Below are 105,776 nucleotides of genomic sequence, written 5' to 3'. Positions count from 1 at the left end.
CCCGTCGGCCCCGGGGGGCGTGGCCACGCAGCTGGCAGGGGGGGGTGCGGGGGGGGCGGGGGGGGGGGGGGGGGGGGGGGTGGGGGTGGGGGGGGGGGGGGCCCGGGGGGGGGGGCGGCCGGCCCGCGGCGGGGCGGACCGGTCCGGTCCGCCCGGCGGTGTCACCCGGTCGGCCGCGCGCCCTGGGTGAGGGCGCGCAGGGCGGGCACGGCACGGTCGGCCAGCGCGGCGACCGTGCGCACGGCCGCCTCGTCGTAGCCGCCCTCCGCGTCCAGGGCGTTGAGGACGCCCAGGGTCCGTCCGGCGTCGACGACGGGTGTGTTGATGACGGCGCCGCAGCCGAGCGCGTCGATGACGCGGTGGTCGGCGAAGACCTCCCGTACGGCGGCCCGGTCGGGGCCGAGGTACGGCAGCTGCCGGCTGATGCAGTGCTCCAGCCAGCCGCCGGAGACCTCCACGGACTTCTCGCCGCCGACCGGGTACTGCCGCGGGTGGCTGGAGTGGACCCGCCGCAGGGTGGTGCGCTCGGGCAGCCAGGCCAGCACCGTGAACAGGCGCACCCCCACGGTGGCGCGCACCTCCTCCTCCAGTGCGGCGAGCGTCGCGGCCGGGTCGTACGCGGTGGGACCGGTCATCGTCCGGCCACCTCCTGGTGCGCGGTGCCCTCGGCGGGCGTGGACGTGGGCGTGGGGGCGGCCGGCTCGGTGAGGTCCTCCAGGGAGCGGCCCGCGGTGCTGACGCCGAACAGGACGGTGCACAGCACGCCGACCGCCAGGACGGCCGTGGTCAGGCCGAACACCCCGGCGAAGCCGAAGCCGGCGGCCGAGAAGCCGATGATGACGGGGGCGAGGATGGAGCCGACGCGGCCGAAGGCGCTGGACAGGCCGGTGCCGGTGGCCCTGATCCAGGTCGGGAAGACCTCGGGCGTGTAGGAGTAGACGCCGGCGTAGGTGCCGTTGAGGAAGAACGACAGGACCGCGCCCGCCAGGGTGATCGACACCGGGGTGGACGTCTGGCTGAGCCAGAAGGCGCTGACGGCGGAGCCGCTGAGGTAGAGGGCGATGACGTTCTTGCGGTCGAGCCGCTCCGACAGCCAGGCCGCCGAGAAGTAACCGGGGATCTGCGCCAGGTAGATGATGATCGAGAACTCGAAGCTCTTGGTCACCGTGATGCCGCGCTGGACCAGCAGGGTCGGGATCCAGGAGAAGAAGCCGTAGTACGAGAACGTGATCACGAACCAGATGAGCCAGGTGATCGCCGTACGCCGGGCCATGGCGCCGCTCCACAGGTAGCGCAGCGCGGTCGGCAGGCTCGGTGCGGAGCGGACCGGTGCGATCGCGGCGGCGTCCTGGACCGGTACGGGAGGCAGGGGCTTGCCGATCGCGGCCCGGACCCGGTCTTCGAGATCGGTGACGATCCGTTCGGCCTCCTGGTGGCGGCCGCGGGCCATGAGGTAGCGCGGTGACTCGGGCAGTGTCCGGCGCCACCACAGCAGCATGACCACCGGAAGCGCGGTGATCACCTGGGCGACGCGCCAGCCCTCGGGCACGGTGGGCACGACGAACCGGCCGATGAGGGCCGCGGCGACGAAACCGAAGGAGAAGAAGCCGGCGAGGGCTCCGACGAACCAGCCGCGGCGGGCGGCGGGCACGAACTCGGAGAGGAACGGGGCGATGATCGCGCTCTCGGCCCCCGCGCCGGCGCCGGCCAGGACCCGGGCGCCGAGGAAGATCTCGTAGTTCGGCGCGACGGCGGCCACCAGGGAGAAGAAGGCGTAGAAGGCGAGCGCCCACATCATGACCTTGCGGCGGCCGATGCGGTCGCCGAGAATGCCCGCGAGCGCGGCGCCGAAGAGGAAGCCGAACGGCGAGGCGGAGCCGATCAGTCCGAGCGCGCCGTTGCCGAGGTCCCATGCCTCCTGGGCGCTGGGCATGAGGAAGGCGACGACCGCCGAGTCCATGCCGTCGAACGTGTAGCCCAGCCCGCCGATCAGCAGCAGCGCGTAGTGAGGTCTGCTCAGGGGCAGACGGTCCAATCTTGCCGTCAGGGACATGGCCCGCACCTCCGGGGATCGAGATGCGAGCAACGTATTCTGCACTTCCGTTCATCTGCAATAGCTGTTGCAGATTTTTCTGTTCGTTACGCCGGTAACCTGACCCCGTAACACGCAGCGGGAGACGGGAGGGGGCCCAGTGACTTCGACGCACGCGGACGCCGACGCCGGTACGGACGCCGGACGCGCCCACGACCACGCCACGGGCGACGACGCGGGTGACGGCTTCGAGGCCTGGCTGCGCGGCCGGCTGCCCGCCCGCGGGCTGCGCACCAAGGGCGCGGCGGTGCTGGACGTCCTGCTCACCCAGCCGCGCCGGGCGTCGTTCGCCTCCACGGCGGAGCTGGCGGCGCTGGCCGCCGTGAACACCGCGACCGTCACCCGCACCGCACAGGCCCTCGGGTTCGCCGGCTGGCCCGCGCTCCAGCAGGAACTGCGCGCCCGCTACCTGTCCGCCCTCAGCGCCCCCGACGTCGCCGCCGAGCACCACGCCACCGACGCCGCCGGGGAGGCGTCCCTGCGCCGGGACCTGGACAGTGTCGCCCTGCTCACCCGCCGGCTGGACGCGGACGCGGTCCGCCGGGTCGCCGAGGCCGTGGCCGCGGCCCGGCACACCGTCGTCGTCGCCGACGGCAGTTACGCGGCCACCGGCATCGCCTTCGCCCACAACGCCCGCCTGGCCGGCTACGCCGTCACCGCCGTCACCGGCGGCGACGCCCAACTGGCCAACGTCGTCTCCGCCATGACCGGCGAGGACACGCTGATCGCCATCAGCTTCTGGCGGCTGTACGCCAGTACGGTGCTGGCCGCCGGCGAGGCGCACCGCCGCGGCGCCAAGGTCTACGCGCTCACCGACGCGGCCAGCCCCGCCCTGGCCGAGGCCGCGGACGAGGTCCTGCTGGTCCCGGCCGAGGGCGTCTCCTTCTTCCCCTCCCTCACCGCCGGCACCGCCCTGGTCCAGGCGATCGTGGCCGAACTGGCCACCGTGGACGCCGAACGCACCCGGCGCTCCATCGAGGCCGCGGAGACCCAGTGGGACCGCTTCGGCCTGCTGCACCGCCGGCCCCGCCCCCGCCCCGAACCCGGCACCCACCAGGCCTGAGCACCGGCCGCCCCCCACTCCGCCCCGGGCGGCATCGCGCTCGCGAACCCCGGGGGTTCCGCGCCGAGGCGAGCGGGCGCGCCGGGTCGCGACGCCGAGTGACTCCGGGAGCGACCGGCCACCCGTAGCGCCCTCGACCCCCTCCGTCCCACGCGCCGGGAAGCCCCGAGCGGGCGAGGGACGGAGGGGGGCGGGCAGGGGTCCGCCAAAGAACGGCTTTGATGTTCTCAAAGTGCAAGTGTTAATTTCTCTGTGTGAAGACAGAAGCCGCCCGCCGTTCAGCCGCCGCCCAAGGCGCCGGCCGCTCGGTCGTGAGCGTGCCGCTCGTGGCCCGTCTGCACATCGACCTCTGCCGCCGCATGTCCGCCGCCTGTCGCCCCTGACCGGTGATCTCCTCGCCGGGGCGGCGTCGTCGGCGCTTCCGCGCGGCCGCCGCCCCGTGCCTGCCTTCCGCCGTTCGTCTCCTTCCCCGTTCATCCCCGCGCGTCCTCACTGGAGTGTGTCCGTGTCCGCGAACACCGCCGATCCGAAGCCTGCGAAGCCCGGCTTCCGGATACCCCTGCCGTTCTGGGCCCAGGTCCTGCTCGGCCTCGTCGTCGGCCTGGTGCTCGGGTACGTCGCCCGCACCTACGACGTGTCCTGGCTCGCCACCGCCCTCGACAAGGTGGGCGGCATCTTCGTGCAGCTGCTGAAGCTGGCCGTGGCCCCCCTGGTCTTCTTCGCGATCACGGTGTCCATCACCAACCTGCGGAAGGTCAACAACGCGGCCCGCCTGGCCGGCCGCACCCTGCTCTGGTTCATGATCACCTCGCTGATCGCGGTGGTCATCGGCCTCGCCGTCGGCCTGGTCTCCAACCCGGGCTCCGGCTCCGACCTGACCCCCGCCGACGGCGCCCGGCCGGACCACGCCGGCAGCTGGCTCGACTTCCTGACCGGCATCGTCCCCACGGACGTGATCACGCCGTTCACGGAGCTCAACGTCCTGCAGATCGTCTTCATGGCGGTCGTCGCCGGAATCGCCATCCTCAAGATCGGCCCGAAGGCCCAGCCCGTCCTGGACCTCTCCGAATCCGTCCTGGAGCTGCTGCAGAAGGCCCTGTGGTGGGTGATCCTGCTGGCCCCGATCGGCTCCGCGGGCCTCATCGGGCGCGCGATCGTCCAGTACGGCTGGGACCTGGTCGGCAACTACGCGACCTTCACCGCCGACATCTACATCGGCTGCGCGCTGGTGCTGTTCGGCGTCTACCCGCTGCTGCTCGCCTTCGTCGGCAAACTCAGCCCGCTCCAGTTCTTCAAGGGCGCCTGGCCCGCCATCCAGCTCGCGTTCGTCTCCCGCTCCTCGGTCGGCACCATGCCGGTCACCCAGCAGTCGGCGATCCGCCTCGGCGTCCCGAAGGACTACGCCTCCTTCGCCGTGCCGTTCGGCGCGACGACCAAGATGGACGGCTGCGCGGCGATCTACCCGGCCATCTCCGCGATCTTCGTGGCCCAGATCTTCGGTGTGGAGCTCGGTGTCAGGGAGTACCTGCTCATCGCGTTCGTCTCGGTGATCGGCTCGGCGGCCACCGCGGGCCTGACGGGTGCGACCGTCATGCTCACGCTGACCCTGTCCACCCTCGGCCTGCCGATGGAGGGCGTGGGCCTGCTGCTGGCGATCGACCCGATCCTGGACATGATGCGCACCGCCACCAACGTCGCGGGCCAGGCCCTCGTCCCGGTCCTCGTCTCCGCCCGCGAGAAGATCCTCGACCGCGCGAAGTACGACAGCGCGACGGCTTCCCCCGTCGACGACGTGGAGAGCGTCCACGCCGAGCCGCGGCCCGCCGCCGCTCCGGCGGCGGCCGGCTGACGCCCCGGCCCACGGCCCCCCGTCCCGCTGTGTCCGGGACGCGGCACCTTCCTCCGCCCCGCCGGCGACAGCCGGCGGGGCGCAGTGCTGTTCGCCGTCACACGGGCACGGCTGACCGGCCCGTCTCCACGGCGGGACCGACCGCGGCCGGTGGCCGGAGCCGTTCGGCTACCGGGGCTTTCTGATGAGCGACATGAACGCCTCGAGGTGGGCGGCCATGTCGATCGTCTCGTCGTGCAGCCACGCGATCTGGATGCCCTCGATCAGCGCGGTGATCTGGCGGGCCAGGACGGACAGGTCGAGCCCTTCCCTGAGGCGGCCGGCGTCCAGTTCGCGTGCGAGTTCGGTGCGGACCGAGCCGACGAAGTCCGCGTCCCTGCGCCGGATGAAGTCGTGTGCCGGGTGTTCCGGCCGGTCGGCCTCGGCGCGCAGCGTCACGTCGAGCCGGATGACACCCCGGATCTCCGCGTTGTTCCGCATGACCTCCGGCACGGTGTCGAGCAGGCCCCGGTCCTTCATGAGCGCGAGGCGCCACGGCCCCTCGATCTCCTCGCGGCGCGCGAGCACGGCCTCCAGGAGCGCGGTCTTGGAGCCGAAGTGGTGCAGGAGCAGCGTGTGACTCGTGCCGATCCCTTCGGCGATCTGGCGTACGGACAGACGCTCGAAGCCGTTCTCGGCGAACACCCGGAAGGCCGCGTCCACGAGTTCGGCGCGCTTGCGCTCGCCGTTGGCGTACCGCGCGCGCGTGCCGCTCCGGGCGGAGGTGCGCGTCGACTCTGTCATCCTCTGCCTCTTCCCCCGCCGGTCCGTCCTCCCCGGGCGAGGCTATCGCACCGTCCTCATCCCTTTCCGGTGTGGTCAACAAGTTACGGCGAGATGTATTCCAATGTGGTTCATGTTCATCTACGGTGGCGTCGCCGGACACGCCTCACCGGCCTTCCAGAGCCAATGGCGGCTCTGATCCAGAGGAGGATTCCCCATGAGTGACCCCACCCTTGCGGCGGAGCGGGACGCCGGTCCCGCGAAGGCCGGAGCAGGCAGCGAGGCCCCGGCGCAGCAGGGCGATCCCGCGGGTTCTCCGGGATCGCCGCGCAGGACGATCGCCCTCGTCCTCGTGGCGGCGGTCGGGATGTACATCATGATGCTCACCCTGAGCACCTCGCTGTCCCTGCGGCTGGCGGCCATCGACCCGGAGACGAAGGAGTCGAGCTACGGCCTCGCCGTCTCGATCAGCGCGCTCGTCCTCCTCGCCACGGTGCCCCTGGCCGGCGCGCTGTCGGACCGGTCGGCCAGCCGCTTCGGCCGACGGCGCCCCTGGATCCTCGCCGGCCTCGGCGCCACCCTGCTGGGGACCGCCGTCATCGGCCTGGTGCCCTCAGTCCCCGTGATCATCACGGCGTACACGATCGCCGTCATCGCGGCGCAGGCCTCGTTCAACGCCTACAGCGTGATCCCCGTCGAGGGTCTGCCGGACGCCAACCGGGGCCGCGTGATGGGCATCATGGGCATGTTCGGCGCCCTGGCCCTGTCGGCCGGCTCCTACCTGGCCGCGGCCCTCGTGGGCACGCCGCTGCTCATGATGACGGTCCCGGTCCTGCTCGCGCTGGTCCTCACCCTGCCGCTGCTGCTCCTCTACAAGGACCCGGTCAGGACCCGCGACGAGCTCCCCCCGCTGGACGTCAAGGCGATGGCGCGGACGTTCCTCGTCAACCCGCGCAGGCACCCGGACTTCGGCTGGGCCTGGGTCTCCCGGTTCCTCGCGGGCATCGCCATGACCGCCCTGTTCTCCTACTTCATCTACTTCATGATGGACGGCCTGGACATGCCGATCGCCGAGGCCGGCGCGCATGCGGGCACGCTCACGCTGATCTCGGCCCCGGTCAGCGTGCTGTTCTTCGCCGGCTCCGGCTGGCTGTCGGACAAGGTCGGCCGCCGCAAGCCGTTCGTCGTCGTCGCCGCCCTCCTCATGGCGGCCGGACTCGTCATCGGCGGGACCTCGACCACGTTCGCGCAGTTCGTCGTCGCGTGGGTCGTCTTCGCGATGGGCCAGGCCATGTACCTGACCGTCGACATGGCGCTGTGCGCGGCCGTCCTCCCCGACGCCCGCGACACCGGCAAGGACATGGCGGTCTTCGGCCTCGCGCTCAGCATTCCCAACATCATCGTCCCCGCCGCGGCCCCGGCGATCCTCGCGATCGGCGACGGCCACAACTACCGGCTCCTGTGGTTCGCCGCCGCCGCGCTGTGCGCCCTGGGGAGCATCACCGTCACCTTCGTCAAGGGCGTCCGCTGACGCGGGCGCCGAGAGGAAACCATGAACGCCTCGCCGACCTCCTCCCCCTTCCCCGACGGCTTCCTGTGGGGCGCCGCCACCGCCGCGCACCAGGTCGAGGGGAACAACGTCAACAGTGACGTATGGCTGCTCGAGAACCTCCCCGGAACGATCTTCGCCGAGCCGTCCGGAGACGCCGTCGACCACTACCACCGCTACCGGGAGGACATCGCGCTCCTGGCGTCCCTCGGCCTCACCAGCTACCGGTTCTCGCTGGAGTGGGCGCGCATCGAGCCCGAGGAGGGGCGCTTCTCGACCGCGGCGCTGGACCACTACCGGCGTGTCCTCGAAACCTGCCGGGAGCACGGTCTGGCGACGGTCGTCACCTACCACCACTTCACCTCGCCCCGCTGGCTCCTGGCCGCCGGGGGCTGGGAGGACCCGGGCACACCGGCGCGGTTCGCCCGCTACTGCGAGGTGGTGACCGAGCACCTCGGCGACCTCGTCGACGTCGCCTGCACGCTCAACGAGCCCAATCTCGCCTCCCTCCTCGCCGCGATCGGCATCGGGGGCGAGGCTCCCGAGCACCGCGCCCAGGTGCCCGTCTGGGCGGCGGCCGCCGAGCGCCTGGGCGTCGAGCCGCGCCGGATCGCGCCCTTCCAGTTCACCTCCTCCGAGGCGGGCTTCGAGGTGAAGCTCGCGGCACACCGTGCGGGCAAGGCGGCCATCAAGGCGCACCGCCCGGACCTGATGGTGGGGTGGACGCTCGCCAACTCCGACATCCAGGCGGCCGCCGGCGGCGAGACCCGCGCCGACACGGTGCGGCGCGAGGTCAACGAACGCTATCTCGTGGCCTCCCGCGAGGACGACTTCGTGGGGATCCAGACCTACGGCCGCCACCTCTTCGGACCCGACGGGCTCGCCGAGGTGCCGGCCGGCGTGCCCACGAACCAGCTGGGAGAGGAGATCTACCCGGAGGGGCTCGAGGCGACGATCCGGGAAGCGGCACGCGTCGCGCAGATCCCGGTCTTCGTCACCGAGAACGGCCTCGCCACCGCGGACGACTCACAGCGGCTCGCCTATGTCCGCACCGCCGTCGCCGGGGTCGCCTCGTGCATCGCCGACGGGATCGACGTCCGCGGCTACATCGCGTGGACGGCCTTCGACAACTTCGAGTGGATCTTCGGCTACGGTCCGACGTTCGGCCTCGTCGCCGTCGACCGCACCACCCAGGAGCGGACGCCGAAGCCCAGCGCCCACTGGCTCGGCGAGCTGGCCCGGACGAACGGAGCCCTGCTCGCCCCGGCGGGCCGGTCCGCGTAACCTGCGCCCCGCCCCGCGCAGGGCACACCCCTCCCGGCAGAGGCCGCCCCGACAGGGGCGGCCTCTGCCGTCCCCGGCCTCACCACGGCCGGGCGGCCGCCTGCGCTCACCGCCGGGCGAGGATCGACGCCAGGCCGAACTCGAAGCGCTCGTCGAAGGTCGTGGAGGCGAGGTGGTCGAGCGTGCGGTGGAGGGCCGGATGGGCCGTCTCCGAGACCGCGGTCGCCAGGCGGTCGCCCAGCGGTCGGTGCTGCGCCGCCTGTTCCTCCTGGGTGAGGCCGAGGGTGAAGTGCACGATCGTCCATGTGGTCCAGGCGGCCTCGCACTCGTTCAGTCCGTCGTCCAGGAGCGCGGCGACGAGGGTATCGGCGAAACGCAGGGTGTGCGGCTCGGCGGCGTAGGTGCCGACGACGAGCGCGGCGCCGTCGCGGTGGGCGAGCAGGGCGCGGCGGTAGCGGCGGGCCAGTTCACGGGCGCGCCGGTCCGGTGAGGCCGGCAGGCCGTCGAGCGGGATCTCGCCGACGACCGCGTCCGCCATGAGCTCCAGCATCCGGGCCTTGGTCTTCACATGCCACAGCACGGTGTTCATCCGTACGCCCAGCCGTTGGGCGACCGCCCGGGTGGACAGCGCGTCCAGGCCCTTCTCCTCCAGCAGTTCCAGCGCGGCACGGATCACGGTGCCGGGTTCGAGACGGTCACCCGTTTGCCTCTTGGTCATTGACCTAGTTTACTGCGGGCACAAGCTATTGGTCACTGACCAAGAAGGTGGGTCTATGGACAGGCACCATGTCGTCATCGCCGGAGGCGGCCCCGTCGGCCTCTGGCTCGCCGCCGAACTGCGGCTCGGCGGGATCTCCGTCACCGTCGTCGAGGAGCGCGGGGAGATCGACGAGCGCTCCAAGGCGCTCACCGTTCACCCGCGCACCATCGAAGTCCTGGCCACCCGCGAGGCGCACCGGCCGTTCCTCGCCGAGGGCCTGCCGATCCCGACCGGCCACTTCGCCATGCTCGACGACCGGCTCGACTTCGGCGTACTGGACACCCCGTTCCCGTACACCCTCGCCCTGCCCCAGTCCCGTACCGAGGCGCTGCTCGAGGAGCGCGCGCTCGGGCTGGGCGCCACCATCGAGCGCGGGCACCGCGTCACCGGGTTCACCGAGCGCGCGGAGTCGGTGACCGTGCGGGTGGAGGGGCCGCGGGGACCGTACGAGATGGAGGCGGCGTACATCGTCGGCTGCGACGGCGTCCGCAGCACCGTCCGCACCACCGCCGGTATCGGCTTTCCCGGCACCCCCTCCACCGTCCTCGGCTGGCTCGGCGACGTCGCCCTCGACAACCCGCCGCGGCCCGGCTTCAGCACCTTCACCCTCAAGGGCGGGGTGATGGTCGCGCCGCTGCCCGGCGGGCGGTTCCGCATCGTCGGTGCCGGCCCCGGCAGCCTCACCACCGAATGGCCGGGCGACCTCACCCTGGAGGAGCTGCGGCGCAAGACCGTCGCCGTCGCCGGGGACGACTTCGGCATGCGCGACGCGTCGTGGCTCTCCCGCTTCGGCAACGCCACCCGGCTGGCCACCGAGTACCGACGCGGCCGCGTCCTGCTGGCAGGCGACGCCGCCCACCAGCACTTCCCCGCCGGGGGAGTCGGGATGAACGTCGGCATCCAGGACGCGCACAACCTCGGCTGGAAGCTGGCCGCGACCCTGAACGGCTGGGCGCCGGACGGCCTGCTGGACACCTACCACGCCGAACGGCACCCGGTCGGCGTCCAGTTGGCGGAACACAGCCGCGCCCAGACCGCCCTGATGTCCACCTTCACACCCGAGTGCCTCGCCCTGCGCTCCCTGCTCAGCGGGATGATCGCCGACCAGCCGGCGTTCGCTCGCGCCCTGTCCGAACGGCTCACCGCGCTCGCCGTCCGCTACCCCGGCGCGGACCCTGCAGCCCACCCCCTCACCGGCACCCGCGCCCCCGACCTCGCCTTCACCGGCACGCACCGGCGCCTGTTCACCCTGCTGCGCCCGGACGCGTACCTCCTGCTCGACCTGACGGCCGACGGCGCGCCCGGGGACCGCGCGCTGCCGGGGCTCGCCGTCCACACCGGAACGCTCGACCGGCCCCCGGCCGCCTGGAGCGCCCTGCGCGCCGCCCTGATCCGCCCCGACGGCCACGTCGCCTGGGCCGGGACCGACCTGGACGACGCCGCACTGGGGGCGTTCAGGAGGCGGCCGGGGTCACGGTCAGGGTCGGTGGGCTGACGCTGTTCTCGCGGGAGTTGAGGATCACGGCCAGGCCGGGCTCGCTCTCGGCCAGGGCGAGGGCCACCGGGCCGCCCGCCGCCGAGGCGACCAGGGCGGTGACGTCGAAGGTGAGCGTGCTCCTGTCCGTCGTGGCGACGGCGGTGGACAGCGCCGGGCCCAGTGCGGGCCTGGTGTTCCAGGTCAGCGCGGACTCCGTCCAAGCGGTGTCGGTGACGGCGTACGCGGTCAGGGCCGTGGAGGTGCCCCCCGAGTCCGAGACGTAGCCGTTGACCGCGAGGGTGGCGGAGCCGACCGGTCCGAGGAAGGGCGAGGTGTCGAAGGCCAGGAACGCCTGGCGGGTGTAGCCGCTGCCGCTCGCGTTCTTGACGACCAGGGTGGTGGCCGATCCGTAGCCGGTGGCCGCGTAGGAGCCGTCCCGGACGTAGGCGTCGGCGACGGGACTCAGCACCGCCGAGGTCACGGTGAAGGTGGCCTCACGGGTCGCGCCCGCCGCGCCGGAGAGGTCGGCGACGAGGGTGAGGGACGGCGACGACGCGGAGACGGTGATCGCGTCGTCCACGCTCACCGGGGTGCCTCCCAGGGGGAGCCGCACCGTGACGGTGGACGCGGTGCGGGCCGGATCCGAGATCCCGACGGTCAACTGCCCGCCCTTCTGACGGGTGATGACGGAGCAGGGCGCGGAGACGGTGATGCCCGCGGCGCTGCCCGCGGCGAAGAAGTTCACCGCGAGCACGCCGCTCGCGCTGTCGCGGACCGCGTGCGCCGAGGAGGTGCGGGCCAGGACGGACACGGTCGGCGCGGCGGCGCGCTCCCGGGTGCGGGCCGCGCTGAAGCCGGGCAGCAGGACGTACGCGTAGGAGTCCGAGGCGGGCGCGGTGCCGTGCGGCAGGCAGAGGGAGACGTACTGCCGGGTGAGCCGGTCGGTGGTCCCGGACAGCGTGTTGATGTCGCTCCAGGCGCCGGTGCGGTCGGTGCGGGCGGCCCGGACGGTGGCCCCGCCGGGGAAGAGGTAGCCGCCGGTGCCCTCCAGATGGGCCCAGCCGGTTACGGAGAGCGTGTCCGACCAGCCGGCCGAGGCAGGCTGCGCGGTGCCGTCCACGGTGAGGGCGGCGCCGCCGCTCTCACCCAGGTTGCGGTTCTCCACGACGGTGACCACCTCGGCGCCGCTGCCCCCGGTGACGGCCGAGCCGACGCAGACCACGCAGTCGTCCAGCGTGAACCACGACTTGCGGGCGGTCAGGGTGGAGCCGTACTGGCGGAAGTCCATGCCCACGGCGCCGTACGCGCCGGACAGGCTCGCCCCGCCCACCCAGGTGGCGGCCGGCCGCGTGCCGGTGCCCGCCGCGTCGGCGAGGGCGACGGTGTCGACCGTCGTGCCCGGCAGCCGGTAGGAGTCGACGGTGGGCCAGTAGCCGTCGGTGTAGTGGCCGGGGTCGGAGGCCAGGTACAGGTATCCCATGCCGTCGCCGGTGTGCCAGCCGTGCAGGTTCTCCCCGTTGCTCGACTCGTAGCGGGCGACCCGGGCCGAGGACAGGGAGAGGGCGTAGGCCCATCCGGAACGGCGGTGCACCACCCGGTCCATGGACGGGAACTGGACGTGCCCGTCGGTCTCCTCGGCCGCGACGAGGGAGGAGTCGGCCAGGATCGGCCGGGCCAGGGCGAGGCCCGCCACCGTCGCGGTGCCGGCGAACGGGGCGTAGGCCTCGCCGCGGGTGATCCAGCCCTTCGCCAGGCTCCGCAGGTGCCGGGCCCGTTCCGTGGTCGGCGCGGACTCGGCGGTGCGCAGCACGGACTGGACGATGAGGTTGCCGTCGTAGAAGTCCGTCTCGGCGGGGCGGCCGACGGCCCTGCCGCGCACGGCGTCCATGCACAGGCCGTTCCACACCCACGGCCGGAAGGAGGCGTCCACGGAGTCGAAGACGTTGGCGGTCGCCGGGTCGGTGACGGCGTGGTCGGAGCCGTCGAGGAGCTGGAGGAGCACGGCGAGCCCGCGCAGCATGACCATGCCGTACGTGCCCGTGTAGGGGATGTAGGTGTGCTGGATGAAGGAGCCGTCGGCGTAGAGGCCGTCGCCGGAGGTGACGTACGGGAAGACGTCCGAGAGCGCGGACACGGCCGTGGCCAGCCGCTCGTCGCTGCCGCCGAGGACGCCGCGGACCGCGACGACCTGGCACAGGTCGACACGGTTGGCGCCGGTGGACGTCGTGCGGTCGGTGCCGTACCGGTTGAGGGTGGGGTCGGGGACGAAGTGGTCGACGGCGGCGAGGTAGGCGTCGAGCTGGGACGGCGACAGCAACGGGTGCACCAGCACCGCGGTGTTGGTGAGCGCGACGGGCGAACCGATCTCCCACTCCCACCAGTTGCCGGACTCGGTGGCGTCGGCGTGGTAGACCCGCGCGTGCAGGAAGTCCAGGCCGGCGACGATCGACGCGCCGAGCGCCGAGTCGCCGTACAGCACGCGCCCGGTGCCGTCCGTGGCGGTGGTCCCGGGGGTGGCGTACGCCGTCGCCATGGCCGCCAGCTGCTTAAAGCCAGCCGTCATGTTCGCCGGGGTGGTCAGGGTCTGGCCGGGCCACAGGGAGGGGGCCGAGGCGTCCGCGGAGAGCGTGTTCCACAGGGTGGTGGCCGTGCCGGACAGGGTGGCGAGGGCTGCGGTGTAGGTGCTGTCCGACGGGTCGATGGCACCGCCGGTGAGGATGTCGGCCCATCGGGCGCGCAGCACGGCGAAGGGGTCTTCGTCGGCGGCCAGGGCGGGGGCGGCGCCGGGCAGCAGGGGGCCGAGCGGGCCGAGGGGGACGGCGCCGGTCAGACCGGTGAGGGCGAGGGCCGTCGCGGTGAGGAATCCGCGGCGGCCGAGGGGCGAGGAGGGGTTCTCGGGCACGGTGCTGCTCCGTTTCGGCGAAGACGGGACGTTCCGGGGGTGATGCCGACGGGCGTGCGGGGGGAGGGAGCGAGAGGGGGGAGTGGGCGGGCGGTCTTCAGGACTGCGCGGGCGGGCTTCAGGACCGCGCGGGCACGGGGGAGCCGCGCAGCAGCCGCAGCAGGCGCTCGGTCTCGGCCGTGACGGCCTGCCGGCCCGCGCTCAGATAGCGGCGCGGATCCACGGATGCCGGGCGGGCGTCCAGGTCGGCCCGTACGGCGTGGGTGAAGCGGGAGTTGAGATGGGTCGAGATGTTGACCTTCGTCATGCCGCAGGCCACCGCCTCGACCAGGCCCGCGTCCCCGACCCCGGACGAGCCGTGCAGGACCAGCGGGACCGGGACGGCGGCGCGCAGCGCGCGGATCAGCGCGAAGTCGAGCACGGCGTCACGCGCGAGCATCGCGTGGGAGCTGCCGACCGCGACCGCGAGGCCGTCGACGCCGGTGGCCGCGGCGAACGCGGCCGCCTCGCCGGGATCGGTGCGCACCCCGGGCGCGTGGGCGCCGTCCTTGCCGCCGATCTCGCCGAGTTCGGCCTCCACCCACACCCCGTGCCGGTGGCACCGCTCCACCAGGGCGGCGGTCGCGGCGACGTTCTCCGCGTACGGCAGGGTCGCGGCGTCGAACATCACCGACGGCAGGCCCAGTGCGACGGCCTCCTCCACCAGGCCGGGCGAGGTGGCGTGGTCCAGGTGCACCGACACCGGCACCCGCGCGTCCTCGGCGGCGGACAGGGCGGCGTTCGCCAGAGGGCGCAGGGCGCCGTGGTAGCGCACGGTGTTCTCGCTGATCTGGAGGACGACCGGCGCGTCGGCCGCCTCCGCCGCCGTGACGATCGCGGTGACGTGTTCGAGCTGGATGACGTTGAAGGCGCCGAGGCCGCGGCCTTCGGCGACGGCCGCTTCGGCGAGCGGTCCGGTTCCCACGAGGGGCATGGGTGAGATCTCCTTTTGGGTGCAGGGGTTGGTGCAGGGGTTCGGGCAGGCCGCGCCGGGCGGGGGGCAGGGGGGGAGGGCGACCTCACTCCCGCGGCGCGGGCGTCACGGTGGTGCGGGGCAGGAGTTCGCGGTAGACGGCCGCGTCGAACTCCCCGGCGAGCGGAGCCGCTACGGCGGCGGCGGACAGCGCCACGGCCGTGCGGATCCGTTCCGGCCAGGGCCGGCCGTGCCGCAGTCCGGCGCTGAGCGCGGCGACCGCCGCGTCCCCGGCGCCCGTGGGATTGCCGGCCAGCCGGCGCGGCGGCCTCGCCCGCCAGGCGCCGTCGGGGGTGTCCGCGAGCAGGCCGTCCGCGCCCAGGGACACCGCCACGGACCCCGCCCCGGCGCGGCGCAGCGCGTCGGCGCCCGCCCTGACGTCCTCGGTGCCGAGGGCCTCGCACAGTTCCCGGGCATTGGGTTTCACCAGGGCCGGACCGGCCTCCAGCGCGGCCAGCAGGGGCGGGCCGGAGGTGTCGAGGACGGCCGGGACGTCCGACCGCCGGGCCAGCGCGACGAGTTCGGCGTAGGCGTCGTCGGGCAGTCCGCCGGGCAGGCTGCCGGACAGCACCACCACGGCCGACGGCCCGAGCAGCCGGCGGTAGTGCGCCCTGAACACCCGCCATTCCGCCGCGCTCACCGGGGGGCCCGGCTCCAGGAAGACGGCGGCGTCGCCGGCCTCCTCCTCCACCACGGTCACCGTCTGCCGGGTGGTCCCGGCGATCGTCATCAGCGCGTCGCGCATCCCGGAGGCGGCCACGTCCCGGCGTACCGACTCTTCCGGCGGCCCGCCCACCAGCCCGGTGACCACGGCGGTGTGCCCCAGAGTTGTCAGGACCCGGGCCACGTTCACCCCCTTGCCGCCCGCCCGGTGCCGGGCGGCGGCGAGCCGGTGGCTGCCGCCCGTGCGGATGCGGTCGACCGTGTACGTGACGTCGACGGCGGCGTTCAGCGTGACGGTGGTGATCACGAGAGGACCGCCTTCCGCCGGGCGGCCCCGCCGCCGCGTCCGGTGGCCCGCTCCCCGGCCAGGTCCAGGGCGAGCAGGGCGGCGCCCCGGCAGCCCGCGCGGTCTCCGAGTTCCGCGAGCACCAGCTCGGGCGGCCGGTGGAAGGCGAGCCGGTCCGCCAGGGCTTGGCGCAGAGGGTCGGCCAGGGCCGCCCCCGCGCGTGCCAGTCCTCCGCCGAGCACGACCGCGCCGGGTTCGCACAGCACGGTGTACGCGGCGAGACCGTCGGCCAGGGCGTGCACGGCGGACGCCCAGATCCGCGCGGCCACCCGCTCGCCCGCGCCGGCGCGTTCACGGACCTGCTCGGCCGTGACGCCGCCGTCCGGTCCATTCCTGCCGTCTGGTCCGTACTCGCCGTTCGGCCCGTTACTGCCGTTCGGCCCGTACCCGCCGTCCTGCCCGTTCCCGCTCTCCGGACCGTCCGGCCAAGCCGGCCCGTTCTCGCGCTCCGGTCGGTCCGACCCGTTTCCGCCGTCCGACCCGGTTCCGCCGTCCAGGCCGTCCAGGCCGTCCAGGCCGTCCAGTCCATCTGGTCCGTCCGGTCCATCCAGTCCGTCCGGCCCGGGGCGCCCCTTCCGGGCGCCGCCGGTCGCCCGGGCGTACCGGCGGGCGATCGCGGACGCGGAGGCGATCGCCTCCAGACAGCCCCGCCGCCCGCAGCCGCACCGCGGGCCACCCTGCCGGACGGTGAGATGGCCGAGTTCCCCCGCCCCGCCGCGGACGCCCTCCCGTACCCGGCCGTCGTGCACATGGGCGGCGGCGATGCCCGTGCCGAGGGCGACGAACAGGAAGTCGTCGTGGCCGCGCCCCGCGCCCAGCCTCCCCTCGGCCACCGCTCCGGCCCGTACGTCGTGCCCCAGGGCCACGGGCAGCGCCAGCCGTTCGGAGAGAACGGCGCGCAGCGGCACGTCGCGCCAGCCGAGGTTGGCGGAGTAGCGGGCCACCCCCCGGGCCGTGTCGACCAGGCCGGGCACGGCCACCCCGACGGCGAGCGGTGCCCGCCCGGTCAGGGCCCTGCTCTCGGCGGCGAGGGCGGCGGCGGTGTCGGCCACCGTGTCCACGACGGCCCGCGGGCCCCGCTCCCGGTGCGTCGCCCGGTGCACGGAGCGGACGACGTCACCGTCGCCGGTCACCAGCGCGGCCTTGATGCCGGTGCCGCCGAGGTCGACCGCGACCACCTGGCCGGGCGGCGGGCTGCTGCTTGTCATCGGGGGCGTCCTTCCGGGGAGGCGGTCAGGCGGGTGGGGCGGGGGAGGGAGCCGCGTCCGGCCGGCGGCCGGGGCCGGGCGGGCGTACACCGGGGCCGGGCCGTCTGCGGCCGGGCGCGGTCAGGTGAGCACGACGGAACGGGTGAGGTTGCGCGGCCGGTCCGGGTCCAGGCCGGCGGCCTCGGCACGGGCAACGGCCAGCCGCTGGGCGCGGATCAGGTCGGCGAGCGGATCGAGGTCCGTGTGCACGAGGGCGGCGCCGGTACGGGCGATGTCGTCGGCCAGCCCGGCCGGCACCCGACCGAAGACCCACACGGCGCGCCCGGGGGCGGCGATGCTGATGGGGCCGTGCCGGTACTCCATGGCCGGGTAGCTCTCCGTCCACGCCCCGGCCGCCTCCCGCATCTTCAGCGCGGCCTCGTCGGCCAGCCCGCAGGTCCAGCCGCTGCCGAGGAACGTCACCTGCCCGGCCTCGACCAGGCCGGGGTCCACGGGGGCGAGGAGGGCGCGGCGCGCGTCCGCGACGGCGGCCGTCAGGTCCTCCCCGAGATGGGCCCGCAGCAGCGCCAGGGCGGTGGTGGCGAACCGGGTCTGCACCACGGACCGTTCGTCGGCGAAGGGCAGCGCCACGACCCGGCCGGCCGCCGCGGCGACCGGCGTCGCCGGGTCCGCGGTGATCGCGGTGATCCGCTCGGCGGGCGTCTTTGGGACGGCACCCCGGACCAGGTCGAGGACCTCGGTGGTGGTGCCCGACCGGGTCAGCGCGACGATCCGGTCGTAGCGGCGGCCGGCGGGGAACTGCGAGGCGGCGAAGGCGTCCGTGCGGCCGTGGCCGGCGCTCTCGCGCAGGACGGCGTAGGACCGGGCGATGTACAGCGAGGTGCCGCAGCCGACCACGGCGACCTCCTCGCCGGCCGAGGGCAGTGCGTCATCGAGTCCGGCGGCGGTCTCGGCGGCGCGCGACCAGCACTCCGGCTGGGTGGCGATCTCGTCCTGGGTGAACGACACGTGAGGTCCTCTCTTCTCGGCGTTCGACGTGCGGCGTCCGGGGTCGCCCACGTCGTTGGAAAGGGATGGCGTCCCTGCCCGTGCCGGTGCCGGCACGGGTGCGAGGGTCAGCCGACGGGCACCTGCGCCGCGTCGGACAGCAGATGCCGTTCGCCCGTGGCGCAGGCGGCGTAGACGCCCGCGACGGCGGTCACGACCTGCCGTCCGTGGGCGGCGGGGACCGCGCAGGGCCGTTCGCCCCGTACGGCGGCGGTGAACGCGGCGAGCTGGTCGCGGAAGGCGGTCGGCACGTCGTCGTCGGACTCCCCGGCCAGCAGGACCGGGGCGCTGCCGTCGTCCGGGTGGAGCCGTGCGCCGGTGCCGCGGGACACGCGGAGGGTGCCGCGCGATCCGATGACGGTGAGTTCGTCGCGGGCGGGCAGCAGGGCGCTGGTGACCGTGATGTGGCCGACGGCTCCCCCCTCCAGCTCCAGCCGGGCCAGTACGTCGGTCTCCACCGGCAGGTCACCGCGGTGGGCCGCGGTCGCGGTGACCGCCGACGGGCGCCGTCCGGTGATCCACAGCAGCCGGTCCACGCAGTGGGTGCCGATGTTGATGAAGACGCCGCCGCCGGAGACCGCGGGGTCGAAGAACCAGGAGGGCCGGCTGCCGGGGCGGTAGTCGGTGCCGCGCCAGTCGTGGACGGCGAGGACGTCTCCGACGGCTCCGGCGTCCACGGCGGCCTTCGCGGCGGTCATCGGCGGCAGGAAGTGCTGGATGTGCCCCACGAAGAGGGTGACGCCGGCCTTCTCGCAGGCGCGTTCCATGGTCAGGCAGTCCTGCACGGTGGTCGCCATGGGCTTCTCGACCAGGACGTGCAGACCGGCTTCGGCGCCGTCGACGACGATGTCGGTGTGCAGGGCGTGCGGGGTGTTGACGACGACGGCGTCGACCAGGCCGGAGGCGATGAGGTCGCGGTGGTCGGCGAAGACCGCGGCGCCCAGCGGTCCGGCCACGCGGTGCGCGGTCGCGGCGACGACGTCGCAGACGGCGGTCACCCGGACGCCGGGGGTGACGCGGGCGGCCTCGGCGTGCAGGGCCCCGACGGCGCCGGCGCCGATCAGGCCGAGCCGGATGTCGGTCACGGGGTGTTCTCCTCGGGGGTCGTGGATCCGGCGGGCACGGACGTCGCTCCGCAGGACTGCCGGACGGTGACGGTGGGGCGCAGCAGGATCCGGCCGCGCGGTACGGCGGGTTCGTCGAGCCGCTGGAGCAGCGTCTGCGCGGCGATCCGGCCGAGCTGGTGCTTGGGCGGCGCGACCGCGGTGAGCGGGATGTCGGCGAGGTCGGCGATCTCGTCGTCGTAGGCGACCAGGGCCAGGTCGCCGGGGACGGAGCGTCCGGCCCGGCGGGCCGCGCCGAGCAGCAGCGCGGCCTGCCGGTCGCCGAAGCACACGGCGGCGGTGGCGCCGGCGGCGGTCAGCGCGGCCAGGCACCGGTCGGCCGCGGCGGGGGACCACTCCTCCCGGTCGGCGCGGAACTCGACGTGCCGTGCGCCGAGTTCGGCCACCGCCTGGTGGAAGCCGTCGGCGACCGGACCGGTGGTCGGGCTCTGGTCGCGCAGGACCAGGCCGATCGCGCGGTGGCCGAGGCCGGCGAGGTGGCGGACGGCGTCGTAGGCGCCGGCCTCGTGATGGGTGCACACGGAGGTGTTGGTGGCGGCGAGGGAGGGGTCGCGCCGTTCGATCAGGACGGTCGGCACGGGCAGTGACGCCAGCCGTGCCAGGACCGTCAGGGCCGGCTCCGGTCCGAGCAGGGTGGGGACGACGAGCAGTCCGTCGACGCCCTCCTCCAGCATGTCCCGCAGTTCCTTCGCCTCGCGGACCTGGTCGTAGTTGGAGCAGGCGAGCAGCAGTCGGGCGCCGGCGGCGGACAGGGTCTCCTCGATGCCCTGGAGGACCTTCGGGTAGTAGAACGCGGTGTCGGGCACGAGGACGCCGACCAGCGCCCGCCCGGGAGCGGGTGAGCTCGGCGGGACGACGAAGGTGCCCGAGCCCTGCCGGCGCACGACCAGTTGCTCGGCGACCAGTTCGTCCACGGCGCGGCGGACCGTGCTCACCGAGGTGCCGCTGGCCTCGGCGAGCTCCTTCTCGGTGGGCAGCCGTCCGCCGGCCGGCCAGGTCCCCTGGAGCACCTGCCGCCGCAGTTCGGCGGCGAGTTGACGGAACTTCAGGTCGCGGGCGCCGGTGTTCATGGTCGTCGTTCCCCCTGTCGTGTGGCTCACTTGACCGAGCCGACGGTCATTCCCTCGATGATCCGTCGGCCCAGCCACACGTAGCAGGCGAGCACCGGAAGGACCACGATGGTCACCCCGGCGAACAGTCCGCCCCAGTCGGCGCCGTTGTACTGCATCTGCTGGAGCAGGCCGAGCAGGGCCAGGGAGAGGGTCTGGCGGTCGGTGGTCTGGAGGAAGACCAGCGCGAACACGGTCTCCCCCCAGTGCTGGATGACGTTGAGGATCAGCACGGTGACCAGGCCGCCCCGGGCCATCGGCAGCATCACCTGCCAGAAGGTGCGCAGCGGTGAGGCCCCGTCGAGGGCCGCCGCCTCCTCCAGCTCGGCCGGGAGGGTGGAGAAGAAGCCGGTGAGGAAGAACACCGCGAACGGCAGCGAGGTCGCCACGTAGACGAGCACCAGCCCGAACAGGCTGTTGACCAGGCGGAGCTGGTTCATCACGACGAACAGCGGGAGCATCACCACCTGCGCGGGGATGCCCAGGCCGAGGGCGAAGAACAGGGTGAGTGAGCCGTTGAAGCGGGTGGTGACCCGGCTGAGGACGTAGGCGGCGGGCGCGGCCAGCAGCACGGTGACCACGGCGGTGCCCGCCACGACCACGACGGTGTTGACGGCGGCCTGCCCGAACAGTCCGCCGGTCCAGGCGCGGGCGTAGTTGTCCCACTGCGCGACCTGCGGGATCCGCCAGGGCGAGCTGAAGATCTCGTCGGCGGTCTTCAGGGACGACAGCAGCAGCCACAGTCCGGTCAGGACGTTGAAGGCGGCGAACAGCCAGACCAGGGGGACGCCGGCGATCCGGCCTGCGGTGAGCCGGGACAGCCGGCGGGCGAGGGGGCCGGGGCGCCGGCCCGGGCTGACGACAGCCATCGGGGATGACCTCCGGGAGAGTAGGGGGCCGGGGGCGGCGGATGCCGCTCCCGCGCGGGAGCGTCGTCGGGTGTCAGTACTGGACGGCGTCACGGCGCATGACCCGCCGGATGAGGACGACGAGGACACCGACGAGGGCGAGCATCACCACGGCGCTCGCGGAGGCGGAGCCGTAGCGGGGGACGCCGCCGGAGGCGAAGGCCTCGCCGTAGGTGTAGAGGGCGGTGTTCCACACGCCGGTGTCGGGCATCTGCCCGGCGGCGCCGGCGAAGGCGTAGATGAACTCGAACACCTTGACCGCGGAGATCGTCCACAGCACCGCGCACACCCCGACCACGTCCCACATCAGCGGCAGGGTGACGTGCCGGAACTTCTGCGGCGCGTTGGCGCCGGCCAGCTCGCAGTCCTCGTACAGCTCCGGCGGGATCTGGTCGACCGCGGCCATCAGGATGGTGGTGTAGAAGCCGGTCGACGTCCACACCAGGCCGATCATGATGACGGAGAAGAGATGTTCCTGCCCCAGCCAGTTGGGCGGGTCGTCGACGCCCGCCAGCCGGGCGACGGCGTCGACCAGGCCGTCGCTCTGGAACAGGAATCCCCACAGGATCGCCAGGACGACGCTGGGCACGATGTTGGGGAAGAACAGGATGGACCGGGCCGCCTTGCGGCCCTTCATGTCGCGCAGGAACATGGTCAGCCCGAAGGAGACCAGGAAGGTCAGCCCGCCCACGCCGAGGATGATCCACAAGGTGTTGGCGAAGGCGTGGTGGAACGTCGGGTCCTGGAGCAGCCGGCGGTAGTTGTCCAGGCCGACGAAGGACATCGGGCCCGCGCCGGCCCATTCGTTCAGGCTCAGCCAGAGCGTGTAGAGCGAGGGGCCGGCGAAGAAGACGACGTAGACCGCGGCGGCCGGCAGCAGCAGCGGCCAGAACAGTTTCCGGCGGCGCGCGGCCAGCGGGCTGGGCCGGGCGCCGGCCCGGCCGGCGTCGGCCGGCCGGCCGGGGCGGGAGCGGGCGGCCGCGCCGACGCGGGCGGTGTCGGTGGCGGTCACGACGCCGTCTCCCAGTAGCCGGCGGAGTCGTGCGCGAGCTCGGCGGCGAAGGCCTTCGCGGTGAGACGGCCGGTGATGAAGCCGGTGTTCAGCGGCAGGAACACCTTGGTGTACCAGTCGGCCGCGGTCTCCTTCACACCGTCCAGCGTCTTGACGACCTCGCGCGACTCCAGCGCTTTCTGCGCGTCGGCGAGTTCGGCGGGGGCGGTGATGTCGGAGCGCGGGGTGAGGTTCTTGGCCTTCGAGGCGATGCCCTGGAGGTGCTCGCGGGCGAGGAAGTAGGCGATGAACTTCTGGGCTGCGGCCGCGTTCCTCGCCTTCTTCGGGATGGAGAAGCCGATGAGGGAGATGTCCTGGGAGGTGTCGCCGCCGTCGGTGAACGCGGGGAACGGGAAGGACCGGTAGGCGAAGCCCGACGGCGCGAACGCGGCGGTCTCGCTGGGCGCGAAGGTCCCCAGCAGCAGGAAGTCCGACTTGCCCTTGGCCCATTTCTGCTGCACGGCGGGCCACTTGGAGCCGTCGTAGCCCTCGGTGAAGCCCTTCGCGGAGACGAGGTCCTCGACGCGGCGCAGCGCGTCGACGAACCCGTCCGCCTTCAGCAGCGCCCCGCTCCTGTCCTTGGCGGCCTTGCCGAAGGCGCCGGGACCCAGGCCGCGCAGGACGGCGTAGTACGTCCAGTAGGCGGCGTAGTCGGGGATGTCCGCGTCGAGGGCGAGCGGGCCGTCGCCGCGCTCGCCACGCCGGGCGGCCAGCAGGTCGGTGAACTCCGCCCAGGTGGCGGGTGGTTGCGAGACGACGTCGGGCAGGGCATGGCCGTCGAACCACAGCTGGGTGGTCAGCACCTCGTAGGGGATCTGCCACAGCGTCTTGTCCGCGGTGTTGAGATCGGTGTACTTGGCCGGGATCACGCTGCCGACGGTGGCGCCCGACTCGCCCGGTATCGGCAGGTCCAGCACGGGAGTGAGGTCCAGGGCCTGTCCGGTGGCGTGCAGCTGGGCGTAGGCGAAGCGGTCGGCGGAGTCGACGAGGTCGGCCGGCACGTTCGCGGTGTTCAGGGTGGGCGCGAGCTGCTGGACGACCTGCCGGCCCTTCCACTGCACGGTCACCTTGACGCCGGTGTCGCGGGTGAACTGTTCGACGGCCGCCTGGAGGACGGTGGCCTGGGGCTCGTTCTGCTTCCACATCGACCAGTAGGTGAAGGAGGAGTCCCCGTCGCCGCCGACCGCGGATCCCGTGCCGCACGCCGTGGCCAGCCCGGCCGTGGTGGCGAGGGCCGCGGCGAGTACGGCGCGACGGGAGAGGGGGCGGCCGTGCTCTCCGGCGACCGCCGGTGTTCTGGCTGAGAACATGCGTGCGCTCCTGTGGTGGTGGCCTGAATCGGGAGGTGGGGGGAGAGGAAGTAGCCAAATGATTGGGCGCGCTTCATAGGGGAGTCAACGGCCCTTTGACGTAATGAATTACGTATGACTCGGCATTCACCCGGAGTATTTCCCGCTGGTTACGCGCCTCTTACGCGATTCATCTGCCAGTCATATGGCCTGAGCGGTTGACTCGGCGGGGTGCTCGCCTCAATGATGCGGAGCGTCGACGTGGCCGGATCCCCGCAGACGAAAGCGGCGCCCCCGCCCCTTGGAGGAACGGAAACGCCGTTGTCCTGTCTCTCGAACCGGCCCGCCGGTGGTCAGCCGTGGTAGGTGGCGCAGCCGTTGCCGTCCGGGGCGTCGGCGCGCTCGGTGTGCGAGTGGACGCCGGCGCGGGCGCCGGCGGGCTTGCTCTCCCGGTGGCCGGGGCCGGCCGCGTAGGCCAGCGGCGGGGCGATCGCCTGGGCGTCCGCTCCCTCGCCGACCCACAGCCCGATGAACAGCGCGGCGGTCGCCTCCAGGAGTCCCGCCCGTTCCAGTCCGCCGCCGGCGACGGGTTCGCAGCCCGTGTCGCGAACCAGCTCGGCTGCGCGTGCGAGGGCCGTCTCGTCGTCCCCGCAGACCGGCACGGCCAGGGGCCTGCCGCCGAAGACGGGTGGCCGCATGCGCCAGACGTCCTCGTGGCAGAGGTTGAAAGCCTTGACCACATGGGCTCCCGGTGCCGCCGCGGCCAGTTGCCGCGCCGCCGAGGGGCCTCCTTCCGTCAGCAGCCGGAAGCCCGGCCCGACCGGGTTCGAGCAGTCGAGCAGTACCTTGCCCTCCAGGTCCGCGCGCAGTTCCCGTGCCACGTCCGCGCCCGCCCCGAAGGGCAGCGCCGCCAGCACCACCTCCTGACCGGACCCGGCCGCCGAGCGCAGACCGGCGGGCTTCGCGCCGGCTCCGATGCGCGTCGCGAGCCGCTCCGCCTTGCGTGCGTCCCGTCCCCCGATGGTCACCTCGTGGCCGGCCCGTACCCAGTGAGTGGCGAGCGCGTCGGCCATGTTGCCCGTGCCCAGTACGCCGATCCTCATCCGACGTTCCCCTTTCCGCGTCTGTGTCGAGCGTTCACACCGACGTTAGGGGGCCGTTCGGGCACCATTCGGTACGTGACGACCGACGCCTTCCTCGCCGACTGCCGTGCCCGCCTCGCCTTCGACCTGTTCTCCCACACCTGGAACCCCGTGGTGCTCCGGGCGCTGCGCGACGGCCCCCGGCGCCCGGTCGAACTGCGGGAGGGGATCGGGGGCATCAGCTCCAAGGTCCTCACCGAGACACTGCGGCGGCTGGAGTTCAACGGACTGGTCGACCGCCGGCGAGACCCGGACGCGCCGTCACGGGTGGAGTATCGGCTCACCGCTCTGGGGCGGACCTTGCTGGCGCCCGTCGAAGCCGTCGGCGCGTGGGCCTTCGCCCACGGCGACGAGGTCATGGCCGCCCAGGAAGCAGCGTGCACTCCCGCCCCGCAGTCCCCTCCCGCTGCTTGCTAGTGCTCGCGGGCTTCTACCCAGTGCTCGCGGGCTTCTACGGCGGGCCGGGTTCGTTCGACCGCCGTCGCTGTGCCTGGCGGGTCGCGCCGCGCGGGTGCCGACCCGCCAGGACCCGGCGACGGCCGGTTCACCGGGAGCGTGCGACGGCCTCCAGGACCTCGTGGACGGTCTTCGCGGGGCGGCCGATGGTGGCTTCCAGTGTGGGGTCGGTGACGTCGAACTCGCCCTCGCGCGACGCGGCGAACATCGTCAAGGCGAACTCCGCGGCCGCCCGCGGCATCCCGCCGGCGACCGCTGCGGCCGTCCACTCGTCGTCGTCCACGACGACTCGGGCGATGGTCCGGCCGGTGACGCGGCTGAGGATGTCGGCGACGTCGGCGAAGTCCAGCGTGTGGGGGGCTGTCAGCGGCGGCGTGATCCCTTCGAGTGCTCCCTCCTCCGTCAGGGCGAGGGCCGCGACTTCTGCCAGGTCCTCGTGGGCCGTCCAGGACACCGGGCCGTCCTGCGGCACGGCGAGCGTGCCCGTCTCCAGCGCCGCGCCGATGTAGGCGTCCAAGGTGGAGGCGTAGAACCCGTTGCGGAGGGCGGTGTAGGGGACTCCTTGCCGCTCGAGGTGCTCCTCGGTGGCCGCGTGGACCTTCTGCGGCGGGAAGAGCGACGTGGGAGAGGCGGCCTGGTGGCTGGTGTACACGATGCGTTGGGCGCCCGCTTCCCGTGCGGCGTCGACGGCGGCGCTGTTGGCGGTCAACGCGCCGCCACCCCGGATGGCCGCGGAGACGACCAGGACGCGCTCGGCACCTTCGAAGGCGTGTTTCAGACTGTCGGGTTCGGTGAAGTCTCCCGCCCGGACCCGGACGCCGCGCTCGGCGAACTCGGCGGCCCTGCTCACATCGCGCACACTGACGCCGATGCTGTCGGCCGGCACCCGCTCCAGCAGGCGGTCGACGATCAGCGACCCTAGGCGGCCGGTGGCTCCCGTGATGATCAGCACTGAGGGCTCCATCCCATGTTGTTTCCAGTGGAACGGAAATTACAGTACCAGTGATATTTCCGTTGATTGCAAACCTTGCGTCCGTCCGAGGGCTGACCGGCGGCCGTCAGGCATGGTCAGGGGCTTCGAGTCGATCGGACCACGGACCACGAAGGGATCGTGATATCGCCGATAACATCGCTGTCACATGTGAGCGATACCATCGACGCCATGGCATCGAACACGCAGCGGCGAGACATCACCCGGGACCGCATCGTGAAGGCCGCGGCTGACCTGCTGCGTGAGCAAGGGCCGGCCGCGGTCACCACGCGCCGCGTGGCCCACGAGGCCGGGCTGCAGCCTCCTGCCCTGTACCGCTTCTTCCAGGACAAGGACGACCTGCTGAATGCCGCGGCAGAGCACGTCTTCGCCGAACACGTGGCGAGCAAGGAGACCACCGCGCCCTCCGGCGACCCTGTGGAAGACCTCCGCGCCGGCTGGGACACGCAGATCAGCTTCGGGCTGGCCAATCCGTACGTCTACGGCCTGTTGCTCGACCCGGCCCGCGCACGCGACACCCCGGCACAGGCCAAGGGCGTGCTGATCCTCGCCGAGCGAGTGCACAGGATCGCCGCCGCCGGGCGGCTTCGGGTGAGCGAGGAACGCGCCGTCAACCTCATCCGCTCAGCGGGTGTCGGAACCGTCCACACCCTGCTGACCCTGCCACCGGAGCAGAGCGACCCGCACCTGGCCGACGCCGCCTTCGACGCGATCGCTCGCGCCATCCTCGCGGATGAGCCCGCTGTCCCCACCCAGGACCAGGCGGCCGTCGTTGCGGCCTTCCGCACCCTCGTGCCCGAACTGCCCGGTCTCAGCAGAACTGAGGCCGCGCTCCTCGACGAGTGGCTGCAACGCTGATCCATCGGCGAAGGTTCGACCACCACCTCCGGGAACCAGGCCGAGGCACACACTGTTCCGTGCCCCATTCACGGAACTGCGGACAGAGCCCGGTTCGACGAGCGTGAACACCGCGCGTACTCCGAAGCCCAGTTGGCGCCGCCGGCGCTGTCGATGGCGACGTCGGTGTCGCGGACCGTCTCGGCGACGTCCTGGGTGCGGTGGTCGACGAGTTCATCGGCGCCGAGCGTGTGCGGCAGGTCGTGCTCGGCGGCGCGGGCGGTGCCGATCGCATCGACGGTGCGGCCACCGGCACGGTGCCGAGATGGTCGCGCCGGGCCCGTGGTCCGGTCGGGGGAGGGCGGCGGTGGTCGGCGCGATGTGCGGGCGCAGTGTCGCCCGGATTCGGTGCGGGCGCCACCGGTGGGGTGGCAAAGACCGCCGCCGGATCCCGGATTCACCCGTTCGGTCCGTCCCGGTTCACCCCCGCCGGGGGAAGTGGCTTTCACTCGTAGGGAGGAAGGAGGCCCACCGGCAGGCATCGCCGTGCATGCCGACGCTCAGCAGGAGACAGCAGTCCTCTCCCTCTCCACGGCACGGCCACTGCTCGTCCCGTCGTACGGAGGCGGCCAGGTCCCCTCACGTGGTCGCCATCAGCCCCTACCGATCACCGGCCTCCCCCCGAGGACGCCGGTCCCCGTGCGCGCGCATCGAGGCCGTCGGTCACGCAGACCCGCGCTGACCAGGGAAAACGGTCCATCGCGTGCCTGTCCGGCAGAGTGAAAGGTTCCGTCCCATGCCCGTTCTGTGCCGTCCCGCCGTCAACGTCCCCGAGCACGTCATCACCGCGGAGCAGACGCTCGCCCTGGCAGAGCGTCAGCACGCCGACCACGACCAGCTCGCCCTCGTGCTCAGGCTCATCCGCAACACCGGGGTGAGCAAACGCCACATCATCCAGCCCATCGAGCAGACCCTGCTCCACCCCGGCTTCGAGGAACGCAACCACACCTACGAGGTGCAGGCCAAACAGCGGGTGCCCGCCGTCGTACGGCAGGCCCTGGACAACGCCGAGCTGGTACCGGACGAGATCGACGCCATCATCTACGTCTCCTGCACCGGCTTCATGATGCCGTCGCTGACCGCCTGGCTCATCAACCGCATGGGCTTCCGTCCGGACACCCGGCAACTGCCCATAGCCCAACTGGGCTGTGCGGCCGGCGGCGCGGCGATCAACCGGGCCCACGACTTCTGTGTCGCCCACCCCGGCAAGAACGTCCTCATCGTCTCCTGCGAGTTCTGCTCCCTGTGCTACCAGCCGACCGACCTGGACGTCGGATCGCTGCTGTCCGACGGGCTGTTCGGCGACGCGGTCGCGGCGGCGGTCGTACGCGGCGAGGGCGGCCGGGGGCTGGGCCTGGAGCGCAACGCGTCCTACCTGATCCCCCACACCGAAGAGTGGATCTCCTACGCCGTCAAGCCGACCGGGTTCCACTTCCGGCTCGACAAGCGCGTCCCGACCACCATGGAACCCCTCGCCCCGGTCCTGCGTGATCTCGCCGCCGCACACGGCTGGGACGCCTCACGCCTCGGCTTCTACATCATTCACGCGGGCGGCCCCCGCATCCTCGACGACCTGTGCCGTTTCCTGGGCGTCGAACCGCAGGCCTTCCGCCACAGCAGGGCCACGCTCACCCAGTACGGGAACATCGCCAGCGCCGTCGTCCTGGACGCCCTCGGCCGCCTGTTCGAGGAAGGCGGAGTCCCGGACGGAACGCCCGGCATCATCGCCGGCTTCGGCCCCGGCATCACCGCCGAGATGGCCGTGGGCCGGTGGGCCGACGCACCGGTGCCGGAGCTCGCGGCCCGCTACGCGACCGGGCGGCTGACCGCCGCGATGCCGGCGGCCAGGCGGGTCGGGCCGAGGGCGCCGCAGACGGTCGGCCGCTGGCCCGTGCCCCAGGCGTGACGGGGCGCCGGCCGTGATCCGCGCATGGCCTCCGTTCCGCTGAGGCGGCGGATCCACCGGCCGCCGGGGCCCGGTCCCGACCACCACCGTCTTCCGGCAGCGGCCGTCCCCACCCACCCGGCCCGCCGCATCGGCGGGCCGGGCCTGCGTTCCGCACCACCGAGCGACTGCTCGCGCGTCAACCGCCGAGTGCCCGCTCGGCGCGCATCCGGTCCGTGCGGGGCGGGCCGCCGGGCAGGAGGTCGGCCTGGGGTGCGGGAAGGCCGTACAGGGAGTACAGGCGACGGCGGATCGCCTCGGCCGGGTACTGGTCGCCGTAGACGGCGGTCTTGAAGATCACGCCTTCCAGGACGCTGCGCAGCAGCACCTCCTCGACCGCCGGGTCCTCGGCCCCGCGGGCGGCGAACAGCGCGCGCAGTCCGTCCTCCAGGGCCACCACCCGTTCCTCCTTGCGGGACTCGGCCGCCGCGAACAGGGGATGCGTGGCCGGGTTGATCACCAGGCTGAGCGTGATCCGCTGGACGGGAACCGTGGCGACCGCCAGGGCCATGACCCCGTCGATGATCGCCGCCAGACGCTCGTCGGGCGTGCCGGTCACCTCCACGAGCGCGGAGACCCCGTCCAGGTAGCGGTCGAGCAACTCGTCCACCAGGTTCCGCTTGCCGGGGAAGTAGTACGTGAGCAGACCGCGGGAGACGCCGGCCCGGGTGGTGATCTCCGAGATGGTGGCGTCGTGGTACCCCTTCTCGGCGAAGACCTCCAGGGCCGCCGCGAGGATCCTCTCCCGCGACTGCGCCCGCAGTTCCTCGTTGGCCTCCGCCGACCGTGGCGACACGTGCCACCCCACTCCCGCTCGTTCCTGGTCCCGCGCCGGACTGGTCCAACCCGGCGCGCGACCATTGTCGCCGTCTCTCCCCGACACCCCGTCACCGGTCCGGTATCCGGCCCGCCCGACCTGCGCTCACGGTCGTACGGGCGGCGGTTCACCGGTCGTTCGGGACGGCCCAACTCCGTTGCCGCGCAAGGCGATCGGGATTCGGTGTTTTGGTTGGCTAGCTGTACAGTCAACGCGGGTTCCAGCCGCCTCGCGGTCAGCGCGGGCCATGCTGCCCACGGCTGCCCGGTGCCGTACGGGTGTCGGCACCGGGAGTCGTCTTTCGGTTCACGAGGAGGAGTGCACACAGTGGTGAGCAAGGAACAGCTCAAGGCGGACATCCACGCGGCCTTCGACGCCGCCGTGCCCGACGGCGCGGGCTACACCAAGGTCTACGCCTCGGACATGAAGGAGCGGAACTTCGTCGTCTACCGCAGCACCACGGTCTACAACTACGCCGTGGGCTTCAGACCGGGCAGCACCGAACTCGTCATCGTCCCGGTCGACGAGGACAACGGCCGGGTCTCGGCGGGCGCACCGGTCGTCATCACCGACGCCAACCGCGGTGCCGTGAAGAAGCGCGATCTCCAGGGCCGTTTCCACATCTCGACGACGGACGGCCGGAAGTTCCGCCTGTCCGTCATCCCGTCGGTTCCGAAGATCACCGCCGGCTTCTACCAGCTGCCGGTGGACCAGAAGGCCGAGTACGAGGCCTTCCAGGAGGTCAGGAACCTCATCTGCGCCTGACGGCGGACGCCCTCGCCGGGCGGCATACGCGGCCGTCCGGCGTGAGAAGGCCGGCCGGGTGGGGAAGCCCCGCGGTCCAGGCGCCCTCGTCCGCTGCGTACTCCCGGACCAGGGAGCGGACGAGGGCGCCGGTGAGGGGGTGGTCGCGGTAGTGGCGGGCCCATTCGGCGTGCGGCCACCGGCGGTTCTCGTCCCTCGGCGCGTACGGACGGCGGCGCCCGGCGCTCAGGGTCTCCTCGATGCCGCGGGCCAACCGCCTGGTCACGTCGACACGGCCCCGGAGCCGCTCCGCCCGGCCGTTGCCGGGCTCCAGCAGGTCTTCCACGCGTTCAGCCATGTCGTGATCTCCGCAGGGACCACTGACGGGCCCTCGACCGTGCGCGGCACCGGCGAACGCGCCCGAACGGGAATGGTTGCAGTGATGTGCAGTGACATCCGTCACGCAGCCTTCTCGTATCAACGTTGTCCGGTAGTACATGGCGCCTGGGCGACATAGGCGGATGTGGGCTAGTGAAACAGACAAACGGCGCACGGTCCGCGACGGTGGGGGCCCGATCCGGATCCTTCACGCCGCCCGCCCGCCGCGGGCGATCTGCTGGCGGAGTGTCAGGCGGTGTCGCCGTCGCGGTGAGGTGGGCCAGCACACCTGTGTGCCGGATTCAAGGGGCTGGGGAGACTACGAGGGCAGGTAGTAGCGACCTTCGTTGCCGCTCGCTCACACAGGTTCAACAATGACGGCCCCGGACGGCGTCACCGCAGGTCAGGCCCAGCATCCATGCAGTGCCGAGCCTCCCGGGGGCGCCAGGAGACGACCGAGCGAGGGACCGTATGAGCAAGCACCGCAGGAAGACGAGCCACCGCCACATAGCCATCGCCGCCGTCGCGCTCGGCGCGTTGGCGATACCGTCCGCCGCCATGGCGTGTCTGGGCGACCCGAGCGCCGAGGGTACGCAGAGCGCCGAGTCCGCCGGGCAGGGGAAGAACTGGACGAACGCGTCCTGGGAGCAGCGGTCGACGTCCGACGACCCGACCGCACAGCCGTCGGCGTCCGCGTCCGCGGCGGCCACCGCCCCGGCCTCGACGGCAGCGGCCGACCCCGCCGCGACCGCCGCCGCCTCCGCGAGCACCTCCGACGCGGCGGCCACGGCGTCCGACGCGGTGACCCGCGTCGTGGCCCTCGTCAACAGTGAGCGCGGCAAGGCCGGTTGCTCCCCGCTGACGCTGAACGCGAAGCTCACGAAGGCCGCCCAGGACCACAGCGCGGACATGGCGCTCCACAGCAACATGTCGCACACCGGTTCCGACGGCTCCGATGCCGCGGAGCGCCTCACGCGCGCCGGCTACAGCTGGAGTTCCTACGGCGAGAACGTCGCCTACGGATACTCCAGCGCCGAAGAGGTCATGGCGGGCTGGATGTCCAGCCCCGGCCACAAGCGCAACATCCTGAACTGCGATTTCAAGGAGATCGGCGTCGGCCTCGCGCAGCCCGGCAACTACTGGACACAGGACTTCGGCTCGGCCCGCTGACCGCCCGGCCCGCTGACCGTTCGTCCGTGACCGTCCGTCCGTGACCGCCCGTCACCGCTGCCCGTCGCTGTCGGCTCCCGCCATGCGCGACAGGAACCGGGTGAGACCCGACTGCATGCCGGCGTAGTCGGCGCTCGGGCCGGCCGGGACCTTGAACACATGGTCGCGGACCGGTTCGAGCACCTGGTCCAGGGAACGCTTGGCGGCACGGATCGCGGCGGGAGGATGGTCCGTGATCGCCGCGAGCAGGTGGTCGGTGGCGGTGCGCAGTTCCGCCGAGGGCACGCTGAGCGTGGCCAGCCCCATGCCGACCGCCTCCGCACCGCCCACCAGACGTCCGGTGTAGAGCAGGTCCCGCGCCCGGGCCGGACCGGTCAGGAGTGCCAGCCGCGCCGCGAAGGCGGGGGGCACCAGGATGCCCCAGCGCGCGATGGGCATGCCGATGCGCGCCTCGTCCGCGACGACACGGAGGTCGCACACACAGGCCAGTTGGCAGCCGGCGCCGACGGCCGCCCCGGACACCTGTGCGATGGCGGGCACGGGCAGGCGCTCGACGGCGCGGAAGGCCTCCTCCATGGCGGCGAAGGCGTCGTCGATCTGCTCGGGGTCGGCGCCGAGCCACTCGCGCATGTCGGATCCGGCGCTGAAGGTCGCCGTCCCGCCCCCGGTGACGACCACCGCGCCGAGGGAAGGGTCCTGGCACAGGCCGTCGAGGAGTTCGGTGAGGGCCCGCCAGTCGCCCACGCCGAGCGCGTTGGCACGCCGGCCGTCGCCCACCCGGATGGTCGCCACGGGCCCTTCGCGCCGCAGGCCGACGCGCGCGCTGCCGGCGGTCATCGGACGGCTCCGGCGGCGCGCAGCGCGGCGATCTCGGCAGGGGCGTATCCGTTCTCGGCGAGTACGTCGTCGGTGTGCTGACCCAGCAGCGGTGCGGCGGTCCGCAGATGGACCGGGGTGTCACTGAGCTTGAGGGGCGAGCCGACCGTGCGCAGCCGGCCGAGGGTGGGATGGTCCAGCTCGGCGACCATCGAGCGGGCCCCCGCCTGCGGGCCGGCCAGTGCCTCGGCGACGGTGGCGATCGGTGCGCAGGGCACGCCCGCCGCCTCCAGCAGCTTGGCCCACTCCTCCCGGCCGCGCCGCTGGAGGGCGGCCTCGAGCAGCGGCACGAGCTGGTCCCGGTTGCGGACCCGGTCGGGATTCGTGGCGAACCGCGGGTCGTCGGCCAGGTCGGCGCACCCCACCGTCTCGGCGAACAGCCGCCACAGCTTGTCGTTGCCCGCGGCGACCATGAGGTGTCCGTCGGCGGTGGGCAGCGCCTGGTACGGCACGATCGTGGGGTGGGCCGAGCCGTGCGGGCGGGGCGGCTGCCCGGTGGCGAACCAGCCCTGGGCGACGTAGGTGAGCCAGGCGAGCTGCCCGTCCAGCAGCGAGACGTCCACGAGCTGTCCCCGCCCGGTGCTCCGACGTGCCTGGAGCGCCGCGAGGATGCCGATGACGGCCCACATGCCCGCGCCGATGTCCGCGGTGGCCACCCCCGGCCGGACCGGCGACTGCCCCGGCTCACCGGTGATGCTCATCATGCCGCTCTGCGCCTGGGCGATGGCGTCGTAGCCGGGCTGGGACGCCCACGGCCCGGTCTGGCCGTAGCCCGAGACCGACGCGTACACCAGGCGGGGGTTGCGCGCGGCCAGTTCCTGATAGCCCAGGCCGAGGCGTTCGGCGGTGCCGGGGCGGAAGTTCTCGACCAGCACGTCCGCCTGGTCGGCCAGACGGAGTGCCACCGCCAGGCCTTCGGGGGACTTGAGGTCCAGGGCGATTCCGCGCTTGTTCCGGTTGGCGGAGAGGAAGTAGGCGGCCTGGTCGCCCTGGAAGGGCGGACCCCACTGGCGGGTGTCGTCACCGGTCCGGGTGTTCTCGACCTTGATCACATCGGCTCCGAGGTCGGCGAGGACCATGGTGGCCAGCGGGCCCGACAGGATGCGCGACAGGTCGAGCACCCGGATGCCCGCCAGCGCGCCGGACCGCGTCAGGTCGTCTTCGTCGCCGTGCGCCGCCGTGCCGTCGTCGTGCCGGGGTATGTCGTCGTCGTGCCGGGACATGCCGTCGCCGTGCGCCGTCATGCCGTGCTCGTCGCCGTGCGCCGTCAAGCCGTCGTCGTGCGCCGTCGTGCCGTCGTCGTGCCGCGTCATGTCGTTGTCGTGCGAGGGGGCGGAGGAGGACATGGTGGAAGAGCCCTTCGTGCGCGTGCTGGTGATGCGGTACGTGCCGTGCGGAGCCGGGAAGAGCCGGCGGACGGTCAGTGGGCGGGCAGCGGCTGGGGCGCGGCCAGGCGGTCGACGAAACCGGCGGCGAGGTCCGCCGCCCGACCGGCGGCACCGGTGCCGTAGACGTGGAAGTCGGGCCGGATGAGGACCACGTCCGCCGACAGGTCGTCGAGCCAGGAGGCGTAGGTGCCGTCCACGTCCTCCACCACGCTCACATCGGCGTCCCCGACGCCGTGGAGGGCGACACGGCTGACGCCGAGCCGGTCGAGACGGCGGTGGAGGTCCTGGGGGAGCGCGGTGAGCGACGCGGCGTGACGCGCGACGAGGGCCGCCGGCCCGTCGAAGGCGTCGTCGAACATCACCGGGGCCCCGAGGCCCAGCCGGACACGGCCCTGGCGGGCGAGCGACCCCCCGGCCGGGCCCTCGTGGAGGCCGGGGCCGAGACCGGGGCGGGGCGGCGCCGGCGGTTTCATGCCCATGTTCCAGTCGGCGGTCATACGGGCGTCCCGTGCCGCGGCCGCCTCCGGGTCGGTGAGACAGATGATCCGGCCGAGTTCCATGGAGAACTCCACGAACGCCCGGGCGTGCCGGAGGCGTTCGGAGCCGTAGGTGTCGAGGATCCGTTCACCGGCCAGGCCGCGCAGGACGGCGTCGAGCTTCCAGCCGAGGTTCATCGCGTCGCGGGCGCCCGCGCCGAGTCCCTGCCCGGCGAAGGGCGGCATCAGATGGGCGGCGTCCCCGGCGAGCAGCACGCGGCCGGCCCGCCAGTCGGTGGCCCAGCAGGCCTGGAAGGTGTAGACGGAGTGCCGTTCGAGCTCGGCCGTGGCCGGGGTCAGACCGTACGGCGCCAGCAGCTTCCAGGCGGTCTCGGCGCTGTTGAGCGACTCCCGGCTCTCCTCGGGCAGCCGCATGAACTCCCAGCGGCGCCGTCCGGGGCCGCCCGGCACCATCGTCGAGGGCCGGCGGGCGTCGCAGCTCTGCGCCGCGATGTGGGGGAAGCGCACCTCGGGGCGGGGCTTCACGTCGACGACCAGCCAGTCGTAGAAGTAGCCCTCGTCGTGCCAGTCGAGGCCGGCCCACCGGCGCACCCTGCTGTTGGCGCCGTCCGCGCCCACGAGCCACGCCGACCTCACCGTGCGTTCCGTGTCCGAGGTGCCGCCGCGCACCGTGAGCGTGACGGCGTCGGCGTCCTGCTCCAGGGCGACGGCCTCCCAGCCGCGGCGCACGGTGACGTTCGGCATCCGGGCGATCAGGGTGTCGAACGCGTCCTCCAGCGACGGCTGGTGGAAGAAGTAGGTGTTGTACCAGCCGGACTCGCCCCGCCCGCTCCAGTCCACCTCGACCAGGGTCCGGCCCTCGCCGTCGCGCCACACGTACATGTCGTCGTAGGGCTGGGTGATGGCGGGAACGGTGTCGGGCGACAGGCCCACGGACTGCAGGATGCGGGCGAAGTCCGAGCAGTGGGTCACCGCGCGGGGCAGTGGGTAGCCGGCGGTGTTGCGGTCGACGACGAGGACCTGGTGGCCGCGCCGGCCCAGGTGGATGGCGAGCAGCTTGCCCACCGGGCCGAAGCCGACGATCGTGACGTCGACGGCCGGAGGGAACGCGTCTTCTTCGACAGCGTGCACTGCGGTCTCCGTTCTGTGGCGCGTCCGGGACGGACGGCGGCTGCTGCGGGAGTGAGCCGGCTGCGGAGCCGGGAACACCGCCGGGACGGTGGCCCTCCGCGCGGGGCCGCGGCCGCGGCGGGGGCTGCGGCAGCGACCGCGGCAGGGGTGGGCGGACACGGCGTGTGGGCGGAGCGCGGCTCGACTTCCGCCGTACGCCCCGGCAGGGGCCGTGCGGCGGGGACCGGTCTCCAGTGCGGCTCCGGAGACCTTCTGCGTCCCGCGGAAGACGCTACGGAAGCAGCCGGGGGGTGTGTCCCGCTTCTGTCCCGGAATCCGGGACAGAAGCGGGACGCGCGTACCCCCCGCTCCCCAGCATGTCGGCACCTTGGAGCGCCACCGGCGCCCGAACATCTGGAGAGCCGCATGCATGTCCCTGCGTCAACCGGATCCCAGTCCGAGGCGGAGACCCGATCGCACCCCACGATCGTGGCGCTCTGCATGATCATCACGGTGATCGAGGGCTTCAACCTCATCGTCTTCGGATCCGTCGTCCCACTGCTGCTCAAGGACGCGTCCCTGGGCATCACCGACGCGCAGACCGGCCTCGTCGGCGGACTGGTGTACATCGGCGCGATCGGCGGTTCGCTGCTGGCACCGGTGATCGCCGAACGGGCCGGCCGCAAACACGTACTGGTCCTCGCGATCGCCCTGTTCGCGGTCGGGGCGACCCTGACCGCAGCCTCCGTCGGGGTGGCGATGCTGGCGGCGGCCCGCTTCCTCACCGGCGCCGGGGTGGGCTGCGCCCTGACCACGGCGATGACCCTCGCCCGCAACCACGCGGCCGCCCGGCACGCCTCGCTGGTCGTCACCATCACGATGGCCGGCATTCCGCTGGGCGGGGTCGCGGCGTCCCTGCTGGCCGTCCCGGTCCTGCCGGCCCTCGGCTGGCGGCCGATGTTCCTGGTGGGCGCCGCCGCCGCCCGTGGTGCGGTGCCGGCGGCACCGAACGGCGTGTGACGGCATGCGGACGAGGCTGGGGGCGCACCCCCAGCCTCATCCGCCGTACGGCCGACCCACGCGGGGCGTCCCGGGATCAGGTCACCTTGCACTGCCGCAGGGCGAGGCGGGTGTCCACGAGCGGATTGAGCCGCCTCAGACTCTCCACGGCCAGCGGGGCCTTGGCCCGGAACCGATGGGTGGGCATGACGACGGCGACGGCCTGGAGGGCTCCGGTGGGACCGGTCATGCCCGTGGCGAGGGCGCAGATCCCCACGTCGTGCTCCTCCAGGTCGACCGCCACGCCCGACCGGCGCACCGCGGCCAGGGCGTCCAGCACGGCGTCGCGGTCGGTCACCGTGCGGTCGGTGAACCGCTTCAGCCGCTCGGGGAGGACCTGGACCACCCGGGTGTCGGGAAGCTGCGCGAGCAGGGCCATCCCGATGCAACTGGCGTGCAGGGAGAAGCTCTTGCCGACCTGGGTGACGCCCCTGAGGCGTTCCGGGGACGCGATCTGGTCGACGACCACCACCTCCCGTCCGCTGAAGACGGCCAGTTCGACGTTCTCACCCACCTCACGGGCCACCGCGGCCAGTTGGGTGCGGTTGGCGGCCAGCAGCCCCAGATGCGCGTTCATGCCGAACTTCAGCAGACCGGGGCCCAGGATGTAGCCGGGGCGCTCCGGCGCGGCCACGACGTACAGCTCGTGCTCCAGCGCCTGGATCGCCCGGTGCACCGCCGAGCGGGGGATCCCGGTCCGGGTGGCCAGGTCCGTCAGGGTGAGCGGCCACCGGCTCTCCGCGATCGCGTCGAGCACGGTGGTCGCCCGGCCGATGTCCGTCACCCGCCGTCCTCCGTCCACGTCCGGGTGACGGTCAGGGAACGCACCGTCCAGTCCGTCTCCGAGACGAGCAGGGTGTACGCGCCGAGCGTGTGCACCCTGGGCGACGGATCCAGCAGCCACCTCGTGTAATGGGCCCGCGCCTCCCAGGTTCCCGTGGCGTCCTGGTTTGGCAGCACCACGAGGTTCGAGACGTCGTGCCGGTGACCGCCGGGGAAGTCCCACAGCCGGCTGAAGAACGCCTCGGCGTCGGCGGGGGTGTCGAAGCCGTCCGAGGGGAACCGGACACGCGCCCCGCCCAGCACGCGTACCGCGGCGTCGACGTCCTTGCGGTCCGCGGCCTCGGTGTAGGTGTGCAGGACGTTGGCCACCTCGTGCCGTGCCGTCGCGGCCGCCGCCCGTGTCCCGGTCACCGGTGCCCTCCCCGCTGCCACTGCCGGACCCAGGCCCGGCCGTAGTCGTTGCCGTGCGGCGTCCGCAGCACGGTGTGGACGTGGAACGGCTGGGGGGAGTCGTAGTCGAGGAACACGCCGCAGTGGTGGTCGAGTTCGGCGATGATCACCGGCGACTGGACGCGGTAGTAGAACACGTCGTCGGGGCCGTGGCCGCCGATCCAGCAGAACCACGTCTCGTCCAGGTGGGCGCGCACCTCCCGGAGCCGGGCGGCGCGGGGACCGGCCGGCAGGGGTCGCACGAACTCCTCCACGACGGCCATGACCGCCTCCCGCGCCCGAGGGGGCATGTCGGGCACCCGTACCCCCTCGAAGGGGATGACCCGGTTGTCCTGGAAGGCGCCGGCGAGATGCCGTTCGTCGCCGGGGTGCACCCGGCCCTCGGGCATCGCCGGGTCGACCATGCGCGCGTAGACGGTGGCGGCGCGCCGCTGCTGCGGGGGAAGGGCGGCCATGACCTGCCGGCCGAGCGTGATCCGTTCGGTGAAGGCGGTGGTCCCGGCGTGCGGGCCGGCGTCGATCTCGTTGGGCTCCGCGCCGAGGAAGACCGGCCCGAGCGTCATGCGTCCGTCCACGACGAGGCAGTTGACGGCGCAGTGGTGGCCGTACAGCTGCCAGCCCCACGCGCCGCGCGGGTCGGGCTCGCCGTAGAGGGCGAAGTTGTAGCTGAACTCGTTGAGGATGCCTTCCAGGCCGACGACCTCCCCGAGGAAGCCGTTGATCCGCATCATCGTGCGGACCTCGTCGTACCCTTCCGGGCTGAGGGACGCCTCGACGAGGGCGAGCGCCGCGCGGCGCACCTCGGACGGCTGGAACTCCAGGCGCAGCCCGGTGTCGAACTGCATGAACTCGGGATTGGCCCAGGTCTGCCACTCCACGGCGTCCACCGGATGGGAGATCCTGGCCCGGCCCTCCTCGTCCAGCGCGCCCAGCAGCTCCCGCGCGGCGGCGACCATGGCGGCGGTGGGAGCTTCCTCACCCGGGCTCGCCGGGACGAGGGGATGGACGTCCGGGCGCGGGGTGCCGTCCTCGGTGACGCCCACGAAGTCGTTGCGGTACAGCGGTGTCCAGCCGCGGATCAGCTCGCCCGTGAACGTGCCCTCGGCCCGGGCGAGCTCACGGTAGGTGTAGGCGTCCACGCCCTTGAGATCGGCGATGCGCGGGTGGTCCGGGGGGTAGAGGTACCTGCGGAATGCGGCGGATGACATGAGGCGTCCCTCTCATGCGGTGGTGCTCGGCTCAGGCTGATGTGCGGTGGCGCTGGGCTCAGGCTGATGTGCGGTGGTGCTGGGCTCCGGCCGGTGTGCGGTGGTGCTCGGCTCCGGCTCCGGCCGGTGTGCGGTGGTGCTCGGCTCCGGCTGACGTGCGGTGTGCGGTGGTGCTCGGCTCCGGCTGACGTGCGGTGTGCGGTGGTGCTCGGCTCCGGCTGACGTGCGGTGTGCGGTGTGCGGTGTCCGGTGGTGATCGGACCCGGTGTGGGCCGGCCGACTGCCTACGTGGTGGTGTTGTGCCGGGCCACGGCGGCTCGTACGGCGGTTTCGTCGCCCGCGGCGATGGCCTCGACGAGGTCCGCGTGCACCTGGCACCGCTCGGCCCGGTAACGTCCCGACGCCTCGGGGTCGTCGTCGAACCGGGACGAGGCGGAGCTGAGGTGCCCCAGCGTCCCCGCGTACACGGCCGCGGCCATGCGGTTGGGGCAGATGCGGGCGATGCGTTCGTGCAGGGCCCAGTTGGCCCGCATGAACGTGTCCCAGTCCGGTGCGGCACGCAGCCGCTCCACGTGCTCGCGCAGTTCGGCCACGTCCGTCTCGGTGCGGCAGCGCGCGGCGCCCACGTCGACGAGCACCTCCAGGTGGTCGCGCAGTTCGATGGCGTCGGCGACGGTGGCCGGCTCGTCCTGGACGTCGAGCAGCGTGTGCCGCAGGCGCACCACCGGGCCGCGGTCGGCGACGAAGAGTCCGCCGCCCCGCCCGGGACGGATGTCCAGGACCCCGCGGTCCCGCAGCACCCGCACCGCCTCGCTGACCGTGGAGTAGGCGTAGCCGGTCTCCTCCCGCAGGGACTCCAGCGTCCCCACGGCGTCCCCGGCCCGCAGGCCGAGGGACCTGATCCGGTCGTCTAGGGCGGCGGCCAGCTGCTCGGCGCGGGTGCGCCCGGGGGAGGCGGCGCCGAGGCCGGAGAGCACCGCGCCCCCCGGCGCCGAGCGCCGCGGTCGCATGTCTTGTCCGTCGGCTGGTTCCTGAGGCATAGTCGCCATCGAAGCACAAACCTCCGAACCTTTAAAGGGTTTTGGGGTTTCCTCCGGACTGGGAGCTGCGCATGCGCATAGTGGGTATCCGGCGTCAGGGAACCGGGGCGGAGGTGGCCGAACTCTCCCCCGACGGACGCGAGGTCACGGTGCTGGCCCCGCTGGAGGAGTTCTGGGCGGACCCGTCCGGTCATCTCGCCCGCGGTGGCGGGGGACCCGCGCTCGCGGCGTCGTCGGTGACGTTCGTCCCTCCGGTACGGCCGGACGCCCGGGTCGTCTGCGTCGGCCTGAACTACCTCAAGCACGTCGCCGAGGGAACCTTCCGCGACCAGGAACCGCCACCGCACCCGACGCTCTTCGCCCGCTGGACCCAGTCGCTCACCGTCGACGGCGCCGAGGTCCCCGTCCCGGCCGGCGAGGACGGGCTGGACTGGGAGGCCGAAGTCGTCGCGTGGATCGGCGCCCCGCTCGTGGACGCCACCGCCGAGGAGGCACTGGCCGCCGTCGTCGGCTACTCCACCTTCAACGACCTCACCTCGCGGCGGGCCCAGAAGCTCACCTCCCAGTGGATCCTCGGCAAGAACGGCGACAACTCCGGCCCGCTCGGCCCCATGGTCCCCGCGGCGGAAGTGGGTGACCTGCGGGACGGACTGCGCGTCGTGACCCGCGTCAACGGCGAGGTCGTGCAGGACGGCCGCACCGACGAGATGGTGTACGGCGTCGGCGACACCCTCGCCCACATCTCCCGTACGTTCACGCTGCGCCCCGGCGATCTGCTGGCCACCGGAACCCCCTCCGGTGTCGGCTACGCCCGGACGCCCCCGTGGCTGCTGGCACCGGGCGACGTCGTGGAGGTGGAGGTGGAACGCCTCGGCCGGCTGCGCAACACCGTGGTCTCCAACGAGGCACGCCGCTCGGCCGTGCGCGCCTTCCCCGCCCCGGCCCTCTGAGGCGCACGCCCGGGGCGGGGCGCGGCCGCCGTGCCGTCCCGGCCCCCGGAGCGCAGGTCCGCCGCCCGCCCCGCGCGGGACCTCGGCACCAGCACCACGTCGGCGACACCACCTCCCGAAGGGGACCGCCTCGGTCCCCGCCGCGTCGTGGCGGGTGCCTTCCTGGCGGGCGGCGCCGGGCTGCTGGTGATCAGCCGGGGCCCGGCCATGTGGCTGCTGTACCTGTGCCTGCTGGTGTGCGGCCTCGGACTGCTCGGCGTCCAGGCCCCTCGTCAACGCCTACCTCATCGACCGCATGCCGGCCGATCTGCGTACGCCGGCGATGGGCTGGGCGCTGTCCGTCGGCAGGCTCGGCGCCATCGCCGGCCCCTCCCTCGGCGGCCGGCTCCTGGAGTCCGGGCTGGGCCTGGAACGGAACTTCTACGTCTTCGCCGCTGTCGGGGCCCTGGGCGCGCTGGCCGCCCTCTGCGTCCCGCACCGGCACACCGACCATCCGCGCATCCGGCCGCACGCCGCACCCGCGCTCACGCTCCGCCCCGACTCGGGGGCCTGACCCGCCCGGCCCGCCCCCCGAGGCACCCGGCCGGCGACCACCGCGATCCGCTCGGGCAACGGAGCCCGACGAAAGGACCCACCATGCGCAAGATCGCCCTCGAAGAGCACTTCACCACCGACGCGATGAAGCACTACAGCCTCCCCGGCGCCGCCATGTTCGACCCCGCGCAGTGGGAGACGTCGCTGAAGCGGCTGCTGGACTTCACCGACGTGCGCCTGCCCCAGATGGACCAGTACGGCATCGACGTGGAGGTCCTCTCGCTGCTCTCGCCCGGCGTCCAGGTGGAGAAGGACACCGCCACGGCGGTGCGCAACGCCTCCCTCAGCAACGACTTCCTCGCCGAGATCGTCGCCAAGCACCCCACCCGGTTCTCGGGTTTCGCCTCCCTCGCCCTCCAGGACCCCGACGCCGCGGTCGCCGAACTGGACCGCGCGGTCACCCAGCTCGGACTGCGTGGCGCCCTCATCAACGGCCACACCCACGGCGAGTACCTGGACGCGGACACGTACCTCCCGCTGTGGGAACGCGCCGAGGCCCTCGGCGTCCCCCTCTACCTGCACCCGGCCAACTCCTTCGACACCTGGCACAACCTGAGCGGTCACGAGGAACTGATCGGGCCGATGTGGAGCTGGGGCGTGGAGACCGCCACCCACGCCCTGCGCATCGTCTTCTCCGGCGTCTTCGACCGGTTCCCCGGCGCCACGCTCGTCCTCGGCCACATGGGCGAGGGCCTGCCGAGCATGCTCTGGCGTCTCGACAGCCGCTGGGCGTTCCTCGACCACCGTGGCCGGAAACTCGGCAAGGAGCGGCCCTCGGACTACATCCGCGAGAACATCATGATCACCACGAGTGGTGTGTGCGCACCGGCACCGCTGCTGGGCAGCCTCCTCGCCCTGGGCGCCGACCGGATCATGTTCTCCACCGACTACCCCATGGAAGGCAACGCCGAGGCCGTCCACTTCATCGACAACGCGCCGATCAGCGAACTCGACCGGGCGAAGATCTGTCACCTCAACGCCGAACGACTGCTCGGACTCCGAGGTCGCCTGTGACGCGGCGCGAGCGTGTCATGCCGTTGTAGCTGTCACGCCGACCCGCGCCGTGTCCGCCCGGTTCACAGGTGTCCGTCGTCCGGGAGGAGGTCCGGGCCCGCTCCGTCCCGGGAGCGCAGCCTCCTCTCCTCCTCGGCGGCCTTCCTCAAGGCGGCCGGCCACTGCGGGTGCGTCACCGTCGTCCCGGCCGTGCCCGACAGTGTCTGGAAGGTTCCGGCCAGCGCCCACTGCCGGAAGCGGTGGTGCACGGTCTGCCAGGCCCCGTAGCGTTCGGGCACGGTCCGCCACGGACTGCCGGTGCGGAAACGCCACATCACCCCGTCGAACTGCCGGCGCAGACCGTCCGGATAGGGCCCGCGCTCTCCGAGCGGGAGCAACGGTTCCACCGATTTCCACTGGTCGTCGGAGAGATCACCGCACGGTGTGTCGAGTGCGTCGGCCGTGTCCGGCACCGCCGCGGGGTGGGAGGTGGCCAGTTCTTCAAGGAGGGAGCGGACCGCCTCGACCGCGTTCATGACCATCGTCGGGTCGGCGCCCGGCCGGGCGTGGGCGCTCATCCGGATGGCGGGCGGCCGCGGGAGGCCGGTGTACTCCACCAGGCCGTCGTAGCCGCGACCGGTGGCCGCCAGGAGGGCCACGCCGAGTCCGGCGCGGGCGGCTTCCAGCACGCCGGCCAGATAACCGGCGTCGCAGACCACCGACGCGGGGATGTCGTGGGCGGAGAGCACCTCCAGGGCCTGGCGGCGGACCGCGCACGGCTCCTCGATCGCCGCCAGCGGCAGCGCGGCCGGCGCCGGCGGCGGCGCCCACCCCGGCGCGGCGTACCACTTCAGGGGCAGCCCGCCGACCGGCATGCCCTCGACGACGACCGCCTCGGTCACGTACACCGCCAGATCCACCGACCTGCGGGTGACGGCCTCGACGAGCCGTGCGGAGCGGTCGATGCGGAACCTGACCTGGGAACGCGGCAGCGTCCGGTGGACGGCCTCGGTGACCGTGGGCAGGAACTGGTCCGCGGCGTGTTCGGCGGAGCCGATGACGACGGTGGCCGGTTCGGACCCGAGGAGACGTCGCGCCGCCTCGTCGTGCACGCTGAGGATCCAGCGGGCCTCGTCGAGGAGGAGCTTGCCCGCCGCGGTGAACCGGGTCGCGCGGCCGGCCCGTTCCACCACCGGCCGTCCCAGCGTCTTCTCCAGCCGCCGCACGTGCTGGCTGACCGCGGACTGACTGAGGGTCAGGGACTCGGCGGCCCTGCGGAATCCGCCCTCGTCCGCGACGGCGACGAGACTGCGCAGCGCGATGATGTCGAAGACCGGTCTCATGGATCAACGCTAGCATCAACTGATAAGCGTTTCAGATCACTTGGGGCGGTTGTTCCCTGTCGGACAGGTGGGGCGAGATCGGTCCGCGCGCTGCGTGTCCCGTGCGCCGCGAACCGCTTCGGGGGGCATGGGACGACGCGTTGTCAAGGGGTCGGCGCGAACGCGCACAAGGTAGGGAAGGGGCCCGGGGGAAATAGGGGTTGGCGGCCCCCGGGGGTGATGGCACGGTGGGCGAAACGGCAGGTCCGGTACCGCCCGCCGACGGGACCCGCGCGGTTCCGGATCCCGCCCACGCGCCCGTGCTCACCGGAAGAGACGCCCATGACCTCCCTGCGTACTGTCCTCATCACCGGCACGTCCTCCGGCATCGGCCTGGCCACCGCGGTCCAGGCCGCCGAGGCCGGCTGGAACGTCGTCGCCACCCTCCGCGACACCGGCAGGGCCGACGCCCTTCGCGCGGCCGTCGAGGCGGCCGGCGTCGGCGACCGCGTCCGGATCGCCCGCCTCGACGTGACCGACCCGGAGTCCGTCGGCGAGGCCGTGTCCCGCGTGGTCGCCGACCACGGACGTCTCGACGCGGTGATCAACAACGCCGGGGTCGGGCAGCTCGGCACCGTCGAGCAGATCGGTGTCGAGGCCTTCCGGTCCGTCCTGGAGGTCAACTTCTTCGGAGTCGTGGAGGTGACGAAGGCGGCGCTGCCGCACCTGCGCGCCGTCGGCGGCCGCCTCGTCACCGTCTCCAGCCTCGGCGGACTGATCGGCCAGCCGTTCAACGAGGCCTACTGCGCGGCCAAGTTCGCCCTCGAGGGCTTCCTGGAGTCCCTCGCCCCGGTGGCCGCGACCGCCGGAGTGCGGGTCTCCGTGGTCGAACCGGGCCCGGTGGCCAGCGAGTTCGTCACCCGTCTGGAGCCGTCCGTGCCGGGGCTGATCGAGAACGCCGGCCCCTACGAGGCCGCCTTCAAGGCCTACTTCGCCACCACGGCGGGCCTCTTCGAGCACGCGCAGAGCGCGGTCGACGCGGCGGCCGCGGTCGTCGGCGTCCTCACCGCCGAGCAGCCGCCCTTCCGGGTGCAGACCTCCGACGCGGCACGCGATCTCGCCGGGATCAAACTGGCCGACCTGGACGGCTCGGCCGTCCAGGCGGTCACCGGACCCTGGCTGACCTGACACGGCATGACCTCGGACCGGGCCTGGCCCGAAACCGGGCTTGACCTGACCTGACCCGACGGCCGTCCGTCACGGCAGGGCCACCACCTGCGCCGCGTGGCTGAGGCCCGCGCCGAAGCCCACCAGCAGCGCCAGACCGCGCCGGGGCACCGCGCCCCGGGCGATCAGCTCCTCCAGGGCGAGCGGGACGGACGCGGCGGAGGTGTTGGCCGTGTGGACGACGTCACGGGCCACCACCACATGGGGCGGAAGCCGCAGCGCGGCAGCCGCCCCGTCGACGATGCGGAGGTTGGCCTGGTGCGGGACGAACGCGGCCAGGTCGCCGGCGTCCACCCCGGCGGCGGCGAGGGCGGCGCGCCCCGCCACCGGGACCGTGCTCACCGCCCACCGGAACACGGCGGGGCCGTCCATGCGCAGGGTGGGCGCCACGGTGACCGACGCCCCCGGCGCGGGCCAGGGCCCGGAATGGGCTATGGCCCCGTGACGGTCGCCCTCGGAGCCCCAGACCACCGGCCCGATGCCCGGCTCGCCGGCCGGGCCGACGACCACCGCGCCGGCCCCGTCGCCGAATAGGAAGGCCGTGCCGCGGTCCGTGGGGTCCACGATGTCGGTCATCCGTTCCGAACCCACCACCACGACATACCGGCTGGTGCCCGCCCGGATCAGGGAGTCGGCCGTCGCGAGGGCGTGGACGAAGCCCGCGCAGGCGGCACCCACGTCCAGGGCGCCCGCAGACCCGGCGCCGATCCGGTGCGCGACCCGGGGAGCGGCGGGCGGCGACTGGGTCAGCTGGGACATGGAGGCGAGCAGCACCGTGTCGACCGCGTCGGGTGCGATGCCCGCCTGGGCCAGCGCCTTGAGCGAAGCGGCCACGGCCATGTCGACGACGGTGTCGTCCGGAGCGGCGAAGCGCCGGGTGGCGATGCCCGACCTGCGCCGGATCCACTCGTCACTCGAATCGATCGCCGCCGCCACCTCCGCGTTGGACACCACCCGGGAGGGCCGGTAGGCACCGACACCGAGGATCCGGGAACCGGGGACGGCCACGGGGGCGCGCAGCCCTCGCGCGACACCGTCCGCCGCGCCCCCGCCGCTGGTGTCGGCCGGTCCGCGTCCGGTGGGTTCGCCGCTCGTGCCCGCCGGTCCGTGCCCCGTCGTTCCGCCGCCCGTGCTGGTCGGAGCGCGTCCCGTCGTTCCGCCGCCCGTGCCCGTCGGGGCGCGTCGAGTCGTTCCGCCGCCGGTCACCGGGCCTCCCCGGAGTCCCGCGTCGTACGCGTCGCGAACTCGCCGTCCAGATAGCGCCGGCGCGTCTCACGGCGCTGTACCTTGCCGCTCGACGTCTTCGGCAGCGTCCCCCTGCGGACCACCAGGATCTCGTCGGCCTCCAGTCGCTGGCCGTCCCGTACCGCCTCCCGTACGCGCCCGCGCAGGCCCTCGCCGCCGCCGTCGCGCAGCGCACGCCCGTCGGCCTCGACGACCACCACCAGCCGTTCGGCCGTGCCGTCGTCCACGGAGAACGCCGCCGCGCAGTTCGGGCGCAGCGCCGGGTCGGCGCGCTCCGCCGACACCTCGATGTCCTGCGGGTAGTAGTTGCGGCCCTTGCGGATGATCACGTCCTTGAGCCGGCCGGTGACGAAGAGCTCGCCGGCGTGGACGAAGCCGAGGTCCCCGGTGCGCAGCCAGGTGCCCCGGTCCTCCTCACCGGTCAGACGCGCCCCGAAGGTGCGCAGGCTCTCCTCGGCCCGTCCGTGGTAACCGTCGGCGACGCACGGGCCGTTGACCCAGATCTCGCCGACCGTGTCGTCCGGCAGCCCGGCCAGCGTCCCGGGGTCGGTGATGCGCACCGAGGTCGCCCCCACCGTCGTGCCGCACCCGACCGCGTGGACGGTGTCCGCACCGGGTGCCGGATCCGCCGGGTGGTCGCCCAGCGGCGACGGCAGGGACGTCACCCGGTCCGGGACCTGCTCGACACGGCCCTCGCGCAGGGCTTCGGCGTCGAGCAGGAGCAGCGTCGGATCCTGGTCCTCCCGGCTTCCCGTCACCTTGAGGGTGTTCTCCGCCAGCCCGTAGCCGGGGCACATGGCCCGGGAGCGGAAACCGGCCCCGGCGAACGTCCGGGTGAAGTCGCGCACGGCGTTCCACCGCACGGGTTCGGCCCCGTTGGCCGCCACCCGCAGGCTGGACAGGTCGAGCCCCTCGGGGACGCCGTTGTCGGCCGCGTCCCGCACGCACAGCTCGTAGGCGAAGCTCGGCGCGGCGGTGTGGCTGCCCCGGAACCGGGAGATCGCCTCCAGCCACCGGGCCGGCCGGCGGATGAACGCCTCGGGGGCCATCAGATACGCCGGGATCCCCGCCCACAGCGGCAGGACGACTCCGAACAGCATCCCCATGTCGTGGAAGAGGGGCAGCCAGTTGACCACGGCGCTGTCGGGGCGGCAGGGCCACAGCAGGTCCGTCTCGGCCACGTTGCTGCGGAAGTTGGCGTGGGTGACCCGCACCCCCTTGGGGTCGCCGGTGGAGCCCGAGGTGTACTGGAGCAGGGCGATGTCGTCGGGACCGACCGCCGGCCCGGTCCACTCCCCGGCCGCCGGAGCGGGCGGCGATCCGGTGTCCACCAGGGTGAGCCCCGCCAGCTCCGGGGTGTCCCCGAAACGTTCCTCCAGGTCTTGTTTGACGGCTGCCGTCGTGAGCACGGTCGTCGTCCCGGCGTCATCGGCGATGCGCCGCAGCCGGGTCAGCCCGCGCAGCCGGGTCGGTACCTGGACGGGCGCCCCGGCGACGCCCGCGTACATGCAGGCGAGGAGGGTGGAGACGAAGTCGAGACCGGACGGGTGGAGCAGGACGGCGGCGCCGCCCCGGAGCCCGGCCGCGTCCAGTTCGGCGGCCCGGGCCCGCGCGGCTTCGTCGAGCTGCCGGTACGTCAGCGTCTGGTGGGGCGACTCGCCGTTGTGGAGGAAGACGTAGGCGATGTCGTCGGGCCGGGTCGCACTGCGCAGGCGCAGGACCTCGGGCAGGGTGGGCAGTGCGGTCGCCAGGGGGTGAAGGGCGGTGGCGGTCATGTGCGGCGGTCCTCTCCTCGCTGCGGCGCGGTTCGTCGGTGCGTTCGGCTCGGGGCCCGGGGCGCGCGCGGCGCGCAGGGCGGGTGCGGCGCGGGCGCCGTTTCCGCGGTGGCTACGGTGGCTACGGTGGTGCGCGCGCCGTTCGCGGTGGCCTGACCGGCCGGCGGTGCTCGCGGCGTTCACTGCCGCTCCTCCCCTCTCTGCCGTTCCTGCCGTTCCTGTCGCTCCTGCCGTTCCGGTGGACGGCGTGCTCGGACGGACGGCGTGCTCGGCGCGGCGAACGGCGTGCTCCGGCGGACGGAGTGCCCCGGCGGTTCCGGGCACCCCGGGTCGCTCATCCCGCGAGGGCGGGCTGCGGTGCGGTCCGCAGGGGATTGAGCCACTCCTCGCCCAGCGCGGCGCGCGTGCCGGGGTCCGTCACGCCGAGTCCGGGCCGGGGGGCCAGCGCGAGCACGCCGACCTTGCCGGTGTGGCCGTTCGTCTGCACCAGGCGGGCCGCCTCGCCGACCTCGGCAAGCGGGTACACGTCGGACAGCACGGGCGCGACGCTGCCGAGCTTGAGCAGGCGCATCATCTCCGCGGCCTCGTTCAGGTTCATGCCGTGGCTGCCCACGATGCGCTTGAGGTTCATCCAGAAGTAGCGGTTGTCGAAGGAGTGCTCGTAGCCCGTGCTCGAACCGCAGGTGACGACGGTGCCGCCACGCCGGGCCACGATGACCGAGATCCCGAAGGTGGCCCGGCCGACATGGTCGAACACGACATGCGGGTCCTCGCCCAGCTCCGCCCGGACGGCCCGGCCGAGCCGCTTGGCGAGCTCCACCGTGTCGGCGCCGGCCGCCACCCGGCCGCCGATGCCGATCTCCTCGCGGTTGATCACGACGTCGCAGCCGAGCTTCGCCAGCAGTTTCGCCTTGGCCTCGGAGTTGACCACACCGACCGGGATGCCCCCGCCGTTCTTCACCAACTGGACGGCGAAGGCGCCGAGACCGCCGGTCGCGCCCCAGATCAGGACGATGTCGCCCTGCTTGATGCGGGCGCCCCGGTCACTGACCAGCATCCGGTAGGCGGTTCCGCCGCACAGGGGCACACAGGCCGCCTCCTCCCAGGTGAGATGTCCCGGCTTGGCGAGCAGCTGGCTGGCCCGTACGACGGTGTAGTGCGCCAGGCCGCCGAAGTTGGTCTCGTACCCCCACGCCTTCTGGTCGGCGCCGAGCATGCCGTCGGCGTGCGTGACGGGATCCTGGTCGTCCACGACGGCCGCGTTGACGGCCACGTGGTCGCCGACCTTCCAGCGGCGGACGCCGGCCCCGACGCGCACGATCACACCGGCCGCGTCCGAGCCGACGACCTGGTACGGCTGGTCGTGCCGGGCCGCGTGACCGCCGCTCCTGGCGAAGCGCTTGAGCGCGCCGAACGTCGACACGGGCTTGAACGTCGCCGACCAGACCGTGTTGTAGTTGATGGAGCTGGCCATGACGGCCACCAGCACCTCGTCCGGGGCGAGTTCGGGCATCGGCACCCGGCCCACCCGCAGCGATCGCCGGACGTCGCTGTCGGCCTCCCCGTCGAAGATGCCGACGTCCTCCTGCCGGATGTGAGCGGCGACGAAGTCCGCCGGGACCGGAGCGCTTTCCAGTTCGTCCGCGGAGGCTCCCCGGAGAACTGCCTCGGTCAGTGAATCCATCTCTGATTCCCTTCGGGGTGAACGAGTCAATTGACGCTGCCGCATGTTTGTGGAAGACGCTATGGTGGGCCATTTCCGATGGGGAACCCCTAATCGCGACCCCTAGGGGTGTCGGTGGGCAAACAGGGTTCCGCGCCCCGTTCGATCTTCGAAACAGCAGGTTGGACGTGGTGGGGGAACTCCTAGGGGGAGGTTAGGGGTCGGCGTGGAAAGCATCGCGCGGCAAAAATGTGAGCGGTGGCGCCGGGATGCGGGAGGAATCATCGCATCGCCTTTCCGGTCGTCCTGGAGGGAAAGTCGGTGCAGCGGGAAATCTTCCGCGCGGAATGTCGAGAAGGGTTCGGCGAGAACGATGACCAGGCAGGCTGACACCCATGCGGCCGGAGCCGGCCATGACACGGTCGTTCCCGTCGCCGTGATCGGACTGGCGTGCCGGCTGCCCGGCGCACCCGACCCGGACGCCTTCTGGGACCTGCTGCGGCGGGGCGGCAGCGCGATCGGCCCGCCCCCCGAGAACCGCCGGGCCCCCCGGGACGCCGACGCACTCCGGGATGCCGACGCACTCCGGGATGCCGACGCACTCCGGGACGCCGAAGCTCCTCGGGATGCCGAAGCTCCCCGGGATGCCGAAGCTCTCCGGGACGCAGGCGCCCCTCAGGACGCAGGCGCACCCCGGGACGCCGAATCCTCAGGGGACGCCGGAGGCCTCGACGGCCGGCCCGGGTCCGGTGCGCCGCGCGACGCGGATCTGCCCGGCGGCTTCCTGGACGACGTGGACCACTTCGACGCGGACTTCTTCGGCGTCTCCCCGCGCGAGGCCGCCGAGATGGATCCCCAGCAGCGGCTCGTCCTCGAACTGGCCTGGGAGGCGCTGGAGGAAGCCGGGATCGTCCCCGCCTGCCTCTCCGGCACCCCCGTCGGCGTCTACGTGGGCGCCATGGCCCACGACTACGCGACGCTGCGCCACCGCGAGGACGCGGGCCCCCTCACCCGCCACACCCTGACCGGACTCAACCGCGGGATCCTCGCCAACCGCGTTTCGTACACCCTCGGTCTGCGCGGCCCCAGCCTGACCGTCGACTCCGCCCAGTCGTCGGCCCTGGTCGCCCTCCACCTGGCCTACCGGGCCGTGCGCGACGGCGACTGCACGCTCGCGCTGGCCGGAGGCGTCAACCTCAACCTGGCCCCCGACAGCACCTCGGCCGCCGCCCGCTTCGGCGGCCTGTCACCGGACGGCCGTTCGTACACCTTCGACGCCCGCGCCAACGGATACGCGCGCGGCGAGGGCGGCGGCATGGTGCTCCTCAAGCCGCTGGCGGCGGCGCTCGCCGACGGCGACCACGTGCACAGCGTGATCCTGGGCAGCGCGGTCAACAACGACGGAACCACCGAGGGGCTGACCGTACCGAGCGCCGACGCCCAGCGGGACGTACTGCTCCAGGCGGCCCGGCAGGCGGGGGTCGACCCGCGCGAGGTGCAGTACGTCGAACTGCACGGCACCGGAACCCCGGTGGGGGACCCGGTGGAGGCCGCCGCGCTCGGCGCCGCGTACGGCACGGGCCGCGAGGGCGAGGAGCGCCTGCTGGTGGGCTCGGTGAAGACCAACATCGGACATCTGGAGGGCGCGGCCGGTGTCGCCGGTCTGCTCAAGGCGGTGCTCAGCCTCCGCCACCGGCAGCTTCCCGCGACCCTCAACCACGAGACCCCCAACCCGCGGATCCCTCTGGACGCGTTGCGCCTGCGGGTCCAGCGCGCGTCGGGCCCCTGGCCCCGGCCCGACCGGCGGCTGATCGCCGGCGTGAGCTCCTTCGGCATGGGCGGCACCAACTGCCATGTGCTGCTGGCCGAGCCGCCCACCGCCGCCCGCCCGACGACACCCGCCGCCACCGCCACCGCCACCGACACCGCCACCGACCCCGGCGCCGGCGCCGACGTCGTCGTCCCCTGGCCCGTGTCCGGCGCCACCCCCGCGGCGCTGCGGGCCCAGGCCGAGCGGCTCGCCGAGCACGTCCGGGGCCGCCCCGGCCTCCACATCGCCGACCTCGGTCACTCCCTCGCCACCACCCGCACCCGGTTCGCCCACCGCGCGGTGGCGCTCGGACACGACCGCCCGAGCCTGTTGCGCGCGCTGGACGCCGTGGCGGCCGGCGAGCCCAACCCCGGTGCCGTGGTCGGCCGCGCGCCGGTGCGGGCGGCGGGTCCCCTCGCCTTCCTCTTCCCGGGACAGGGCAGCCAGCGGGCCGGCGCGGGCCTCGAACTGCACGCCACCACACCCACGTTCGCCGCGGCCCTGAACGAGGTGTGCGAGCAGTTCGACACCCACCTCGACCGGCCGCTGCGCGAGGTCCTCTTCGCCGCTCCCGGCTCGCCGGACGCCGCGCTCCTCGACCGCACCCGCTACACCCAGGCCGGCCTGTTCGCGCTGGGGACGGCGCTGTACCGGGTGCTCGAACAACACCTCCCGGCACCGGACTTCGTGCTCGGGCACTCCATCGGCGGCCTCACCGCCGCCCATGTCGCGGGGGTGCTCCCGCTCGCGGACGCCGTCACCCTCGTCGCGGCCAGGGGCCGCCTGATGGAGGAGGCCCGCGCGGGCGGAGCGATGATCGCCGTGGAGGCCACCGCCGCGGAGGCGGAGCCGGTCCTGGCCGGGTACGCCGGCCGGCTGGCGCTCGCCGCCGTCAACGGCCCACGTGCGGTCGTGGTCTCGGGAGACGAGGAGGCGGCGCGGGAGGTCGCCGAACGGTTCGCCCGCCAGGGCCGCAGGACGCGTCGCCTGAAGGTCAGCCACGCCTTCCACTCGCCGCACATGGACGGCGCGGTGGACGAGTTCCGGCAGATCGCCGCGACACTCGCCTTCCGCCCCCCGGTCCTCGGCGTGATCTCCGACGTGACCGGCCGGCCGGCCGGTCCGGACGAGCTGACCTCGCCCGACTACTGGGCCGAGCACATCCGGCGCCCGGTGCGCTTCCACGACGCCGTACGGGAGCTGGCAGGGCGGGGCGTCACCGGCTACGCGGAGCTGGGCCCCGGCAACGTGCTCACCTCCCTCACCCGGTCGGGCGCGGGCCGTGACGCGTCCGTGGTCCCGCTGCTGCGGCCCGGGGTGCCCGAGCGGCTCTCCCTGGTCACCGGGCTGGCCGAGCTCCATGTGACCGGTGCCGACACCGACTGGTCCGCCTTCTTCGGCGAGGGGCCGCGACGGCGGGTCGCGCTGCCGACCTACGCCTTCCGGCGCAGGCCCTTCCGGTTCGCCACCTCACCCCGGCCCGCGACCGCCCCGACGGCCCCCGCCCCCGCCCCGAAGGCGTCCGTCCCCACCCCGGACGCCTCCGCCTCGAACGAGTTCGCCCCGGATGCCCCCACCCCGGACGCCTCCGCCTCGAACGAGTTCGCCCCGGATGCCCCCACCCCGGACGCCTCCGCCCCGAACGAGTTCGCCCCGGACGCCTCCGCCCCGGACGCCTCCGTCGCCGGCGGCGCGAAGTCGGCCGCGCCCGAGGCGCCGGTGCCGGCCGTGCGGACCGACTTCCTCGCCCTCGTCCGCGTCGCCGCCGCCGACGTCCTGGGCGTCACCCCGGGCCAGGACCTCGACCCGGAACGGACGTTCAAGGCCCTCGGCCTGGACTCGCTCGGAGCGGTGGAGTTCGCGGACCGGTTGTCCCGGGCGACCGGGCTGTGGCTGCCGCCGACCCTCACCTACGACCACCCCACCCCGCTCGCCCTCGCCCGGCACCTCGCGGCGGAGGCCTCCGGTACCGGCCCCGGCGATCCCGCCGAAGCACCGCGGGCCACCGGAACCCCCGGGGAGGCCGGGGAGGCGGGGGAGGCGGGGGAGGCGGGGGAGGACGACGACCCGATCGCGATCGTCGCCACCGCGGGCCGCTGGCCCGGCGGCGCCGACACCCCGGAGCGGCTCTGGGACCTGCTGGTGTCGGAGACGGACGCGACGAGCGGCTTCCCGGTCGACCGCGGCTGGGACGGGGACCTCTACGACCCCGACCCGGACCGGCCCGGCCACACGTATGTGCGCCGCGGCGGATTCCTGCACGACGCCGACCGGTTCGACGCCGACTTCTTCGGACTCACGCCCCGCGAGGCCGACGCGATGGACCCGCAGCAGCGCCTCCTCCTGGAGACCTCCTGGGAACTGCTGGAGCGGGCCGGCGTCGACCCCGCGACCCTGCGCGGCAGCGGGACCGGCGTCTTCATCGGCGCCACCCAGCAGGAGTACGGCCCCCGCCTGCACGAAGCCGGCTCCGGCTCCGGACACCGGCTGACCGGCGCGAGCGTCAGTGTCGCCTCGGGCCGTATCGCCTACACGTTCGGCCTCGAAGGGCCGGCGCTCACCGTGGACACCGCCTGCTCCTCGTCACTGGTGGCGCTCCACCTGGCGGCGCGCGCGGTCCGGTCCGGCGAGTGCGCCCTCGCGCTGGCGGGCGGTGTGACGGTGATGGCGACCCCGGGCATGTTCACCGAGTTCAGCAGGCAGCGCGGGCTGGCCCCGGACGGGCTGTGCAAGCCGTTCGCCGCCGCGGCCGACGGCACCGGCTGGTCGGAGGGCGTGGGGCTGGTGCTGCTGGAGCGGCTCTCGGACGCCCGCCGGGCCGGCCGCCGGGTGCTCGCCCTGATCCGGGGGAGCGCGGTCAACTCGGACGGCGCCAGCAACGGACTCACCGCTCCGAACGGCCCCTCCCAGGAGCGCGTCATCCGCCAGGCCCTGGCGGACGCCCGGCTGACCACCGGTGACATCGACGCCGTGGAGGCCCACGGCACCGGCACCACGCTCGGGGACCCCATCGAGGCCCAGGCACTGATCAACACCTACGGGCTCGACCGTCCCGAGGGACAGCCGCTCCGCATCGGCTCCCTGAAGTCGAATCTCGGGCACACCCAGGCCGCGGCCGGTGTCGCCTCCGTCATCAAGATGACCGAGGCCCTGCGGCACGGCCTGCTGCCGGCCACCCTCCACGTGGCCCGTCCCACCCCGCACGTCGACTGGTCCAGGGGCGCCGTCGAACTCCTCACCCGCGCCACCCCCTGGCCGGCCGCCGGCCGTCCCCGCCGCGCCGCCGTGTCCGCGTTCGGCATCAGCGGCACCAACGCCCACCTGATCCTCGAAGAGGCGCCCCCCGCCCCGGCCGAGCCCGAGCGCCCGGCTGCCGACCGGGACGTCCCCGTCCCCTGGGCCCTGTCGGCGCGCACCCCGCAGGCGCTCCAGGACCAGGCCGCACGGCTGACCGCGCTGCTCAACGCGACGGCGCCCGAAGACGTCGACCCGGCCGAGGTGGGGCACGCCCTCGCCCGCAGGCCGCTGTTCGACCACCGTGCCGTCGTGGTGGCCCGGTACCCGGCCGACCTCCGCACCGCCGTACGGGCCCTCTCCCGCGGGGAGACCGCCGAAGGGGTCGTCCGCGGACGGTCCGCCGCCTCCGGCAGGCTGGCGTTCCTCTTCACCGGGCAGGGCAGCCAACGGCCCGGCATGGGCAAGGAGCTGTACGCGGCCCACCCCGTGTTCGCCGCCGCCTTCGACGAGACGTGCGCCGCGCTCGACGCCCACCTGGCCGGACACGCGCCCGCCCCGCTGCGGGAGATCATCTTCACCGGCGCGAGCGCGGGCGCGAACTCGGGCGGGGGAACGGGCGGGGGAGCGGGCCCGAGCGTGGACGACGGAGCCGGCGAGGCCGAGGCCGAGGAACACCGGGCCACCGACCCGCACCCGCAGGAACAGCCCGGACGCCCGCACCCGCACCCGCACCCGCAGGAACACCCCGGACGCCCGCACCCGCAGGAGCCGTCCGCCCCGGACACGCCCCGCGCACTCGACCGGACCCTGTTCACCCAACCGGCGCTGTTCGCCCTGGAGGTGGCGCTGTTCCGCCTGCTGGAGTCCTGGGGCGTCCGTCCCGACGTGGTCGCCGGCCACTCGGTGGGCGAGCTCGCCGCGGCGCATGTCGCGGGTGCCCTGAGCCTCACGGACGCCGCCGCGCTGGTCGTCGCCCGGGGCCGCCTGATGCAGGCCCTGCCGGAGGGCGGAGCGATGGTCGCCCTGGAGGCCACCGAGGACGAGGTGCTCGGCGCACTCGACGGCCGGGAGACGGAGGCCGGCATCGCCGCCGTCAACGGCCCGTCCGCGACGGTCGTCTCCGGAGCCGAAGAGGCGGTGCTCGCGGTGACGGAGCGGTTCCGCGCCCGGGGCCGCAGGACCGCCAGACTGCGCACGAGCCACGCCTTCCACTCCCCGCTCATGGACCCGATGACCCGGGAACTGGGCCGGGTCGCCGACGGCCTCGGCCATCTGCCCCCGGACATCCCCCTGGTGAGCGCCCTGGACGGCACCCTCTTCACCCACGACCGGCCGATCCCTCCCGCGTACTGGGCGGCGCACGCCCGGGGCGCGGTCCGCTTCCTCGACGTCGTACGCCGTCTGGAGGCCGACGGGGTCACCACGTACCTGGAGCTGGGTCCCGACGCGGTCCTCACGGCCCTGGCGCAGGAGGGCCTGCTCGGCGGAGGCGGCCAGGACACGCCCCCGCCCGCCCTCGCCGCCCTGCTGCGCCGCGGCCGCCCCGAGCCGGAGACCCTGCTGGCCGCGCTCGGCACGGCCCACGCACGGGGGGCCGGCGTCGACTGGAGCGCGGTCATCGGCCGGTCGGGGCCGAGCCGGGTGGACCTTCCCACCTACGCCTTCCAGCGGCGACGCCACTGGTTCCAGGCGCCCGCACACCGGGCACCCGCAGGCACCCCGGTCGACGACGGCCGGTTCTGGGAGTCCGTGGAACGCCGGGAACTCGACTCCCTCGCCACCACGCTCGGCATCACCGACTCCGGGCGCCGTGAGGCACTCGACGCCGTCCTGCCCCTGCTGGCGTCCTGGCACGCGGAGCGCGGCAGGGCGGCCGAGATCGACCGGTGGCGGCACCGGGTGCGCTGGCAGCCGGTACCGGACCCGCTGCCCGGGACCGTCCGGGGGCGCTGGCTGCTCGTCCTGCCCGACCGGGCCGACGCCGCGCCCCGGCCGTACGACACGTGGGGGCCGCTGCTGGAAGGGACCCTCGGCGACGCCGGCGCACGCGTCGACCGCGTTCCCGTCCCGGCCGGCCGCTCCGACCGCGCGTCCCTGGCCGCCCTGCTCGCCGAAGCCGCCGACCGGTCGGCCGCGGAGCCGGTGACCGGCGTGCTGTCCCTGCTGTCGCTGGACCACGACCCGGAACCGGGCCTGCCCGCCCTGCCGCGCGCTCTCGCCGCCACCACGGCGCTCGTCCAGGCGCTGGACGACACCGGCACCGACGCGCCGCTGTGGACCCTCACCCGCGGCGCGGTGACCACCGGCACCGGCGACCGGCCGGCCGACCCGGCCGGAGCGCTGGTCTGGGGACTCGCCGTCGTGGCCGCCACCGAGGCCGACGGCTGGGGCGGTGTCGTCGACCTGCCCGAGCGGGCCGACGCCGGCGCCGCCGCCCGGGTGCTCACCGCCCTCACCGGCCGCCACCGGGAGGCCGAACTGGCCGTACGGCCCGAGGGGCTGCTCGCCCGGCGCCTGGTGCCGGCGCCCCTGGAACCGGCCCCCGCCGACGGGCGGGCGGCCGACTGGACCCCCGGCGGCGGCACGGTCCTCGTCACCGGAGGCACCGGAGCACTGGCCGGGCACACCGCCCGGTGGCTGGCCCGCAAGGGCGCCGGCCATCTGCTGCTGCTCGGCAGGCGCGGCGGCGACGCACCGGGCGCGGACGCGCTGCGGGACGAACTCACCGCGCTGGGCGCCCGGGTGACCTTCGCCGCGTGCGACGTCGCGGACCGTGCGGCACTCGCCAGGGTGATCGCCTCGGTGCCCCCGGAACACCCCCTGACGGCGGTCGTGCACACCGCCGCCGTCCTCGACGACGCCCTGCTCGACGCGCTCACCCCCGAACAGCTCGAGGGGGTCCTGCGGGTCAAGGCGGCCGGCGCGCGCCACCTGGACGACCTCACCCGCGACCTCGACCTGACCGCGTTCGTCCTCTTCTCCTCCGCCACCGGCGTCCTCGGCACACCCGGACAGGCCAACTACGCGCCCGGCAACGCCTACCTGGACGCCCTCGCCTTCCAGCGGCGCGCCGCCGGCCTGCCGGCCACCTCCGTCTCCTGGGGGCTGTGGGCGGGCGAGGGCATCGCCGGCGACGAGGCCGCGCGCCGCACCGAGCGCCACGGACTGCTGCCCATGGACCCCGAACTCGCCGTCGCCGCGCTGGAACAGGCCCTGGACCGGGACGAGACCCACCTGGTGGTGTGCCGCGGCGACTGGGCGGCCCTGGCGGCCCTGCGTCCCCATCCCCTGCTCGAAGCCCTCACCGGCGGCCCCACGGCCGACCGCGCACCGGAGCCGGACGACCGGCCGGACGGACTGCGCGCCGAACTGGCGGCGGCGACCGGCGAGCAGGACCGGCGCCGGCTGCTGCTGCGCTTCGTCCGCACACAGGTCGCCGAGGTCCAGGGCGGCCGGCCGGCCGATTCCGTGGACGTCCACCGGGGCTTCAAGGAACAGGGCTTCGACTCCCTCACCACCGTGGAACTGCGCAACCGCCTGAACCGGCGCACCGGGCTGAACCTGCCCACCACCGTCGTGTTCGACCACCCCACCCCGCAGGCGGTGGCCGACCTGCTGTACGAACGGCTCGCCCCGGCCGGGGTGCCGGCGGACGGCACGGCGCGGGAGCTGGGGGCCCACCTCGACCGTCTGGAAGCGCTGCTGGCGGCGCTGCCGCCGGACGGTCCGGAGCGGGCCGACGCGGCGGCCCGGCTGACCGCCCTGGCAGCGGACGGCCCGCACGGCGCGGACGGCACGGCCCCGGCCGGCGGCACCGGGCCGGGCAGCGACGTCTCCGCCGCGCTGTCGGCCGCCACCGACGACGAGCTGATGGACTTCATCGGCAAGGAACTCGGCATCTCCTGAGCCGGCGGCCCCCACCGAGCGGTGCCGCCGCACCGCGCCTCCTTCTCCACCAGACCCCACCCGCATCGGGCCCCGCACCGCACCCCCGGAGCGAGTCCCGGACCGGGCATCGCGCACGAAGGACGGATTCATGAACGACAGCCGCATGCGGCACCTCCTGGAACGGGTCACCGCCGAACTGCACGAGACGCGCAGGAAGCTGCGCGAGGCCGAGGACAGCGGCCAGGAGCCCATCGCCATCGTGGGGATGGGCTGCCACTTCCCGGGCGGCATCGACTCCCCGGAGGACCTGTGGCGGCTGCTCTCCGAGGGCGGCGACGTCGTGGGCGACTTCCCCGACGACCGGGGCTGGGACGTGGGCGCGCTGTTCGACCCGGACCCGGACCGGCCCGGTACCTCGTCCACCCGGCACGGCGCCTTCCTCGCCGACCCCGGCGCCTTCGACGCCGACTTCTTCGGCATATCGCCCCGCGAGGCGCTGGCCATCGACCCCCAGCAGCGCCTGCTGCTGGAGACCGCCTGGGAGACGTTCGAACGCGCCGGGATCCGGCCCGACGCCCTCCGCGGCAGCAGCACCGGCGTCTTCGTCGGCACGAACGGCAACGACTACGCGCCGCCGGCCGGAGCCGTCCCCGAGGACCTGGAGGGCTACATCCTCGTCGGCAACGCGGCGAGCGTCGCCTCGGGGCGGATCTCGTACACCTTCGGCTTCGAAGGGCCCGCCGTCACCGTCGACACGGCCTGCTCCGCGTCGTCGGTGGCCGTGCACCTGGCGGTGCGGTCGCTGCGCTCGGGGGAGTGCGACCTCGCCCTGGCGGGCGGGGTGACCGTGATGACCACCCCGTCGACCTTCGTGGAGTTCTCCCGGCAGCACGGACTGTCGGCGGACGGCCGCTGCAAGGCCTTCGCCGCGGCGGCCGACGGGACCGGCTGGTCGGAGGGAGCCGGTCTGCTGCTGGTCGAGCGGCTCTCCGACGCGCGGCGCCTCGGCCACCGGGTGCTGGCCGTCATCAGGGGGACGGCGGCCAACCAGGACGGCGCCTCGCACGGCCTGACCGCCCCCAACGGCACCGCCCAGCAGCGGGTCGTGCGCCAGGCCCTGGCCGACGCCCGGCTGACGCCCGCACAGGTCGACGCCGTCGAGGCGCACGGCACCGGCACCACGCTCGGGGACCCCATCGAGGCCCAGGCGCTGCTCGCCACCTACGGTCAGGAACGGGCGCAGGGACGTCCGCTGTGGCTCGGCTCCGTGAAGTCGAACATCGCGCACACCCAGGCCGCCGCGGGGGTGGCCGGCATCATCAAGATGGTGCAGGCCATGCGGTACGGCGTCCTCCCGAGGACCCTGCACGTGGACGAACCGTCCCCGCACGTCGACTGGGCGTCCGGCGCCGTCTCCCTGCTGACCGAGCACCGGCCCTGGCCCGAGACCGGGCAGCCCCGCCGGGCCGGGGTGTCCGCCTTCGGCATGAGCGGCACCAACACCCACATCATCCTGGAACAGGCACCCGAGCCCACGGACCCCGGGACCGGGGACGGCCCCGGCGGCACCCCCGAGCCCACGGTCACCGGGACCGCCGAAGGCACCGGGCCCACGGAGCCCGCCACCGCCGAGGGCACCCCCGGCCCCGTCGCCCTGCCCCTGGTCCTCTCCGCCCGCACCCCGGCCGCCCTCACCGCCCAGGCGGGCGCGCTCGCCTCCTGGCTCCGTACCGCCGGCGGTGCCGACGGTGCCGACGGCGCCGATCTCGGGGCCGTGTCCCGCGAACTGGTCGCGGGCCGGGCCGGGTTCGAGGAGCGGGCCGTGGTCGTCGGCGCCGGCGCGGACGACCTGCTCGCCGGACTCGACGCGCTCGCCGCCGGCGAGCCCGCTCCCGGCGTCGTGCGCGGGAGCGCCGTCACCGATCCCCGTACGGTGTTCGTCTTCCCCGGGCAGGGCTCGCAGTGGATCGGCATGGCCCGCGAACTGCTCGACACGTCAACGGTGTTCGCCGACAGCGTCACCGCGTGCGCCCGCGCCCTGGAGCCGTACACGGACTGGTCCCTGGTGGACGTCCTGCGCGGCGCCGGGGACGCGCCCGGCCTCGACCGGGTGGACGTCGTGCAGCCCGCGCTGTGGGCGGTGATGGTGTCCCTCGCGCGGCTGTGGCAGTCCCACGGGGTGCGGCCGGACGCCGTGGTCGGACACAGCCAGGGCGAGATCGCCGCCGCGTACGTGGCCGGCGCCCTGTCGCTCGACGACGCGGCGCGGGTGGTGGCCCTGCGCAGCCGGGCCATCGGCGCGCTGTCGGGCGACGGCGGCATGGTGTCGGTGGCCCTGCCGCTCCGCGCGGCCACCGAGGCGATCGCCCCCTGGGCGGGCCGCCTCTCGGTGGCCACGGTCAACGGCCCGTCCGCCGTGGTGGTCGCGGGCGCACCCGACGCCCTGGACGAACTCGTCGCCGCCTGCGAGCGGGACGGCACACGCGCCCGCAGGATCGCGGTGGACTACGCCTCGCACTCGCCGCAGGTCGAGCGGATCCGCGAGGAACTGCTCGCCGTCCTCGCGCCCGTCACCCCGCGCCCCGCGCGGATCCCGCTCCTGTCGACGGTCACCGGCGACTGGCTCGACACCACCGGGATGGACGCCGCCTACTGGTTCACGAACCTCCGGCGGACCGTCCTGTTCGAACCGGCGATCCGCAAGCTGGTCGCCGAGGGCCACGACGTCTTCGTCGAGACCAGCCCGCACCCGGTGCTGACCGCCGCCGTGCAGGAGACCGCGGAGGCCGCCGGCACCGGGCCCGTCACCGTCACGGGATCGCTGCGCAGGGACGAGGGCGGACCGGTCCGTTTCCTCACCTCCCTCGCCGCGGCACAGGTCCACGGGGTCGAGGTGGACTGGCACCCGGAGCCGTCGGGACCGCGCACCGTCCTGCCGGACCTGCCCACCTACCCGTTCCAGCGGCGGCGCTTCTGGCTCGGACCGGTCGCCGGGGCGGCGGCGGACGCGTCCGGTCTCGGGCTGCGTCCCGCCGGACACCCCCTGCTCGGGGCGACCCTGCGGCCCGCGGAGGGCGACGGACTGCTGCTGACCGGCCGGCTCTCCGCCCAGGCCCAGCCCTGGCTCACCGACCACACGGTCCTCGACCGGGTCGTCGTGCCCGGCACCGCCCTGGTGGAGCTGGCGGTACGCACCGCCGACGAGGCCGGGCGCGACACGGTGGACGAGCTGGTGATCGAGACCCCGCTGGTCCTGCCCACCGACGGAGCCGTCCAGATCCAGGTCTCCGTGACCGCGCCCGGCGAGGGCGGCCGGCGTGCGCTGACCCTCCACTCCCGGCCCCAGGACGCACCGGACGGCGCCGACTGGACCCGCCACGCCACCGGGTTCCTGACCCGCTCGCCCGCACCGGCGGCCCCCTCGGCGGGCACGCCGGGCACCTGGCCGCCGCCGGAGGCGGCCGCCCTGTCCCTGGACGGTCTCTACGACCGGCTCGCCGAGTCCGGCGTGGTCTACGGCCCCCGGTTCCGGGGACTGCGCGCCGCGTGGCGGCGCGGCGAGGAGCTGTTCGCCGAGGTCGCGCTCGACGGCGAGGAACGCGCGGCGGCCGGGGAGTTCGGGGTGCATCCGGCGCTGCTCGACGCGGCCTTCCACACGGCCGCACTCGGCACGGCGTTCCGGCCGGAGCCGGACCGGGCCCTGCTGCCGTTCGCCTGGAACGGGGTACGGCTGCACGCCTCGGGCGCGACGACCCTGCGGATCCGGCTCGCGCCCACCGCCGACGGCGGCCTGTCCCTGGACGCCGTCGACGAGGCCGGAGCCCCCGTCGTGTCGGTCGCCTCGCTGGTGTACCGGCCCGTTGCCGCGGGGCAGCTCGCCGCGGGGCCCGGGACCGCCACGCCGCTCCATACGCTCGCCTGGAAGCCGCTGCCGCTGCCGGACGCGGCGCACACGGGCGGCACCGGAACCGCGGCGTTCCTGGGAGAGACGTCCGGTCCGGGCCGGGAGGCGGCCTTCGACGACCCCGCCGCCGTCGCCGAGGCGGTCCGCGCGGGCCGGGACGTACCGGATCAACTCTGGTACGAGGTGGCGGCCTCGGCGTCCGCCGGACCCGGCACGGACGGGGACGCGGCGGACGTGTCCGTGCCGACGCGCGCACGGGCGACGCTCGACCGGGTGCTCGCCCTCGTCCAGGACTGGCTCGCCCGCCCCGAACTGGACGGCGTACGGCTGGGCGTGGTGACCCGGGGCGCGGTGTCCGTCGCCGGTGAGTCGCCGGACCTGGCGACCGCCGGGGTCTGGGGACTGCTGCGCTCGGCGCAGTCCGAACACCCCGGCCGCCTCCTGCTGGTGGACGCGGACCCGGACGGAGACGGAGGCGGAGATGCGGACGCGGACGGCGTCGGCCCGCTCGCCGCGGCCGTGACGGCCGCCGACGCCGCCGGGGAGACGCAGCTCGCCTTCCGGGGCGGCGCCGCCTTCGTGCCCCGCCTCGCCCCCGCGGCCCCGGCCACCGGATCGGGCACCGACGCGCCGTCCCCGTCCCGGACCTGGCGGTTCGCACCGTCCGAGGGGACGGTCCTGGTGACCGGAGGCCTGGGACTGCTCGGCAGGCTGATCGCCCGTCATCTCGTCACCGACCTGGGCGTACGGCACCTGCTGCTGACCGGCCGGCGGGGCGAGCGGACGCCGGGCGCGCCCGAGGCCGTCGCCGAACTCACCGGCCTCGGCGCCCACGTCACCGTCGCCGCCGTCGACGCGGCCGACCGGGACGCCCTGCGGACCGTCCTCGACGGCATCCCGGCGGCGCACCCGCTCACCGGTGTCGTCCACGCGGCCGGGACCCTGGACGACGGCGTCCTGGCCGGACTGACCGCCGACCGGCTGGACACCGTCCTGCGCCCCAAGGCCGACGCCGCCTGGAACCTGCACGAACTCACCCGGGACGCGGACCTCTCCGAGTTCGTCGTCTTCTCCTCGGCCGCGGGCGTCCTCGGCGTCCCCGGCCAGGCCAACTACGCCGCCGCCAACACCTTCCTGGACGCCCTGGTGGCACACCGCCGCGCACGAGGGCTGGCCGCCACCTCCCTCGCCTGGGGGCTGTGGGCCGAGAGCAGCGAGCTGACCGGCCACCTCGACGGCGCGGACCACCGCCGCAACGCCCGCCACGGCACCCGTGCGATCACCACCCCCGAAGGCCTCGCCCTGTTCGACGCGGCCGGAGCGACGGACCACGCCCTGCTCGTCCCGCTCGCCCTGCGGCACGGAGCCGACCCCGCGCAGCTTCCCGCGGTCCTGCGCGACCTCGTGCGGACGCGGCGGCCCGTCGCGTCCGCGGCGTCCGAGGCGCCGGGCGCCACCCTCGCCGGGCGGCTGCGCGCCCTCGACGCCGGGGCGCGGGAGGAGTTCCTGATCGGCCTGGTCCGGGCGGAGGCGTCGACCGTCCTCGGCCGCGACGACCGCGAGGGCATCGCCGCCACCAGGGCGTTCAAGGACCTCGGCTTCGACTCGCTGACGGCCGTGGAACTGCGCAACCGGCTGGGCGCGGCGAGCGGACTGCGGCTGTCGCCCACGCTCGTCTTCGACCACCCCACCCCGCGGTCCCTGGCCCGCTTCCTGCTCGCCGAACTCGTCGACGAGCAGGACGGGGCGCCCGCCCCGGCCCCCGCCGCCGGCCCGGCCCCCGGCACGGACGACCCCGTCGTGATCGTCGGCATGAGCTGCCGGCTGCCGGGCGGCGTCGCCTCGCCCGACGACCTGTGGGAGCTGGTGGCCGCCGGCGGCGACGCGATCACGCCCTGGCCCACCGACCGCGGCTGGGACAACGAGGCCCTCTTCGACGCCGACCCCGACCGGCCCGGCCGCACCTACACCCAGCACGGCGGATTCCTGCACGACGCGGCCGACTTCGACGCGGGCTTCTTCGGGATCTCCCCGCGCGAGGCGCTGGCCACGGACCCCCAGCAACGCCTCCTGCTCGAAACGTCCTGGGAGGCGTTCGAGCGGGCGGGCATCGCCCCCGACACGCTGCGCGGCAGCAGGACCGGCGTCTTCGTCGGCGTCATGTACAACGACTACGCCTCGCGCCTGCACGACCTGCCGCCGGAACTGGAGGGCTACCTCCACAACGGCAGCGCGGCCAGCGTGGCGTCGGGGCGCGTCTCGTACACGTACGGGTTCGAGGGCCCGGCGGTGACGGTGGACACGGCGTGCTCGTCGTCGCTGGTGGCGCTGCACCTGGCGGTGCAGGCGCTGCGCTCCGGCGAGTGCGACCTGGCGCTCGCGGGCGGTGTGGCGGTGATGGCCTCGCCCTCGGGCATGGTCGCCACCTCCCGGCACCGCGCCTTCGCCCCGGACGGCCGCGTCAAGGCGTACGCCGCCTCGGCGGACGGCACCAGCTGGGCGGAGGGCGTGGGGCTGCTGCTGGTGGAGCGGCTGTCGGACGCGCGGCGGCTGGGGCACCCGGTGCTGGCGGTGGTGCGGGGTTCGGCGGTGAACCAGGACGGCGCCTCCAACGGGCTGACCGCCCCGAACGGCCCGGCCCAGCAGCGTGTCGTCCGGCAGGCGCTGGCGACCGCGGGCCTCGCCCCGCACGACGTCGACGCGGTCGAGGGGCACGGCACCGGCACCACCCTCGGCGACCCGATCGAGGCACAGGCGCTGGTGGCCGCCTACGGCCGCGGCCGGCCCGAGAACCGGCCCCTGTGGCTCGGCTCGCTCAAGTCCAACATCGGGCACACGCAGGCCGCCGCCGGGGTCGCCGGGGTCATCAAGATGGTGCAGGCCATGCGGCACGGCGTCCTGCCGAGGACCCTGCACGTCGACGAGCCGTCACCGGACGTCGACTGGGCCTCGGGCGGTGTGCGGCTGCTGACCCGGGAGCAGCCGTGGGAGGCGGACGGACGGCCGCTGCGCGCCGGCGTCTCGTCCTTCGGCGTCAGCGGCACCAACGCCCACGTCATCCTCGAACAGCCCGACGGGACGCGGGAGCCGGCCTCCGCCCCCGCCCTCGACGGGACGCAGGAGCCGGCCTCCGCCCCCGCCCCCGGCGGGGATCGGGAGCCGGCCCCCGCCCCCGCGCCCGACGCCGGTGAGGCCCCGGCCCGGTCCGCCGAGGAGGCGCCCCTGCCCTGGGTGCTCTCCGCGCGGACCCCGGCGGCCCTCTCGGCCCAGGCCGGGCGGCTGCTCGCCCTGCTGGAGCGGGCGGAGGGCCGGCCGGCCGCCGCCGACGTCGCGCACGCCCTGCTCACCGACCGGTCGCACTTCGAACACCGCGCGGTCGTGGTCGGCGCCGGCCGCGACGCCGTCGCCCAGGGCCTCGGCGCCCTGGTCCGGGGAGAACCGGCCGGAAACCTCGTCCGGGGCGTCGCCGCCGACGGCGTCCGGACGGTCTTCGTCTTCCCCGGCCACGGCTCGCAGTGGGCCGGGATGGCCCACGGACTCCTGGACTCCTCCCCGGTGTTCGCCGAGCGGATCGAGGACTGCGCGCGGGCGCTGGCGCCCCACGTCGACTGGTCGCTCCTCGACGTCCTGCGCGAGCTGCCGGGAGCACCGACCCTGGACCGCGTCGACGTGGCCCAGCCCGCGCTGTGGGCCGTGCTCGTGGCGCTCGCGGCGCAGTGGCGGGCGTACGGGGTGGAGCCGGACGCGGTGGTCGGGCACAGCCAGGGCGAGGTCGCCGCCGCCACCGTGGCCGGCATCCTGTCCCTCGGGGACGCGGCCCGGATCGTCGTGGAGCGCAGCCTGATCCTGGCCGGTCTCGTCGGCAAGGGCGGCATGGTCTCCCTGGCCCTGCCGCCCGACGAGGTCGAGCGGCGCATCGAGGCCTGGCCGGGACGGCTCTCGGTGGCCACGGTCAACGGGCCCTCGGCCGCTGTCGTCGCGGGCGACGAGTTGGCCCTGGAGGAACTGCTCGCCGAGTGCGAGGAACGGGGCGAACGGGCCCGGCGGATCAGGGCGGCCACGGTCGCCGGTCACTCCCCGGTGATCGACGAGGCGAAGGAGGAACTCCTCGAACGGCTCGCCTTCGTCACCCCCCGCGAGGGCGACGTGCCCCTCTACTCCACGGTCACCGCCGCCCTCGCCGACCCGGCGGAACTGGACGGCACGTACTGGTACCGCAACATCCGGCAGACGGTCCGCTTCGCCCCCGTCGTCCGGGACCTGGTGGACGCGGGACACACCGTCTTCGTCGAGGTCAGCCCGCACCCCGTGCTGGCCGGCAGCATCCAGGACACCGTCGAGGCGGCGGACGCCGACGGCGTGGTGGTGACCGAGACCCTGCGGCGCGACCACGGCGGCCTGGACCGCTTCCTCGCCTCGGCCGCCGTCGTGCACGCCCGGGGCGTACCGGTGGACTGGTCCCCGGCGTTCGCGGGGCTGCGGCCGGGACGGGTGGAGCTGCCCACGTACGCGTTCCAGCGGCGCCGGTTCTGGCTGGACTCCGGGACGGCCCCCGCCGGACCGCTCGCCCGCGAGGGCGGCGACCCGGCCGGCCTCGGCGAGGACGAGGCGAGCGCCGAAGCCCCCGGTGACCTGACGTCGACGCTCGCCGCCCTGGGGCCCGCCGAGCGGGCCGAGGCGCTGCTCGACCTGGTGCGCCGGCAGACGGCCGACGTCCTGGGCCATGACGACGTCCACGAGGTGGGCGCGGACCGCGCGTTCAAGGAACTCGGCCTGGAGTCGCTGACCGCCGTGGACCTGCGCAACCGGCTCGCCACGGCCCTCGGCCGGAAACTGCCGGCCACCCTCGTCTTCGACCACCCGACCCCCGCGGCCGTCGCCGCGCATCTCGCGACGCTGCTGCCCGCCGCCGGCGCGGCACACCACGGGTCCGCGCACGACGCGCTCGCCCTGCTGGAGCGGATCGCGCCCGACGTCACGCCGTCCGACCCGGACGGGCTCGAACTGGTCGCCCGGCTCCGGGCGCTGGCCGCCCGCTGGGGCGACGACGTACGGGAGACGGGCGACGGCCGCGCCGACGACATCGACCTGGAGTCGGCGACCGACGACGAGCTCTTCGAACTGATGGACAGCGAGGCGTGATGCACGACGAGCAGGGGACGCGGGAGGTGGCCCACGGTGGCCGATGAGGAGAAGCTGCGCCGCTATCTCAAGCGGGCGCTCGCCGAGGGCCGGGAGACGCAGCGGCGCCTGCGCGAGGTGGAGTCGGGCCTGCGCGAGCCGATCGCCGTCGTCGCCATGAGCTGCCGGCTGCCGGGCGGCGTCGCCTCGCCCGACGACCTGTGGGACCTGGTGGCGGCGGGCGGCGACGCCGTCGCGCCCTGGCCCGACGACCGCGGCTGGGACCTCGACGCCCTCTACGACCCCGACCCCGACCGGCCGGGCACCAGCTACGCCCGGCACGGCGGATTCCTGTACGACGCGGCCGACTTCGACGCGGAGTTCTTCGAGATCTCACCGCGTGAGGCGCTGGCGACGGATCCGCAGCAGCGGCTGCTGCTGGAGGCGTCCTGGGAGGCGTTCGAGCGGGCCGGCATCGCCCCCGACACGCTGCGCGGCAGCAGCACGGGCGTTTTCGTCGGGCTGGCCGCTCAGGACTACCACACCCGGCTCGACCAGGTGCCCGCCGAACTGGAGGGCTACCTGGGCATCGGCAACCTCGCCAGCGTGGCGTCGGGGCGCATCTCCTACACCTACGGGTTCGAGGGCCCGGCCGTGACGGTGGACACGGCGTGCTCGTCGTCGCTGGTGGCGCTGCACCTGGCGGTGCGGGCGCTGCGGTCGGGCGAGTGCGACCTGGCGCTGGCGGGCGGTGCGACGGTGATGTCGACCCCCGCCGGGTTCGTGGCGTTCTCGCGGCAGCGCGGGCTGTCGCCCGACGGCCGCTGCCGGGCGTTCGCCGCCTCGGCGGACGGGACGGGCTGGGCGGAGGGCGTGGGGCTGCTGCTGGTGGAGCGGCTGTCGGACGCGCGGCGGCTGGGGCATCCGGTGCTGGCGGTGGTGCGGGGTTCGGCGGTGAACCAGGACGGCGCCTCCAACGGGCTGACCGCCCCGAACGGCCCGGCCCAGCAGCGCGTCGTCCGGCAGGCGCTGGCCAACGCGGGTCTCACCCCGCACGACGTCGACCTGGTGGAGGGGCACGGCACGGGCACGACCCTCGGCGACCCGATCGAGGTCCAGGCGCTCCAGGAGACGTACGGGCGCGGCCGGCCCGAGGACCGGCCCCTGTGGCTCGGCTCCCTCAAGTCCAACATCGGGCACACGGCGGCGGCCGCCGGCGTGGCGGGGGTCATCAAGGCGGTGCAGGCGATACGCCACCGCGTCCTGCCCCGGTCGCTGCACGTGGACGCGCCCACACCGCATGTCGAATGGGAGGGCGGCGGCGTACGGCTGCTCGACGAGGCCCGGCCGTGGCCGGACGGCGAACGGCCCCGCCGGGCCGGGGTGTCCGCCTTCGGGGTGAGCGGCACCAACGCGCACGTGATCGTCGAGCAGGCACCGCGGGAGCACGAGCCGGAGGAGAACGACTCCGACGACTCCGACGACTCCGACGACTTTGACGGCGCCGCCGGCGGCCCCGTCGCCGCACCCCGCCCCGCCGCGCTGCCCTGGCTCGTCTCCGCCCGGTCGGCGGCGGCGCTGCGGGACCAGGCGGACCGCCTCGCGGCCCTGCTGCGGGCCCGCCCCGACCTCGACCCGGCCGACGTGGCCTGGTCCCTGGCCACCCGGCGTGCCACGCACGACCACCGCGCGGTCGTCGTGGCGGGCGACCGCGACGGCGTCCTCGACGGCCTGCGCACCCTGGCCGAGGGACACCCGTCGGCCGCCGTACCGCGGAGCCCCGCCGACGGTGCCCCGGCGGCCCGCGCCGGCAAGACCGCCTTCCTCTTCACCGGACAGGGCAGCCAGCGGCCCGGCATGGGACGGGAGCTGTACGAGCAGTTCCCCGCCTACGCCCGGGCGTTCGACGAGGTGGCCGCCGAGCTCGACCTGCACGGTGCGGGACACCTGGCCCGTTCCGTGCGCGAGGTGGTGCTGTCCGACCGACACGGCGACCTGCTCGACCGCACGGAATACGCCCAGCCCGCCCTCTTCGCCGTGGAGGTCGCGCTGCTGCGGCTGCTGGAGAGCTGGGGGGTGCGGCCCGACGTGGTCGCCGGGCACTCGATCGGCGGCCTGGCCGCGGCGCACGCGGCCGGCGTGCTCACCCTGCCCGACGCCGCGTCCCTGGTGGTGGCCCGCGGCCGGCTGATGCAGGCGCTGCCGGACGGCGGCGCCATGGCCGCCGTGGAGGCCACCGAGGAGGAGGTCGCCGCCGCGCTGCGGGACCGTCCGGAGGCGGTCGCGATCGCCGCGGTCAACGGCCCCCGCTCGGTGGTCGTCTCCGGCGACGAGGAGCCCGTCGTCGCCCTCGCGGCCGCCTTCCGGGCACAGGGCCGCAGGACGGCCCGGCTCCGGGTGAGCCACGCCTTCCACTCCCCCCGCATGGAGGGGATGCTCGACGAGTTCCGCCGGACGGCCAAGGCGGTCGACCACCACGACCCGGTCCTGCCGGTGGTCTCCGACCTGACCGGCGCCCCGGTGCGGGACGGCGAACTCGGCGCCGACCACTGGACGGACCACGCCCGCAGCCCCGTCCGCTTCCTGGACGTCGTGCGGGAGCTGCGCGCCCTCGGCGCGACCCGGTTCGTGGAGGTGGGACCCGACGGCGTCCTCACCGCCCTGGTCGGCGACATCCTGGCCGACGACGCCTCCGGCGCGGCCCCGCCGGCCGTCCTCGCCTCCGTCCTGCGGAGCGGCCGCCCCGAGGCCGTGACCCTGCTGACGGCCTTGGGCCGGCTCCACGCCGACGGCGTGCCGGTGGACTGGCCGGCGGTCTTCGAGGGACTCGACCCGCACCCGGTGGACCTTCCCACCTACGCCTTCCAGCGGCGGCGCCACTGGCTCGACGCCACCGTGACCCGCAGCACCACCGACGTCCCGCTGCTCGCCGGTCCCGCGGCGCCCGCCCCCGGCCCCACCTGGGCCGAACAGCACGCGCATCTGTCCGGGCCCGCGCTCGGCACCGCGCTGCTCGACCTCGTACGGACGCAGGCGTCGGCCGTCCTCGGCTACCCGACGACGCAAGCGGTACGGCCCGAGCGGCCGTTCGTCGAAGCGGGACTGGACTCGCTCTCGGCCGTCGAACTGCGCGCCCGGCTCGCCGCCACGACCGGTCTGGCGCTCGGGGGAGCGCTCACCATCCGCTTCCCGACCCCGGCGGCCCTCGCCGGGCACCTGGAGGACCTGCTGCGCGAGCGGCCGGGGCCCGGCGTGCCGCCGACGGCGCAGGAGGGTCCGCTCACCACCCTCTATCTGCGGCTGTGCGCCGCCCGGCAGATCACGGCGGCCACCGAGGTGATCGTGGCCTCCTCCCGGCTGCGGGACACCTTCGGCGCGGCGGACACCGCCGTCCACGCCGTCGAACCGGTCGCCCTGGCACACGGCGGAGCCCCGACCGCGCTGGTCTGCTTCCCGGCCCTCACCGCACTGTCCGGGCCGCACGAATACGCCCGCTTCGGCCAGGCCCTCGACGGCCTACGGGACGTCCTCGCCGTCCCCGCACCCGGCTACGCGCCCGACAGCGCCCTGCCGGACTCCGCGGACACCTTCGTCGCGATGCAGGCCGACGCGGTCCAACGGCTCGTGGGGGAGCGGCCGTTCGCCCTGCTGGGCCGCTCCCTGGGCGGCTGCGTCGCGCACGCCGTGACCGCTGAGCTCGAACGCCGCGGAACACCCCCGGCGGGCCTCGCCATGGTCGACACGTACCCGATGGACACCGCCTCCCTCCCCGGCATGGAGTGGTGGATGCCCGCCATGATCAACGGCATGGTCGACCGGTTCGACGCCTTCGACCTGGGCCTGAGTGACAACGGCCTGACCACCATGGGAAGTTACCTGCGCACCTTCGGCCCCTGGCAGCCCCGGCCGGTCACCACCCCGACCCTCCTGCTGCGGGCCGAGGACCCGCTGCCCGGGACACCGGCCGACCCGCGGCGCGACACCCGCGCCTTCTGGCGGCTGCCGCACACCACGGCGGACGTGCCCGGCGACCACTTCTCCGTCCTCGAGGAGCACTCGGCGACCACCGCCGCCGCCGTGGAGGAGTGGCTGAACACCATCGGCCGACCGGCCCCCTGACCCCCGGCCCCCTGACCACCCGCCCCCTGACCACCGGCCACCGCCCCTCTGACCACCGACACCCGCACAACGCACGCGGCACCCGCACAACGCACCGCACGACGCACCGCACGACGCACCGCACGAGAGAAGAGAACACCACCATGACCGCACCACAGCCCCTGCACCTCGCCGTCGCCCTGGACACCGTCGGCTGGCACCCCGCGGCGGGCGCCGGGCCCGACGCCCCCGACGGCGACCTGTACGGCCTGGCGCACTGGACCGGACTCGTCCAGGAGGCCGAACGCGGGCTGCTGGACTTCGTGACGCTGGAGGACCCGCCCAAGCGCCCCACCGGTCACGTCGCCCACCGGCTGGACGCCCTCCTCGTCGCCGCCGCCCTGGCGTCGCGCACCGAACGCATCGGACTGGTGCCGACCGGCGTGGTCGACCGGGCCCAGCCGGCGCACATCGCACGGGCCATCGCCACCCTGGACCACGTCAGCGGCGGCCGGGCCGGCTGGCGCACCCAGGTGACGCCCGCACGCCCGATCGTGATAGCCGACATCTTCACCCCCGAGGTGCAGCGGCCGATGGCCGAGCTCTTCGAACGGGCCGCCGACCTGGTACGGGTGGTGCGAGCGCTGTGGGACGGCGTCGACGACGAGAAGGCGCTGCGCGATCTCGCGCCCGGCCGGTTCGCCCCGGCCGACCCCGACCCCGGCGGCAGCTTCACCGAGATCGAGCCGCTCGGCGTAACGGCGGGCGACTGGCTCACCATCGACTCGCCCGCGCTGGCCCCCCGCGCCCCGCAGGGCCACCCGCTCATCTTCACCCTCGCCCACATCTCCCTCCCGTACCGGTACGGAGCCCGCTCCGCCGACGTCGTGTCGGTGACGCCGCACAGCGCCGAGGAAGCGCGCGCGACCGTCGAGGAGATCAGGACCGAACAGGCCGCGGCCGGACGCGCGGACCAGAAGGTGCACGTCTTCGCCGACGTGGTGGTCTTCCTCGACAGCACCCCGGGCCGGGCCGCCGAGCGCAAGGCGCGCCTCGACGAGGCGCACGGCGCCCCCTACACCTCCGACGCGCACATCGCCGTGGGCACCCCCGCCGAGGTCGCCGACCTGCTCCTGGAATGGCAGGGAGCAGGACTGTCCGGGTACCGCCTGCGGCCCGGCGCGCTGCCCCACGACCTGACCGCCATCACCCGCGAACTGGTGCCCGAACTCCAGGCCCGGGGCGCGTTCCGGACCGCCTACGAGGCCGACACCCTGCGCGGGCTGCTCGGACTCCCGCTACCGCCGGCCCCCGACGCGCTCTGAGACCGGCCCCCGGTACGCCGCTTCCTGCCGGAGTTCCCGCTCCGGCAGGTGGTCCTCCTCTCGGAGCTGCCGCTGCGGCAGGCCCGGGTCCGCTCGTGCGGACGGCCCCGGCTCCTCCCGGCGGTCGGGTTCGAGCAGCCACGGCGGCAGGTGTGCCCGGCCCTTGATACGCAGTTTCCGGTAGGTGTGCGTCAGATGCTGTTCCACCGTGCTGACGGTGATGAACAGCCGTTCGGCGATCTCGCGGTTGGAGAGCCCGGCCGCCGCGAGCGCCGCCACCTGCGCCTCCGAGCTGCTGAGCACACCTGCCCGGGCCCGGGCGCCGCGCTCGTGTCCGGCGGCCGGCGCCTCACGTGCCGCCAGCCGCCGGGACAGCGGGGCGAGGCCCTGCTCCTCGGCGATGTCCAGGGCCTGCCGGGCGACCATCCGCGCCCGGCCGCTCTGGCCCGCCCGGGTGTGCACCTCGCTCAGGTCGGCCAGGGCGCCGGCCAGCTCCAGCCGGTCACCGGCGGCGTCGAGCAGGTCGGCGGCCTCCCGCAGCAGGGTCGCGCGCTGCCGGGAGTCGGCCACGGAGGCGGCCGTGTGCAGCGCCATCCCCCGGGCCCGGGGCTGACCGGCCGGAACCATGGCGAGCTGCTCGACGGCCAGCCGCCGGGCCTCGTCGGTCCTGCCGAGCCGCAGCAGGGCCGTCACCGCGTCGCCGCGCCACGGCACGAACGCGGGGAGGTCGATGTCCCACTCCCGCATGAGCCGGCCGCACCGCGTCAGGTCGTCGAGCGCGCCGTGCAGCAGGTTCACCGAGAGCCGCCACCGGCCGCGCGCATACAGGTACTGGATCCCGAACCGGGTCTGGAACAACTGCTCGGGCAGCGCCGACACCGGGGGCCCGCCGACGTCCCTCATCGTGCCCGTAGCGGCGGCGGCCAGCTGGAGACTCGACAGCGGAGAGCCGATCAGGACCCCCCAGCCGCGCAGCGACAGCAGCCCCATGGCCCGGCGGGAGCACTGCTCCGCGAGTTGTACGTCGCCCTGGCGGATCGCTGTCTCGGCCCGCAGCGCCGTGAACAGCGCCTGCCACGTCGGGACGTCACGCCGGGCGGACTCCCGCAGCAGCAGGTCGCACCAGCCCGCCGCGAGATCGCACCGGTCGGCGTAGACCAGCACGGACACCGCCTGGTGGACGGTGTCGAAGGTGGTGTCGTCCAGCACCGTCGTCTGCAGCGCCAGTTCGGCGCTGCGCACGGTGTCCGGGCCGGGGCCCGAACGCAGCAGCCGGTTCAGGACGCCGGCCATCCGCCCGGGTGCCCCGTCGGCGGCCCCCGCGGCCGACCGCCGCGGCCGGGTCCGGGCGGCGGGCTGGGACAGCAGCGCCGGATGGGAGGCGCGCACCCACTGCCGTGCCGCGTGGTACTCGGCGCTGGAGCGCGCGTCCAGCGTCTCCGAGGACCGTTCGAGCCGGCGCAGCGCGAGGGTGATCTCGTCGCTGCTGCCGTTCCACAGCAGCCGCCCGAGCAGTGCCACGCCCTGGCAGCCGGACAGCCGGCCCTCCCGCAGGGCGGCGATCACCGGACGCAGCCGTCGGCAGGCGGTGTCCGGGTCGGTCCGGAAGTCGACGAGGCTGCGCAGCATGGTCACCGTCACCCGCTGGTCCTCGTCCGCGCAGGCCTCGCCGGCCACGTCTAGGCAGGCCTCGGCGAACGACGTGTCGTCATGGCGCAGCGCCTCGCGCGCCGCCTCCACCGCCACGGGGTAGGCCCACGGCTCCCGGCTGTGCCGGGCCGCCACCAGGTGGACGGCGATCGCCGACGCGGGCTTGCCGGCCTCGTGCAGCAGCCGGGCCGCGTCCCGGTGCAGCGCCGCGCGCTCGCCGGCGGACATGCCGGCCAGGACGGCGGCGCGGGCGGCGGGATGGCGGTAGCGCCCGTCGTCGAGGACGCCGAAGCGGTCCATCGCCTCCAGCGTCTCGTCGACCACCGCCCGGGGCCGGCCGAGCAGCCGGGCCAGCAGGTCGCGGGAGCCCGACGCGTCCAGCACCGCGAGCGCGCGGGCCGCGTCGCGGTACCGCTCCCCGGCGCGGCGGACACACGCGTCCACCGCCCGGCCGAACTCCTCGCCCGCGACCGGCTCCGCCGCGGACGGCCGCCGGGCCGCGTGCTCGTGGTGGTCCTCCGCGAGCGCGCGCAGCAGCAGGGGGTTCCCGCCGCTGAGCCGGTGCCAGGACTCGGCCGCGGAACCGGCCGCCGGGCCGGGGCCGATCAGCCGGGTCAGCATCTCCCGGGTGCCGGCCGGGGACAGGGGCCCCACCCGCAGCCGGGTGAAGTGCCGCTGGCGCATCATGGTCGTGCGCCAGGACAGCTGAGGGCCGCTCGCCCCGGCCGCCGTGTCGCGCTCGGTCACCACCAGCAGCACGCGGTCGGTGCGCAGCAGGCGCCCGACGTACGTCAGGGAGTCCAGGGAGGCCGAGTCGGCGAAGTGCAGGTCGTCGACGATGACCACCAGGGGAGTCCGCTCCGACAGGCCGCGCAGCAGCTGCCACTGCACCTGGCTGACCTGCGCGGGCGTCGGGCCGTGCGTCAGCAGGTCCGCGTCGCACGGCGCGATCGGGGTGCCGTCCCCGGGCAGGCGCAGCGCCCGCTCGCGGTCGGCCGGCGAGAAGTGCTGGTGCCGGAAGAGCTGGCCGACGACCCCCAGCGCGACCTTCTGCTCCGAGCAGCGGGCCGTCGCGTGCAGCACCACGGCACCGGCGGCCGCCGCGTCCTCGCCGAGGACGTGCAGGAGTTCGGTCTTTCCGCCGGCGACCGGCCCGCTGACCGCGGCCACGCCTCCTCGGCCCGCGAGACACTCGGCCAGCATCTCGCGCAGTCGCCTCACCTGGGTCTCACGTTCGACTAGAACCACAGCAGCTTCCCCATCCCCCACGTCGCGGTGCGTTGTACGGATCTCGGGACGTCAACGCCGTCGGTGACATCCATGTCGGGCAGGCGGAGGGGGCGAGGTGGTCAGGCCCGCTCCGGTGCGGGCGCGGCGCCCGGGAGCAGCCGGGAGCGGATCAACGCGCCGATCCGGTCCTGGTGTTCGGTGAGGAAGAAGTGGCCGCCGCTGAAGGACAGCACCTCGGTGGGGCCGTCGGTGTGTCTCTCCCACGCCCGCGCCTCGTCCGCCGTGACCTTCGGGTCGTCGGTGCCGACCAGCACGGTGACCGGCGCCCCGATCGGGGGGCCCGGCCGGTGGCGGTAGCGTTCGACGGCCCGGTAGTCGCCGCGCAGCGTCGGCAGGACCATCGCGACCAGCTCGGGATCCTCCAGCAGCGCGGGCGGCGTCCCGCCCTGCCGGACGATCTCCGCCACCAGGTCCCGGTCGTCGGCGAGATGGAGCCGTTCGGTCCGGACGGTGGACGGCGCCCGTCTGCCGGACGCGAACAGCGCGGCCGGCCCCGACCCCGTCGTGCTCTGCAGCCGCCGGGCCGTCTCGTACGCCACCAGGGCGCCCATGCTGTGCCCGAAGAAGGCGGGCGGCTCGGCCCACCAGGGCCGCAGCACGTCGGCGATCGATCCGGCCAGGCCCTCGATGTCGCTGACCTGCGGCTCCGCCCGGCGCTCCTGGCGCCCCGGGTACTGCACGGCGAGCACCTCCACCTGGGGATGCAGCCGCGCGGAGAGCCAGAAGTAGAAGCCGGCCGATCCTCCCGCGTGCGGGAAGCACACCAGGCGTGCGGCGGCCTCCGGCGAGGGATGGAAGCGCCGGATCCACACATCGGTGTCGAGGTCCGTCGTCATGCCCGTGATCCCTGTCCTTCCTGGTTCCGGTCGGGCCGGGGCAGCGCGGCCAGCAGCTCCCGCGTGTACGGGTGGGCCGGGCTGTCGAAGATCTGTCCGACGTCCCCGGTCTCGACCAGCCGCCCGTCCTTCATCACGATCACCCGGTCGCTGACGTGGTGGACGACGCCGAGGTCGTGCGAGATGAACAGCAGGGCCACCCCCAGCTCCCGCTGGAGCTCGGCGAGCAGGTCCAGCACCTGGGCCTGGATCGACACGTCGAGCGCGGAGACCGGCTCGTCGCACACGATCAGCCGGGGCCGGGTGGCCAGCGCCCGGGCGATCGCGACGCGCTGGCGCTGTCCGCCGGACAGCTCCGTCGGGCGCCGGTCCTGCACCCGGGCCGACAGGCCGACCTGGCCGAGCAGTTCGGTGACCCGCGCCGCGCGGACCCGGCCGCGCGGGACCCCCGCCCTGGCCACCGCCTCCGCGACGATGCCGCGCACACTGTGCCGGGGGTCGAAGGAGCCGAGCGGGTCCTGGTGGACGACCTGGAGACGCGGACGCCGGGCCCGCCGTTCCCGCTCGGGCAGGCCGCTCCAGGGCTCGCCCTCGAACCGCACGCTCCCCTCGTCCGGTTCCACCAGGCCGAGCACGATGCGGGCCGTGGTCGTCTTGCCGGAGCCGGACTCGCCGACCAGGCCGAGCGTCTCGCCCGCGGCGATCCGGAAGGACACCTCGCTGACGGCGGTCCAGGAACCGCCGCCCGGCGCCCGGAAGCGCTTGGAGACACCCCGCACGTCCAGCAGCGCCTCGCGCGGGGCGGCGGCGCCGGGTTCCCGCCCGGCGGCGGTCACGGGGCGGCGGACGGCCGGTGCCGGCAGCGGCAGCGGCGCGTCGGGATGCCAGCAGAGCGTCACATGCCCGCCGTCGCCCGCCGCGGCCACCGGCAGCTCGGCCCGGCAGCGCGCGTCGGCCGCCGCGCACCGGGCCGCGTACGGGCAGCCGCCGGGCCCCGCCGCCTCTCCCCGCCCGGGGGTCGCGACGGACAGCGCGCCGCCCTTGGAGCCGAACGTGGGCACCGCCGCCAGCAGGGCTCTGGTGTACGGGTGCCGGGGATCCTTCAGCACGTCACGGGCCGGCCCCTGCTCGACGACCAGCCCCCCGTACATCACCGCGACCCGGTCGGCGAGCCGGGCCACCACCGCCAGATCGTGACTGATGAGCAGCAGCGCCGTACCCTCGCCGACCAGACGGCCCAGCAGGTCGAGGATCTGGGCCTGCACGGTCACGTCCAGGGCCGTGGTCGGCTCGTCGGCCACGAGCAGTTCCGGCGCGCCGGACAGCGCGGACGCGATCAGGGCGCGCTGACGCAGACCGCCCGACAACTGGTGGGGATACTCAGCGGCCCGGCGGGCGGGGTCGGGGATGCCGGCGTCGGACAGCAGGGCGAGGCTCCGCTCGCGCGCCTCGGCGCCCCGGGCGAGGCCGTGCGTGTGCAGCGTCTCCCGTATCTCGGCGCCCACCGTGCGCAGCGGGTCCAGGGAGACCAGCGCGTCCTGGAGGACCAGCCCGATCCGGCGCCCCCGCACGGCCCGCCACTCGCGCTCCGACAGGGCGGTCAGATCGACGCCGTCGAAGTCGAGCCGCCGGGCCGCCACCGTGGCGTGCGCCCCGGTCAGCCCGAGCAGGGTGCGGGCCGTGACGCTCTTGCCCGACCCGGACTCGCCGACCACGGCGAGGCATTCGCCCCGGCCGAGGGTGAACGACACGTCCCGCACGGCACGGACCTGCCCGCCCCGCCGGAAGGTGACGTCGAGACCCTCGACGCTGAGCAGCGGCGACTCGGTGGCGTTCATCGGGCGGTCCTCCGGGTGAAGCGCTGCTGGGCGTGGCGGCCGACCACGTTCACGGCGATGACGGTCGTGGTGACGGCGGCTCCCGGGAACACCCCGATCCACCACGCCGTCTGCAGGAAGTCCCGCCCGGCGGAGAGCAGCGCCCCCCACTCGGGCGAGGGCGCGGCGGGCCCGAGGCCCAGGAAGCTCAGCCCGGAGGCCGAGATCAGCGCCGTACCGAACCCGACGGTCGCCAGGGTCAGCAGGGGCGCGAGGGCGTTCGGCAGGATGTGCCGCAGTACGATCCGCCGGCGCGGCAGGCCGAGGGCCACCGCCGACTCGACGTACCCGGAGCGCCGTACCACCAGGGCCTCCGCGCGGACCAGCCGGGCGTAGCCGGGGACGAAGGCGATGCCGATGGCGGTCATCACGTTGACGGTGCCCGAGCCCAGCACGGTCACGACCAGCAGGGCCAGCAGCAGGGCGGGCAGGGCCAGCAGGATGTCGGCCAGCCGCATCAGCAGCTGGTCGGCGACGCGTCCGCCCAGCGCCGCGGCCAGGCCGAAGGCCGCGCCCGCGACGACCGAGACGACGGTGGAACCGAAGCCCAGCAGCAGCGAGGGCCGGGCGCCGTAGAGGATCCGGGTGAACAGGTCGCGGCCCAGCTGGTCGGTGCCGAGCCAGTGCTCGGAACCGGGTGCCTGGAGCGCGGAGAGCGGGTCGGTCGCCGAGGGCGAGACGCTGGTGAACAGACCCGGTGCCACCGCGACGAGCACGATGATCAGCAGCAGGGCACCCGCGAGCACGACGGTCACGGGAACGGACGACAGCGGTCCGGCCCACCGCCGCCGCACCCGGGCGGGAGCGGCGACGGCACCACCGGTGCCGAGATCGGGGAGGAGTGAACTGGCCATGGATCAGGCGCTCCTGAGCCGCGGGTCGATGACGGGGTACAGCAGCTCCACGACGGTGGAGATCACGACGAAGACGAGGGCCGAGAGCAGCACCACGCCGATCACGACCGGCATGTCCTTGGAGGTCACCGCCTGGAGGACGAGCGAGCCGATGCCGGGCCGCCCGAACACCGTCTCCACCAGCACGGCGCCGCCGATGAGGGAACCGGTGAGCCACCCCGCCAGCGTGAGCAGCGGCACGGCCGAGTGGCGCAGCGCGTGCCGCAGCCGTACCGCCGTCCGGCCGGCACCGCGGGAGCGGGCGGTGACCACGAACGGCTGCTCCAGGGCGGCTTCGAGCCCCTCGCGCAGCACCTGCGCCATCACGCCGGTGAGCGGCAGCGCCAGCGTGACGGCGGGCAGCACCAGCGAGGCGAAGCCGTCCGCCCCGGCCACCGGGAAGAGCGTGAACCGGAAGGAGAAGACGGTCAGCAGCACGATCCCCACCCAGTAGGACGGGGTGGAGGCCGCGACCAGCTCCCACACCGAGGCGACCGCGCGCAGCGCGGGCCGGCGGCCGGCCGTCGCCACCGCGGAGAGCACCGCGAGGACGACGGCCAGGACCAGCGCGGCCAGGGCCAGCTGGACGGTCGGCACCAGCTGGTCGCCGATCAACGACCACACCGGCCGCTGGAGCTGGTACGACTCCCCGAGGTCACCCCGCAGGAGCCGGCCCAGGTAGTGCAGGTACTGCTCGGCGACGGGCCGGTCGAAGCCGTACTCCCGGCGGATCTCGGCCCGCACCTCGGGGGAGCCGGCGTTGGAGGGTCCCAGCAGCACGGACACCGGGTCGCCGGGGATGAGCTGGAGGGCGAGGAAGGCCAGGGTGGCGGCCCCCGCCAGCACGGCCACCGCCGAGCCCAGCCGCCGGGTGACCGCGCGGGCGAGGGTCGTCGCCGAGGCCGCCGTCACGCCGAGCCCAGCCAGGTGTCGTAGTACGTCAGCCAGTTGCTCGCGTCGAACGTCAGCCCCTTCACGGTCTTGGCGTGCCCGACCAGGGAGACCTGCGTGTAGAGCGGGACGACGACGGCCAGGTCGACGGCCCGCTGCTGCACCTTGGGATAGACGTCCGCGTGGACCTTCGCGTCCAGCGTGGCCCGGCCCTCGTCCGTCCACCGGTCGAAGTCGGCGTCGGTGAGGAACGTGGCGTTGATGCCGCCCTTCGCCGGCGCGCTGCCGGAGTTGAGGAACAGCCACAGCACGTCCGGGCTGAACCGGGGCCAGCTGAGGTCGATGGCGTTCGCCTTGCCGCCGTACACCTGGGTGTTGTAGGTGCCGAGGTCGAGGCTGGGGCGCTTGACCTCGATGCCGATCTTCTTCAGGTCCGCCTGGATGGCCTGGCCGAGGACGTCGCGCCCCTCCCGGGTCGCCTGGATCGACAGCTGCGGCCAGGTCACCGTGAGCCGCTTGCCGTTCTTGGTCCGGTAGCCCTGCGCGTCCCGGCCGGTCCAGCCCGCCTCGTCCAGCAGCTTCGCGGACTCCTCCGGGTCGTAGGGCCAGCTGTCTTCCAGGGACTTGTCGTAGTAGGGGGTGGTGGGGCTGATGGGGCTCCACGCCCGCGGGTACTGGCCGAAGGTGACCGTCTTCACGTCCTGGTCGATGTCGATCCCGCGCTGGATCGCCTTGCGGACCCGCTGGTCGTCGAGCGGGGCCAGTGAGCTGTTGAGCCAGAGGTTGTAGTTGCCGCCGGGGGCCTGCCGGGAGATGAGCGAGAGCCCGGGCGTCGCCTTGACCGTGGTGACGTTCTGCGGCGGGATGGCCTTCGCCACCTGCACCTGACCGCTCGTCAGCGCGCCCGAGCGCACCGAGGCCGTGGACAGGAAGCGGACGACGAGCTTGTCGAGGTAGGCGGGCCCGGTGTGCGCGGCGGTCGCGGGCCCCCACTTGTACTTCGGGTTGCGGGTCAGCACGGCCGACTGGCCCTTGGTGTAGCTGGTGAAGACGAAGGGTCCGCTGCCCACGTCGGCGGGACCGCCCGCGGCGAGCTTGCCGGCGTTCGCCTCGAGGGCCTTGGGCGAGTAGAAGCCCAGGTAGGTCGTGCTGGCGGCCTGGAGGAAGGGGGCGAACGGCTTGGAGAAGGTGACCTTGGCCGTGTGCGCGTCGACGACCTCGGTGCCCGTGTAGGGGCCCAGGAGGCTGATCGCGTACAGCGACTTGGTGGACTTGGCGACGATGTGGTCGAAGTTGGCCTTCACCGCGGACGCGTCGAAGCGGGTGCCGTCGCTGAAGGTCACGTCGGTGCGCAGATGGAAGGTGTAGCTCTTGTAGTCGTCCGCCACCTCCCACTTGGTGGCCAGCCAGGGGTGGAACTTCCCGTCGGCGTCCTGGGAGACCAGCGAGTCGAACACCTGGCGCTGGATCTCGGCGGTGACGTCCTGGGTGCTGGCGTGGATGTCCCAGGAGACCGGTTCGGTGTCGACGGCGGCGGTGAGGGTCCCGCCCCGGACCGGTGTGTCCGAGCCCGCCTTGCCGGTGTCGTCGCCGCCGGACGAGCAGGCGGTGAGCAGGAGGAACCCGCTCAGGGTCGCCGCGAGGAGACGGCTGAGCGCGGACAGGGACGGGCGCATGGTCGAACCCCCGGCGTGAGTGGGTCTGGGACGAGAGGACGGTGAGGCGGGAGACGCGGGGCCGGCGGACGGTGTGCCGCCGGGGGACCCGTCCCCCGGCGGCACCCGCCGGGGGACGGACGGTGATCGGGCCGGCTCAGTCATCGGGTGCCTCCGCCGCGAGGGCCGTCGCACCGACGACCGGCAGGATGGCGTCCTCGCCCGGCGCGTGGACGCCCACCGACTGGATGTCACGGAAGTGCCGTTCCAGCGGGCTGCCCTGGGCCAGCCCGGGGTTGCCGAGCAGTTGCACCGCCGTCCGGACGGCGGTGGTGAGATGACGTACGACCACGACCTTCGAGGCCAGCGCGTCGACACCGCGGACGGGATCGCCCCGGTCGACCCGCTCCGCCACGGAGAGGATCAGCTGCTCGGCGCTGGAGAGCAGCGTCTCGATCTCGCCCGCCGTGCGCTGGAAGCGGTCCGTCGTGGCGAGGGGCCGTCCCAGCGCGGCGGGCGTCCGCGTGTGGGCGAAGGTGTGCACGACGCTCTGTGCCGCGCGCGCCACGCCCAGGTAGAGGGAGGACGAGAGCAGGAGCATGATGCTGCCGGGGAGCGTGCCCGGGGCGGGTTCGGCGCCGGGAGGGGCGAGTTCGTGCACGTACTCCGCGGGGATCTCGACGTCCGTGAACACCACCTCGTGGCTGCCGGTGGCGCGCATGCCCAACTGCTGCCAGGTGGGCACGATGTCGATGCCGGGTGTGCCGGCGGGGACGATGAAGTTGCCCACCCGTGGCGACGGCTCGTCCGTCGCCGCCCAGACCAGGAAGTAGCTGAGGCCCTCGGCGCCGGTGACGTACCGCTTCCGGCCCTGGATCGACCAGCCGTTCGCGGTCCGCCGGGCGGTGGTCGCCGGCAGCGGGCCCCGGGTGGACGAGCCCATCTCCGGCTCCGCCCGAGCGTGGTTGAGCAGGGTCGGCCGCTCGGCCGACTCGGCCAGCACCCGCGCGTACAGCTCCTGCGGCCAGGGGCTGCGGGTCTGCAGGAGGTGGGGGACGATGGTCATCCCGGAGATCAGCGCGGTCGACGGGTCACCGCGGCCGAGCGCCAGCAGGATGCGGCTGACGTCGGTGAAGCTCGCCCCGGGACCGCCGTACCGGGGGTCCACGCCCGCCGTCAACAGCCCTGCCTCGTGGACCCGTTGGATCGGACCGTGCGGGAAGGCGCCGGTGCGGTCGTGCTCGGCCGCGGTCGCCGCGAGCGACGCGCTCACCTCGTCCAGGCGGCCGAGGTCCAGGGGTAACAGCCGGCTTTCCGTGGCAGAGCTCATGAGGCCCGCTCCGGGGCGGGGCGGGACAGGGCGGTGGCCATGGGCATGTGCGTGTCCTTGGGGATCGGGTGACGGTCCGGCCACGTGGGGTGAGCGGAGCGGGGCGGCGATACGGCGCACCGGACGTGCGGCACCGACGGGTCGCGGCGGACCCGGTCGGGCGGCGACCGTGGGGGAGGTGGAGGACCGTGTCAGAGGGTGCGGGCTCTCGCCCGGGGTCCGGCCTGCGGGCCCGTGTTCACCGGAGTCCGGCGGCCGGACGGGCGGATGGGATCAGCGACAGCTGGTCGACTTGATCCGGCCGAAGTCCACGACGCGGCACTGCGTCAGACAGGGCATCAGGTGATCGCTGGAACCATGGCCGAAGCCGCCGGCCGGTGGCCGGCCGAACTCCGTCACAGTCACAGGCCCGAACATGCCACTGAGCATGCAGGACATGGGCATGCCGCGTCCAATGCCGATTCGTGATCAAGGCTGATCGCGCACACCGATCGGTGGCCGCCCCGTGCCCGTGCCCCGCAGACCACGCCGGTCCCGGTGCCCCGCCCCCTCCACGGCGGCCCGGACGGGCGACGCTCCCGCGGCGCGCCCCTCACGAACTGCGGATATCTTCCCCTTTCCGGCCGTCCGCCCCGTCCGCCGCCGACCGCCTCCACGCCCCGGGGCGGCGCACACCGCACCGTCCGAAGGACCCGGGCCGCCGCACCCCGGAGGCGTTCCCGGTTCCGCGCCACGAGCGTGTTCTCTGTTTCGATCTTCCGGGCCCGTACGCGGATGCCCGGTGCCCGGCGGGGGAGCAGGGGCAGGTCCAGGACAGCAGTACCCGTTCGTGGCACGGCCGAGGGTTGTCCGTGGGACGGTCGAGGGTTGGTCGTGGCACTGTCGCAGGGTGGTCGTATGCTCACTCCCGGACTCGTCCGTACCAGACGATCACCGGCGCGGCCCGGGAACACCGGGCGTGGCCGGGGCGTTGTGACGGACGACGAGACGTGTGAGGCGCCACCGCGCGCCCGACCGAGGGAGGTGACCGACGTGGCCCGCAGAGCCCACGCCGTGCACCTCTACTCCCGGCCCCACATCGACCTCCAGCGCGTGGCCGGCGCGCTCTGTCGTTCCTGACGCTCCCGCTCCGGCCGTCGGCCGGGCGACCTGCCGGCTCGTCGCGCGCTCCGCCACTGTGCCCGCGCACGGGGCCGGCGTCTTTTCCCGCGGACCTCCAGGACGTTTCCCGGACCCCTCAGGAAGGCACTCCCGTGTCCTCGACCCCCTCTTCTCCCCTGCACCTCGCCGTGGCCTTGGACGGCACCGGCTGGCACCCCGCCTCCTGGCGTGATCCGGTGGCCAGGCCCCGTGAGCTGTTCACCGCCGGGTACTGGGCCGATCTCGTCGCCGAGGCCGAGCGCGGCCTGCTGGACTTCGTCACCATCGAGGACGGCCTCGGCCCGCAGTCCTCCCACTTCCTGGACCCGGACGACCGCACCGACCAGGTCCGCGGCCGCCTCGACGCCGTCCTCGTCGCCTCCCGGATCGCCCCGCTGACCCGCCACATCGGCCTCGTCCCGACCGTCGTGGCGACCCACACGGAGCCGTTCCACATCTCCAAGGCGATCGCCACCCTCGACTACGTGAGCACCGGCCGCGCGGGCCTGCGCGTCCAGATCACCGCCCGTCCCACCGAGGCCGCCCACTTCGGCCGCCGCTCGGTCCCCCGCATCGAGTCCTACGACGGCCCGGCCACGCTGGACCTGGTGGCCGACCTGTTCGACGAGGCCGCCGACCACGTCGAGGTCGTGCGCCGCCTCTGGGACAGCTGGGAGGACGACGCGGAGATCCGGGACGTGGCCACGGGCCGGTTCATCGACCGCGACAAGCTCCACTACATCGACTTCGAGGGCCGGCACTTCAGCGTCAAGGGCCCTTCCATCACCCCGCGCCCGCCGCAGGGCCAGCCACTGGTCACCGCCCTCGCCCACGACACCGTCCCCTACCGCCTGGTGGCCCGCGCCGCCGACGTCGGCTACGTCACCCCGCACGACGCCGACCAGGCCCGCGCGATCGTCGCCGAGATCCGTGCCGAGCAGGAGACGGCCGGGCGTGCCGCCGAGCCGCTGCACGTCTTCGCCGACCTGGTGGTCCTCCTCGACGACGACCCGGCCGAGGCCGCCGCCCGCCGAGACCGCCTCGACGCCCTGGCCGGCGAGGAATACACCAGCGACGCCCGGATCTTCACCGGAACCCCCGCCCAACTCGCCGATCTGCTCCAGGAGTTCCAGGCGGCCGGCCTGACCGGCTTCCGGCTGCGCCCCGCCGTCGCCGGCCACGACCTCCCGGCGATCACCCGGGGCCTGGTCCCCGAACTCCAGCGCCGCGACGCCTTCCGCCGCGCCTACGAGGCCGACACCCTGCGCGGGCTGCTCGGCCTGGCCCGCCCCGCCAACCGCTACGCCGCCGCCTGAGCGGGAGGGAGCAACCCACCATGAGCAAGCCCCTGAAGCAGATCCACCTGGCCGCCCACTTCCCCGGCGTCAACAACACCACCGTGTGGAGCGACCCCCGGGCCGGCAGCCACATCGAGTTCAGCTCCTTCGCCCACTTCGCCCGCACCGCCGAACGCGCCAGGTTCGACTTCCTCTTCCTCGCCGAGGGCCTGCGCCTGCGCGAACAGGGCGGCGAGATCTACGACCTGGACGTCGTCGGCCGCCCCGACACCTTCACCGTCCTCGCCGCGCTCGCCGCCGTCACCGACCACCTCGGCCTCACCGGCACCATCAACTCCACCTTCAACGAGCCCTACGAGGTGGCCCGCCAGTTCGCCAGCCTCGACCACCTCTCCGGCGGCCGCTCCGCCTGGAACGTCGTCACCTCCTGGGACGCCTTCACCGGGGAGAACTTCCGCCGCGGCGGCTTCCTGCCCCAGGAGGAGCGCTACTCCCGCGCCAAGGAGTTCCTCGCCACGGCGAACGAACTCTTCGACTCCTGGAAGGGCGACGAGATCGTCGCCGACCCGGCCACCGGCACCTTCCTCAGCGACGCCAAGGCCGGCGCCTTCGTCCACGAGGGACAGCACTTCGACATCCACGGCCGGTTCAACGTCCCGCGCAGCCCCCAGGGCCGCCCGGTGATCTTCCAGGCCGGCGACTCCGAAGAGGGCCGCGAGTTCGCCGCGGCGAGCGCCGACGCGATCTTCAGCCGCCACGCCGCCCTCGACACGGGCCAGGCCTTCTACACGGACGTCAAGAACCGCCTCGCCAAGTACGGCCGGCGCAAGGACCAGTTGCTCATCCTGCCCGCCGCGAGCTTCGTCATCGGCGACACCGACGCCGAGGCGGAGGAACTGGCCAAGGAGGTGCGCCGCCTACAGGTGAGCGGCGCCACGGCCCTCAAGCACCTGGAGTTCGTCTGGAACCGGGACCTGTCGTCGTACGACCCCGAAGGCCCGCTTCCCGACATCGACCCCTTGGTGAGCGAGGAGCACATCGCGCGCGGACGCGCCCAGGTGCGCATGTACCGGGACCCGCTGGCCACCGCCCGTGAGTGGCGGGAACTGGCCGCCGCCCACAACTGGTCGATCCGCGACCTGGTCATCGAGACCGGCAACCGCCAGACCTTCGTGGGCTCCCCCGAGACCGTCGCCCGGACCATCGACGACTACGTCCAGGCCGACGCCGCCGACGGCTTCATCCTCGTCCCGCACATCACGCCCTCCGGCCTCGACGAGTTCGCCGACAAGGTCGTCCCCCTGCTCCAGGAGAAGGGCGTCTTCCGCACCGAGTACGAGGGCAGCACCCTGCGCGACCACCTCGGGCTCGCCCACCCCGACGACGCGGCGGGCACCGAGCGGGCCGCGTCGTGAAGTTCCTCGCCATCACCCTGATCGTGCACCGCCCGGACCCGGTCACCGGTGTACGCAAGTCCACCCAGGACCGCTTCCGCGAAGTGCTCGACAACGCGCTGCTCGCCGAGGAACTCGGCTTCGACGGCTTCGGCGTGGGGGAGCGGCACGAACGGCCGTTCATCTCCTCCTCGCCGACCGTCGTCCTCAGCCACATCGCCGCCCTGACCCGGCGGATCCGGCTGTTCACCGCCGTGACCACCCTCAGCCTCCTCGACCCGGTCCGCGCCTACGAGGACTACGCCACCCTCGACCACCTCTCCGGCGGCCGGCTCGACCTGATCATCGGCAAGGGCAACGGCACCGCCCAGCGCGAGCTGTTCCACGTCACGCCCGAGGACCAGTGGGAGCGCAACGCCGAGAGCTACGAGGTGTTCCGGCGGATCTGGCGGCAGGACAAGGTCACCGCGGCCACCCGCTTCCGCCCCGGGCTGACCGACGCGGAGGTGTGGCCCCGGCCGTACCAGCAGCCCGTACGGGTCTGGCACGGCAGCGCCACCAGCAAGGAGTCGGTCGACCTGGCCGCCCGCTACGGCGACCCGCTGTTCTCGGCGAACGTCACCCATCCCATCGAGCCGTACGCCGAGTTGATCCGCCACTACCGCGAACGCTGGGAGCACTACGGCCACGACCCGGCCGGCATCGCCGTCGGCGCCGGAACGGCCGGGCTGTACGTGGCCCGCACCTCCCAGGAGGCCCTGGCCGCCTACCGGCCCGTCTTCGAGGGCAACCTCGCCTTCCAGCGGCAGGCCGGCCTCCCGGTCGTCTTCGAGACCCTGGAGGACTTCGTGGCACGCAGCTCGGCCCTGATCGGCAGCCCCCAGCAGGTCATCGACAAGGTGCACCGCTACCACGAGCGGTTCGGCCACACGGTGGTGCACCTGCACGCGGACGCCGGCGGACTCACCGACACCCGGCACCGCGACTCGCTGGAACTGTTCCAGTCGGCGGTGGCCCCGGTGCTGCGCAAGGACATCCCGGACCCGCCCTTCGCGTGGGGCCCCGTACTCCCGGAGGCAGCGCATGTCTGACATACCCCTCGGCGTCCTCGACCTGGTACCGATCCCGTCCGGCTCCACCGCGCGAGACGCACTGCGCAACTCCGTCGACCTGGCCCAGCGGACCGAACGCCTCGGATACGCCCGCTACTGGTTCGCCGAGCACCACCTCAACCCCGGCGTCGCGGGCACCTCCCCGGCGGTCGTCCTGGCCCTCACCGCCTCCGCCACCTCCACCATCCGGCTCGGCTCCGGAGCCGTACAGCTCGGCCATCGCACCGCCCTGTCCACGGTGGAGGAGTTCGGCCTGCTCGACGCGCTGCACCCGGGCCGCTTCGACCTGGGCCTCGGGCGCTCCGGCGGCCGCCCGCCGGCGGAGACGGCGACCGTGCCGACGGCCACTGCGGTCGTCGACGGACGCGCACCGAACGGCCTGGTCATCCCGCCCCGCTTCTCCTTCGCGCGCCTTCTCGGCTCGCCCCGGGTCGCCCTGCACCGCAAGCTGCTCCTGCTGCCGAACGCCGAATCGCAGGACTACGCCGAGCAGATCGACGACATCCTCGCCCTGCTGGCCGGCACCTACCGCTCCCCGGAGGGCGTCGAGGCCCGCGCCGTGCCGGGGGAGGGGGCGGACGTCGAGCTGTGGATCCTCGGCAGCAGCGGCGGACAGAGCGCCGAGGTCGCGGGCGCCCGGGGCCTGCGCTTCGCCGCCAACTACCACGTCAGCCCCGCCACCGTCCTGGAGGCAGTGGACGGCTACCGGTCCTTCTTCCAGCCCTCCGACGTCCTCGACAAGCCGTACGTGAGCGTCTCCGCGGACGTGGTCGTCGCCGAGGACGACACCACCGCCCGCGAACTCGCCGCCGGGTACGGCCCGTGGGTCCGCAGCATCCGCACGGCCGAGGGCGCGATCGAGTTCCCGACCCCGCAGGAAGCACGCGCCCACACCTGGACCGAGGAGGACCGCGAACTGGTCCAGGACCGCCTCGACACCCAGTTCGTCGGCTCGCCGGGCCAGGTGGCCGACCGCCTGGAACAGCTCCAGGAGGCCACGGACGCCGACGAGTTGCTCATCACGACCATCACCCACGACCACGCGGACCGGGTCCGCTCCTACCGGCTGCTCGCCGAGGAGTGGCGCCGCCGAGGCCACTCCTCACCGCCGGGCTGATCTCGCCGCGGGGGTACCCGCGAGCATCCTGGCGGTGCGGACGCCCGCCCCGGCCGGTGGTCCGGCCGACCGCGGCCGACTGTCCGGCCGGCGTGCCCGTACGCCCGTACGCAGCCGGTCCACCGCCTGCGGGCCGGACAGCTCTCGCCGAAGCGGCGCGGGCTTGTGACCGGCTGAGGCGGGACCGCGTCGCCCGGAGCGGCGGAGGCCGGCCGTGGCCCGGGTGCGTGCCCCGCCCGCGGCCGCCCGCCGAAGGCCGCCGGCCGGCGGCCTTCGGCGCGGGAGCCGTGCCGTCGGCGCGGAGGTCAGGGGGTGTGCTGGGCGCCGACCGCCGTGTGCCCGTCGGCGGTCATGTGCCGCGGCGCCGGGTCGAGTCCGGCCCGCAGCGCGTCCCTGAGCCGGGTGAGGCGGTCGATCTCCGCGTCGAGGAGGGCGATGCGCCGCCGTACCACCGTCGTACCGACGACGACCGGTTCACCGGGCGCCGCGGGCTCGCAGCGGCGGGGCTCGCGCGCGGCGAGCAGCGGGAGGCGGTCGGCGATACCGGCCAGGTCCTCGACGGTGAGGCCGAGGCCCAGCAGATGCCGGATGCCGCGCAGGACGGCGAGGTCGTCGGAGGTGTAGTCGCGCTGGCCGGCCCTGGTGCGGCGCGGCGGCGGCAGCAGTCCGCGCTGCTCGTAGAAGCGCAGTGCCCTCGGTGTCGCGCCGACCGCCGCCGCGGCGTCCCCGATCCGCATGGTGCGTACCTCCCGCCCTCGTGGCCCGGCTCGTCAGTCGTGTCCCGGGAGGTCGACGACGACCGTGCCGAAAGTCTGTCCCCGGGTCAGTTCCGGCAACGCCCGCGGTGCCTGTTCCATGCCCTCGAAACGCGTCAGCGGCAGCCGGATCCGGCCGGACCGCAGCCAGCCGTCGAGCCGGCCGGCCCACTCCGCCTCCACGTCGGGGTGGTCGACGCCGGTGTACCCCCGCACGGACACGCCCTTGACCACCAGACGGAAGGTGTCGATCCGCGCCGGTGCCGTGGCGCCGGAGCCCCGCGCGTCGAGCTGCCCGGACAGCGCGCCCACCAGCGCGAACCGCGCGCCCTGCCGGGCGGCGTCCACGGCCGCGGCGAGCTGGACGCCGCCGACGTTGTCGAGGAGGACGTCGATGCCGTCCGGCGCGGCCTCGGCGAGCTGCGCGGAGAACGCGCGGTGGGCGTCGTCGTCCGTGCCGTCCCGCCGTTCGCGCCACGATCCGCCGGTCAGCACGGTGTCGTAGCCCAGTTCGGAGATGAGGCGTTCGGCCTTGTGCGGGGAGCCGGTGGTGCCGACGACCCGGGAGGCGCCGAGCAGCCGGGCGATCTGGCCGGCCAGGGAACCCACCCCGCCCGCGGCCCCGGTGACCAGGACGACGTCCCCCTCGCGTACGCCCGCGAGCCGGGTCAGCGCCCCGTAGGCGGCGGAGCCGGAGGTGAGACGGGCGGCGGGCTCGGGCAGGGCGGGGCCGACCGGGGCGCACCCGTCCACGGGTACGAGGGCGTACTCGCGCCAGCCGAGCGGGTGCGTCACCAGATCGCCGGGGCGCAGCGGGCTGCCGGGCGGCGCGGCGACGACCTCGCCCACGGCCGGACCGAACAGCGTGTCCCCGGGGCGCAGTCCCGGCACGGGCGTGTCCACGGCCGCGCCGCCGATCAGGGTGCGCAGGCCGCCGAAGACCTGGAAGTGCCGGTTGCGGACCAGGACCTGGCCGGGCGCCGGGGCGGGCAGTGCCGTCTCGACGACGGTGAAGTGCGCCGGTTCGGGCAGCCCCTCGGGTACGGCGGCGAGCCGCACTTCGCGGCTGGTGCGGGGCAGAACCGTGGTCATGGGCGGCCTCCTGGGCGGGCACGACGGGCGGGACCGGGGGCGGCGCGCGCACCGGCCGCGGCCGGACGCGCGGCCGCGGACCGGGCGGTCGCGTGCCCGCCGGACGGTGCGCCGACGCTAATCCCTGACCTTTGCGTCAGGGGCAAGCCCGGACTCCGCCGGGCGCGCCGGTGCGCCGGTCCGCCGCCGGGCACCGGCCGCCATGCCGCCGGGCGGCGCTCAGCGCGGTGACGGACGGTCCGACGCGGCGGGACCCTCGACACGGGCGAGCCAGGCGGTCAGGAGGGTTTCGAGAGCCGATGCCTCGTCGGGGCGCAGGGCGCTCAGCAGCCGGTGCTCGTTGTGGATGTGGTCGGTGAAGGCACGGTCGAACAGGTCCCGTCCGGCGGCGGTCAGCGCGACCACACGGCCCCGGCCGTCGTCCGTGGCGCGACGCCGGGTGACCAGTCCCGCCCGCTCCAGCCGGTCGATCCTCTTCGTCATGGCGCCGGTGGTGACCATGGTGTGGGCCGCCAGCTCGCCCGGCGCCCGCTCATAGGGCTCACCGGCCCGGCGCAGCGCCGCCAGCACGTCGAACTCGCCCTCGCCGAGGCCGTACCGGCGGTAGACGACGCACAGTTCCTGCGTCAGCAGTGCGGCCAGCCGGTGGAGCCGGCCGATGACGGCCTGCGGAGCGACGTCGAGGTCGGGCCGCTCGCGCCGCCAGGCGGCTTGGATCCGAGCGACGTGGTCCGGGGCCGGGGCGCCCTCCGCACGAGCTTCCCCGTCCTCCGCCGCACCGCCCGGCACACGCCTGTCCTCGGGCCCCTTCGAGAGATCTTCCACGGAAGCCACTATAAAGTAACTTCCCAGGAAGCTATATTGCTTCCGTGGAAGCTTCTTTTCGCTGGGTCTGTGCGACCGCCGTGGCGCCGGTCGCCTGGGGAGCCAACTACTACGTCACCCGCGCGTTCCTGCCCGCCGACCACCCGCTCTGGGGTGCCGCGCTGCGCGCGCTGCCCGCCGGTGTTCTGCTGCTCGCCGTCGCGCGGGAACGCCCGCGGGGTGTGTGGTGGTGGCGGTCCGCCGTGCTGGGGGTGCTGAACACGAGCGCCTTCTTCGTCCTCGTGTACGTCGCCTCGCAGTTGCTGGCCACGAGCACCGCCTCCATGGTCATGGCGCTGTCGCCGGTGGTGCTGACGCTGGGCGCGTGGGCCCTGCTGGGCGAGCGGCCCCGCGTGACGCACCTGGTCGCGGCGGGGGTCGGGCTGGCGGGTGTCGTGCTGATGCTCGGCGGTCCCGGCGGGCAGGTGAGGCCGGCCGGTGTGGCCGCCTCCGTGGCGGCCATGCTGGTCTCCGCGGCCGGGTTCCTGCTGAGCAAGCGGTGGGACACCGGTCCCGGCGTGCCTGCCGTCACGGCCTGGCAGCTCACCGTCGGTGGCGTGATCCTCCTGGCTGCCGCCGGTGCGGTGGAGGGGCCGCCTCCCGTGGTCGACGGCGCCGCGGTGGCGGCTTTCGCCTACACCTCGGTGGTGGCGACCGCCCTCGCCTTCCTCGCCTGGTTCGCCGGCCTGCGCCGGCTCCCGGCCGGCACCGTGGGTCTGATCGGTCTGCTCAACCCGGTCACCGGTGTCCTGCTCGGCACCACCCTGGCCGCCGAGGGCCTGAGCTTCACGCAGGTGGCCGGGATGGGGCTGGTCGTCGCCGCGGTCGTGGGAGGCCGACGTACCGCGGCCGACGGGCCGCCGTCCGGGGAACCGTCCGACGGTGGCCCGTCGGCCGGGGAATCGTGCGAGGAAGGCCCGCCGTCCGGGGGCCCGTCCGGCGGTGGCCCGTCGTCCGAGGGATCGTGCGACGGGGGGCCGCCCGTGGGCAGCACCACCACGGCGTCCCGCCCCGCAGCGCGGGACATTCCCTCGGCCGGCCCCGGCGGCTGAGCGAGTGTCACGCGCTGCCTGTACCCGCGCCCGCCGACGGACGGACGAACGATCCCGACGCCACTGACGTCATCTCGGTGTCTGCGCGAGGTGGTTCGCCGGCTCCCGGTGCGGCGACGGCAGTGCCGTGATGTCTCCGCAGATCCAGCGCACGCGCTCGCTGCCGGGTTCGGCCCGGGAGCCGGTGCTCCGTGCCCGCGGTGCACGACGGTGCACGACGGTGCCCGCCGTCCGGCCGTGCTGTCCGGTCCGGCCGTGCTGTCCGGCCGTGCCGCCCGGCCTCGCCATCCGACCTCTCCGCTCCGCGCAACCGCTCGCGGCCGCCCTTGTCCGGGGAAGCGGTTCGCCCATCCCGCTGTCGGCCGGACCCTCCGAGGGAAACAATGTTCCGCGTCCACTCGGGGTCCCCGCGGAAGGCGGCGTGATGGTGTCGGCTGTTCTCGTCTGTGTCGGAGTCGTGCAACTCGGCCTGGTCCTGGCCGCGATCGCGTCGGGCGGGGCCGCCGGACGCTGGACCGGCGCGCTGGGCTGCGCCCTCGCCTACGACTCCCTCGTGGTGGGGCTGGGGGCGGCGGTGGGGGAGGGCGCCCTGCTCGAAGGGCTCAACGAGGTCCGCTTCGTCGCGCACGCCCTCCTCACCCCCCTGGCCGTCGTCTGCGGAGCCCTGCTGGCGGGCGCCGGACCTCGGGCGAGGGCGGCGGCCTGGGCGGCGGCCCTGGCGTTGGCCGCCGTGGGCGCGGCCACCAGCCTGCCGGGGCTCGACCTGGAGCCGCGGCGCTGGGCCGGCACCCTGCGGTACGTGGAAGCGGGCGGCCACGGCGCCCCGGTGGCGGCCGTGCTCGCCATGCTGGTCCTGCTCGGCGTCGGAGCGGCCGTCTGGGTGCGGCGCTCCGTGCCGTGGATCGCGCTCGGTGCCCTCGCCGTCTTCGCGGCCTCCGCGCTCGCCGTCTTCGCGCCGCCGCTCGGCAACCTCGGCGAGGCGCTGATGCTCGCGGGGATGGTCGCCGCCCTGCGGGACGCCCGGACGCGCCGGGCGGCCCCGCCGGCCGTGCCGCAGGCGCCGCCGCGGGCCGGGTGACGGTCGTGGTGCCGCCGTGGGTCGGGTGACGGCCGTCTTGCCAGAGGGTCGCTTTTCTGCTGTCTTAGGGAAACGCTGTTTCCCTCACCGTAGCCGAGAAGGTGGTCCCCGTGTTCCGCAGGCTCGTACGGCCGGTGCTCGCACTGCTGTTGTCCTCGTCGGCCTTCCTGGTCACGGCACCTGCCGCCGCCGCTCCGGCCGCGGCGGCGGACCCCTCCCAGGCCGGCCCCCACGCCGTGGCCCACACCGACGTCACCGTCACGGCCTCGGGCCGCTCCTTCAGCGCCCGCGTCTGGTACCCCGGCACCACGAGCGGCGCCGACGCCCCCGTGGTGGCGGGAGCCCACCCCGGACTCGCCTTCGGCCACGGCTTCCTCCAGGACGTCTCCCAGTACGCGAGTCTGCTCGGCCACTACGCCTCCTGGGGGTTCGTCACCGTCGCCCCCAAGTCCCAGGGCGGTCTCCTGCCCAGCCACTCCTCCTTCGCCGACGACCTCAACGCCGCGCTCACCTGGCTCACGGTCCAGAACGGCACCTCCGGATCGCGCTTCGCCGGGGCCGTGGACACGGCCCGTCTCGGCGTCGCCGGCCACTCCATGGGCGGAGGCGCCGCCCTGCTGGCGGCCTCCCGCAACACCGCCGTGAAGAGCGTCTCCACGACGGCGGCGGCGGAGACCAACCCGTCCGCCGTCACCGCCTCCGCCGCGCTCGCCGTCCCCGCCCAGTACGTCGGCGGCGGCTCGGACTCCATCGCCCCGGTCGCCGGCAACCAGCAGAAGATGTACGACGCCAAGCCCGCGCCCGCCCAACTGCGCGTCATCACGGGCGGTTTCCACTGCGGCTTCGTCGACGCGTGGGCGCTCGGCTGCGACAGCGGCTCCCTGACCCGCGCCGCCCAGCAGAACCTCACGAGGGGCGTCACCGCCGCCTACCTCCTGTACACCCTCGGCGGTGACACCTCGATGTACGACCAGGTGTGGGGCTCCACCGCCCAGAACCTGGCCGGGGTCGTGTACTCCGCCAAGCCCTGACCGCCGCACCGCCGCACTGCCGCACCGCCGCACTGCCGCACCGCCGCACTGCCGCACCCCCGCACTGCCGCACCCCCGCACTGCCGCACCCCCGCACTGCCGCGCCGCCGTAACCGCCGCACCGCCGCAGGGCCGTACGGACGTCCTGGACCCGACCCCCCGTGAGGAGACGCCGTGCCCGCAGGCGACGAGGCCGCTGAGGCCGGAAGGACCGAGCCGGGGAGCGCGGCCCCCTCCGGGGCAGGCCCGGACACACGTGAGTTCGTGGTGTTCCCCGGGCGTCCGGCGGTACGGGTCCGCCGGGGGGACCCGGCCCCCTTCGGGTGGTGGCCCGCCGTGTGTGTCGCGCTGGTGGCCGCGATCGACCGGATCGAGTACAACCTCCTGGCCGGTGCCCTGCCGGCGGTCCAGGAGGAGTTCGGGTTCGGTGACGCGGCCGCCGGCGCCATCGCCACGGCCGGTTCGATCGCCGCCGTGGTGCTGCTCCTGCCGGCCGGGAGGCTGGCCGACCGGGCCCGCCGTACCTGGACCGTCTCCGCCGTCGTCGCGGTGTGGGCCCTGCTGACGGTGGGCACCGGGCTCGCCGGGAGCTACGCGACGCTGTTCGCCGTCCGGGTGCTGCTCGGCTCCGCCGGCCAGCTGTACAACCCGCCCGCGTCGAGCCTCCTGGCCGACTTCCATCCGGGATCCGGCCGGGGCAGGGCCTTCGGGTTCGAACGCATGGCCTACTTCGGCGGGCTGCCGATCGGGGTCGTCGCCGGTGGCGCCCTGGCCGAACACGCCGGCTGGCGCACCGGGTTCTTCCTGGTCGCCCTCCCCGGCGCGGCCGTCGCCCTCCTGGTGCTGACCCTGCGCGAACCCCTGCGCGGCACGGGCGACCGGCTCACCCTCTGGTACCGGAGCGGGGACGGCCCGCCCGTGCCCGCGGCGCCGGCGCACCCGCGCGGCGCGCCCCGCCCCGCGGAGCCCGGCACCCCCCTGCGGCGGCAGGTCGCGGAACTCCTCGCGATCCCCACCCTCCGCTCGGTCGTCACCGGACTCGCCATCGTCTTCTTCGGCCTGGGAGGCCTCTTCTACTGGATGCCCTCCTTCTACGGCCGGAGGTTCGGCCTGGGCGAGGCCGACGCGGCGGCGGTGGCCGGCGGGGCCGGACTCGTCGGCATCGTGGCGGGCATCCTGCTCGGCAGCCGCCTCGGCGACCGCCACCACGGCTCCCGCCCCGGCCGGCGCGTCGCCGTCGGCGGCGCCGGGCTCACCCTGGGCACCTGCGCGCTCACGGGTGCCATCGGCCTTCCGTTCCTCGTGCCGCAGGTCGTCTGCTTCACCCTGGCCAACGTCGGGTTCGCCATGGCGCTGGCCAACCTGACGGCCGCCAACGCCGACGTCGTGGCCGCCCGGCACCGGGGCCTGGGCTTCGCGGTTCTGCAGATGCTGGTCACGCTCGGCGGATCGCTGGGCCCCTGGCTCATCGGCGTCGTGTCCGACGCGACCGGCTCCCTCGGCGCCGCGTTCACGGCGGTGCTCGCGCCGCTCGCGGTCGGCTGTGCCGTCGTCCTGCGCGCACGGGCGACGTACGAGGCCGATGCGGCCGCCGCCCTCGCCCGGTCCGGGGAGGACGGCGCCTGACGCCGCGCACGGCCGCCGGGCCGCCCCGGGCGCGGCACCGGCCCCTGTCGTGGAACCGGCCCCTGTCGTGGAACCGCCGTCGCCCCCGCTCGTCCCGCACCACCGCCATCCCCTCCGGTTGTTTCGTTCAGGGAAACGAAGTTGACACTGGCGGAACGACGGAGGTACACAGGAGGAGTTGATCCGCACTCCGCCGGGTCCGTGGGAAGGACGCGTCATGCCCGATGCACCACCCCTGCCCGCCGCGGTCCGGCGGATCCTGGCCGGAGAGGCCGCCGTCACCATGGCGACCGGGGTGCGGGAGCGCGCCGTCGACGCCGCCGGCCGCGTCGCCGTGGTGGACGGCGGGCGCACCCTGACCTTCGCCGCCCTGCACGCGCGGTCGAACCGGCTGGCGCAGGCCCTGCTGGGGGCGGGGCTGGCGCCGGGCGACCCGGTGGCGGTCCTGCTGGGCAACCGGCTGGAGTATCCCGAGGTGGCAGCGGCCCTGGCCAAGGCCGGGCTGCCGATGGTGCCGCTGGGCCTGCGCCAGACCGCGCCCGAGATCGCCTGGATCGTCGGGCACAGCGGCGCGCGGGCCCTGGTCGTCCAGGACGAACGGGCGGAGGAGGCCGTCGCCGCCGTCGGCGCGAGTGCCGACCGCATCGCGGTCGTGCTCACCGTCGGGGGACCCGGACCGGGGACGGGCTACGAGCGGGCGGTCGAGACCGCGCCCGACCGCGACCCCCGGGTGCCCGTCACCGGTGACGACGTCTTCTGCGTCCAGTACACCTCCGGTACCACCGGCCGCCCCAAGGGCGCCCTGCTCACCCATGGCGGCCGGGCGCTGACCGCCCTGCTGTCCGCGCACGAATGGGGCCTCGGCGCGGGCCGGACGAGCATCGCCGTCGCCCCCATGAGCCACGGCGCGGGCTTCCTGTTCGGCTTCGCCCCCGTCCTGACCGGCGGCACCGTCGTGATGCTGCCGCGCTGGGAGCCGGCCCGGCTGCTGGAGCTCGCCCAGGAGCACCGCGCCCAGTCCGTGTTCCTGGTCCCCACCCACGCCCAGACCATCCGCGCCCTCGGGGAGGAGACGCCCTCCCGCTACCGGCTGCCCGCGCTGGACACCCTCTACTTCAACGCGGCCGCCCTGCCGGTCCCGTTGAAGGAGTGGGTGCTGGACGCGTTCCCGCGCTGCGGTGTCCACGAGCTGTACGGCTCCACCGAGGGCGGCGTCGTCACCGACCTGCGCCCGCGCGACGCCCGGCGCAAGGCCGGCTCGGTCGGCCCCGCCTGGTACCTGACCGAGGTGCGCGTCGTCGACGACGACGGACGGCCCGTGCCGCCCGGCGAACCCGGCGAACTGTTCAGCCGCTCGCCGTTCCTGATGGCGGGCTACCTGGACGATCCCGACGCCTCCGCCGCCTGCCGGGCCCCCGACGGAGCCCTCTCCGTGGGCGACGTGGCCACCATCGACGACGAGGGGTACGTGACGATCGTCGACCGCAAGAAGGACGTGATCGTCTCCGGGGGGCTCAACGTCTACCCCCGCGAGGTCGAGGAGGCCGTCCTCGCCCATCCCGCCGCGGCGGAGTGCGCGGTGGCGGGCACCCCGGACCCCGTCTGGGGGGAACGGGTCACCGCCTTCGTGGTCTGGGCCCCGCACGGCACCCCGCCGGACCTGGAGGAGCTCGTCGGCTTCCTGCGCCCCCGGCTGGCCCCCTACAAACTGCCGCGCCGCCTGGAGACCGTGGGCGCCCTGCCCCGCAACGCCGCGGGCAAGGTCCTCCGGCGCGAGCTGCGCGACGCGGCCGGCCCCGAGCCGGCCCGGTAGATCCCCGTACGGCAAGACGACCGAAAGGCGGCGGTGCGGTGCGCCCCCATGTGGAACTGATCCACGAGGACGACTACGTCTGGCATCCGGCAGAACTCCCCGGCGGCACCGGAGAGGTCCGCGAGCGCCGGCTGAGCACGGACGAGGAGGACGGCTCCAGTGCGCTCTCCCTGGAGTTCGACACGGACTGGACGCGCGGCGGCGGAGTCCCCTCCGCCGACACCGAGTTCTTCGTGCTCTCCGGACAACTGACCTACGGCACAGAGGTGCTGGGCCCCGGCGGCTATGTGCAGGTCCCCGCCGGAGTGCCCATGGACGCCGTCGCCGTCGCCGCCGGCAGCCGGATCCTGCACTGGCGCGAGTACGGTCCCTCCGACTTCCTCCTGGGCGGGGAGCGCGCTCCCGACGCCGAGGGCGAGGTGACCGTGCGGGACTCCGAAGCGCTGGAGTGGACGGCCGCGCCCACCGTGGGCCCCCTCACCCCGCTGTTCATCAAGCTCCTGCACCGCGACGAGAAGACCGGCTTCTACACCCGGCTGATCCTCGCCCCCAAGGGGTGGACCGATCACCGGCTGGCCCACCACCCCTGCTACGAGGAGTTCTACACACTCAGCGGGCGCATGACCTACAACTTCGGGGACATCGACCCGGGCACGTACTGCTTCCGTCCGCCGTTCGTGAAGCACGGGCACTTCGTCGCCGAGGAGGACACCACCTGGATCATCCGCTCGGACGGCGAGCTCATCAACTGGTACACCACCGACGAGTGGATCAACTGGGGAGGAGAGGCGGAGAACTACGAACCGCACCAGGCCCCCCAGCCGTCCACCATGCCGCTGCGCTCCCGCTCGCGCGGGGCGTGGAGCCGTGACGGCATGTGAGCGGCCCGGCGGCGGACGGCCGCGCGACCTGCGCCCGGTCCCGTCCGGTGCGCCCGTCCGGCCCGTCCGGCGGGCCGGCGGGCTCAGCGGAACAGGCGCTGACCCTGCGGAGGGCCGGTCACCTCGCCGTCGCGGTAGACGACCTGTCCGCGCAGGACCGTGGCCCGCGGCCACCCCCGGACCGTGCGGCCGGTGAACGGGCAGTGGTCCTGGCCCGACAGCAGCAGCTCCGGGGTCACCGTGCGCTCCAGGTCCAGGTCCACCACGACCAGGTCGGCGTCGTGCCCGACCATCAACGAGCCCTTGCGGCCCGCCAGCCCGTACGCGGCGGCCGGGTTCGCCGACGCCAGCTCGGCGATCCGCCGCAGCGGCAGCCCGCGCCGGTGGTACCCCTCGGACAGCAGCAGCGGATACAGCAGCGCCGTACCGCCGAACCCCGGCAGCGCCGGCCACAGGGCGTCGCCCTTGCTCTCCTCCATGCAGCAGGCGTGGTCCGAGGCGACCCAGTCGACCGTGCCGTCGAGGACGCCCGCCCACAGGGCCTCGTTGTCGGCGGCCGTGCGGATCGGCGGGTTCACCTTGGCGCCGAGCCCCGCGCCGGCCGCGTCCAGGCTGTCGTGGTCCAGGCACAGGTGGTGCAGGGTCACCTCGGCGCGCAGGTCCGCACCGGGCGCCGCGGCGCGCGCGGCGCGGGCCGCGTCCAGGGCCTGCGCGCTCGACAGGTGCAGCAGGTTGACCGGACAGCCGGTGGCGTGCGCCAGCGTGGCCGCCTCGCCGATGGCGACCCGCTCGGTCAGCGGCGGCCGCGCCTCGCTGTAGGCGCGCAGTGTCTGCGGGTCGCCCGCCGCCCGTACCCGGTCGATGAACAGCCGCATCAGCTCCGCCTGTTCGCAGTGCAGGGAGAGGGACACCCGCCCGTCGGGACGGGTCGCGTCCGCCGCCGCGACCGCCTCCATCAACTGGTAGAGATGGCCGAGGTCGTACTCCTCACCCTCGGCGGTCATCCGGAAGCCGCGCGCGTCACGGGAGTCCGCCGCGAGGTTGAATCCCTTGTAGAACATGTAGAACTTGAACGAGCTCACCCCGGCGTCCGCGACCAGCGCGGGTATCTCCCCGATCTGCGCGGAGTCCATGGGGGCCAGATGGAAGCCGTAGTCGGTGTGGGCGCGGCCCTCCACCGCCTTCAGCACCTCGGGCAGGATCCGGGCGTACGGTCCCGTCCGGTCGAGGTAGTGCTGCCCGGTGCGGAAGTACGACAGGACGCTGGTGACGCCCCCGACCAGGCAGGAGCGCGTCTCCTCGGCGGCGTCCACGCCGAGCGGCCGGTAGATGCCGAGGTGCAGGTGGGCGTCGACGGCCCCCGGGAGCACCGCCAGGCCCGAGGCGTCGAGTACCTCGTCCGCGTCCGAGGCCGGCAGGTCGTCGCCGAGGGCGGCCACCACCCCGTCCCGGACGGCCAGGTCGGCGCGGATCTCACCGGTCCAGGGCTGGACCAGCGTGCCGTTCTTCACGAGCAGGTCGTAGCGTGCCATTCCCGGCTACCGCCTTCCGGTCCGCGTCCCCCCACGAGGAAACGTCGTTTCTCTTTCACGTCGGCGTGCCGCATGCTAGCTTTTGGTAACACTGTTCCACAAGGAGAAACGAGCTGGACTGAAGGGGGTGAACCGCTTGCCGTCCCACGTCCCCGCCGACCGCACCGAATCCGCCGCCGACCCCGCCGGCCCGGCCGGTGCCGCCGGCCCGACCGGTGCCGGCCCCCTCGCCGGCCTCACCGTGCTCGACTGCGCCACCCTCTTCGCGGGCCCCCTCGCCGCCACCGTCCTCGGCGACTACGGCGCCGACGTCATCAAGATCGAACACCCCCGGCGCCCCGACCCCGCCCGCACCCACGGACCGTCCCGCGACGGCGCCGGCCTGTGGTGGAAGATGCTCGGCCGCAACAAGCACACCGTCACCCTCGACCTCTCCCGTCCCGCCGGCGCCCGGCTGCTGCTGCGCCTCGCCGCCCACGCGGACGTGCTCATCGAGAACTTCCGCCCCGGCACCCTGGAGCGCTGGGGCCTCGCCCCCGACCGGCTGCACGAGGCGAACCCGGGCCTGGTGATCGCCCGGATCACCGGCTTCGGCCAGTTCGGACCGTACGCGCACCGGCCCGGATTCGGCACCCTCGCCGAGTCGATGAGCGGATTCGCCGCCGCCACCGGACAGCCCGACGGGCCGCCCACCCTGCCGCCCTTCGGCCTCGCCGACGGCGTCGCCGCCCTGGTCGCCGCCTCCGCCGTGCAGACCGCGCTGCTGCACCGCCTCACCCACGGCGGCCGCGGACAGGTCGTCGACCTCGCCATCGTCGAACCGCTGCTCACCCTGCTCGGCCCGCAGGCCACCGCCTACGACCAGCTCGGCACCGTCCCGGCACGCCTCGGCAACCGCTCCGCCAACAACGCCCCGCGCAACACCTACCGCACCCGCGACGGCCGCTGGGTGGCCGTCTCCACCTCCGCGCAGTCCGTCGCCGAGCGCGTGCTGCGCCTGGTCGGCCACCCCGAGGTGACCGAGGAGCCCTGGTTCGCCGGCGGCTCGGGGCGTGCCGCCCACGCCGACCTCCTCGACGGCCACGTCGGACGGTGGATCGCCGCCCGCGACCTGGACGAGGTGCTCACCGCGTTCACCGACGCCGACGCCGCCATCTGCCCCGTCTACGACATCCGGGACGTCTTCGCCGACCCCCAGTACCGGGCGCTGGACTCCATCACCACCGTGCAGGACCCCGAACTCGGACCGCTGCGCATGCAGAACGTCCTCTACCGGCTCTCCGCCACCCCCGGCGCCATCCGCTGGACCGGCCGCCCGCACGGCGCCGACACCGCGGCCGTCTACGGCGAGCGTCTCGGCCTCACCCCCGGGGAACTCGAGGCCCTCGCCGAGGACGGGATCGTCTGACGGCCCCCGCGCGGGGCGCCGGCCGGACGGCACCCCGCCGACGTCCGAGGAAGGAACCCCATGACCGGCGTCCCCGGCGTCCGCCCCGCGGCGCCCCCTTACTGGCAGGCGCTCGCCGCCTCCCGCGTCCTCGACCTCGCCCAGCCGATGCGGCGGGGCATGCCCCAGTCGCCCAACCACCCGCCCTACCGCATGCTGCTGGAGCGCCGCCACGGCGACCTGGTGCGCGCGGACGGCGGCTCGGCCGCGAACGAGATCGTCATCACCGGCGGGCACGTCGGCACCCACGTCGACGCCCTCGCCCACGTCTCCCAGCACGGCCGGCTGCACGGCGGGCTGCCGGCCGCCGACGTGCAGAGCCACGAGGGCTTCGCCCGCCTCGGCATCGAGGAGTTCGCCCCGTACGTCGGCCGCTGCGTCCTGCTGGACGTCGCCCGCCTGCACGGCGTGCCCGTCCTGCCCGCCGGCTACGAGGTCACCGCCGACGACCTGGCCGCCGCCGAACGCGCCGCCGGCGTCACCGTCGCGCCCGGCGAGGCCGTCCTCGTCGGCACCGGCTGGTCCCGCCACTGGGCCGACGCACCCGTCTTCGGCGGGCAGAACGGCGGTGCCCCCGGCCCCGGGACCGGCGCCGCGGACTGGCTGGCCGCCCGCGGCCCCGCCCTCGTCGGTGGCGAGACCATCGCCTTCGAGCACATCGCGCCCGGCCGCGGCCACGCCACCCTGCCGGTGCACCGCACCCTGCTGGTGGAGGCGGGCATCCACATCGTCGAGACCATGCGCCTCGACGCCCTCGCGGCGACCGGCGCCGCCGAATTCCTCCTGGTGCTCGCCCCGCTGCCGTTCGTCGGCGCCACCGGCGCCCCCGCCCGCCCGCTCGCCCTGCTCCCCGAGGAACACGCCGCGTGAACCGGACGACGCCCCCCGGCCCTGCCGCCCCCGCCCCCATCGCCGCCCGCCTCGCCGCCTTCGCCGCCGACTGCCGGCGCGGCGTCCCCGAACCCGTCACCGCCGACGCCACCGGACGCGTCCTCGACTTCCTCGGCAACTGCCTCGCCGCCCTCGGCCCCCACACGGGGGAGAACCCCGGAACGGCCCCCCACCACGCCGCACTGCGCACCGCCCGCCGGGCCGGCGGACGCCCCGAGGCCACCGTCATCGGCAGCGGCAACCGGCTGCCCGCCGACCGGGCCGCCCTCGTCAACGGCACCCTCGCGCACGCCCTCGACTTCGACGACACCCACCTGCCGTCGGTGCTGCACCCCACCGCCGCCGTCCTGCCCGCCGCCCTCGCCGTCGCCGAGGCCCGCGCGTCCGACGGCCCCTCGCTGATCGCCGCGCTCGCGGCCGGCGGCGAGATCTGCGTCCGGCTCGGCATGGCCTCCTACGACCCCGACCTGCGCAACTCCGTCTTCTTCGAACGCGGCCTGCACGCCACCTCGATCTGCGGCACCGTCGGCGCCGCCGTCGCCGCCGCCGTCCTGCTGGACCTGCCCGCGCCGCGCATCGCCGACGCCATCGGCATCGCCTGCTCCATGGGCGCCGGCGTCATCGAGGCCAACCGCACGGGCGGCAGCGTCAAACGCGTGCACTGCGGCTGGGCCGCCCACTGCGGGATCACCGCCGCCCAGCTTGCCGCCGAGGGCGTCACCGGACCGCCCACCGTGATCGAGGGACGCTTCGGCTTCCTGACCGCCCTCCTCGGCGACCGGTGGCAGCCCGGCCCCCTCACCGCCGGCCTCGACACGATGCACGACGCCGCGCACTGGGAGTACCCGCGCACCGTCTACAAGCCGTACCCCTCCAACCACTTCACCCACCCCGGCATCGACTGCGCGCTGGCCCTGCGCGCCCGGGGCCTGGACCCGCGCACCGTCTCCACCGCCGAACTCGGTGTCGCGGCCGCCCCTCGGCGCACCATCGGCGAACCCCGCGAGGAGAAGCACCGCCCGCGCTCGCCCTACCACGCCAAGTTCTCCGGCCCCTACACCGTGGCCGCCGCGCTCCTGGCCGACGAGAGCGCCGGACTCGGCCTGCACCTGGCCGACTTCACGCCCGCCGCGTTCGGCGACCCGCGCCGCCGCGCCCTCGCCGAACGCGTCGAGGTCGTCCCCGACGCGCTCTGCGACGAGGAGTTCCCGCACGCCTTCAGCGCCGTCCTGCGGATCGCCACGCTCGACGGCCGGCGCTGGGAGCACCGGGTCTCCGGCTCCCGCGGCGGCCCCGCGGCACCCCTCACCCTCGACGAACTGGAGACCAAGTACCGGCTGGGCGCCACCCCCGTCCTCGGACCCGACCGCACCACGCTGCTCGCCGCCACGGTCCGCGCCCTGCCGTCGGAGGGACGCGGCGCCGCCCGCCGCCTCCTGGACACCATGGGCCCACCCGCCTGACGCCGTACGCGCACGGCCCCGCGGCCGGGGCGGGCGGTGCCCGCATGCGGTGTGTCGTGCGGTGGTTCGGGCTGTCGGGCGGTGCCCGCATGCGGTGTGTCGTGCGGTGGTTCGGGCTGTCGGGCGGTGCCCGCATGCGGTGTGTCGTGCGGTGGTTCGGGCTGTCGGGC

The 105,776-nt window shown here is 74.3% G+C and carries 71 protein-coding genes and 3 pseudogenes; 33 read left to right on the top strand and 41 right to left on the bottom strand.

All coding sequences use genetic code 11. The features are described from left to right. Positions 1-161: 161 nt before the first annotated feature. Together ACFV9M_RS15235 and ACFV9M_RS15230 are read right to left on the bottom strand one after the other, a co-directional pair. Positions 162-635 carry a GAF domain-containing protein gene (locus ACFV9M_RS15235; protein WP_385076252.1) on the bottom strand — a complete coding sequence of 158 codons (474 nt, stop codon included), beginning with the start codon at positions 633-635 and terminating at the stop codon, positions 162-164. Further along, positions 632-2,053, bottom strand: coding sequence for an MFS transporter (locus ACFV9M_RS15230; protein ID WP_385076249.1), 1,422 nt, complete (start codon positions 2,051-2,053; stop codon positions 632-634). The genes ACFV9M_RS15235 and ACFV9M_RS15230 overlap by 4 nt, the downstream gene beginning before the upstream one ends. A gap of 139 nt (positions 2,054-2,192) precedes the next feature. Here ACFV9M_RS15230 and ACFV9M_RS15225 point away from each other — a divergent pair, with 139 nt between their 5' ends. Together ACFV9M_RS15225 and ACFV9M_RS15220 are read left to right on the top strand one after the other, a co-directional pair. Then, the gene (locus ACFV9M_RS15225) at positions 2,193-3,155 is read left to right on the top strand and encodes a MurR/RpiR family transcriptional regulator (protein WP_385076247.1); all 963 of its coding nucleotides are present in this window, start codon (positions 2,193-2,195) and stop codon (positions 3,153-3,155) included. A gap of 505 nt (positions 3,156-3,660) precedes the next feature. After that, positions 3,661-5,004 (top strand): dicarboxylate/amino acid:cation symporter, encoded by a 1,344-nt coding sequence (locus ACFV9M_RS15220; protein ID WP_385076244.1) that lies wholly within the window; start codon positions 3,661-3,663, stop codon positions 5,002-5,004. Positions 5,005-5,172: 168 nt separating this feature from the next. Here ACFV9M_RS15220 and ACFV9M_RS15215 read toward each other — a convergent pair whose 3' ends face one another. Next, the gene (locus tag ACFV9M_RS15215; RefSeq protein ID WP_385076242.1) at positions 5,173-5,787 is read right to left on the bottom strand and encodes a TetR/AcrR family transcriptional regulator; all 615 of its coding nucleotides are present in this window, start codon (positions 5,785-5,787) and stop codon (positions 5,173-5,175) included. A gap of 196 nt (positions 5,788-5,983) precedes the next feature. Between ACFV9M_RS15215 and ACFV9M_RS15210 the strand changes: the two genes are divergently transcribed. Next, on the top strand, positions 5,984-7,297 hold the full coding sequence (locus ACFV9M_RS15210; RefSeq protein WP_385076239.1) for an MFS transporter: 1,314 nt from the start codon (positions 5,984-5,986) through the stop codon (positions 7,295-7,297). A 21-nt stretch (positions 7,298-7,318) separates the two neighbouring features. Next, entirely contained in the window at positions 7,319-8,599 is a 1,281-nt protein-coding gene (locus ACFV9M_RS15205; RefSeq protein WP_385076237.1) for a glycoside hydrolase family 1 protein, read from the top strand. A gap of 106 nt (positions 8,600-8,705) precedes the next feature. Here the strand turns inward: ACFV9M_RS15205 and ACFV9M_RS15200 are convergent, their stop codons facing one another. After that, positions 8,706-9,317 carry a TetR/AcrR family transcriptional regulator C-terminal domain-containing protein gene (locus ACFV9M_RS15200; protein WP_385078903.1) on the bottom strand — a complete coding sequence of 204 codons (612 nt, stop codon included), beginning with the start codon at positions 9,315-9,317 and terminating at the stop codon, positions 8,706-8,708. Between the two features lie 55 nt (positions 9,318-9,372). On the opposite strand from ACFV9M_RS15200, the gene ACFV9M_RS15195 reads away from it, so the two are divergent. After that, positions 9,373-10,854 (top strand): FAD-dependent monooxygenase, encoded by a 1,482-nt coding sequence (locus ACFV9M_RS15195; RefSeq protein WP_385078906.1) that lies wholly within the window; start codon positions 9,373-9,375, stop codon positions 10,852-10,854. Here ACFV9M_RS15195 and ACFV9M_RS15190 read toward each other — a convergent pair. From ACFV9M_RS15190 to ACFV9M_RS15140, 11 genes are all read right to left on the bottom strand, one after another. Beyond that, complete coding sequence (locus tag ACFV9M_RS15190) at positions 10,814-13,738, bottom strand: polysaccharide lyase family 8 super-sandwich domain-containing protein (RefSeq protein ID WP_385078909.1); 2,925 nt, start codon at positions 13,736-13,738, stop codon at positions 10,814-10,816. The genes ACFV9M_RS15195 and ACFV9M_RS15190 overlap by 41 nt on opposite strands. A 118-nt stretch (positions 13,739-13,856) precedes the next feature. Then, positions 13,857-14,711: a ketose-bisphosphate aldolase gene (locus ACFV9M_RS15185; protein WP_385078912.1), complete on the bottom strand. Its 855-nt coding sequence runs from the start codon at positions 14,709-14,711 to the stop codon at positions 13,857-13,859. An 85-nt stretch (positions 14,712-14,796) separates the two neighbouring features. Then, positions 14,797-15,720 carry a 1-phosphofructokinase family hexose kinase gene (locus ACFV9M_RS15180; protein WP_385078914.1) on the bottom strand — a complete coding sequence of 308 codons (924 nt, stop codon included), beginning with the start codon at positions 15,718-15,720 and terminating at the stop codon, positions 14,797-14,799. Continuing rightward, entirely contained in the window at positions 15,717-16,967 is a 1,251-nt protein-coding gene (locus tag ACFV9M_RS15175) for an ROK family protein (RefSeq protein WP_385078917.1), read from the bottom strand. Before ACFV9M_RS15175 ends, ACFV9M_RS15180 begins: the two co-directional genes overlap by 4 nt. Positions 16,968-17,087: 120 nt before the next feature. Continuing rightward, entirely contained in the window at positions 17,088-17,975 is an 888-nt protein-coding gene (locus ACFV9M_RS15170) for an SIS domain-containing protein (protein WP_385078920.1), read from the bottom strand. Positions 17,976-18,082: 107 nt separating this feature from the next. Then, positions 18,083-19,099 carry a Gfo/Idh/MocA family protein gene (locus tag ACFV9M_RS15165; protein WP_385078923.1) on the bottom strand — a complete coding sequence of 339 codons (1,017 nt, stop codon included), beginning with the start codon at positions 19,097-19,099 and terminating at the stop codon, positions 18,083-18,085. After that, a complete protein-coding gene (locus tag ACFV9M_RS15160) occupies positions 19,096-20,208 on the bottom strand; it encodes a LacI family DNA-binding transcriptional regulator (protein WP_385078926.1) in 1,113 nt (370 codons plus the stop codon). Before ACFV9M_RS15160 ends, ACFV9M_RS15165 begins: the two co-directional genes overlap by 4 nt. 26 nt (positions 20,209-20,234) lie before the next feature. Next, positions 20,235-21,116, bottom strand: a complete 882-nt coding sequence (locus ACFV9M_RS15155; RefSeq protein WP_385078929.1) for a carbohydrate ABC transporter permease — start codon at positions 21,114-21,116, stop codon at positions 20,235-20,237. Positions 21,117-21,189: 73 nt separating this feature from the next. Further along, complete coding sequence (locus ACFV9M_RS15150) at positions 21,190-22,167, bottom strand: carbohydrate ABC transporter permease (RefSeq protein WP_385102445.1); 978 nt, start codon at positions 22,165-22,167, stop codon at positions 21,190-21,192. Continuing rightward, positions 22,164-23,516 carry an ABC transporter substrate-binding protein gene (locus ACFV9M_RS15145; protein WP_385079535.1) on the bottom strand — a complete coding sequence of 451 codons (1,353 nt, stop codon included), beginning with the start codon at positions 23,514-23,516 and terminating at the stop codon, positions 22,164-22,166. The genes ACFV9M_RS15150 and ACFV9M_RS15145 overlap by 4 nt, the downstream gene beginning before the upstream one ends. A gap of 332 nt (positions 23,517-23,848) precedes the next feature. Further along, the gene (locus tag ACFV9M_RS15140) at positions 23,849-24,598 is read right to left on the bottom strand and encodes an NADPH-dependent F420 reductase (RefSeq protein WP_385079533.1); all 750 of its coding nucleotides are present in this window, start codon (positions 24,596-24,598) and stop codon (positions 23,849-23,851) included. Between the two features lie 75 nt (positions 24,599-24,673). Here ACFV9M_RS15140 and ACFV9M_RS15135 point away from each other — a divergent pair, with 75 nt between their 5' ends. After that, positions 24,674-25,054, top strand: coding sequence for a winged helix-turn-helix transcriptional regulator (locus ACFV9M_RS15135; RefSeq protein WP_385079530.1), 381 nt, complete (start codon positions 24,674-24,676; stop codon positions 25,052-25,054). A gap of 127 nt (positions 25,055-25,181) precedes the next feature. Here the strand turns inward: ACFV9M_RS15135 and ACFV9M_RS15130 are convergent, their stop codons facing one another. Beyond that, positions 25,182-26,045, bottom strand: coding sequence for an SDR family oxidoreductase (locus ACFV9M_RS15130; RefSeq protein WP_385079527.1), 864 nt, complete (start codon positions 26,043-26,045; stop codon positions 25,182-25,184). A 210-nt stretch (positions 26,046-26,255) separates the two neighbouring features. Between ACFV9M_RS15130 and ACFV9M_RS15125 the strand changes: the two genes are divergently transcribed. Then, positions 26,256-26,942 (top strand): TetR/AcrR family transcriptional regulator, encoded by a 687-nt coding sequence (locus ACFV9M_RS15125; RefSeq protein WP_385079525.1) that lies wholly within the window; start codon positions 26,256-26,258, stop codon positions 26,940-26,942. A gap of 68 nt (positions 26,943-27,010) precedes the next feature. Here ACFV9M_RS15125 and ACFV9M_RS15120 read toward each other — a convergent pair whose 3' ends face one another. After that, on the bottom strand, positions 27,011-27,382 hold the full coding sequence (locus tag ACFV9M_RS15120; protein ID WP_385079522.1) for a hypothetical protein: 372 nt from the start codon (positions 27,380-27,382) through the stop codon (positions 27,011-27,013). A gap of 335 nt (positions 27,383-27,717) precedes the next feature. Between ACFV9M_RS15120 and ACFV9M_RS15115 the strand changes: the two genes are divergently transcribed. Beyond that, on the top strand, positions 27,718-28,887 hold the full coding sequence (locus ACFV9M_RS15115; protein ID WP_385079519.1) for a type III polyketide synthase: 1,170 nt from the start codon (positions 27,718-27,720) through the stop codon (positions 28,885-28,887). A gap of 178 nt (positions 28,888-29,065) precedes the next feature. Here the strand turns inward: ACFV9M_RS15115 and ACFV9M_RS15110 are convergent, their stop codons facing one another. Continuing rightward, positions 29,066-29,722: a TetR/AcrR family transcriptional regulator gene (locus tag ACFV9M_RS15110; RefSeq protein WP_385069499.1), complete on the bottom strand. Its 657-nt coding sequence runs from the start codon at positions 29,720-29,722 to the stop codon at positions 29,066-29,068. Positions 29,723-30,073: 351 nt separating this feature from the next. Here ACFV9M_RS15110 and ACFV9M_RS15105 point away from each other — a divergent pair, with 351 nt between their 5' ends. Beyond that, a complete protein-coding gene (locus ACFV9M_RS15105) occupies positions 30,074-30,508 on the top strand; it encodes a hypothetical protein (protein ID WP_385069501.1) in 435 nt (144 codons plus the stop codon). On the opposite strand, the gene ACFV9M_RS15100 is transcribed toward ACFV9M_RS15105, so the two are convergent. Continuing rightward, positions 30,495-30,845 (bottom strand): DUF4132 domain-containing protein, encoded by a 351-nt coding sequence (locus ACFV9M_RS15100; protein WP_385069502.1) that lies wholly within the window; start codon positions 30,843-30,845, stop codon positions 30,495-30,497. The genes ACFV9M_RS15105 and ACFV9M_RS15100 overlap by 14 nt on opposite strands. Before the next feature lie 491 nt (positions 30,846-31,336). Here ACFV9M_RS15100 and ACFV9M_RS15095 point away from each other — a divergent pair, with 491 nt between their 5' ends. Continuing rightward, positions 31,337-32,035, top strand: a complete 699-nt coding sequence (locus ACFV9M_RS15095; protein ID WP_385069504.1) for a CAP domain-containing protein — start codon at positions 31,337-31,339, stop codon at positions 32,033-32,035. Positions 32,036-32,086: 51 nt separating this feature from the next. Here ACFV9M_RS15095 and ACFV9M_RS15090 read toward each other — a convergent pair whose 3' ends face one another. The 3 genes from ACFV9M_RS15090 to ACFV9M_RS15080 form a co-directional block, all read right to left on the bottom strand. Beyond that, complete coding sequence (locus ACFV9M_RS15090; protein ID WP_385069506.1) at positions 32,087-32,872, bottom strand: enoyl-CoA hydratase/isomerase family protein; 786 nt, start codon at positions 32,870-32,872, stop codon at positions 32,087-32,089. Further along, a complete protein-coding gene (locus tag ACFV9M_RS15085; RefSeq protein WP_385069508.1) occupies positions 32,869-34,257 on the bottom strand; it encodes a CaiB/BaiF CoA transferase family protein in 1,389 nt (462 codons plus the stop codon). Before ACFV9M_RS15085 ends, ACFV9M_RS15090 begins: the two co-directional genes overlap by 4 nt. A gap of 74 nt (positions 34,258-34,331) precedes the next feature. Then, positions 34,332-35,927, bottom strand: a complete 1,596-nt coding sequence (locus ACFV9M_RS15080) for a bifunctional 3-(3-hydroxy-phenyl)propionate/3-hydroxycinnamic acid hydroxylase (RefSeq protein WP_385069510.1) — start codon at positions 35,925-35,927, stop codon at positions 34,332-34,334. Between the two features lie 480 nt (positions 35,928-36,407). Here ACFV9M_RS15080 and ACFV9M_RS15075 point away from each other — a divergent pair, with 480 nt between their 5' ends. Then, entirely contained in the window at positions 36,408-36,926 is a 519-nt protein-coding gene (locus tag ACFV9M_RS15075; RefSeq protein ID WP_385069512.1) for an MFS transporter, read from the top strand. A gap of 76 nt (positions 36,927-37,002) precedes the next feature. On the opposite strand, the gene ACFV9M_RS15070 is transcribed toward ACFV9M_RS15075, so the two are convergent. From ACFV9M_RS15070 to ACFV9M_RS15055, 4 genes are all read right to left on the bottom strand, one after another. Continuing rightward, the gene (locus tag ACFV9M_RS15070) at positions 37,003-37,749 is read right to left on the bottom strand and encodes an IclR family transcriptional regulator (protein WP_385069514.1); all 747 of its coding nucleotides are present in this window, start codon (positions 37,747-37,749) and stop codon (positions 37,003-37,005) included. Continuing rightward, a complete protein-coding gene (locus tag ACFV9M_RS15065; protein ID WP_385069516.1) occupies positions 37,746-38,159 on the bottom strand; it encodes a nuclear transport factor 2 family protein in 414 nt (137 codons plus the stop codon). Before ACFV9M_RS15065 ends, ACFV9M_RS15070 begins: the two co-directional genes overlap by 4 nt. Further along, entirely contained in the window at positions 38,156-39,406 is a 1,251-nt protein-coding gene (locus ACFV9M_RS15060; protein WP_385069518.1) for a DUF3500 domain-containing protein, read from the bottom strand. Before ACFV9M_RS15060 ends, ACFV9M_RS15065 begins: the two co-directional genes overlap by 4 nt. Before the next feature lie 284 nt (positions 39,407-39,690). Then, positions 39,691-40,416, bottom strand: a complete 726-nt coding sequence (locus ACFV9M_RS15055) for a FadR/GntR family transcriptional regulator (RefSeq protein ID WP_385069519.1) — start codon at positions 40,414-40,416, stop codon at positions 39,691-39,693. A gap of 101 nt (positions 40,417-40,517) precedes the next feature. Between ACFV9M_RS15055 and ACFV9M_RS15050 the strand changes: the two genes are divergently transcribed. From ACFV9M_RS15050 to ACFV9M_RS15040, 3 genes and pseudogenes are all read left to right on the top strand, one after another. Beyond that, entirely contained in the window at positions 40,518-41,396 is an 879-nt protein-coding gene (locus tag ACFV9M_RS15050) for a fumarylacetoacetate hydrolase family protein (RefSeq protein WP_385069521.1), read from the top strand. 265 nt (positions 41,397-41,661) lie between these two features. Further along, a pseudogene (locus ACFV9M_RS15045) lies at positions 41,662-41,949 on the top strand (MFS transporter); the annotation flags it as partial. A gap of 83 nt (positions 41,950-42,032) precedes the next feature. Continuing rightward, positions 42,033-43,004: an amidohydrolase family protein gene (locus tag ACFV9M_RS15040; RefSeq protein WP_385069523.1), complete on the top strand. Its 972-nt coding sequence runs from the start codon at positions 42,033-42,035 to the stop codon at positions 43,002-43,004. A 62-nt stretch (positions 43,005-43,066) separates the two neighbouring features. Here the strand turns inward: ACFV9M_RS15040 and ACFV9M_RS15035 are convergent, their stop codons facing one another. Then, a complete protein-coding gene (locus ACFV9M_RS15035) occupies positions 43,067-44,326 on the bottom strand; it encodes a transposase (protein WP_385069525.1) in 1,260 nt (419 codons plus the stop codon). A gap of 321 nt (positions 44,327-44,647) precedes the next feature. On the opposite strand from ACFV9M_RS15035, the gene ACFV9M_RS15030 reads away from it, so the two are divergent. After that, positions 44,648-45,493 (top strand): SDR family NAD(P)-dependent oxidoreductase, encoded by an 846-nt coding sequence (locus ACFV9M_RS15030; RefSeq protein WP_385069526.1) that lies wholly within the window; start codon positions 44,648-44,650, stop codon positions 45,491-45,493. Between the two features lie 69 nt (positions 45,494-45,562). Here ACFV9M_RS15030 and ACFV9M_RS15025 read toward each other — a convergent pair whose 3' ends face one another. The 3 genes from ACFV9M_RS15025 to ccrA form a co-directional block, all read right to left on the bottom strand. Further along, on the bottom strand, positions 45,563-46,552 hold the full coding sequence (locus ACFV9M_RS15025; RefSeq protein WP_385102448.1) for a beta-ketoacyl-ACP synthase III: 990 nt from the start codon (positions 46,550-46,552) through the stop codon (positions 45,563-45,565). A 182-nt stretch (positions 46,553-46,734) separates the two neighbouring features. Beyond that, positions 46,735-48,552 carry a fatty acyl-AMP ligase gene (locus ACFV9M_RS15020; protein ID WP_385069529.1) on the bottom strand — a complete coding sequence of 606 codons (1,818 nt, stop codon included), beginning with the start codon at positions 48,550-48,552 and terminating at the stop codon, positions 46,735-46,737. Between the two features lie 334 nt (positions 48,553-48,886). Next, the gene (gene ccrA, locus ACFV9M_RS15015; RefSeq protein ID WP_385069531.1) at positions 48,887-50,236 is read right to left on the bottom strand and encodes a crotonyl-CoA carboxylase/reductase; all 1,350 of its coding nucleotides are present in this window, start codon (positions 50,234-50,236) and stop codon (positions 48,887-48,889) included. A 352-nt stretch (positions 50,237-50,588) separates the two neighbouring features. Here ccrA and ACFV9M_RS15010 point away from each other — a divergent pair, with 352 nt between their 5' ends. From ACFV9M_RS15010 to ACFV9M_RS14995, 4 genes and pseudogenes are all read left to right on the top strand, one after another. Continuing rightward, positions 50,589-59,168 (top strand): SDR family NAD(P)-dependent oxidoreductase, encoded by an 8,580-nt coding sequence (locus ACFV9M_RS15010; RefSeq protein ID WP_385069532.1) that lies wholly within the window; start codon positions 50,589-50,591, stop codon positions 59,166-59,168. 226 nt (positions 59,169-59,394) lie between these two features. Then, a pseudogene (locus ACFV9M_RS15005) lies at positions 59,395-67,944 on the top strand (type I polyketide synthase); the annotation flags it as partial. A 318-nt stretch (positions 67,945-68,262) separates the two neighbouring features. Then, positions 68,263-72,294: pseudogene (locus tag ACFV9M_RS15000) on the top strand (type I polyketide synthase); the annotation flags it as partial. A gap of 143 nt (positions 72,295-72,437) precedes the next feature. Beyond that, positions 72,438-73,598: an LLM class flavin-dependent oxidoreductase gene (locus tag ACFV9M_RS14995; RefSeq protein WP_385069533.1), complete on the top strand. Its 1,161-nt coding sequence runs from the start codon at positions 72,438-72,440 to the stop codon at positions 73,596-73,598. Here ACFV9M_RS14995 and ACFV9M_RS14990 read toward each other — a convergent pair. From ACFV9M_RS14990 to ACFV9M_RS14960, 7 genes are all read right to left on the bottom strand, one after another. Then, positions 73,572-76,496 (bottom strand): AAA family ATPase, encoded by a 2,925-nt coding sequence (locus tag ACFV9M_RS14990; RefSeq protein ID WP_385069535.1) that lies wholly within the window; start codon positions 76,494-76,496, stop codon positions 73,572-73,574. The two genes, ACFV9M_RS14995 and ACFV9M_RS14990, sit on opposite strands and share 27 nt — an antisense overlap. A 101-nt stretch (positions 76,497-76,597) precedes the next feature. Further along, a complete protein-coding gene (locus ACFV9M_RS14985; protein WP_385069536.1) occupies positions 76,598-77,374 on the bottom strand; it encodes a thioesterase II family protein in 777 nt (258 codons plus the stop codon). Next, positions 77,371-79,212 carry a dipeptide ABC transporter ATP-binding protein gene (locus tag ACFV9M_RS14980; protein ID WP_385069538.1) on the bottom strand — a complete coding sequence of 614 codons (1,842 nt, stop codon included), beginning with the start codon at positions 79,210-79,212 and terminating at the stop codon, positions 77,371-77,373. Before ACFV9M_RS14980 ends, ACFV9M_RS14985 begins: the two co-directional genes overlap by 4 nt. Further along, complete coding sequence (locus tag ACFV9M_RS14975; RefSeq protein WP_385069540.1) at positions 79,209-80,105, bottom strand: ABC transporter permease; 897 nt, start codon at positions 80,103-80,105, stop codon at positions 79,209-79,211. Before ACFV9M_RS14975 ends, ACFV9M_RS14980 begins: the two co-directional genes overlap by 4 nt. Before the next feature lie 3 nt (positions 80,106-80,108). Further along, complete coding sequence (locus ACFV9M_RS14970; protein ID WP_385069541.1) at positions 80,109-81,056, bottom strand: ABC transporter permease; 948 nt, start codon at positions 81,054-81,056, stop codon at positions 80,109-80,111. Then, positions 81,053-82,711 (bottom strand): ABC transporter substrate-binding protein, encoded by a 1,659-nt coding sequence (locus ACFV9M_RS14965; RefSeq protein ID WP_385069543.1) that lies wholly within the window; start codon positions 82,709-82,711, stop codon positions 81,053-81,055. The genes ACFV9M_RS14970 and ACFV9M_RS14965 overlap by 4 nt, the downstream gene beginning before the upstream one ends. A gap of 136 nt (positions 82,712-82,847) precedes the next feature. Further along, positions 82,848-84,020 carry an acyl-CoA dehydrogenase family protein gene (locus tag ACFV9M_RS14960; protein ID WP_385069545.1) on the bottom strand — a complete coding sequence of 391 codons (1,173 nt, stop codon included), beginning with the start codon at positions 84,018-84,020 and terminating at the stop codon, positions 82,848-82,850. Between the two features lie 774 nt (positions 84,021-84,794). Between ACFV9M_RS14960 and ACFV9M_RS14955 the strand changes: the two genes are divergently transcribed. From ACFV9M_RS14955 to ACFV9M_RS14935, 5 genes are all read left to right on the top strand, one after another. After that, entirely contained in the window at positions 84,795-85,139 is a 345-nt protein-coding gene (locus ACFV9M_RS14955) for a putative leader peptide (protein ID WP_385102442.1), read from the top strand. 134 nt (positions 85,140-85,273) lie between these two features. After that, entirely contained in the window at positions 85,274-86,476 is a 1,203-nt protein-coding gene (locus ACFV9M_RS14950; RefSeq protein WP_385069549.1) for an LLM class flavin-dependent oxidoreductase, read from the top strand. A gap of 20 nt (positions 86,477-86,496) precedes the next feature. Continuing rightward, a complete protein-coding gene (locus ACFV9M_RS14945) occupies positions 86,497-87,873 on the top strand; it encodes an NtaA/DmoA family FMN-dependent monooxygenase (protein WP_385069551.1) in 1,377 nt (458 codons plus the stop codon). Next, entirely contained in the window at positions 87,870-88,943 is a 1,074-nt protein-coding gene (locus tag ACFV9M_RS14940; protein WP_385069553.1) for an LLM class flavin-dependent oxidoreductase, read from the top strand. Before ACFV9M_RS14945 ends, ACFV9M_RS14940 begins: the two co-directional genes overlap by 4 nt. Then, entirely contained in the window at positions 88,936-90,081 is a 1,146-nt protein-coding gene (locus ACFV9M_RS14935; protein WP_385069555.1) for an LLM class flavin-dependent oxidoreductase, read from the top strand. The genes ACFV9M_RS14940 and ACFV9M_RS14935 overlap by 8 nt, the downstream gene beginning before the upstream one ends. Positions 90,082-90,386: 305 nt before the next feature. On the opposite strand, the gene ACFV9M_RS14930 is transcribed toward ACFV9M_RS14935, so the two are convergent. From ACFV9M_RS14930 to ACFV9M_RS14920, 3 genes are all read right to left on the bottom strand, one after another. After that, positions 90,387-90,818 (bottom strand): MerR family transcriptional regulator, encoded by a 432-nt coding sequence (locus ACFV9M_RS14930; RefSeq protein WP_385069557.1) that lies wholly within the window; start codon positions 90,816-90,818, stop codon positions 90,387-90,389. 33 nt (positions 90,819-90,851) lie between these two features. Beyond that, a complete protein-coding gene (locus ACFV9M_RS14925) occupies positions 90,852-91,928 on the bottom strand; it encodes an MDR family NADP-dependent oxidoreductase (RefSeq protein ID WP_385069559.1) in 1,077 nt (358 codons plus the stop codon). Positions 91,929-92,147: 219 nt separating this feature from the next. Beyond that, positions 92,148-92,717, bottom strand: a complete 570-nt coding sequence (locus tag ACFV9M_RS14920; protein ID WP_385069597.1) for a MarR family winged helix-turn-helix transcriptional regulator — start codon at positions 92,715-92,717, stop codon at positions 92,148-92,150. Between the two features lie 80 nt (positions 92,718-92,797). Here ACFV9M_RS14920 and ACFV9M_RS14915 point away from each other — a divergent pair, with 80 nt between their 5' ends. The 6 genes from ACFV9M_RS14915 to ACFV9M_RS14890 all read left to right on the top strand — a co-directional run bounded on the left by ACFV9M_RS14915 (position 92,798) and on the right by ACFV9M_RS14890 (position 100,273). Next, positions 92,798-93,844 carry a DMT family transporter gene (locus tag ACFV9M_RS14915; protein ID WP_385069561.1) on the top strand — a complete coding sequence of 349 codons (1,047 nt, stop codon included), beginning with the start codon at positions 92,798-92,800 and terminating at the stop codon, positions 93,842-93,844. Between the two features lie 424 nt (positions 93,845-94,268). Further along, positions 94,269-94,922: a hypothetical protein gene (locus ACFV9M_RS14910; protein ID WP_385069563.1), complete on the top strand. Its 654-nt coding sequence runs from the start codon at positions 94,269-94,271 to the stop codon at positions 94,920-94,922. Between the two features lie 110 nt (positions 94,923-95,032). Beyond that, positions 95,033-95,953: an alpha/beta hydrolase family protein gene (locus ACFV9M_RS14905; RefSeq protein ID WP_385069565.1), complete on the top strand. Its 921-nt coding sequence runs from the start codon at positions 95,033-95,035 to the stop codon at positions 95,951-95,953. Positions 95,954-96,289: 336 nt separating this feature from the next. Continuing rightward, positions 96,290-97,579 (top strand): MFS transporter, encoded by a 1,290-nt coding sequence (locus ACFV9M_RS14900; protein WP_385069567.1) that lies wholly within the window; start codon positions 96,290-96,292, stop codon positions 97,577-97,579. A 217-nt stretch (positions 97,580-97,796) separates the two neighbouring features. Continuing rightward, positions 97,797-99,392, top strand: a complete 1,596-nt coding sequence (locus ACFV9M_RS14895) for a class I adenylate-forming enzyme family protein (protein WP_385069569.1) — start codon at positions 97,797-97,799, stop codon at positions 99,390-99,392. A 38-nt stretch (positions 99,393-99,430) separates the two neighbouring features. Continuing rightward, positions 99,431-100,273, top strand: a complete 843-nt coding sequence (locus ACFV9M_RS14890; RefSeq protein WP_385069570.1) for a DUF4437 domain-containing protein — start codon at positions 99,431-99,433, stop codon at positions 100,271-100,273. Between the two features lie 83 nt (positions 100,274-100,356). On the opposite strand, the gene ACFV9M_RS14885 is transcribed toward ACFV9M_RS14890, so the two are convergent. Continuing rightward, positions 100,357-101,805: a dihydroorotase family protein gene (locus ACFV9M_RS14885; RefSeq protein ID WP_385069572.1), complete on the bottom strand. Its 1,449-nt coding sequence runs from the start codon at positions 101,803-101,805 to the stop codon at positions 100,357-100,359. Positions 101,806-101,941: 136 nt separating this feature from the next. Between ACFV9M_RS14885 and ACFV9M_RS14880 the strand changes: the two genes are divergently transcribed. From ACFV9M_RS14880 to ACFV9M_RS14870, 3 genes are read left to right on the top strand one after another with little or no spacing between them, the layout of a single operon-like run. Further along, positions 101,942-103,213, top strand: a complete 1,272-nt coding sequence (locus ACFV9M_RS14880) for a CaiB/BaiF CoA transferase family protein (RefSeq protein ID WP_385069574.1) — start codon at positions 101,942-101,944, stop codon at positions 103,211-103,213. Positions 103,214-103,273: 60 nt separating this feature from the next. Continuing rightward, positions 103,274-104,122, top strand: coding sequence for a cyclase family protein (locus ACFV9M_RS14875; RefSeq protein WP_385069576.1), 849 nt, complete (start codon positions 103,274-103,276; stop codon positions 104,120-104,122). Continuing rightward, complete coding sequence (locus ACFV9M_RS14870) at positions 104,119-105,606, top strand: MmgE/PrpD family protein (RefSeq protein WP_385069578.1); 1,488 nt, start codon at positions 104,119-104,121, stop codon at positions 105,604-105,606. The genes ACFV9M_RS14875 and ACFV9M_RS14870 overlap by 4 nt, the downstream gene beginning before the upstream one ends. Positions 105,607-105,776: the final 170 nt, after the last annotated feature.

Source organism: Streptomyces sp. NPDC059895 (assembly GCF_042731035.1).
GTDB lineage: Bacteria > Actinomycetota > Actinomycetes > Streptomycetales > Streptomycetaceae > Streptomyces.
The sequence above is the reverse complement of the archived record's forward strand: the minus strand, read 5'-3'. Positions and strand labels throughout refer to the sequence as shown.

What these genes read in the sequence shown, in the direction of transcription:
- ACFV9M_RS15235 (WP_385076252.1), bottom strand. Translation starts at nt 635, where the DNA reads ATGACCGGTCCCACCGCGTACGACCCGGCCGCGACGCTCGCCGCACTG.
- ACFV9M_RS15230 (WP_385076249.1), bottom strand. Translation starts at nt 2,053, where the DNA reads ATGTCCCTGACGGCAAGATTGGACCGTCTGCCCCTGAGCAGACCTCAC.
- ACFV9M_RS15215 (WP_385076242.1), bottom strand. Translation starts at nt 5,787, where the DNA reads ATGACAGAGTCGACGCGCACCTCCGCCCGGAGCGGCACGCGCGCGCGG.
- ACFV9M_RS15210 (WP_385076239.1), top strand. Translation starts at nt 5,984, where the DNA reads ATGAGTGACCCCACCCTTGCGGCGGAGCGGGACGCCGGTCCCGCGAAG.
- ACFV9M_RS15205 (WP_385076237.1), top strand. Translation starts at nt 7,319, where the DNA reads ATGAACGCCTCGCCGACCTCCTCCCCCTTCCCCGACGGCTTCCTGTGG.
- ACFV9M_RS15200 (WP_385078903.1), bottom strand. Translation starts at nt 9,317, where the DNA reads ATGACCAAGAGGCAAACGGGTGACCGTCTCGAACCCGGCACCGTGATC.
- ACFV9M_RS15195 (WP_385078906.1), top strand. Translation starts at nt 9,373, where the DNA reads ATGGACAGGCACCATGTCGTCATCGCCGGAGGCGGCCCCGTCGGCCTC.
- ACFV9M_RS15185 (WP_385078912.1), bottom strand. Translation starts at nt 14,711, where the DNA reads ATGCCCCTCGTGGGAACCGGACCGCTCGCCGAAGCGGCCGTCGCCGAA.
- ACFV9M_RS15175 (WP_385078917.1), bottom strand. Translation starts at nt 16,967, where the DNA reads ATGACAAGCAGCAGCCCGCCGCCCGGCCAGGTGGTCGCGGTCGACCTC.
- ACFV9M_RS15160 (WP_385078926.1), bottom strand. Translation starts at nt 20,208, where the DNA reads ATGAACACCGGCGCCCGCGACCTGAAGTTCCGTCAACTCGCCGCCGAA.
- ACFV9M_RS15155 (WP_385078929.1), bottom strand. Translation starts at nt 21,116, where the DNA reads ATGGCTGTCGTCAGCCCGGGCCGGCGCCCCGGCCCCCTCGCCCGCCGG.
- ACFV9M_RS15145 (WP_385079535.1), bottom strand. Translation starts at nt 23,516, where the DNA reads ATGTTCTCAGCCAGAACACCGGCGGTCGCCGGAGAGCACGGCCGCCCC.
- ACFV9M_RS15140 (WP_385079533.1), bottom strand. Translation starts at nt 24,598, where the DNA reads ATGAGGATCGGCGTACTGGGCACGGGCAACATGGCCGACGCGCTCGCC.
- ACFV9M_RS15125 (WP_385079525.1), top strand. Translation starts at nt 26,256, where the DNA reads ATGGCATCGAACACGCAGCGGCGAGACATCACCCGGGACCGCATCGTG.
- ACFV9M_RS15115 (WP_385079519.1), top strand. Translation starts at nt 27,718, where the DNA reads ATGCCCGTTCTGTGCCGTCCCGCCGTCAACGTCCCCGAGCACGTCATC.
- ACFV9M_RS15100 (WP_385069502.1), bottom strand. Translation starts at nt 30,845, where the DNA reads ATGGCTGAACGCGTGGAAGACCTGCTGGAGCCCGGCAACGGCCGGGCG.
- ACFV9M_RS15095 (WP_385069504.1), top strand. Translation starts at nt 31,337, where the DNA reads ATGAGCAAGCACCGCAGGAAGACGAGCCACCGCCACATAGCCATCGCC.
- ACFV9M_RS15090 (WP_385069506.1), bottom strand. Translation starts at nt 32,872, where the DNA reads ATGACCGCCGGCAGCGCGCGCGTCGGCCTGCGGCGCGAAGGGCCCGTG.
- ACFV9M_RS15085 (WP_385069508.1), bottom strand. Translation starts at nt 34,257, where the DNA reads ATGTCCTCCTCCGCCCCCTCGCACGACAACGACATGACGCGGCACGAC.
- ACFV9M_RS15075 (WP_385069512.1), top strand. Translation starts at nt 36,408, where the DNA reads ATGATCATCACGGTGATCGAGGGCTTCAACCTCATCGTCTTCGGATCC.
- ACFV9M_RS15060 (WP_385069518.1), bottom strand. Translation starts at nt 39,406, where the DNA reads ATGTCATCCGCCGCATTCCGCAGGTACCTCTACCCCCCGGACCACCCG.
- ACFV9M_RS15055 (WP_385069519.1), bottom strand. Translation starts at nt 40,416, where the DNA reads ATGCGACCGCGGCGCTCGGCGCCGGGGGGCGCGGTGCTCTCCGGCCTC.
- ACFV9M_RS15050 (WP_385069521.1), top strand. Translation starts at nt 40,518, where the DNA reads ATGCGCATAGTGGGTATCCGGCGTCAGGGAACCGGGGCGGAGGTGGCC.
- ACFV9M_RS15040 (WP_385069523.1), top strand. Translation starts at nt 42,033, where the DNA reads ATGCGCAAGATCGCCCTCGAAGAGCACTTCACCACCGACGCGATGAAG.
- ACFV9M_RS15035 (WP_385069525.1), bottom strand. Translation starts at nt 44,326, where the DNA reads ATGAGACCGGTCTTCGACATCATCGCGCTGCGCAGTCTCGTCGCCGTC.
- ACFV9M_RS15030 (WP_385069526.1), top strand. Translation starts at nt 44,648, where the DNA reads ATGACCTCCCTGCGTACTGTCCTCATCACCGGCACGTCCTCCGGCATC.
- ACFV9M_RS15020 (WP_385069529.1), bottom strand. Translation starts at nt 48,552, where the DNA reads ATGACCGCCACCGCCCTTCACCCCCTGGCGACCGCACTGCCCACCCTG.
- ccrA (WP_385069531.1), bottom strand. Translation starts at nt 50,236, where the DNA reads ATGGATTCACTGACCGAGGCAGTTCTCCGGGGAGCCTCCGCGGACGAA.
- ACFV9M_RS15010 (WP_385069532.1), top strand. Translation starts at nt 50,589, where the DNA reads ATGACCAGGCAGGCTGACACCCATGCGGCCGGAGCCGGCCATGACACG.
- ACFV9M_RS14995 (WP_385069533.1), top strand. Translation starts at nt 72,438, where the DNA reads ATGACCGCACCACAGCCCCTGCACCTCGCCGTCGCCCTGGACACCGTC.
- ACFV9M_RS14985 (WP_385069536.1), bottom strand. Translation starts at nt 77,374, where the DNA reads ATGACGACGGACCTCGACACCGATGTGTGGATCCGGCGCTTCCATCCC.
- ACFV9M_RS14980 (WP_385069538.1), bottom strand. Translation starts at nt 79,212, where the DNA reads ATGAACGCCACCGAGTCGCCGCTGCTCAGCGTCGAGGGTCTCGACGTC.
- ACFV9M_RS14975 (WP_385069540.1), bottom strand. Translation starts at nt 80,105, where the DNA reads ATGGCCAGTTCACTCCTCCCCGATCTCGGCACCGGTGGTGCCGTCGCC.
- ACFV9M_RS14965 (WP_385069543.1), bottom strand. Translation starts at nt 82,711, where the DNA reads ATGCGCCCGTCCCTGTCCGCGCTCAGCCGTCTCCTCGCGGCGACCCTG.
- ACFV9M_RS14960 (WP_385069545.1), bottom strand. Translation starts at nt 84,020, where the DNA reads ATGAGCTCTGCCACGGAAAGCCGGCTGTTACCCCTGGACCTCGGCCGC.
- ACFV9M_RS14955 (WP_385102442.1), top strand. Translation starts at nt 84,795, where the DNA reads ATGCCCGGTGCCCGGCGGGGGAGCAGGGGCAGGTCCAGGACAGCAGTA.
- ACFV9M_RS14945 (WP_385069551.1), top strand. Translation starts at nt 86,497, where the DNA reads ATGAGCAAGCCCCTGAAGCAGATCCACCTGGCCGCCCACTTCCCCGGC.
- ACFV9M_RS14935 (WP_385069555.1), top strand. Translation starts at nt 88,936, where the DNA reads ATGTCTGACATACCCCTCGGCGTCCTCGACCTGGTACCGATCCCGTCC.
- ACFV9M_RS14930 (WP_385069557.1), bottom strand. Translation starts at nt 90,818, where the DNA reads ATGCGGATCGGGGACGCCGCGGCGGCGGTCGGCGCGACACCGAGGGCA.
- ACFV9M_RS14925 (WP_385069559.1), bottom strand. Translation starts at nt 91,928, where the DNA reads ATGACCACGGTTCTGCCCCGCACCAGCCGCGAAGTGCGGCTCGCCGCC.
- ACFV9M_RS14910 (WP_385069563.1), top strand. Translation starts at nt 94,269, where the DNA reads ATGGTGTCGGCTGTTCTCGTCTGTGTCGGAGTCGTGCAACTCGGCCTG.
- ACFV9M_RS14895 (WP_385069569.1), top strand. Translation starts at nt 97,797, where the DNA reads ATGCCCGATGCACCACCCCTGCCCGCCGCGGTCCGGCGGATCCTGGCC.
- ACFV9M_RS14885 (WP_385069572.1), bottom strand. Translation starts at nt 101,805, where the DNA reads ATGGCACGCTACGACCTGCTCGTGAAGAACGGCACGCTGGTCCAGCCC.
- ACFV9M_RS14875 (WP_385069576.1), top strand. Translation starts at nt 103,274, where the DNA reads ATGACCGGCGTCCCCGGCGTCCGCCCCGCGGCGCCCCCTTACTGGCAG.